The organism is Streptomyces albus subsp. albus (assembly GCF_000719865.1).
In the GTDB taxonomy this organism is placed as follows: Bacteria; Actinomycetota; Actinomycetes; order Streptomycetales; family Streptomycetaceae; genus Streptomyces; species Streptomyces albus_E.
Window position 1 is genome coordinate 57,672 of sequence record NZ_JOID01000011.1, and the last position, 115,343, is coordinate 173,014.

Sequence of the window (115,343 nt, forward strand, 5' to 3'; positions counted from 1 at the left end):
GCCCGCCGACCGGCTCTCCGGCACCCAGACCGGGATGTATCTCGGCATCATGTGGCAGGACTACCGCGACTGGCTCGCGGGTGAGCCCGACGCCTACTGGACGACCGGCAACGGCCACAACTTCGCGGCCGGCCGCGTGGCACACGCCCTCGGCCTCAACGGGCCGGCGATGGCCGTGGACACGGCCTGCTCGTCCTCGCTGGTCGCCGTCCACCTGGCGGCCCAGGCCCTGCGCCGGGGGGACTGCGACGTGGCGCTCGCCGCGGGCACCAACCTCATCCTGTCGCCCCGGTCCATGCGCCTGGTGCAGGAGACCCGGTCCCTGGCACCGGACGGTCTCTGCAAGGCGTTCGACGCCCGCGCCAACGGCTTCGTCCGCGGCGAGGGCTGCGGTGTCGTGGTGCTGAAGCGCCTGGACCACGCCGTGCGCGACGGGGACCGGGTGCACGCCGTGATCCACGGCACCGCCGTCAACCAGGACGGCCGCTCGGGCGGTTTCACCGCACCCAACGTGCTGTCCCAGGTGTCGCTCATCGAGAAGGCGCTCGCCGACTCGGGGCTGCGGCCCTCGGACATCGGCTACGTCGAAACGCACGGCACCGGGACCGCGCTCGGCGACCCCATCGAAATGGAGGCCCTGGCCACGGCCCTCGGCCGCGCCAACGGCGGCGCCCCGCTCGCCGTCGGTGCCGCGAAGAGCAACTTCGGGCACCTGGAGGCGGCCGCCGGCGTCGCCGGTCTGGTCAAGGCCCTGCTCTGCCTGCGGCACCGCAAGGCTCCGCCGGTCGTTCACTTCCGGACGCTCAATCCCAGGGTCGATCTCTCGGGCACCGGGATGACCGTGCCGGGCGAGCTCACCGACTGGGCCCCCGGCAGCGGGAAGTACGCCGGCGTCAGCTCCTTCGGCATGAGCGGCACCAACGCGCACGTCGTCCTCGGCCCGCCCGGGAGCGCCGGCCGGGACGGGAGCCACGAGGCGGACGGCACCGGCGCCGACGGGTTCGAGATCTCCGCGAAGACGCCCGAAGCGCTGCGCGCCCTCGCCGGACGGTACGCCGGCCGAGTGGAGGCGCTCGGCCCGGACTCCTACGCCGCCTTCGCCTACACCGCCGGCGCCGGACGGACCCGGCACGAGTTCCGCGCCCGCCTCGCCTGCCGCGGCCCCGAGGAGGCCGCCCGCGCCCTGCGGGCACTGGCGGCCGGTGAGCCGAGTGCCGAGGTGACGCTCGCCGAGGGAGCGGCTCCGGCCGCCGAACCGTTCCCCGGCCCGCTGCCCCGCCGCGTGATCGACCTGCCGGCCTATCCCTGGCAGCGGGTGCGCCACGCCCCCGAGGCCCTGCCCGCCGCGTCGCCGGCACCGTCCGCCGGGCAGGAGGACGAAGCCGTGCCCACGGCCGCCGGAGCCGCTTCCGGCGTACCGGCGAGCGCCCTGCCGGCGGCGCACCGGACGGTGTGGCAGCCGGCGGAGCCCTCCGGCCCGGCGGCCGGCACCTCCCTGATCTTCGCGGGTGACGACCGGGAACTCCTGGAGCGGCTCGTCCGCGAAGCGGCTGCCCGGGGCGTGCGGGGGACCCTGCTCACTCCCGCGCCCCCGGGCCCGGCCGACGGCTGGACCACGGCGGACCTGCCCGCCGGCGACCAGGCGTGGGAACGGTTCTGGGCGGCCCGCGAGGACCGCGGACAGGCAGCCCTGCTGCTGGTCATGAAGGGCGGCCGGCCGCCCGCCGGTCCGGACGCCGGGGACGACGGCACCGCGGGACCGTCCGCCGGCCCTCTGGCGGACGGCGCGGCGCTCTGCGCGGCCGTCAGCGCCGCCGCCCGGAGCGCGGGAGAGAACTCCCGTTCCTTCGTGGTCACCCGGGCCGCGGTCCGCACGGCGGCGGAGGACCGCACCCGGTACACGGGCGACGGGCTGCTGCACGGGCTCGCCCCCGTGCTGGGGCTGGAACTCGGCACGGCCTGGGGCGGGATCGTCGACCTGCCCCCCGAGCCCGGGGGCGACGACATCCGCGCCCTGCTGGACTTCGTGGCCGGCCAGTGCGCGCCGGCCACGCCCGGTACCGAGGATCTCGCCGCGGTACGCGACGGCGGGGTCCTGGTCGCCCGGCTGGCCGAGGCCGATGGCGGCGGCGCCGGACTGACGGTCCGGGGGGACGCGACGTACGTGGTCACCGGCGGGCTGGGCGCCGTCGGGAGGGAACTCACCGGAGAACTGGTGCGCCGCGGCGCCCGGCACCTGCTGCTCATCGGCCGCCGCCCGGAGGACGAACTGGGCCCCGAGGCCAAGGCTTTCCTGGAGAGCCTGGCCCGGAGCACCGACCGCACCGTCTACCGGGACGGCGGCTGCGACACGCGGCAGACGCTGGAGAGCGCCTGCGGGGCGCTGGCGGACATGCCGCCGGTGCGCGGCGTGCTCCACGCCGCCGGGACGCTGCGCCGGACCCCGCTCGGGGAGACGGGAGCCGAGGAGTTCCGGGCGGCGCTGAGCGGCAAGGCCACCGGCGCCTGGTGGCTGCACGAGGCGAGCCGGGACTGGCCGCTGGACTTCTTCGTCCTGACGTCCTCGGTCTCCGCGCTGTGGGGGACCGAGGGCTGCGCGGCCTACTCGGCCGCCAACGGTGCCCTCGACGCCCTCGCGTCGCACCGCAGGTCCCTCGGGCTCCCCGCGGTGAGCATCGCCTACGGCCCCTGGGCCCTGGCCGGCGAGGGCATGGCCGACGCCGGACTGCGCGAACGGTCCGCGCGGATGGGAGTCGGCGCCCTGGACGCCGGCCGCGGCAGGGCCGCCCTGACCGCCGAGGCACCCGGAGCGGACGGCCGGCTCGTGGCCTGTCCGCTGGATCTGCCCCGGCTGCGCGAGGTGATGACGGGGCTCCGGCCACGCGCCCTCTTCGGGAGCCACGACACCGGGGCCGCCGCGCCGGACCCCGGTGCCCGCTCCTTCCTGGACGGACTGGCGCCGGGCGAGCGTCCGGCCGCGGCACGGGCCGAGGTGACCCGCCTGCTCGCCGCCCAGCTCGGCCACGCCGAGAGCGGCGCCGTACGGGAGGACGTGGGCTTCTTCGACCTCGGTCTCGACTCCATCATGGCGGTGGACCTGACCGCCCGGCTCTCCGAGGTGTTCGGCACGGACGTCCAGGTCGCGGACGTCTTCGATCACCCCACGGTGGCCGAACTGGCCGATTTCCTGTTGTCCGGGTCCGCCGCCGCGTCGTCACCGGGCGGACGGCCCGGTCCGGGGGCGGCCCCACCGGGTGTCCCGGGCCCGGCCGCGCGGAACTCCGCGGACCCGGAGGGCCGGGGATCCGGGCCGGCCTCCGGCGGAACCGGCACCGCCGGTGAACCCGTCGCGATCGTCGGCATGGCCGGGCGCTTCCCCGGCGCCGGCTCCGTCGAGGAACTGTGGGAGCTTCTCCGTGACGGCCGCGACGGCGTCACCACGGTGCCCGCCGAACGCTGGGACACGGCCGCCATCCCCCCCGGCACGGTCACCACCGACCAGGGCGGCTTCCTGGACGGCATCGACCGGTTCGACGCCGGCTTCTTCTCCGTACCGGCGCGCGAGGCCGAGAACCTCGACCCCCAGCAGCGCCTTCTGCTCGAATCGGCTTGGCACGCGATGGAGAACGGCGGCATCGACCCGACCTCGCTGCGCGACTCCCGCACGGCGGTCTTCGTCGGCATCAGCTACGGCGACTACGCGCGGCTGCTGGCGCAGGACGGCCCGGAAGGAGTCGACGCCTACTACAGCACCGGCACCGCGCTCAACGCGGCGGCCGGCCGCATCGCCTACACCCTCGGGCTGAGGGGGCCGGCCGTCGCGGTGGACACGGCCTGCTCCTCCTCGCTCGTGGCGCTGCACCTGGCCGTCGGCTCCCTGCGGTCGGGGGAGAGCGACGCGGTGCTGGCCGGCGGGGTGAACGTCATGCTCGACCCGGCCTCCTGGGCGGCGGTCAGCCAGGCGCACATGCTGTCGCCCGACGGCCGCTGCCGCACCTTCTCGGCGGACGCGAACGGCTTCGTCCGCTCCGAGGGCTGTGGTGTCGTCGTCCTCAAGCGCCTCTCCGACGCCCGTCGCGACGGCGACCGGGTGCTCGCCGTCATCCGCGGCAGCGCCGTGAACCAGGACGGTGCCTCCTCCGGGCTGACCGCACCGAGCGGCCGGGCCCAGGAGAGCATGCTGGAGGCGGCGCTGGCCCAGGCCGGAGTCGCCGGCTCCGACATCTCCTATCTGGAGGCCCACGGCACCGGTACCGCGCTCGGCGACCCCGTCGAACTCGGCGCCGCCTGGCGGGCGCTGGGACCGGGCAGAGAACCGGGCCGGCCGCTGTACGTCGGGTCGGTGAAGAGCAACATCGGCCACTGCGAGTCCGCGGCGGGCATGGCGGCGCTCTTCAAGACGGTGCTCGCGCTCCAGCACGACGTGATCCCGGCCAACCTCCACTTCCGGGAGCCGAACCCGCATGTCGACTGGCCCGGCATGAACCTGCGCGTGGTGGACACCGCCACGGCCTGGCGGCGCGGCGACGGGCCGCGGGTGGCCGGCATCTCCGGATTCGGCTTCACCGGCACGAACGCGCACCTCGTCATCGGTGACGCCCCGGCCGCCGCCACCGCCGGAAACGGGGCCGCCGTCCCGGCCGGGCCCGTGACGGACGAAGGGGCCCGGACGAAGCCGGCCGCACGCCTCATCCCGCTGTCCGCGCCGGACCCGGACGGCCTGGAGCGTCTGACGGAGGCCTGGGCCGGGAGGCTGGAGCACGCCACCGAACAGGACCTCGACGCGCTCGCCGCCACGGCCGGTGCAGGCCGTGCCCACTTCCCGTACCGGCGCGCCCTGCTGGGCACGACCGCGGAACAGCTCTCCGCCCGGCTGGACACCCCCGCGACGGCCGCCGCCCGTCCGCCGCGCATCGCCTTCCTCTTCTCCGGCCAGGGCAGCCAGTACTTCGGTATGGGCCGCGACCTGTACGAGAACGAGCCCGTGTTCCGGGAGACGTTCGACACCTGCGACCGCATCCTGACGCCGGTGCTCGGCGCGTCTCTCGCGGATCTCCTGTACTACGGCGACGACCGGGCCGCAGTCGACGAGACCCGGGTGACCCAGCCCGCCCTCGTCACCCTGGAGACGGCTCTGGTCGCTCTGTGGGAATCGTGGGGCGTCCGGCCGGCCGTCGTCATGGGCCACAGCGTCGGGGAGATCACGGCCGCCATGACGGCCGGGGTGATGGACCTCTCCACCGGGCTGGAGCTGATCGCCCACCGCGCCCGGCTCATGCAGGGCACCGAACGCGGCGCGATGCTCGCCGTGGTGGCCACCGAGGAGGACGTCAAGGGCTGGACGGAGGGCACCGGACTGGACATCGCGGCGGTCAACGGTCCCGAATCCGTCGTCGTGTCGGGCGCGCCCGACGCGGTCGACGCCCTCGCCGCACGGCTGAAGGAGCGGGGCGTGCGCGCCCGCAGGCTCAGCGTGTCGCACGCCTTCCACTCGCGGCTGCTGGATCCCGCGCTGGCGGAGTTCGACACGGTCCTCGCCCCGCTGGAATTCGGCGAGCCCGTCCTGCCCATCGTCTCCAACGTCACGGGCGCCCTCGCCGCCCCCGGTGAGTACGACGCCGGATACTGGCGCCGGCACGCCCGCCGGCCTGTGCGTTTCCACGACGGCGCGGGCCGGCTCGGCTCCCTCGGGGTCGACATCTGCCTGGAGATCGGGCCGGACCGCACCCTCGTCAACCTCGTCAGGGGCGCGGGGCTCGACGAGACCCCCGAGCTCGCCTCGTCACTGCGCCGGGGGACCGGGGACCGCGCCGCGCTCCTCGCCGCCGCGCGGGTGATGTACCTGGGCGGCCAGGACATCGACTGGAAACGGGTGACACCGCGCCGGACCCACCCGGGAGCCGGCGCACCGCGCTATCCCTTCGCCCGGACGCGGTACTGGACCGGGGCCGGCCGGAAGGCAGCGGCCGCCGGCGCCGTCCGGCCGGGGCCCCGGGGCCCTGCCTGGGGGACCGAGCTCCGCTCGCCCGCCCTGGGCGGCCGGGTCTGGGCCACCGAGCGCAGCACCGAGTACCCGGCGCACCTCACCGACCACCGCCTCTTCGGCACGGTGTCCGTGCCCGGTGCCTCCCAGACGGCCACCGTGCTCTCCGCCCTGGGCGCCGGCGGCACTCCCGTGCTGCTGGAGGACCTCCACTTCCCGCGTGCCCTGGTGCTGCGGGAGGGGGAGCGCTACGAGCTCCAGATCGTCGAGGAGACACGCGACCGGCAGACCCGCGTCGTCGGCGTCCACAGCCTGCTCGACAGCGAGCGAGGGCGCTGGCAGGAACATCTGGCGGCCAGGGTCGTGGCCGCGGAGCCCGGTGCGGACACGGGGCGGCCCGCCGGCCCGCCACCCGACCCGGCGGCGTTCATCGGGACCGCCGGCCGGCACCTGTCCGGAGAGGCCTTCTACACGCACCTGCGGTCGCTCGGATACCACCTCGGGCCGTCGTTCCGGTGGATCGGCGACGTGTACATCCGCGGAGACGAGGCGCTCATCCGTTACGTCGAGCCCGCGGAGATGAACGAGTCCCCGGACGGCTACGAGATCCACCCGGGCCTGCTCGACTCGTGTCTCCAGAGCGCCGTGGCGTTCGCCGTCACCGGTGATCCCGTGTCGGAGGAGGACGGGCTGGCCATTCCCTTCGCCATCGCCCGGCTGTCCTTCCCCCGTCGCCCGGTCCCCGGGCGGGAACTCTGGGGCCACGTCCGCGCGGTGCGCGAGGACGGACCGGACGACGGGCTTCTCCAGGTGAAGTCGGCCGACCTGCGCCTGTTCGACAGCGGTGGCGCCACGGTGCTCGCGGTGGACGACTTCCGGTTCCGCCGCGCCCCGCGCGCCCTGCTCCAGCGTTCGCTGCGCGAGAGCGCACTCCACACGTACGCCCTCGCCTGGACGGCGCAGAAGCCGGCCACGGCCACCGGGACCGGTCCCGTGACGCGGCGGCGGATCGCCCTGCTGGGGGCCGCCACCGAGGTGGGACGGGCGGTGCGCGACGCCTGCGCGGCGTACGGGCACGAGGTGGAGCCCGTGACGGACGGAGAGGCCGGCACGCCGGGCGCCGACCTCGTGCTGGACGCCCGGTTCGCGGCGGGCCCGGACGGTCCCGCGGGGCCGGCGGACGCCCTTGCCGCCGTCCGGGAGCTGACCGGCACGCTGCACGCGGCGGACCGGAGCGTTCCGTACGCGGTGCTGGGCGGCACCGGCGAGGGGGCCGCGGAGGGCGGGGCCGGAGCGCCGGTCCGCGAGGCACTGTGGGGGCTGCTCACCTCCCTGGAGGCGGAGCAGAGCGACCGGCGGCTGCTCCGGATCGGGCTCGCCGCAGGGTGGGACCCCGCCGTGCTGGCCGGTGCCCTGACCCGGTCGCTCGACGAGGGGGTACCCGAACCGCGGCTCACCATCGGCCCGGACGAGGTGCGGGTCGCCCGGCTGGTCCCGTACGACGGGGAGGCCGGCCACGATCCCTCCGCGGGCGCCGTACCGTCCGCGGCGGGCGGCGCGGCGCTGATCACCGGCGGCCTCGGCGCACTCGGCCTCAGCACGGCCGGATTCCTCGCCCGGAGCGGGTTCACCGACGTCACCCTCATGGCCCGCTCGGCGCCGGACGCCACCGCCCGGGCCGTCATCGACGACCTGACGGCCCGCGGCGTACGGACGACCGTCGTGAACGGTGACGTCACCGATCCCGGGGCGTGCCGGGAGGCGGTCGCACGGGCAGGGGAGCACGTGCCGCTCCGGGTGGTGCTGCACCTGGCCGGCGTCAACGACGACCAGGCGTTCGACCGTCTGGGTGCCGACTCCTTCGACACCGTGTTCGCCGCCAAGGCGCGGGGCGCGGCGAACCTCGTGGAGGCCCTCGCGGACCACGAGCTGGACGCGCTCGTGTTCTTCTCGTCCGCGTCCGCCGTCCTCGGTTCCGCCGGCCAGACCAACTACGCCGCCGCCAACGGATACCTGGACGGCCTGGCCATGACCCTGCGGGCGGCGGGCACCCCGGCCACCAGCGTCAACTGGGGCCCGTGGGCCCCGGAGTCCAGGGGCGGCATGGCGGCCTCGGCCGCCGTCGAACGCGCCATGGAGCGACGCGGCCTGCGTTCCCTCGCCGACCAGGAGGCGGAGGAGGTGCTGCGCGCGGTCCTGTCGGGCACCCCCACGGGCCGGCTGGTCGCCGTGGCCATGGACCGTGACGGGTACGCACAGCAGCTCGCGGGCCATCCCCGCGCCGCTCTCGTCCGCGCCCTCGCCACCCGTCCGGCACGCGGCACCGGGGCGGGACCCACTCGCGGGTGGCTGGCGGAACAGCTCACCGGGCTCGGCCGGGACGAACTCGGGGAACAACTCCGCCGGGCGGTGCGGACGGTGGCCGGCGAGGTCCTGGGCGATCCGGCCGCGATCGCCGACGATCTGGGGTTCACCGAGACGGGGCTTGACTCGATCATGGTGATCGACCTGCGGACGAGACTGTCCCACGACCTCGGCGCGGACCTGCCCGCCACGGTCGCGCTCGACCACCCCACCGTCGAACAGCTGGCGGCCCATATCGCCGGCCTTGTCTTCCCGGCGGGGGCGGACGACTCCCCGGCGGAGGCGGACGGCCCCTCCGGAGCGCCCGCCGGACCGGCACACCGGGAGACACCGGCCGGCGCCGCGGCCCCGGGACGGGCCGGCACCGGTACGCCCCTGGAGGACCTGTCGTTCGAGGAACTCGTCCAAGCCGTGCAGGCAGATGTGGTGACAGAGAAATGAGGGCGGAAGCCATGGAACCCGCGCAGATCCGGCAGCTCATGGAGGACCAGCTCAAGCACTCCCGGCGCCTCCGGGCCCGTATCGAGGAGCTCGAGAACGAGCGGCACGCACCGCTGGCCGTGGCGGGAATGAGCCTGCGGCTGCCCGGCGGGCTCGACACCCCGGACGCCTACTGGGACTTCCTGTGCGGAGAGGGCACGGCCGACTCGGAGATCCCCGAGGACCGGCCCGGTCTGCGCGCGGTCTACGACCCGGTCCCGGGCCGGCCCGGCCGCTCCTACGTCGGCCGGGCCGGCTTCCTCTCCGACATCGCCCATTTCGACGCCGACTTCTTCGGCATCTCCCAGCGCGAGGCCAAGCTGCTCGACCCGCAGCAGCGGATGCTGCTGGAGACCGCATGGGAGGCCATGGAGCGGGCGGGCATCGCCGTCCGCCGCTCCGACCGGCTCGACGTCGGCGTGTATCTGGGCATGATGGCCTCGGAGTACGGGGAGCGCCTGGAGGACCGCTCCGACATGACCCGTATCGACCCCTACTACACGACTGGCGGAGGGCTCTGCTTCGGAGCCGGCCGGATCAGCCATGTGATGGGCTTCCGCGGGCCGGTGCTGAGCGTGGACACCGCCTGCTCCTCGTCGCTCAGCGCGCTGCACCTCGCCGTCCGGGCCCTGCGCGCCGGCGAGTGCCGCTACGCCCTGGTCTGCGGTTCCAACCTGCTGCTCTCCGCCAGTCTGATGGTCTCGCTCTCCCAGACCCGTGCGGTGTCCCCCGACGGCCGGTCGAAGTCCTTCCTCGCCACGGCCGACGGATACGGACGGGGCGAGGGCGTCGGCGCCCTGGTCCTGATGCGTCTGGACGACGCCGAGGCGGAGCGGCGCCCCGTGCTCGCCACCATCCGCGGTTCGGCGGTCAACCACGACGGGGCGGCCTCGGGGCTCACCGCCCCCAACGGTCCCGCGCAGCAGGAGGTGTTCCGCGCCGCGCTGGCCGATGCCCGCGTCGCACCGGGAGAGCTCGGGTACGTCGAGGCCCACGGCACCGGCACCGCCCTCGGCGACCCGATCGAGGTCGGCGCCCTCGACGCGGTGGCCGGCGCCGAGGTGCGCGAGCGCGGCGTGCCCCTGCCCATCGGCAGCGTCAAGGCCCGCCTCGGCCATCTGGAAGCGGCATCCGGCATCGCCGCGGTCATGAAGACGGTGCTCATGCTCCAGCACGGGAAGATACCGGCGGCACTGCCGGACGACGGTGCGGAACTGAACCCCCACATCCCCTGGGACCGGCTGGCGCTCACCGTGCCGCGCCGCGCACAGCCCTGGCCGCTGCCCCGCAGGGTGGCAGGGGTCAACTCGTTCGGCATGAGCGGTACCAACGCCCATGTCGTCCTGGAGGCGTACGAGCCGGCCGGCGGCCCCGGCCCCGCCGTCACCGGCCGTCCCGAACTGCTGACCCTGTCGGCCAAGGACCCGGTGGCCCTCGCGGAACTCGTCGGAGCCGTGAGCGGACACCTCAAGCAGACGGACGAGGCCCGGCTCCCGTCCCTGTGCCACACCCTGCGCACCGGGCGCGCCGCCTTCGCCCACCGGATCGCCGTCACCGGGACCACGGCCGCCGACCTCACCGAGGGACTCCAGGCGGCGCTGCACGGCGGGGTCGCCGCCGCACCGCGGGAGTCCGCGGTGCGCTCGGCCGTCGTGCGGTTCTCCGCCGGCGAAGCGCGGCTGGCCGAAGGGCTGGCCGAGCTGGCGGAGGCCTTCCCGGCCGCCGCCGGGCCGGCCGGCCCCCCGGAGGGACCGGGCGGGGCACTGGCCCGCTTCGTCGGCCGGTTCGGGATCCGCGTGCGTCCGGTGCGCGACGCGGATGCGGGCGAGCCCGCGACGCTGGAGTGGGAGACACCCGGCGGTACGGCCGCCGTGCCCCTGGTCGGGCCCGGCCGGGGCACCGCCCCGCAGACGTTTCTCGCCGCCCTCGCCGAGCTGTTCACGGCCGGCGCGGACCTTCGCTTCGAGGAACTGGCCGCGCCCGGAACCCGGTTGCTGGGCGACCTGCCGACCTACCCGTTCCAGCGCAAACGCTTCTGGATCGAGGAGCCGCACACCGGCGCGGGCGGTGAGGAGGAGGACCGCGCGAAGCGGGTGCTCCGGGCACCGGCGCCCGAGGACCGGGAAGCCGTGCTCGCCTACCTGATGGCCGAGCTCACCGAGGCCCTGCATGCCTCGGAGCGGCCGGACGAGGACGCCTCCTTCCTGGACGCCGGAGGTGACTCCTTCCTGTCGGTGCTCTTCATCACGAAGGTCGAGGAGAGCTACCGGCTGGGTCTGACCGCGGAGGAACTGCCGCTCGACCTGCCGCTCCGCGAACTCTTCGGCAGGCTGGCCGAGGACATCGCGGAGCAGGCCCGGACCGCCGGCGCGCAGGTGGGGGAGCGAGGCCGGTGAGCCACTTCGTACGCCCCCGTGAGCTCGAGAATCCCGCCGTGCGGCTGGTGGTCTTCCACCATGCGGGCGGATCGGCCGCCTCCTACTTTCCGCTGACCCGGCACGTGCCCGCCGACTGGGACGTGCTGCTCCTCGATCTGCCGGGCCGGGGCAAGCGTCACGCGCAGCCCGCCCTGGAGACCATGGACGAGATCGTGGCGGCCGTGGCCGAGGATGTCCGGCCGTGGGCCGACGGGACGCCACTGGCCCTGTTCGGCCACAGCCTGGGGGCCGTCGTCGCCCACGAGACCGCGCGGGCGCTGGAGGCCCGGGGGCCGGGACCCGGCTGGGTCGGGGTCTCCGGGCGCGGGGCGCCGGGACACGAGGTGCTGATGCGGCTCCCGGACCACGGCAGTGCCGACGCGGATCTCATCGCCCGGCTGAGGAGCATGGGCGGCATGCCGGAACGGCTCGATGCCGTACCGGAGTTCCGCGACCGCTTCCTCCGGCTCGTCCGCTGCGACCTCAGGGCCGTCGCCGAGTACCGTCCCCGCGCGCACCGGCCGCCGCTCGCGGCGTCGCTGACCGCGTTCGGCGCGGCGCAGGACTCCTGGGCCCCGGTCGCGTCGATGGCCGCCTGGGCCCGGCAGACCCGCGGGCGGTTCAGCGAACGGGTCTACGCCGGAGGGCACTTCCACTTCCTCGGGAGCTCTTTCGAGGCGTTCGCGGCGGATCTGGTCGAGGAGATCACCACCGCGCTGCCGGCCGTGCCCGCCGTCCGGTCCTCTGCCGTACACACGTCCGCCTGACAGACCGACAGCCGACAGCCCGACAGACTCAAGTGGAGGCCACCCCGTGATCCCCGAAGCCGATCAGCCCGACATCCGTCCCCTCATGGCGGGATTCCCCACCGGTGTCGCGGTGATCACGACGCTGGCGCCCGGCGGGCAGCCGTGGGGAATGACCTGCACCTCGCTGTGCAGCGTCGCGCTCGACCCGCCGACCCTGCTCGTCTGTCTGCGCCGGGGCAGCCCCACCCTGGAGGCCGTGCAGGACAGCGGGGGCTTCGCGGTGAACCTCCTCCACAGCCAGGCCCGTCCGACGGCGGAGCTCTTCGCGTCCGGGGCGAGGGACCGGTTCGAGAAGGTGGCCTGGCGGACGATGGGGCCGGTCGGCGGCCCGCACCTGCACGAGGCGGCGCACACGGTCGCGGACTGCGCGGTCGAGGACGTGCAGCCGGTGGGGGACCACGCCGTCGTCATGGGGCGGGCCGTCGCCATCACGCAACTGCAGTTGCAGCTGCCGCTGCTGTACGGGATGCGCCGCTACGGTTCCTGGACGGACGCGGCCGAGGACAGCCACCTGGACTACGACTTCATGTCCTGAAGGGTGGTGCCGGGCGGCCGGAACGGCCGGCCCCCGGCACCGCTACATGCTGTCCCGGATGATCTGCCGGCCGCCCCAGGAGCACAGGCCGGCCACGGCGAAGAGGGCCGTCACCAGGGCCCAGCCGGCCGTGAAGCCGCCGGTCGCGTCGACCAGCAGGCCGAAGGCGAGCGGTCCCGCCACGAACCCCGCGAAGAATCCCATGGAGACCATGGCCGACGCGTGGCCCGTGGTGCCGAAGCCGCTTCCCTTGGTCACCGCCACCATGGAGACGGCGTTCGCCGCGGCGGCCGAGCATCCGAGGCCCACCGCCCCGAGCCACACCAGCCAGGCCCCGGCGGTGGCGGCGGGGATCAGGGCCGCGGACACGACCGCGGCGACGGTCAGGATGAGCAGCGACCGGGGCACGTCCAGCCGGTCGCTGAGGCGGGACCACAGCAGCCGGCTGGCGATGCCGGAGACCCCGATGGCCGCGATGAGCGCCCCGGAGCTCCGTTCCCCCATGGACAGCCGCTGGTGCGCGTAGAGCGGCAGATAGGTGTTGAGGGCGGCGAGGCAGCATCCGATGCAGAGCGACACGGCCGTCAGCCACCGGGTGGGCCGGTTGGGCGCCGCGGGAAAGGCCAGGCGAAACGCCGTCGGCCGTACGGTGTCGCGGGGCAGCATCGCGGCGGCGGCCGCGGCCACCAGTGCGACCGGGACCACGACCGCGAGCGCGGCGCGCCAGGACAGCGCCCCGGCCAGTGTGGGCAGGGCCAGCCCGGCGGTGAAGGCGGCCAGCGGCACCCCCGACTGCTTGACGCCGACGGCGAACGCTCGCCGCCCGGGCGGTACATGAGCGGCGATCAGTTTGTTCGTCGACGGGTTGGCGAGCGACTGCGCGGCACCGCCCAGCACCAGCGCGCCGAGCAGGAACCCGTACGTCCTGGTGGCGGCCAGCAGGGCGAAACCGGCGGCGACGAGCACCAGGAGGAGGGTGAGCGCCCGGCGGCCTCCCAGCAGTTCCGTCACCTGCCCCGCGTAGAGCGACAGGACGGTCGCCGAGCCGAAGGTCACCGCCGTCAGCAATCCGAGCTGGGAGCCCGATATTCGCAGGTCCTCGGTGAGGAAGGGCCCGAGCGCGCCGATCGCGTAGAGCACGAACATGGAGAGCCCCATGCCGCCCGTGAGGAGGGCGACGAGCGTCCGGGGAGTGCGTGCGGTGGGGAATGGCGCGGCTTTCTCGCTTGGTTCGGCCGACACGCTTGCACCCCCTTGGGTGTCAATGTGAATATATGGACACTCTAGACGATGACTATAGCAAGGGGGTGTGATGCCGGCCCCGAAAACGCCGGATGCCAGGCGGATACGCGCGCAGTTGACGCGCCGGCGCATTCTCGACGCCGCGATGGAGCTCTTCTCGGAACACGGATATGAGGCGACGACCATCGCCTCCATAGCCCGCGAGGCCGGCGTCGCCGTGCAGACCGTCTACTTCGCGTTCGGGAACAAGCAGCGGCTCCTCAGGGACCTCATCACGCTCCACCTGCCCTGCGGCGGCGCCCGGTCAGCCACGGAGACGGCCCGCGCGATGGCCGGGGCGCTCACCGCGGACGGCCCGCGGCAACAGCTCAGGCATCTGGTGCGCTGCACCCGCACGATCAACGAGCACGCCGCACCGCTCCTGGAGGTCCTGCGCAACGCCGACGTCACCCAGGACGACGGCGAGGACATGTGGCAGTCCAACAAGGACCAAAGGCGGCTCTTCCAGAGCGAGTTCATCCAGGCTCTGACAGCGGAACGGCTGCTCCCGGACGGGCTCGTGCCCGAGCGGGCCGTCGACATCTGCTACGCGCTGCTCGGTCCGGAGCTCTACCACCTCCTCGCTTCCGAGCGCAAGTGGACGCAGGAACAGTGGGAGGACTGGGTCTACGAGGGTCTCTGCCGGCACCTGCTCCGGACCGGCACCTGAGCCGGACGGGCGGCTGACCGGCCCTTCCGCTTCCGCCGCCCGCGGCGGCGGCCTCCCCGCGCCGCCCCGTCACCCCGCGGAGAACGGCCCGGCGGCGGGCCGGTCCGGCCGCCGCCCTCCAGAGCTTGTGCAGATCCTCTTCAGCCGGTGCGTTGCACACTGCTGGGCGCAGGGGGTCCTGCGCGGACGACCGGGGGAGTGGCGACGGTGAGCAGTGGCAGTGAGTGCGGCGGACGGCCCCGGTTCCTCGTCGTCACGGTCGGGGGACGGGCCGCCTTCCACGGAACGGTCGCCGGGGCGCTCGCGGACCTGACCGGTCCGCCGGACGCCACCGGAGCGGTGAGGGAACTGGTCACCGGCGGATCTCCGCCCCCTCTCCGGGCACCCGGAGAGGACACCTACCACCGGGCACTGGCGCGCTCGCTCAGATTCCTCGACCGGGCACTGCCCGCGGCCGAGATCCGGCTGGTCACCGCCGCCACCTTCACCGCCGCCGCACGCGAACTGCGGCGGCTGACGGACGGCGGGCGGCGCGACGGCGAGGACGTGCTGGCCCTGGTCCTGGTGGACGCGGCGTCCGCCGGAATACCGGCGGGATCCGGGGACGGCGGCGTGCTCGGCGCGGGGCTCGGTGAGCTGCGCGAGGCACTGGCCCCGGACGTGCGCCGCGCGTTCACCCCGTACACCGTCTTCGTGTACGACGAGGACCCCCTGGGCACCGTGGTGATCGCGCATCCCTACACGCGCCGTCAACTGCCCAGCCGGCCATGGGTGCTGGCGGCCGACGTCATCTGCGCGTTCACCGACTTCGTCCAGACCGGCAGCGCCGGGGCCGCGGTGCGGGACGCGGCCCCGGGCAGGGCCACCCTGCTCGGCGGCGAACTGGCCGGCTTCCTGGACGAGCGGGCCGGCCCCCGCTGGGGACTGCACTACTACACCGGTTCGGTGGTGGCGGGCCTGATCGGCGATCTGGAGGCCCACGCGGCGCGCGGCGGCAACCCGGTCCTGCGCGGCCCCAGCGAACACAGCCTGGCCTGCGGTGCGCTGGCCCGATGGCAGCTGGACGGGGCGCCCTTCCTGATCGTGGTCACCAGCGGGATGGTCGACGAGTTCCGCGGCACCCTGGCCAATCTCCGGGACGCACGCGCCCAGGGGTTCATCGTCTGCGCCGACTCGGCCGGCGGGGCGTGGTTTCCCTTCCAGGGCACCGTGCACGGCGCGGAGGACAGCCGGGAGGTGCTGCGGGCCAAGGGCATCCCGTTCGTCCATCTCGACGACCCCGGCCGGCTGCCGCAACAGCTGCGCGAGGCGTTCACGGCGTACGAGGCCGACCTCGGCCCGGTCGTGCTGCTCGTCACGCCGGAGGTCCTGCGCACCCCGGCGGCACCGGCCCGCGTGCCGCCCGGCGCGCCCCCGGCCCGCCCCGGCCGCGCGGGGCCGCCCCGCCCGCGGCTCACCGTCCGTGAGGACGCGATGGAGCCCGTCATGGACCTCGTCAACAACGGCCCGGCCAGGATCCTGCTCCAGTGCGGCAGGCTCGGCGCCGAGGAGAGCGGCCTCGTCCACGACATCGCCGCCCGGGCGGGCATCGCTCTCGCCGACTCGCTCACCCACCCGGGCACGGTCGCGCGCTACCGGGACGGACAGGTCGTACGGGAGTACCTCGGCACACTCGGGATGTACGGCTACTCGGACCGCGTTCACGCCTTCCTCCACCACGCGGGCCGGCTCCGCCCGCGGGACGAGCAGTGCCTCTTCTTCCTCAACAGCCGGATCACGGAGGCCTCGACGCCCTTCTCACCCCGGGCGCTCGCCCGCGGCCTGCGCATCGTGCAGGTCACCGGGGAGGAGAGGCACCTCGCGCCCTTCGCCGACCACGGGCTGGCATGCGACGGGCCGGAGTTCCTGCGCGAGGTGCGCCGGCGGCTCGACGTGGACCGGGCGCTGCGGTCGCGGCGGGAGCACGCCATCGCGGAGAGCGGGGACAGCGCGTCCGACGTCGTGCACACCCTGCCGCTGCTGCCCATGAGCCCCAACTACTTCTTCGGCCGCCTCGGCGCGGTCCTCGACACCCTCGTCACCACCCGCGGATACACCTACACCGGCATTTTCGACGTCGGCCGCGGCGGGCTCTCCGCCATCCGCAACCTGCCGCGCACCGGGCCGGGGTTCTCCGGCTGGTACGGGCGGGCCCTGATGGGGGACGCCCTCCAGTCGGTGCCCGCGGTGGCTCTCACCCGGGACGGCAACGTCCTCGCGTTCGTGGGCGACGGAGCCGCCGCGCTGGTGCCCGACATCCTGCCGACGCTGGTGCAGGAGGTGACCGTCAACGGACACCGGATCACGGGAAACCTGAGCGTCTTCCGGCTCATCGACGGCGGGCACTCGGTGATCCGCACCTACCGGGAGGGCCTGCGGGCGGGCGAGGCGAGCCGTCAGACGCAGGTCCTGCACCTCCTGGACGGCGAGTGGGAGCGCGCCTACGGGGAGCTGACCGTCAGCCACCGCCACCTCGTCGACGTGGACGCCGGCGAACTGGCGGACCGGCTGTGCAGGCCCTCCACCGTCGACCTCTATTCCGTGCCGATGGCCCACAACAACGAGGGGGACGGGCTGAGCCGGCTGTCCTCCGCCGGCTGGCAGCGGGACCGGCTCCCCGAGCCGCCCTTCGGCACGGTCCGGTGGCCCGGTGCGCGGGTCCCGCGCGTCCGGACACGGACGGCCGCCCCGGCGCGTCCGCCCGTTCCCGCTGAAGGAGAGCACCGGTGAAGTTCGGCTTCCTGGCCCATGCCGTCAGTCCGGCGCACCGCAATCAGTTACGGGGCCTCGACCTCCTCGGCCGGCTCCTGGACGACCACCGGGGGACCGCGCGCGCCCCCGCCTCCCGCCGCCACGTCCCGCTGCCGGTGCTCGGCTCCGTCACGTCCCTCACCGGCAGCCGGTGCGAGGGCGAGGTCCGCAGCCTCCCCCACACCGCGGAGCAGATCCTGCGACGTCCCACGGCCGCGCGGGAGCTGGTGGCCGCCGAGGTGACGGCACTGCGGGAGGCCGGCGCGGAGATCGTCGGACTCGGCGGTGCCACCTCGATCGTCGGCGACCGCGGGCTCTGGACCGCGGCCCGGGTCGGCGTTCCCGTCACCAGCGGCAACTCCCTGACCGTCTATGCCGCTCACGAGGCCCTCCTCAGCTGCGCCCGGCTCCTCGGGCTGCCGGCCGAGGACACCCCCGTCGTGGTCGTCGGCTACCCGGGCTCGATAGCGCTCGCCGTCTCCCGTCTGCTGCTCGCCGGGGGGTTCCGGCTGGAGCTCGTCACCCGCCGCAGCCGCCGGACCCGGGCTGCCCTGCTCGGTTACCTGGATCCGGCCGACCACGCGCGGGTGACCCTGTGCGAGGACATCACGGAGTGCTACGGAAGTCCCCGTCTCCATGTGGCCGCGTCCTCGTCCGGAGGGGTGATCGACACCGGCCGGCTGCATCCCGGCTCGGTGGTCGTGGACGTCGCCCTGCCGAGGGACGCGCCGGCGGCGCCGGCCCGCCGGGACGTACTGGTCGTCGATGGCGGGCTGGTCAGCGCGGTCGAGGGTGTCGAGGCCGGCGACGGCAGCATGCCGGCACCGGCCCAGCAGCTCAACGGCTGCCTCGCGGAGACCGTCGTGCTCGCCCTGGAGGGCCGGGCGGAGAGCTGGTCCCTGGGCCGCGAGATCGACGTGGACGGAATCCGGCGGATCGGCGCGCTCGCGGCGCGCCACGGCTTCCTTCCCACCCCGCTCGCAGCCTTCGGACGCGTCCTGGCGGAGGACGACATCGCGCGGCTGGGCGTCCACCACCGGCCACCGTCCCGCGTCACCGCGCCGCGGGAGGTCACCGCGGCGACCCGGCGGCGCTTCCGCGACCACGTCAACCCGCCGATGGCGAGGCTGTTCGCCGCGCACGGACTGGACCGGGTGTTCACCCGGGCCGAGGGGTGCGTGCTCACCACGGCCGACGGCGTCGAGTACCTGGACTTCGTCGCCGGCTACGGTGCCCTCGGCCTCGGCCACAACCACCCGGACGTGGTCGCCCGCCTGCGCGGCTTCCTGGACCTGAACGCACCGGCCTTCGCCCAGTACATCTCCATGCCGGTCCAGACCGCCGAACTGGCCGAGCGGCTCAGCGCGGTCTCGCCGGGCGGGCTGGAACGCGTCTTCTTCAGCAACTCCGGCACGGAGGCGGTCGAGGCCGCCCTGAAGGTCGCCCGCGCGGCCACCGGCCGGACACGGCTGGTGCACGCGGGCAACAGCTACCACGGCAAGACCCTCGGCGCCCTGTCCGTCACCGGGCGGGAGGCGCACCGCGCCCCGTTCGGCCCCCTCGTGGGCGACGTCGTGGGCGTGCCGTACGGGGACGCGGGCGCTCTCGCCGCGGCCATCGAGGGCGCGGCGGCCTTCATCGTCGAACCGGTGCAGGGCGAGGGCGGGGTCGTCCTGCCGCCCCCGGGCTATCTGCTGGAGGCACAGCGCCTGTGCGCCCGGGCCGGCGCCGTCTTCGTCCTCGACGAGATCCAGACGGGACTCGGCCGGACCGGTGCCATGTTCGCCGCCGACCACGACGGCCTGCGGCCGGACGTGGTCTGCCTGGCCAAGTCCCTCTCCGGCGGGCTGGTCCCCGTCGCCGCCACTCTGGTCCGGGCAGGGCTGTGGGACGCCGCCTACGGCAGCAGCGACCGGGCCATGCTCCACTCGTCCACCTTCGGCGGCGGCAATTTCGCCGCGGTGGCGGCCCTCGCCACGCTGGACGTCCTCGAGGCGGAGAAGCTGCCGGAGCGGGCCCGCGACACCGGTGCGTATCTGCGTACCTCGCTGCGCGCGGTGTGCGAGCCGTACGGATTCGTCCGCGAGGTGCGCGGCATCGGCCTGATGAACGCCATCGAGTTCGACGGTGACTTCTCCGGCGCGGCCGGCGCCATGGCCGGGGAACTCCTCACCCGGCTGCCCGGCGACCTGCACACCCTGGTCGACTGGCTGCCCGACGACGTCCGTACCGCGATCAGCCGGGCGGGCACGGCGCTGGAGTCCTCGCTGGGCGACCTGCTGTGCCTGCGCTTCGCCGGACAGCTCGCCCGTGACCACCGGATTCTCACGTTCGTCACGGCCAACCGGAACAGGGTGCTGCGCATTCAGCCGCCCCTTTCGCTGACCACCGGACAGGCCGACCGGTTCGTGGCGGCGGTTGGCGCGGTCTGCCACGATCTCGCCCTGCACGCGGACGCCATCGGCGTCCGGGCGGCGGGGAACCCGACCCTCAACGAAGGATGACCACGGTGACCACAGGAATTTCCCGCACCGGCACGATCTCCGAGCGAGTGACGGCCCTGCTGCAGGAGAAGCTCGGCCTTCTCCCCGAAGAGATCACCCCGGAGGCCCGTTTCAAGGAGGACCTCGGACTCGACTCCCTCGACATGGTGGAACTGCTCACCATCGTGGAGGTCGAGACCGGCGCACCCGTGGAGGACGACACCGCCCTCTCGATGGCCACGATCGGCGATGTCATCGGCCACCTCTCCGAACGCGGGACCGGGGAGGGGGAGTGACCGGGCGGGAGGTGGTCGTCACCGGACTCGGGCCGGTCACACCGATCGGCGTCGGCCGGCAGGAGTTCTGGCGGGCCCAGCTCGCCGGCGTCAGCGGCGTCCGGACCGTCACCCGTTTCGACCCGGCGGGATTCCCGGTACGCATCGCCGGCGAGGTGGACCTCCCCGCCGCGCTCGCCCCCGGGAGCCGCGAGGAACGGTCCACGGACCGGTGCACCCACCTCGCGCTCGCCGCGGCGCGCCTCGCCGTCGAGGACGCCTCCCTGGACCTTGCCGCCGAGGACCGGGACCGCGTCGGTGTGGTGCTGGGGACGGGCGCGGGCGGAGCGGGCGGCTGGGAGACGAACGCCCGCCTGCTGGAGACCAGCGGACCGAACAGGATCGCGGCCCGTTCTGTTGTCATGTCCATGGCCAACAGCTCCGCCTCCCACATCGCCCTCTCGTGCGGCATCACCGGCCCCAGCACCTCCGTGGTGTCGGCGTGCGCGTCCGGGGGCGAGGCCCTGATCGGGGCCCACCAGATGATCGCCTCCGGAGAGGCCGATGTCGTCCTGGCCGGTGGGGCCGAGGCGCCGGTCACCCCCTTGCTGCTGGCCGGTTTCGCCAGGACCGGGGCGCTGTCCGCGCGCAATGACGAACCGGGGCGCGCCAGTCGCCCCTTCGACGCCGACCGGGCCGGCTTCGTGCTCGCCGAGGGAGCGGCGGTGCTGATCCTGGAGTCCGCGGAGCACGCGCGTGCCCGGGGCGCCGAGGTGCTCGCCAGACTGAGCGGCTACGGCCGTTCCTCCGACGCCCACCATGTGACCAGCCCGCATCCGGAGGGAGCGGGGGCCGCCCGGGCGATGCGTGCGGCGCTGCGTTCCGCCGGCTGGTCGGCCGCGGACATCGGGTACGTCAACGCGCACGGCACGGGGACGCGGTACAACGACGCCGCGGAGGCGAAGGCGCTCCACGCCGTTCTCGGGGAGGCCGCCGCACGGACGCCGGTCTCCGCGACGAAATCGATGACCGGCCACAGCCTGGGAGCGGCCGGTGCGGTGGAGGCGGTGGTGTGCGTGCAGGCGCTGCTGCACGGATGCGTGCCACCGACCGTCAACCTCGACGCGGTGGATCCCGGCTTCGGTCTCGACGTGGTGGGTGCGGAACCGCGGGAGGTGCGGCTCGGCACGGCTCTGTCCAATTCGTTCGCCTTCGGTGGCCACAACGTCGTTCTCGCCTTCGGAGCCGGCGGGGTCTGATGACGGACAGGGCCCTCCCGCCGGCGCGCCGCCTGCCCCTCCGGTTGCCCGTCCGGCCCGTCGGACGTGCGGTTCCCCCGGCGGGACCCGGCCTCTGTGCGCGCGGCGCGCGGCCGAGCAACCTGGGAGAAGACGTGCCTCGGATCCCTCTGCAACACTCGCCGGACCGGGGGTGGAAGCCAAGCCCTCGCCGGCCATGGCCAGGAAGGCCCATCTCCTTGTGAGTGGCTTCCCTCCCCGAGCCCGCGGCCAGTACCCACCGGCCCATGGCTGAGGCGGTGATTCCTGGGGTGGACCGGACCACCGCACTCTTCGGAAGGACACGACATGCACGTCACAGCACGTCCGGTCTGGGACCGGCTCGAGGTCTGGGACCAGGTGAAGGTCTGGGACGAGGTGAAGGTCTGGGACGAGGTGAAGGTCTGGGACGAGGTGAAGGTCTGGGACGAGTTCAAGGTCTGGGACGAGTCCCGGGTCTGGGATGAGCTCAAGGTCTGGGACGAGTCCCGGGTCTGGGACGAGCTCAAGGTCTGGGACCTGGCCGCTGCCTGAAGCCCCGTGACCGAGGGCTGATCTCGCCCCGAGCGACCGACTGCCCCGGATCCGGCGCAGGGCCCCGTACTCCGGGCCCTGCGCCGGAGACGAGGGAGGCCGGGAGACAACCGTGAGGAATACCCCGTGACGCAGATGGACGATCCGCCGGCCCCCGCTGCCGTGCGGTCCCTCCCCGGCACCTTCCGCGTGCGGACCGGAGTGGCGGACGACTGGGACGAGCATCTCGGATCCGGTGCCCCGGCCACGCTGAGCCGGCGCTGGATCACGCTCGCCGAAGGGCGCATCCCCGGCGGCGCGCGCACCCTGGAACTCTCCCGCGGCGAGGGGCCGTCGGTCGCGCTCGTCGGCGGTCCCGTCGACGAGCCCACCGGCCATGTGCGCTTCGATCCGTTGCGTGTGCTCTCCGGCGGGTCCACCGGCGAGGGCGTGGTCGAGCACGGCCCGCACCCCTGGAAAGGGCTCTCGGCCGACCGGGTCTTCCCCTGCTGCCTGCTGATGTTCCCCAACTACGAGACGGCCCCGGTCGGTCCGGACGCCCGCGATCCCGCCGCGGCGCGTGCCTACGTCGACGGGCTCATCGGCTGGTGCCGGGAGAACGGCATGCGCAGCATAGCGGCGCTCTTCCTGCGGCCGGACTACCCCGAGTTCCTCGACGCCCTGCGCACGCGCGGCTTCGACACGGTGCCGATGGTCGATCGCTGCGACATGGACGTCACCTGGCCGGACTTCGACGGATACGTGGCCGGCCTGCCCCGCAAGCGGCGCTTCGCGGTGCGCCGCGAACTGCGGGACATCGCGCTCCGGGGAGTCGAGATCAGCGAGCGCGGCGTCCGGGACGAGGAGCCCGAACTGGTCCGGCTCCGCGAGCAGATCGTGACCAAGTACGGCGGGACCCCGGACGCGGAACGGGAGGCCGGTTCGCTGCGTCACCTGCGCGAGCACTTCGGTCCCGAGAACGTCACGGTGGTGGAGGCGAGGGCGGACGGCGCCCTTCTCTCCTTCAGCCTCCTCGTCCGCGACGGAACGCAGTGGACGATCCTGATGAGCGGCACCGACTACGACCGGCCGGACTCCTCGTTCACGTATTTCGCCACCATGTTCTACCGGCCCGCCGAGCTGGCACCCCGGCTGGGCATCACGTCGATGGCCTACGGCCTCGGCACCCTCCGGGCGAAGAAACTCCGAGGATGCACCGTCAACACGCTGTCAGCGGCAGCGCTGTTGCTCGATTGAGGAGGAGACGTCCGTGTCGCCACAACCCGCACCGCACCACGACGGCAAGATCCTGCTCGTCGCCGACAAGGGACTCCAGGACGGCGGCACGATGACACCGTCCCAGGTCGACCGCAGAGTCGAGGACTTCTACACCGCCATCGGCGGTGAACCGTTCTTCCGGGCCCTGACCGCGCGGTTCTACGAACTCGTCGCCGACGACGAGGTGCTGAGACCGCTGTTCGCGGTGACCGACTGGGCGATGCACGGCGAACGCCTCGCCGATCACTTCGTCCGGATGTACGGGGACAACGATCTGACGGCGGCCTGGGAGCCGCGCCTGCACCAGGCCCACTGCCACTTCCTCATCGCACGGCCGCACCGGCTGCGCTGGCTGGAGCTGATGGCACGGGCCGGAACCGAACTGGACGCCCCACAACCCGCGTTCGGCGAGTTCATGACGATCATGAAAGTCGCGAGCGGCGAGATGATGGCGGCGTCACGGGGCGCTGCCCTCGCGCGTGGCGAGCGGTTCCACTGGGACGGATCGCCTCGGTGAACGGGCGGCCGCTGCGCCGGGTCGCGGTCGTCGGGGCAGGCGCGGCGGGAGCGTTCTTCACTCTGGAACTCGCGCGCCTCAGACCGGACGTCACCATCGACCTCTACGACCGGGACGGCCGGGGGCCGGGCGCCGGAATCGTGATGTCCACCGACTACACGGACCATGTGCGACAGCTGTTCCCGAGCGCCTTCGACCTGCCGGAGACGGCCAGGGGCCGGTGGGACCGCACCCTCACGCTCTGCGGCGGGGAGCGCATCTGGTCGGGCGCCTACGGGATGGTCGGGCTGCGCCGCCGCACCTTTCACAGCCATGTGCGCCGGCTCGCGGAGAACACCCCCGGGGTACGTGGCCTGCGCCGGACGGTCACCGCGGTACCGGAGGGACCGGAGGCGCCCGACGTGGTCGTGCTCGCGGACGGCGCGGGAAGCCGGCTGCGCCGCTCCCGGCAGGAGGCGTTCGGCACCACTGTCACCGCCGGGCGGACCCGGTTCCTGTGGGCCGCCGCGCCCGCGGCGCTCGAGCCGTCGTTCGTCCTCAAGGATCTCCGCCCGGGGCTGCTGATCGTGCACTCCTATCCGCACGCCGCCGACGAGAGCACATTCATCGTCGAGGCGGATCCCGCGGTACTCGCCGCGCACGGGCTGGACGGCCGGCCGCTCCCCGAGATCGAGAAGGAACTCGCCGCGATCTTCACGGACGAGTTGCGCGGCGTGCCGCTGCACGCGCAGACCACGGGCTGGCAGCCGTTCCGTACGGTCGTCAACGAGCGCTGGCACGACGGACGGTGCGTGCTCGTCGGGGACGCGGCGCACACCGTGCACTTCTCGACCGGATCCGGAACCGCGCTCGCGATCGACGACGCGCTGTGCCTCGCCGGTGCGCTCGCCGGCGGGACAACGGTCCCCGAGGCGCTCGACGCCTATGCCGCAACCCGGCAACCGGTGATCGGAGCGGCCCAGGAGGAGGCCGGGGAGAGCGCGGAGTGGTTCGAGACGCTCTGCCGCGGCGGCCGGACGGACGGGCACCGCACGGTGTTCGCTCTGCGCAGCCGAAGGCCCATGAACACCTATGACCGGCTGCGCGACCGCGACCCGCGGTTCGTGGCCCGGACCGTGTCGCGGCTCGCGGGCCACCCGACCGGGGCCGAGCCCCGTGACGTACCGCTCACGATCGGCGGGCTGACGCTGGAGTCCCGTGTCGCGGAGACGGAGGGGCCCGGGGGGAGGCCGGCCGGGCTGGTCCTGCGCACGGCGGGCGGCGGCGTCCGCTGCCCGGTCACGGACAGTGCCGCGGATCCGCGCGCGTTGAGGGCGGCGGGGGCCCGCGCGGTCGGACTGCTGGTCCCCGCGGTGTCCGGCCCGCAGGAGCCGGCGGCCGGGGCCGCGGCCACCCTGGCCGACGATGCCGCTGCCCGGGGCTTCGACTTCCTCGCCGTGCCCTCCCAGCCGGGTGCGGGCCGCATCGCCCGCACCCGGCGTGCCGAGGAGCTGACGTCGGCCGGCGTCCTCCCGGTGGTGCTGCTCCCGGCGGACCTCCCGGCGGCGGACCTCTCGGCGGCGGACCTCTCGGTGGACGAGATCAACACGCTGATCGCCGCCGGCCGCGCCGACATGGTCGCCCGCCCGCCCGCCCATCCGCCGGGAACCCGCGCCCGGCACGAACCGGCGTGAGGGAAGCGATGAACGCGTACGGCACAAGGGAAGCGGGCGGCCGGGGGGACAGCGCCTCAGAAGTAATGGCGCATCAATTCGCGGGACCACTCCGGCTCTCGGATCTCCCCGCGCGGCGCGAACTCGGGAAGATACGGCTTGACATCGAGCACCGGGCTGCCGTCGAGGGCATCGAGGCCGCGGACCGAGAGGGTGAGACCGTCGACCGCCACCAATTCACAGATGGTGACACCGATGTGATTGGGCCGGTTGGGTGCGCGCTGGGCGAGGACGCCGACTCGGGGCCACGAAGGGTTTCCCCGGGGGTGCTGCGTACTCCGGCACACCCGATCGGCCAGGTGAAAGGTGAACACGACCTCGATATGAGAGTAATCCCGCAGCCCGAGCGTCGCATCGGCGCTCAATTGGCCGGGGTCGAGGTCGATGTGGCATTCGACGTTTCCCCAGTTGTCCTGAACGGCCTCCCGGCGCGATCCGCGAACGGTGCCGATGGGGACGAACGAATGCTGCATGGCCATTCCTCACGACGCGACCGGCGGAGAATTCTTGATCCTGCCCGCGTCCCGGCAGGACGTCAATCCTCTCTCGGAACGGGAGCGCGCGGATGACCGATTCCCAGCGGCAGGCCAAGCGGGGCGGCGGACCGGTCTGGTCCAGGTTGCTGCCGGAGCCCGGTCCGGGGCGGCTCCTGGTGCTGTGTACGGCTGTGGCGAGTCTCGGCAACGGCCTGTATGTGACGGGCGGTGCCGTCTACTTCGTCCGGGTGGTGGGCCTGTCCCCGGGGCAGGTCGGCATCGGCCTGTCGGTGGCCGGCGTGATCGCCCTCGTGCTCGGCGTCCCGGTCGGTTCCCTCGCCGACCGCTTCGGACCGCGCGGCACGACCGCCGTGCTCGCGCTGTGCAAGGCCGCCATGCTGATCTCCGCGGTGTTCGTCCGTACCTTTCCCATGTACGTGGTCATGGCGGCGCTGCTCGGCGCCGCCGAGCAGACCGGCCACGTGGCACGCGGCGCACTGGTGTCGGGGGTCATGGGCCGGGAGGGCCGGGTGAAGCTGTCGGCCTATATGCGATCCGTGTTCAACGGAGGCTTCGCGCTGGCCTCGCTGGCGGCCGGATTCGTGATCGCCGTCGACTCGCCCGATGTCTACCTCGCTCTGTTCTGGGGCAACGCGGCCGCGATGGTGGTGGTGTCCGGCCTGTACATGCGGTTGCCGCGAGTGCCCCGGCAGCCGGGACGGCCGCGCCGGAAGGGCGGGCCCTCGGCGGTGCGGGACGTGCCGTACATCCTGGTCGCCCAGGTGTCGGGGCTCGCCAGGATCGGACCGACGGTGCTCGCGCTCGGCATGCCGCTGTGGCTGGTGACCCATACCGACGCGCCGCGGGCGATGGCGGCGTGGCTGATGCTCATCAACACGCTGATGGTGGTGTTCCTCCAGGTGTACGTCGCCCGTGACGCCGACACGGTGCCCGGCGCGAGCCGCCTGCAGCGGTGGACGTTCCTGGTGCTCGCGGCCGCGTGCGCGGTCGCGGCTCTCTCCGGCGGCATCCCGGGGTGGGCCGCCGCCGTGGTGCTCGCCGTGGCCACCGTGCTCTTCACCCTCGGCGAGATATGGGGGGAGGCCGCCCGCTGGGGCCTGCGGTACGAGCTGGCGCCCGAGAACGCCCAGGGCCAGTACGGCGGGGTGTTCGCCACCGGCGACGCCCTGGCGGTGATCGCGGGCCCCGCCCTGGTGACGACGGTGCCGGACCGTTTCGGTCCGGTCGGCTGGCTCCTCCTCGCCGCTCTCTTCGCCCTCTCGCTGATGCTCAGCGGGCCGGCGGTGCGCTGGGCGGTGCGCACCCGCGTCCCCGGTTCCGAAGAGAGCAATCTGCAAGGCGCCCCCCGCGTCGTCACACCGCAACAATGAGCTCCCGTGGCCGTTCGAACGCGGCTCGGACCAGAGGAGTTGGCGATGTCCAGTAACCTGCCCGCATTCAAGGAACTGATCGCCCAGGCACGGCATTCGGCGATCCATCTCGAGATGCGCGACATGTATACCCCGCAGGGCGCGGTTTTCGTGGACTGGCAGAACGGCAAACCGATCGAGTACGACCGGCACCTCGACTGGGTCGAGCTCGTGCAGGAGACCGTGGGCCGCGGTGTCGACTGGCGACGGCTGCGGATCGTCTCGGAGCCGGTCACGGACTTCATCCGCTACGAATGGGAGACGACGACCATCGTCAACGTCCCGGCCGGTGAGAAGGTGCGCTGGCTGCCCCGCCGCAAGGTCTCCGACCTGCTGCTCCCGGGCAACGACTTCTGGGTGTTCGACGGCCGGCTGGTCCGCTTCACGCACTTCGCGGGTGACGGCTCGTGGGGGCCGCACGAACTGACCGAGGACCCGGCCCTGGCGAAGATGTGCACCGACGCGTTCGACGCCGCCTGGGAGCGCGGTACCGACCACGCGGACTACGAGCCCGTCTGGGCCCCCGCGCACGAGAACGGCTGAACCGCCCGTGGCCGAACCGTACGCTCCGATGCCCGACGACTGGCAGCGCGCACTGGCCGTCGTCGCCCACCCCGACGACCTGGAGTACGGCCCGGCATGTGCCGTGGCAGCCTGGACCGCCGCGGGCCGCGAGGTGTCCTACGTGATGGTGACCAGCGGTGAGGCCGGCATGGACACCACGGAACCCCGGGAAGCGGCACGCCTCCGGGAAGAGGAGGAGCTCCGGGCCGCCGCCCTCGTGGGCGTGAAGGAAGTCGAGTTCCTCCGCCACCGGGACGGTTCCGTCCAGTACGGACTGCCGTTGCGCCGCGACATCGCCGCCGCCATCCGCCGTCACCGTCCGGACATCCTGGTCACACTCAACTTCCACGAGCGGTGGCGGAGCGGCGACTGGAACGCGCCGGACCACCGCCATGTGGGCCGGGCCCTGCTGGACGCTGCGGGAGACGCCGGCAACCGCTGGGTGTTCCCCGAGCTCGCCGACGAAGGGCTGGAACCCTGGAAGGGTGTCCGGTACGCCGCTGTCGGCGGCTCCCCGCTCGCCGGTCACGCCGTCGATGTGACGGGCTTCCTGGACCAGGGTGTGGCCGCGCTCGAGGCCCATCGGTCGTACCTCGGTTATCTGGGTCCGGACCATCCCATGGCCGACGCCCGTGCGTTCCTGGAGAGGAAGGTACGGATGTTCGGCGAACGTTTCGGGGGCACCCCGGCGATAGCGTTCGAGCTGATCGGGGTCTGATTCCGTCCCCGCTCCCGTCCCCGAGCCCGTCCTCCGCCGTATCCGGCAGCGGCGCCCGCGGCTGTTTCCCGGTCACGCGGCCGGGCCCGGGAAACACCGCCCCGTCTCCCGGACCACGGCGGCCCGGTTCCCCGGCCCTCTTGATGGCACCCCCTACTATGGGCTGTCTCTAGAGTTGAACACTGGACACCGGCTCCAGTGGTCCCGGCCTGCGGAGAGCTCATGCGACGGATCGCCAACACCCAGCAAGCAGAGGCGTGGAACGGCCCCGAGGGGGTGCACTGGGCCGACAACGCCGACAGCTTCGACATGCTGAACAGCGGGTTCAACGATGCGCTGTTCGAAGCAGCCGCCATCGGCGCCCACGACCGGGTGCTCGACGTCGGGTGCGGCACCGGGCAGACCACGCGCCTCGCCGCCCGCCGGGCCGCCTCGGGGCAGGCCGTGGGGCTCGACATCTCCGCGCCCATGGTGGAGCGGGCACGGGCCGTCACCGCGGCGGAAGGCATCGCCAACGCGGTCTTCGAGCAGGGCGACGCGCAGGTCCACCCCTTTCCCTCCGGCCATTACGACGTGGCGGTCAGCCGGGGCGGGGTCATGTTCTTCACCGACCACACCGTCGCGTTCACGAACATCGGCCGCGCGCTGCGGCCCGGTGGCCGGCTCGCCTTCATCTGCCCGCAGATGCCCTCCCCCGACGGGGATTCGGCCCGGGTCTTCGCGCCGGTGAACGCGCTGCTCGCCCAGCCCTCCCCGGCTCAGCGGGGCATGATGTCGCTCTCCGACCCCGCCCGCGTCCGCGAAGTGCTGACAGCCGCGGGATTCGCCGGCGTGACGGTGACCTCCGTCGAAGGGCCCGTCAACTGGGGCCGCAACGCCGACGAGGCCGTGGACTTCTACTTCACGATGGGACCGGTCCGCCACAATCTCGAAAAGAAGCCGGAGGAGACCGTGAGGGAGGCCCGCGACCGGGTGAGGGCTGCGCTCCGGCCGTACGAAACCCCGGACGGGGTGCGGCTGCGCGGCGCTGTCTGGCTGGCCGCGGCCACCCGTCCCTGATCTCCTGCCGGCCACACCGTGTGCGGGAGACCGGCGCACTCCCGCCATCGTGCGCCGTCGTGGGGCGGAGGGCGCCCCTCGAAACCTGTCCCGCGTCCGGTACGACGCCGTCCGACCGGCCGTGCTCCCGGCCCCGGACGTCCCCCCGGACCCGTCCCGCTTCAGTTCCCTTGGGCCCCGGGCGCCGGACGCCCCGGTGGGCACACCGTGACCGCCGTCAGCACCAGTCCGTGACGAGCTGTCCAGCGGCCCGTGAAACCGTCCGGACGGCTGCCGTCGAGCTCGGGGCCCGGTACGAGCAGCCGGGCCTCGAAGGTGCCCGAGCGGGCCGTGGTGTACCCGAAGGAGACGGACGCCTCGGCGAAGTCCAGCTCCCGCCCGGTCAGCGGGTACCACGCCTTGAACACCGCCTCCTTGGCACTGAAGAGCAGCCGGTCCGCCCGGACCGCAGCAGCTTCGCCGTCCGCTTCCTGCCGCGCCAGGCGGTCCCGCTCCTCCGGAAGCGACACCAGGGCCAGCACCTCCCCGGGCAGCGGGTCGTCGGGTTCGGCGTCGATCCCGAGCGAGACGAACTCCGTGGACCGGGCGACGGCCGCGCCCCGGTAGCCGGCGCAGTGGGTCATACTCCCCACGAAACCGGCGGGCCAGCGCGGCTCGCCGCGCGAGCCCCGCAGCAGAGGGGCGGGAGGGACCCCGAACGAGGCCAGCGCCGCGCGTGCGCAGCGCCGGACCGTGCGGAACTCGGCCCTGCGCTTGTGAACGGCACGAGCCACCAGCGCCTCCTCCTCGGGGAACCAGCCGGCTGCCCCGCTGTCGTCGAAGGCCTCGGCGAACCGCACCCCGGCAGGCAGTATCTCCCCGATCACTCCGTCTCCCACGGGTCCGTGCGGGCCGCCCGAACCGCGGCTGCCCGAGCCCGCGTTCCCCTCGGCCGTCCCATGTGACCACGCCCTCCGTCCGTCCGCGTTCCCGTCGCGTGCGTGTGCGAGGCCACCGTAGTGCGGACGCCGGCGGGCCGCTCACCCCTTTCCCGCCGTGGGCCGGCCCTCGCGGGGCACTCGCGGGAGCCGGGGGCCCGGTCCGGGGATCCGCCCGGCCCGGCCGGGCGGGAGGGCCCCACAGTGTCTTAAGAAGTTGTCCAGGCCGGCACCGCGACACTGGGCGGGGCGCCTGGGGGCGGGAATCGCCGTTTCGCCGGGTTCCGGGCCCCGTCCGTCGAAGCGAGCATGTCATTCCTGGGGGCCCTGAGTGAGCGCAGCACACACGATCAGTGCGAGCACACCGGATACGGCCGGGCGCGGCGGTGGCCGCACGGCCCTGGCCGGGGCCAAGGAGGTCACCGCACTCCAGGGCACCCTGAACGGGCTGTTCGGCCTGGTGGCGGCCCGGCGTCCCCGTGAGGTCGTCGTCGCCGACGCCGACCGCGCGCTCACCTACGAGTCGGCGGAAAGCAGCTCGGACCGCCTCGCCTCGGCACTGCTGCGCTGCGGGGTGCAGCTCGGTGATCCCCTGCTCGTCCACTGCTCGGATCGCGCCCAGGGGCTGGTGGCCCAGCTCGCCGTGCTCAAGCTGGGCGGTGTGTGCGTCCCGGTGCCCCACGGTGCCGACGACGCCTCCCTCGCGCGGATCGCCGACCTGAGCGGTGCGACGCTCGTGCTGGGCAGCGCTGCCACCAGGGAGCGCTGGTCGCTTCCCGTGGTGGTGCTGGACGACGAGCGGACGTGGGCGAAGATCAAGCCCTTCCGGACGGATGGCTCTCTGCCACGGTCCGGTCCGGCCGATGTCGCCTACCTGTTGCCCGAGTTCGGATCCGACGGCGGCGTGACGGGCCATCTCGTCGACCACACAGCCTGGCTGTTCGCGGTCAATGCCCGGCTGCGCCGGGCCGGCCGGCCCGCACGGGGTGTGACGGTGGGGCAGGGGGTCGGTGGCGCCCGGGACCTGGCCGCGATGTGGTGGGCGATCGCCGCGGGCGGCAGGCTGCAGGGGCCGCGTCCCCCGGGCACGGGCGAGGCCGCGCCCCGGCTCCACGGTTCGGGCACCGCCGCGGTGTACGGAGCGGACGAGTACGAAGCGGTGCTCGCGGCTGCCCGGCCCGGGGCGGGGAAGCGGTCGGGCACGGTCCTGGTCACCGGTGGCCCGCTGCCGGCCGGGCTCGTGGAGCGCCATGCCGAACTGCTGCCCTTCACACGGCTGCTGGCCGAGTTCTCCCCCCGCGACGGTGCCATGCCCTGGACGGCGGCCGACTGTACGGCGGACGCGCGGAAGGCGGCGGGCCGCACCGTCATGGGCGCCGCGGTGCCCCGGGTCCGGGTGACGGTCCGGGACGCGGACGGGGGGATTCTGCCCCCGGGCGGCACCGGTCAGATCTGGGCCGCAGGCACGGCGATGCCCTTCGACAGGCTGTGTGACGGCTGCCACGAGCTGGCCGCCAGCCACCGGGGCTCATTGACGAACTCCGGTTACACGGGGCGGTGGACCGCGAGCGGCTCCCTCGAGGTCCTGGGCCGCACCGGGCCGCACGCTCACGCGGGGAGAAGCCGTGCGGGGCACCGGGAGGACACCGGGCTCGACCGGGTGGCGGGTGTCCCGCTCCGGCAGCTGTCGTGGCACTGACCTCGGCCACGGCGCCGCTGCCGGCCCGGCCGTCGCGCAGCCGGAGGACCGGCGGGCCGTCGCGCAGCCGGAGGAGCGGCGGGAGGACCGGCCGGAGCCGGCCCTGGTCCGCCGTTCCGGAGAAGCCGGGGGGACGGGGCGCTCAGATGTCGCGGAAGATCTCGATCTGCGCGCCGACCGAGTTCAGGCGCTCCGCCAGTTCCTCGTAACCGCGGTTGATGACATAGACGTTGCGCAGCACCGAGGTGCCCTCGGCGGCCATCATCGCCAGCAGGATCACCACCGCCGGACGCAGGGCCGGCGGGCACATCATCTCCGCGGCACGCCAGCGCGTCGGGCCCTCGACCAGCACCCGGTGCGGGTCGAGGAGCTTGACGTCGGCGCCGAGCCGGTTGAGGTCGGTGAGGTAGATCGCGCGGTTGTCGTAGACCCAGTCGTGGATCAGCGTCGAGCCCTGCGCGGTGGCGGCGATGGCCGCGAAGAACGGGACGTTGTCGATGTTGAGGCCCGGGAACGGCATCGGGTGGATCTTGTCGATCGGGGCCTTCAGCTTCGACGGGCGCACGGTGAGGTCGATGAGCCGGGTGCGGCCGTTGTCGGCCCGGTACTCGGGGCTGCGCTCGTGGTCCAGGCCCATCTCCTCCAGGACCGCCAGCTCGATCTCCAGGAACTCCACCGGCACGCGCCGGATGGTCAGTTCGGACTCGGTGACGAGGGCCGCGGCGAGCAGGCTCATCGCCTCCACCGGGTCCTCGGAGGGCGAGTAGTCCACGTCCCGGTCGATGTGCGGGACCCCGTGCACGGTGAGAGTGGTGGTGCCGACGCCCTCGACCGTCACGCCGAGCTGCTCCAGGAAGAAGCAGAGGTCCTGGACCATGTAGTTGGAGCTGGCGTTGCGGATGACGGTGACGCCGTCGTGCCGGGCCGCCGCCAGCAGGGCGTTCTCCGTGACGGTGTCCCCGCGCTCCGTCAGCACGATCGGGCGGTCCGGGCGGATGCCGCGGTCGACCTCGGCGTGGTAGACGCCGTCGGTCGCCGTGATCTCCAGGCCGAAGCGGCGCAGCGCCGTCATGTGCGGCTGCACCGTGCGGGTGCCGAGGTCGCAGCCGCCGGCGTACGGGATGCGGAAGCGGTCCTCGCGGTGCAGCAGCGGGCCGAGGAACATGATGACGCTGCGGGTGCGCCGTGCCGCCTCCATGTCCATGGAGTCCAGTTCGAGCCGCTCCGGCGGGACGATCTCCAGGTCCGCGCCGTCGTTGATCCAGCGGGCGCGGACGCCGATGCTGCCCAGCACCTCCAGGATCCGGTACACCTCCTCGATCCGCGCGACCCGGCGCAGGGTGGTGCGGCCCGAGTTGAGCAGGGTGGCGCAAAGGAGGGCGACGCAGGCGTTCTTGCTCGTCCTGACGTCGATGCCGCCCGAGAGCCGGCGGCCGCCGACCACGCGCAGATGCATCGGCCCGGCGTAGCCGAGCGAGACGATCTCGCTGTCCAGGGCCTCGCCGATGCGGGCGATCATCTCAAGGCTGATGTTCTGGTTGCCGCGTTCAATGCGGTTGACGGCGCTCTGGCTGGTACCCAGGGCCTCCGCGAGATGCGACTGTGTCCAGCCGCGGTGCTGACGGGCGTCCCTGATGAGGCGTCCGATGCGTACGAGGTAGTCGTCTCCCATGTGGCTCAGGTTATCTCAGATATGAGATTGCCGCGCTTCGAGGGAGTCCAAGGGTGCTGGGCCGCACGGGGTCGGAGTGCCCGTTTTCCCGGCGTTCTCACCCGGGCGGGCGCACGGCCGGCGGGCCGCGGACCGTCCGTCCCGGAAAGGGCGGAATGCCCGGTGTGGCGCGGGCGCGGTCCTCCCGGCGTCCGGCTTCCCGGAGGGTTGACGGCGTGCGCAGAGGTAAGGCGAGGGGCATGAGAGAACCCGATCCGATACGTGACGTCCGGGGCCCGTCCGGGGCCCCGGCGCCGGCCCCGCGCGCGCCGGCGACCGCGGTCGGCACCGGGCGGTACGGCGGCGGTGCCCGCGCGCTGGAACCGCAGCGCGGCGGCGAGGGCAGCCTCGCCCATGTCGTCGAGACCCTGCTGGACAAGGGGCTCGTCCTCAACGCGGACATCATGGTGTCGGTCGCCGGTGTCGAACTGCTGGGCATCCGGCTGCGCGCCGCCCTGGCCTCCTTCGAGACCGCCGCCCGCTACGGGCTGGAGTTCCCCTCCGGCACGGACGTGCAGACCGCCGCCTGGCGCGAGGTCAAGGAGGACAAGGAGACCTGCCCCGAGTGCCACAAGAAGGTTCCCACCCGGGAACTCCTCGACGAGTGGTGCCCGTGGTGCGGCTGGCGCAGTGCCAAGGCGCTGTCCCGGGCCTCCGCCGCGGACGCCGGCGCGGTGAACGGTGGTGCCTCCGCCGGGACGGAGGCCGGGGAGCCCGCCGCCGTGGAAGGCGGCCGGACACCGGGAGGCCGGCAGAGCCGGCGGCAGGGCGAGCGGCGGGACCAGCCGCAGGGTGAACGGCAGGACGAGCGGCAGCCGGACGATGCCTGACCGCGCTCCCGCACCGCCCGCCGCCCCGGCCCCGTCGCTCCAGCCGACCCGCGATCCCCGGGTCACCCTGGACGACCTGCTGGAGGTCGTCCTCAACAAGGGCGCCGTCCTCCACCTGGACCTGATCATCGCCGTCGCCGACATCCCGCTGATCGGCGTCAACGTCCGCGCCGCGATCGCCGGCATGGAGACGATGCTGGAGTACGGGATGCTGCGGCAGTGGGACGAGGCCACCCGCGCCTGGGCGGAGCGCTCCGGCGGCCGGGGCCTCGGACTGCGGGACGGCGAGCGGCTGATCACCAAGATGTTCGGCGGCCACCGGCTGACCGGCGAGGTCTACTCGGCCTGGCGGCCCGGCAACGTCCATCTGACCGACCGGCGCCTCGTCGTGCTCCGCCGGGAGCCCCGCGAGATCCTCTGGGAGGCCGAGCTGGCCGAGCTGGAGTCGGCGGCCCTGGAGACCGAGCGAGCCGTCGGCGGCGAGGACCGCACCCGGCTCCGCGTCCGGCTGCGCGACGGCGGGGAGGCGCTGCTCTCGGCGGCCGAGCCGGAGCGGCTGCACCGGGAGCTGCTGCGGCAGGCGCCCGGTGCGCGGCCCCTGGCGGCGGCGGACGGGAACGGCCGCGGGACGGCCGGCCCGGACGCGGCTGAGGACGGGCACGAGGGCCACCTGTGGTACCACGAGCCCCGCCGCGGGGGCGCGCTGTGGCGCGGCGGCCGCGGCCGTCTCGACGCGGACGGGCTCTCCTGGAAGTCGCCCGTCGACGCCCGCCCCGCGCTGGTGCTGCGCCCCGGCGAGCTGCTCGGTGTCCGGCTGGAGGAGCGGGACAACCCGACCGGCAGCCCGTACACGCTGGTGCTGGACACCCCCGGCGGCGAGGTGGCCCTGGCCGCCGACGCCCTCCCCGGCTGGACCGGCCCGCTCCACCGCATGACGGCGGGCGGCGCGGGTCGGGAGGCGGACGAGGCGGGGCAGGCGGGTCGGGACGCGGGTCGGGAGAACGGGCAGTCCCCAGAGCGAAGGAGGGATGACGGTGGCCCTCACCGTTGACGAGAAAAGCCTCAAGCACGGGGTGCTGACCCTGGTCGTCACCCTGGTCGAGGTGATCCAGGAGGCCCTGGAGCGGCAGGCCCTGCGGCGTATGGAGGGCGGCGACCTCACCCCCGAGGAGACCGAGCGGCTCGGTGAGGCGCTCCTCGAACTGGACGAGGCCATGCGGGAGATCAAGGACGAGCACGGGATCACCGTCTCCGTCGCCGACCTCCACCGCGGGCTCGACGAGGTCGTGGACGACGTGGTGGACAAGCTCGTCAACCCGGCGCGCTGGGCCGAGGAGGCCGGACCGGGGGCCGGGAACGGTGCCGGTCCCGGAACGGGGGGAGCGCGATGACCGACACCCTCGGCACCCCTGCACCCGGCACCCCCGCACCCGGCACCCCCGCACCCGGCTCCGGCATCCCCGGCCCCGGCGCCCCGGGCACCGGAGCCACCGCGATGGGCGCCTCCGGCACCGGCCCCGGCCCCTATGCTGTCCCCGGCACCGGCTCGGGCGCGCCCGGCACCCCCGGCCCCGAAGCCCCCGCTCCCTCTGGCACCACCGCCCCTGGCACTGATACCGGTACTCCCCGTCCCGGTACCTCCGGCCCCGGCCCCGGCACCCCCGGCACCGGCGCCGCCGACCCCAGAACGGACCACGGCCCGTCCGCGCCGGCGGAGCCGCCCCAGGCCCTGTACGTGTACGCGCTGCTGCCCGACCCGGGTACGGACACCCTGCCCGGCACCGGCACCGGCACCGGCACCGGCACCGGCACGGGCACCGCCACCGGCCTCGACGGCCGGCCCCTCCGGCTGGTGGGCGACGCGCCCGGCGGCCCGGTGGCACTGGTGCACGCCACCGCCCCGGCGCCGTACCAGGGTCCGGACGAGGACGTGCGCCGCTGGATCGTCGAGCACGACCGGGCCGTCGACGCGGCCTGGCAGCTCACCGGGGCCGTCCTGCCGATGACGTTCAACGTGCTGGTACGGCCGGAGGACGGGCAGAGCGCGGAGCAGCGGCTGCGCGGCTGGCTGGCCGAACGGCGGGACGAACTCACCGCCCGCCTCCGGGAGTTGGCGGGCCACGCCGAACTGCGGGTGGAGATCACCCTGGACCGGGAGGCCGCCGCCGTGAGCAACGAGCGGGCCCGGTCCCTGATGGCGGACATGGCGGAGAGCTCGCCCGGGGTGCGCAGGCTGCTCGCCAAGCGGCTGGAGATGGCCCGCCGCGAGGCGTCCGAGCAACTGGCCGACGCGCTGTACGCGGACACCCGGCGCCGGCTGGCGGCCGTCTCGGAGGACCTCCAGGACCGGCGCCGCGCGGTCCGCGACCCAGGTGAGACGGATGTGCTGTCCGTGTCGCTGCTGGTGCGCGAGGACGGGATCGAGACGGTGGGCCGGGTGCTCGCGGAGATCCAGGACGAGCAGCCGGCGGTCCGCATCCGCTTCCTGGGGCCCTGGCCGCCGTACTCCTTCGCGGACCTGGCGCAGGGCCCGGGCGGGCAGGAGCCGGACGGGGCCCCGCCCGGCGGAGCGGTCCCGGGCCTCCGCCCGGCCTGACGGCCGTCCGTCCCGTCAGGCCCGCTCGGCCGGCCGCCGCTCGGCAGCCGGCCCGTCCGCCCCGCCCGGGAGGGGGCCGGCCGGTACGTCCTGCCCGGCAGGGGTTCGGTCCGGCGCCGAGGGGTACCCGAAGGCGCCGGTGCGCCGCGGCGGACGGGCGCCCGGACCGTGCCCGGAGGGCGGTCGGACCGGCGGCCGGCGCCGAGCCCGGACGGCGGCCGGACGAGCCCGGAGAGAGCCCGGACGGCGGCCGGGGATGTCCGGCGCCGGGTCCGTGTACTAGTGTTATCTTGACATCGAGATATCTGCCGAGCGGGCACACCGCAGCCGCCAGGGGACATGGGCTCACACGCGAGTAAGCCCTACCTCAGCGGAGGGACTGTGAGTCGGGGCGGCAGCATGGCGGTAACAGACGCACATTCATGAAGGAGACTGTCGTGTCGGCGAACAGCTTCGACGCCCGCAGCACGCTGCGCGTGGGTGACGAGTCGTACGAGATCTTCCGGCTGGACAAGGTCGAGGGCTCCGCGCGCCTCCCCTACAGCCTGAAGGTGCTGCTGGAGAACCTGCTCCGCACGGAGGACGGCGCGAACATCACCGCCGATCACATCCGCGCGATCGGCGGCTGGGACGCGGCCGCCCAGCCCAGCCAGGAGATCCAGTTCACGCCGGCCCGCGTGATCATGCAGGACTTCACCGGTGTGCCCTGCGTCGTGGACCTGGCCACCATGCGCGAGGCCGTGAAGGAGCTCGGCGGCGACCCCGCCAAGATCAACCCGCTGGCCCCGGCCGAGCTGGTCATCGACCACTCCGTGATCGCCGACAAGTTCGGCACCCCGGAGGCCTTCACGCAGAACGTGGAGCTGGAGTACGGCCGCAACCGCGAGCGCTACCAGTTCCTGCGCTGGGGCCAGACGGCGTTCGACGAGTTCAAGGTCGTACCCCCCGGCACCGGCATCGTCCACCAGGTGAACATCGAGCACCTGGCCCGCACCGTCATGGTGCGGAACGGCCAGGCGTACCCCGACACCCTCGTCGGCACCGACTCGCACACCACCATGGTCAACGGCCTCGGCGTGCTCGGCTGGGGCGTCGGCGGCATCGAGGCCGAGGCCGCGATGCTCGGCCAGCCGGTGTCGATGCTCATCCCGCGGGTCGTCGGCTTCAAGCTGACCGGTGAGATGCCGGCCGGCACCACCGCCACCGACCTGGTGCTCACCATCACCGAGATGCTGCGCAAGCACGGCGTCGTCGGCAAGTTCGTCGAGTTCTACGGCGAGGGCGTCTCCGCGGTGCCGCTGGCCAACCGCGCCACGATCGGCAACATGTCGCCGGAGTTCGGCTCCACCGCGGCGATGTTCCCGATCGACGGCGAGACCATCAACTACCTCAAGCTCACGGGCCGTTCCGAGCAGCAGCTCGCGCTGGTCGAGGCGTACGCCAAGGAGCAGGGCCTCTGGCTCGACCCGGCCGCCGAGCCGGACTTCTCCGAGAAGCTGGAGCTCGACCTCGCCACGGTCGTCCCCTCCATCGCCGGCCCGAAGCGCCCGCAGGACCGCATCATCCTGGCCGACGCCAAGAACCAGTTCGCCCAGGACGTGCGCAACTACGTGGCCGTCAACGGCGACTTGGACGAGGCCGGCAAGGAGTCCTTCCCGGCCTCCGACGCCCCGGCGGTCTCCAGCTCGACCCCGAGCAAGAAGGTCAAGGTCACGGCCCCCGACGGCACGGAGTACGAGCTGGACCACGGCGCCGTCACCGTCGCCGCGATCACCTCCTGCACCAACACCTCCAACCCGTACGTCATGGTCGGCGCGGCGCTCGTCGCCAAGAAGGCCGTGGAGAAGGGCCTCACCCGCAAGCCGTGGGTCAAGACCACCCTGGCCCCCGGGTCCAAGGTCGTCATGGACTACTACGACCGGGCCGGCCTCACCCCGTACCTCGACAAGATGGGCTTCAACCTCGTCGGCTACGGCTGCACCACCTGCATCGGCAACTCCGGCCCGCTGCCGGAGGAGGTCTCCCAGGCGGTCAACGAGCACGACCTCGCCGTCGTCTCGGTGCTCTCCGGCAACCGCAACTTCGAGGGCCGGATCAACCCCGACGTCAAGATGAACTACCTGGCGTCCCCGCCGCTGGTCGTCGCGTACGCCATCGCCGGCTCCATGAAGGTGGACATCACCACCGAGGCCCTCGGCACCGACCAGGACGGCCACCCGGTCTTCCTCAAGGACATCTGGCCCTCCGAGCAGGAGGTCGAGGAGGTCGTGGCCTCCGCGATCGGCCAGGAGATGTTCGGCAGCAGCTACGCCGACGTCTTCGCGGGCGACGCCCAGTGGCAGGCGCTCCCGATCCCGACCGGCAACACGTTCGAGTGGGACAGCGAGTCCACCTACGTCCGCAAGCCCCCGTACTTCGAGGGCATGGGCATGGAGCCGGCCCCGGTCGAGGACATCTCCGGCGCCCGCGTGCTCGCCAAGCTGGGCGACTCGGTCACCACCGACCACATCTCCCCGGCCGGCGCCATCAAGGCCGACACCCCGGCCGGCCAGTACCTCACCGAGCACGGCATCCAGCGCCGCGACTTCAACAGCTACGGCTCCCGCCGCGGCAACCACGAGGTCATGATCCGCGGCACCTTCGCCAACATCCGCCTGCGCAACCAGATCGCGCCGGGCACCGAGGGCGGCTACACCCGCGACTTCACCCAGGATGGCGGGCCGGTCTCCTTCATCTACGACGCCTCGCGCAACTACATCGAGCAGGGCATCCCGCTGGTCGTGCTGGCCGGCAAGGAGTACGGCTCCGGCTCGTCCCGCGACTGGGCGGCGAAGGGCACCGCGCTGCTCGGCGTCAAGGCCGTCATCGCCGAGTCCTACGAGCGCATCCACCGCTCGAACCTCATCGGCATGGGCGTGCTGCCGCTCCAGTTCCCGGAGGGCGCCACGGCGGAGTCCCTCGGCCTGACCGGCGAGGAGGCCTTCTCCGTCTCCGGCGTCACCGAGCTCAACGAGGGCACCACCCCGCGCACCGTCAAGGTCACCACCGACACCGGTGTGGAGTTCGACGCGGTCGTCCGCATCGACACCCCCGGTGAGGCGGACTACTACCGCAACGGCGGCATCCTGCAGTACGTGCTGCGCTCGCTGATCCGCAAGTAGGCACGGTCGCTCGACCCATGGGCCGGTCCCCGGACCGGCGCCGGGCGACGGTGATACGGCGACGGGCCGCGCTCCCCGCGACACGGGGGCGCGGCCCGTCCGCGTTTCCGGGGGCCACCGGGGGGCCTCGTCAACTGCCTTGTTCCGTGGTGGAGTTCACTGTGGTGCGGACAGCGGGGAACTGGTTGAATCCCGATCGTCAAGATCAACTCGGACCGGCCACCCCCCAGCCACCCCCGTGTCCCCGGAAGGCAGCATGACCCCCACCGCCCAGCCACAGGCCCCCGACATCCTCTCCCCGGAGTTCGCCGCCGACCCTTACGCCGCGTACCGGGCCATGCGGGAGCACTTCCCGCTCATCCACCACGAGGCCACGCAGAGCTACATCGTCTCCCGCTACGAGGACGTCCAGCGCGCCTTCAAGGAGCCCGTGTTCACCACGGACAACTACGACTGGCAGCTCGAACCGGTGCACGGCCGCACCATCCTGCAGATGAGCGGCCGCGAGCACGCCGTCCACCGCGCCCTGGTGGCCCCGGCCTTCCGCGGCAACACCCTCCAGGAGCGGTTCCTGCCGGTCATCGAACGCAACGCCCGCGAGCTCATCGACGGCTTCCGCGACCGGGGGAGCACCGACCTCGTCGCCGAGTTCGCCACCCTCTTCCCGGTCTACGTCATCGCCGACATGCTCGGCCTCGACAAGGCCGACCACCCGAGGTTCCACGGCTGGTACACCTCGATCATCGCCTTCCTCTCCAACCTCTCCGGGGACGAGGAGGTGACCGCGGCCGGGCTGCGCACCCGCGACGAGTTCGCCGCGTACATGCTCCCGATCATCCGGGAGCGCCGGGAGAACCTCGGCGACGACCTGCTCTCCACCCTCTGCGCCGCCGAGATCGACGGCACGAGGATGACCGACGAGGACATCAAGGCGTTCTGCAGCCTGCTGCTCACCGCGGGCGGCGAGACCACCGACAAGGCGATCGCGAGCGTCTTCGCCAATCTGCTGGCCCACCCCGAGCAGATGGCCGCCGTCCGCGCCGACCGCTCCCTGATCGGCCGGGCCTTCGCCGAGACCCTGCGGTACACCCCGCCCGTCCACATGATCATGCGTCAGCCGGCCGAGGACGTGGAGTTCAGCGGCGGTACGGTGCCCGCCGGCGCCACCGTCACCTGCCTCATCGGCGCCGCCAACCGCGACACGGAGCGCTACGCCGAACCGGACACCTTCAACCTCTTCCGCGAGGACCTGACGGCGCAGAACGCCTTCACCGCCGCCGCCGACCACCTCGCCTTCGCCCTCGGCCGGCACTTCTGCGTCGGCGCGCTGCTCGCCAAGGCCGAGGTGGAGACCGGTCTGGACATGCTGCTGGACGCGATGCCCGACGCCCGTCTGCCGGAGGGCTTCACCCCCGCCGAGCAGGGCGTCTTCACCCGCGGCCCGCTCTCCCTCCCGCTGGAGTTCACCCCCGCCGGCTGACCCGGCCCGTTCCGGGCCGTCCCACCCGTCCGGCCCGTCCCACCCGCCGCCGCGGCGGCCCCGCGAGCGGGTGGGTACGGGCGGCGCGGGACGTATCGCGAACCGGTGCGGGGGCACGGCCGGCGCGCGCACCGGCCGGAACGGAGCCCGCCGACAGGGACCAGCCGAGACGGAGCGCGCCGCAGCGGAACAAGCCGCGCCCACCGGCGGTCCGGGCCCCGGCGCCTGGGGGCGCCGTCCCCCGCTGCGCCCAATCGACTGAAAATCGCACTGCTGGCGCCGTCGTGACCCGCCGCGCGGGCCGGTCCCGGTTTGGATGGTCCCCGGCGGACCGCCGCCCCGGCTCAACTCCCGCCGGGAGCAGGCGGACCCGCCCCTCCGCGCGGAAGCGGCGCGGAGGTGTGCCGCCCAGGTCTCAACTCGGGAAAGACTCCTGCCGAATGCTGTATTCGATCTTGCTCACCCGGTGCGGAGTGGACTATACCTGTCGGCGTTCCAGGACCCACGGCACCCGCGGAATCGGGGGACGGCACACGGCGGGGGGTGGCTTCGCCGCGCACCACCGGGGTACTCCGACCGATCCCGGCGCACACCCAGCACGACTCAGCTGCACATGACCGCGGTGGTGGTGCCCTTCGCCGAGGCGCGCGGAGCACCCGGAGACCGGCACACACCGCCCGAGTCCGGGAGAGGGCGAGGACCCCGTATGCGATCCACCTCCGACCACAGCCGCCACAGCCGCCGCGACGTCATCAAGCGGGCGGCGGCCCTCGGCCTGATCGCCGTACCGGCGATGAGCACCCTCGCGGCCTGCGCCTCCAGCGCCACCAGCGGGGAGAAGGTCGAGAAGGGCGAGAAGAGCGCCGCCAACCCCCTCGGGGTCAACAGCAGCGCGCCCCTCGACGTCGTCATCTTCGACGGCGGCTTCGGCGACCAGTACGCCAAGGACGCCGAGGCGGTCTACCGGAAGAAGTTCCCGGACGCCGAGGTCAAGCACGCCGCCACGCAGAAGATCCAGTCGGTGCTGCAGCCCCGCTTCAACGGCGGCACCCCGCCCGACCTCATCGACAACTCCGGCGCCGAGCAGATGGACCTGGGCGTCCTCGTGGGCAAGAAGCAGCTCACCGACCTCACCCCGCTGCTGGACGCCCCCTCCTTCGACGACCCGGACAAGAAGGTCCGCGACACCCTCCGCCCCGGCGTCGCCGAGATGGGGCAGTTCGACGGCGACCCCGTCCACGTCCTCTACTACGCCTACAACGTGCACGGCGTGTGGTATTCGCAGACGGCCCTCGACAAGCTCGACGCCGAATACCCCCAGACCTGGGACGACATGCTCGCCCTCTGCGCCAAGGCGAAGAAGAAGGGCATCGCCGGCTGGACCTACGCCGGCAAGAACCCGTACTACGTGACCTTCAGCCTGTTCCCCTTCATGGCGAGGATCGGCGGCCGGGAAGTCCTCGACGCGATCGACAACCTGGAACCCGACGCCTGGCGCAAGCCCGCCGTCAAGTCGGCCCTGGAGGCGTACTACGAGCTCCAGCAGAAGGGCTACATCCTCCGCGGCACCCCCGGCCTGACCCACATCGAGTCGCAGACCGCCTGGACGGAGGGGAAGGCGCTGTTCATCCCCAACGGCTCCTGGGTCGAGAACGAGGCCAAGGCCACCACCCCGAAGGACTTCGAACTCCGCGTCGCCGCCCCCTCCGGGCTGGACGGCTCCGACAGGATGCCCGCCGGCACGATCTGGGCGGCCGGCGGCGAGCCGTTCATCGTCCCCGCCCAGGCCAAGAACCCCGACGGCGGTATGGAACTGCTCCGGACCATGCTCGGGGAGCAGTCCTCGAAGAACTTCACCCGCCAGGTCTCCTCGCTGACCTCCTACGACAGCGGCACCGACGGGCTGACCCTGCCGCCCGGTCTCACCTCGGCCGTGGACGCGCTGGACAAGGCCGGGGACAACATCGTCAACCCGCGGATCAAGGACTGGTACGTCGCCCTGTGGAAGGAGAAGGTCGGCGGCGGCCTCGGCGAGATGATGGCCGGCCGGATCACCCCGGCCGAGGCGGTCAAGAAGATCCAGGCCTACACCGACGAGGCGGCGAACGACGACTCCGTCAAGCACTACCGGCACCAGTGAGGACACGTCACCAGCGTCCGGCGCGGCCGGGGATCGGGGTCGGTCACCATGCACCACGGTAAGTACCGGTTCATCGCCGGGTTCCTGGCCGCGCCGCTCGCGCTCTACGCCCTCTTCGTCATCTGGCCCTTCCTCCAGGCGGTCTACTACTCCTTCACCGACTGGACGGGCCTCAGCCCCGAGTTCGCGGTCACGGGGCTGCGCAACTACGAACGGCTGCTGGACGACGAGATCTTCTGGAAGTCGCTCCAGCACAGCGTGGCGCTCGTGCTGCTGGTGCCGCTGGTGACGATCGCCCTCGCGCTCTTCTTCGCCTTCATGCTCAACGTCGGCGGGCGGCGCCGCCGGGGCGCCGCCGCCGTCACGGGCGTGCGCGGCTCCGCCTTCTACAAGATCGTCTACTTCTTCCCGCAGGTCCTCTCCATCGCCATCGTCGCCCTGCTCTTCCAGTTCGCGTACAACCCGAACAACGGCGCGATCAACGCCGGGCTGCGGGCGGTCGGCCTCGGCTCCGTCCAGCCGGACTGGCTCGGCGATCCCGACTTCGCCCTGTGGTCGGTGATGGCGGTGCTGGTCTGGTGCACGGTCGGCTTCTTCGTGGTGCTCTTCTCGGCCGGCATGTCCTCCATCCCCCTCGACTTCTACGAGGCGGCGCTGCTGGACGGCGCCGGCCGTGTCACCACCTTCTTCCGGATCACCCTGCCGCTGCTCTGGGACACGGTGCAGTCCGGCTGGATCTACATGGGCATCCTGGCGCTCGGCGCGGAGGCGTTCGCGGTCGTCCAGATCATGACCGTGGGTGCCAACGGCGGCGGCCCCGACTACTCCACGACGGTGCTGCCGCTGTACGTGTACGTGAAGGCGTTCCGCGACGGACAGGCGGCCTACGCGACGACGATCGGCGTCGCCCTGCTCGTCGTCACCCTGGCCTTCGCGGCCGTCGTGATGCGGCTGGGCCGCCGCGAGCGGCTGGAGTTCTGATACCGATGGAGACCACCGACACCCCGCCCCCGCCGGCCCCCGACGCCGTCCCCCGGCACGGCGTCCCCGAGGAGCCGCCGGTACGGAAAGTCGGCCCCGGCGGCCGCCGGGGCTCCCGCGGCGGCGGCGAGGGGAGGACGCTCAACGCCTTCTCCCACGGCATGCTCGTGCTGTGGGCGTTCATGGTCGTCATGCCCCTGCTGTGGGCGGTGATGACCTCCTTCAAGACCGACCGGGAGATCTTCACGGCACCGTGGAGCCTGCCCGCCGCGCCGCAGTTCGAGAACTGGGCCCGCGCCTGGGGCCAGGCCCACATGAGCGACTACTTCCTCAACACCATCCTGGTGGTGGGGGGTTCACTGACGGGCACCATGCTGCTGGGCTCCATGGCCGCCTATGTGCTGGCCCGGTTCGACTTCCCCGGTAACCGGTTCCTCTACTTCCTCTTCATCGGCGGGATGAGCTTCCCCGTCATCCTCGCCCTGGTGCCGCTGTTCTACGTGCTCAACAACCTCGCCCTGCTCAACACGCTGCACGGGCTGATCCTGACGTACATCGCCTACTCGCTGCCGTTCACCGTCTTCTTCCTCACGGCCTTCTTCCGGACCCTGCCGACGACGGTGGCGGAGGCCGCGCTCATCGACGGGGCCTCGCACGCCCGGACGTTCTTCCAGGTGATGCTGCCGATGGCCCGGCCCGGGCTCATCAGCGTCGGGATCTTCAACTTCCTCGGCCAGTGGAACCAGTACATGCTCCCGACCGTGCTCAACACCGACCCGGAGCGGAAGGTCCTCTCCCAGGGGCTGGTGCAGCTCGCGGTCAGCCAGGGCTACAAGGGCGACTGGTCGGGGCTCTTCGCCGGGCTGGTGATGGCGATGCTGCCGGTGCTCGCGGCGTACATCGTCTTCCAGCGGCAGGTGGTCGCGGGCCTGACGGCCGGCGCGCTGAAGTAACCGGGGGCGGCACACTCCCGGGGTGCACCACGGTCCGGTCCGGGGTCGGCCGGGATGTGCCCGCTGCGGGACACCCCGCCGCGAGGCGGCCGCCGTTCCGATGTGCGCGGGTTGTTGGGTATACGGCGATACGCGAGGTTCACGTTCGGGCGGTGCATGGCCGCTACCGCCGTACCCCGCGGCACCGCGACCCCGCGGGCCGGGGGGCGCACCGGCGCCCGGGCAGGTCGCGCACGCTACGGCCGGGGGCGCATCGGTTCGCTCACGGATCCAGCTCTTGACGAGATCTCCTCCACGGGCTCAGCTTAGAGTTCACAAGTTGGAGGAACGGCCGGATCGCCCTTGTGGGGACCGGGCCGGGCGGCGGTCGAGCCGCCGTTCCAGGCGGGAGTGGATGATCGTGGAGACTCCGGGATCGCAGTCGTCGCTGCACCGGGCCAATCTGGAGCGGGTCGTGCGCGCGGTGCGCCTGGCCGGTTCCCTCACCCAGGCGGAGATCGCCCGTACCACGGGCCTGTCCGCGGCGACGGTCTCCAATATCGTCCGGGAGCTCCGGGACAGCGGGATCGTGCAGGTCACGCCCACCTCGGCAGGCGGCCGGCGGGCGCGCAGCGTCTCGCTGAGCGGGGACGCCGGGATCGTGGTGGGGGTGGACTTCGGGCACACCCACCTGCGGGTGGCGGTCGGCAACCTCGCCCACCAGGTGCTGGCCGAGGAGGCCGAGCCGCTGGACGTGGACGCCTCCGCGACGCAGGGCTTCGACCGGGCCGAGGCCCTGGTCAAGCGGCTCATCGACGCCACCGGCCTCGGCGTGGGCAAGGTCATCGGGGTGGGGCTCGGCGTGCCCGGCCCGATCGACGTGGACAGCGGCGCCCTGGGGTCCACCGCGATCCTGCCGGGCTGGGCCGGCATCAATCCCAAGGAGGAGCTGGCCGCCCGGCTCGGCGTGCCGGTCTCCGTCGACAACGACGCCAACCTCGGCGCGCTCGGCGAACTGGTCTGGGGCGCCGGGCGCGGGGTGAAGGACCTGGCGTACATCAAGGTCGCCGGCGGTGTGGGCGCGGGCCTGGTGATCAACGGTCACATCTACCGCGGCCCGGGCGGCACGGCCGGGGAGATAGGGCACATCACCATCGACGAGTCCGGGCCCGTCTGCCGCTGCGGCAACCGGGGCTGCCTGGAGACCTTCACCGCGGCCCGGCACGTCCTGGACCTGCTGCGCACCAGTCACGGCCCGGATCTGACCATCGAGCGGATGGTGCAGCTGGCCCGCGAGGGCGATCCGGGCTGCCGCCGGGTGGTCGCCGACGTCGGGCGGCACATCGGCACCGGAGTGGCCAACCTCTGCAATCTCCTCAACCCCAGCCGGGTCGTGCTGGGCGGGGATCTGGCGGAGGCCGGGGAGCTCGTGCTGCTGCCGATCCGGGAGTCCGTGGCCCGTTACGCGATCCCCAGCGCGGCCCGGCGGCTGTCCGTGGTCCCGGGGGCGCTGGGCGGCCGGGCCGAGGTGCTGGGGGCCCTCGCGCTCGTACTCAATGAAATGGGTGATTCGACACTTCTGGACGGATCGGTCGCCGCGGCCACCCCTGCCTTCACTAGATAACGGTTGGCACCGTTGTCATCTCGTTAAATCTTTACTTCTTGACGGTTACGTCCCGGCCGAGTTGACTTCCCCACACCTCGGCCGCAGGGACGCGGCCTCGTCAGGGAGGTTCCAGTACATGAACAGCACGATGCGCCGTGTCGTCATCGGCACCGCAGCGATCTCGATGGCCCTGTCCGTGGCGGCCTGCGGCAAGGCCGGCAGCGACGCGGGGGAGAGTGACAACAAGACCATCGGCATCCTCCTGCCGGAGAACAAGACGACCCGGTACGAGACCTTCGACCGGCCGCTGATGACGAAGAAGATCAAGGCGCTCTGCTCGGACTGCGAGGTCTCCTACAACAACGCCAACCAGGAGACCGAGCTCCAGAAGAAGCAGTTCGACGCCCTGATCACCAAGGGCGTCAAGGTGATCATCCTGGACGCGGTGGACGCCACGGCCACCAAGTCCTGGGTCGACGCCGCCACCAAGAAGGGCGTCAAGGTCGTCGCCTACGACCGTCTCGCCGAGGGCGACGTCTCCGCCTACATCAGCTACGACAACGAGGCGGTCGGCAAGCTCCAGGGCGAGGGCGTGCTCCAGGCCCTGGGCGACAAGGCCAAGGACAGCGAGCTGGTGATGATCAACGGCTCGCCGACCGACCCCAACGCCGCGCTGTTCAAGAAGGGCGCCCACAGCGTCCTGGACGGCAAGGTCAAGAAGATCGTCTACGAGCAGGACATCCCGGACTGGTCGCCGGACGAGGCCAACAAGAAGATGGCCGCCGCGATCACCTCGCTCGGCAAGGACGGCTTCGACGCGGTCTACTCCGCCAACGACGGCATGGCGGGCGGCATCATCACCGCTCTGAAGTCGCGCGGCATCAAGGACGTCCCGGTGGGCGGCCAGGACTCCGAGCGCGCGGGCCTCCAGCGGATCGTGGCCGGCACCCAGACGTTCACGATCTACAAGGCCATCAAGCCCGAGGCCGAGCGCACCGCCGAGATAGCCGTCGCCCTGCTCAACGGCGACAGCATCGACGAGTTCGCCCCGGACAAGGTCGACAGCAAGAGCAAGAAGGGCATCCCGAGCCAGCTCTTCGACGCCAAGATCGTGACCAAGGACAACATCAAGGACACGCTCATCGCGGACAAGGTCTACACCGTCGACGAGATCTGCACCCCGGAGTACAAGGCGGCCTGCGAGGACGCCGGACTCCTCTGACCCGGGCAGGCGCCTGAGCGCCACCGGCCCGCCGGACTTGCCCGGCACCCGCCCCCCACTTCACCCCGCTGCCGGGGGCGGGTGCCGGGCAACGGCGGCACCAACCGACGCTGCTCGCACCACCTTCGCGCCCACAAGGCGCGGCACCCCCCTCCGCCTGTGAAGGCGGCTAAGGAGATGATTCACGTGTCCGCTACGCCCGTGCTGGCGTTGCGCGGGGTCTCCAAGCGGTTCGGCGCCGTACAGGCGCTCACCGACGTCGAACTGGAGATCCATCCGGGCGAGGTCGTCGCCCTGGTCGGCGACAACGGAGCCGGCAAGTCCACCCTGGTCAAGACCATCGCCGGGGTGCACCCCATCGATGAGGGCGTCATCGAGTGGAAGGGCCGCAAGGTCCGCATCGACAAGCCCCACGACTCCCAGGACCTGGGGATCGCCACCGTCTACCAGGACCTGGCGCTCTGCGACAACCTCGACGTCGTCGCCAACCTCTTCCTCGGCAGCGAGCTGCGCCGGGGCGGGGTCATCAACGAGGTCGCCATGGAGAAGCGGGCCCAGGAGCTGCTGGACACCCTCTCCATCCGCATCCCCAGCGTGCGCATCCCCGTGGCCTCCCTCTCCGGCGGCCAGCGCCAGGTCGTGGCCATCGCCCGCGCCCTGGTCGGCGACCCCGAGGTCGTCATCCTGGACGAGCCCACCGCGGCCCTCGGCGTCGAGCAGACCGCGCAGGTGCTCGACCTCGTGGAGCGGCTGCGGGAGCGCGGCCTCGGCGTCATCCTCATCAGCCACAACATGGCCGATGTGAAGGCCGTCGCCGACACGGTGGCGGTGCTGCGGCTCGGCCGCAACAACGGGGTCTTCCCGGTCCGGACGACCTCCCACGAACAGATCATCGCCGCCATCACGGGCGCCACGGACAACGCCGTGACCCGTCGCCAGGCGCGCACCACGGAGGCAGGACGATGAGCCACACCGTGCAGAAAGGTTCCGCCCGGACGGCGCCCTCCTCGACCGGCGCCGTCGACCCCCGGCTGCTCGTCCGCGAGCAGGGCCTGAAGGGCTACCTCACCGAGTTCAAGCGCAAGATACGCGGCGGCGAGCTCGGCTCCATACCGGTCGTCCTCGGCCTGGTGGCCATCGGCATCATCTTCCAGTCGCTGGACGAGAGCTTCCTCTCCGCGGGCAGCCTCAGCAACATCAGCGTCTACATCGCCGGCCAGGGCATCATGGCCGTCGGCATCGTCTTCGTCCTGCTGCTGGGGGAGATCGACCTCTCCGTCGGCTCCGTCGCCGGCGTCGGCGCCGCCATCTGGGCGGTGCTCAGCGTCACGGGCGACATGGGCGACCTGCAGGCCGTCCTGATCGCCGTCGCCGCGGGTGCCCTCATCGGCGGCATCCACGGCTTCTTCTTCGCCAAGGTCGGTGTCCCCGCCTTCGTCGTCACCCTGGCCGGTTTCCTCGGCTGGAGCGGTCTGCAGATCTGGCTGATGGGCTCCGAGGGCAGCATCAACACGCCCTCCGGCAGCATCGTCGAGAACCTGACCAACTACTACTTCGAGGACATCGCGGCCGCCTACGGCCTGGCCGGCGCGGCCGTCGCCGTGTACTTCCTCTCGATGCTGCTCGACAGCCGCCGCCGGCGCGCCGCGGGGCTGCTGCACCGCCCCTTCGGCGAGGTGCTGTTCCGGGCCGCCCTGCTCGCGGCCGTGGCGTTCACCGCCGCGTACCAGCTCAACCAGTCCCGCGGCCTGCCGCTGGCGCTGGTGCTCTTCCTCGCCGTGCTCGTGCTCGCGGATTTCGTCGTCCGGCGCACCACCTACGGCCGGCAGATCTTCGCGGTCGGCGGCAACGCCGAGGCGGCGCGCCGCGCCGGTATCAACGTGGAGAAGATCCGGATCACGGTCTTCATGATCGCCGGTCTGCTGGCGGCCTTCGGCGGTCTCTTCATCGCCAGCCAGTCCGGCGGCGCCACCAAGAGCCTCGGCGCCGGCAACGTGCTGATGAGCGTGATCGCGGCCGCCGTCATCGGCGGCACCAGCCTCTTCGGCGGACGCGGCAAGATCTGGTCCGCGCTGCTGGGCATGCTGGTCATCCAGTCCATCCAGCAGGGGCTCAACCTGCTCGGCATGGCGAGTGAGATCCAGTACATGATCACCGGTGCGGTGCTGCTCGCCGCTGTCGTGATCGACTCGGTCTCGCGCCGCACCCAGAAGTCGGCGGGCCGCACCTGACCGGCTGCCCGTGCGGACACGCCCGGTACCGGCCGTGAGGCCGGTGCCGGGCCTCCGCGCGTCCGGGGCCGGACGGGCCGGCGGGCCGCCCCCGGGGCCCGCGGAAGGGGGCTCCCGCGCACGGCCGGGTCCGCACGTCCGGAAAGGGAACATTAGACTCAGCGGACCGGCAACGTGCTCGAAGCAAGACGGCCAAGAGGAGACACAGTGGCAATGGTGCCGCGCGAAGAGCGGGAGCTGCTGTCCCGCATCACCGGACCGCGCGATCTGGACCGGCTCGACCAGGAACAGCTCGCCCGGCTGGCCGGGGAGATCCGGACCTTCCTCGTCGAGGCCGTCTCCAGGACGGGCGGTCACCTCGGACCGAACCTGGGCGTCGTCGAGCTGACCATCGCGCTGCACCGCGCCTTCGAGTCCCCGCGCGACAAGGTGCTCTTCGACACCGGACACCAGAGCTATGTGCACAAACTTCTGACGGGGCGTCAGGACTTTACGAAGCTCCGCGCCAAGGGCGGCCTGTCCGGCTACCCCTCCCGGGCGGAGTCCGAGCACGACGTCATCGAGAACAGCCACGCCTCGACCGTGCTGGGCTGGGCCGACGGCCTGGCCAAGGCCAACCAGGTGCTGGGCCGCGAGGACCACGTGGTCGCGGTCATCGGCGACGGCGCCCTGACCGGCGGTATGGCCTGGGAGGCCCTGAACAACATCGCCGCCGCCAAGGACCGCCCCCTGGTCATCGTCGTCAACGACAACGAGCGCTCCTACGCCCCCACCATCGGCGGCCTCGCCGACCACCTCGCCACCCTCCGCGTCACCGACGGCTACGAGCGCTTCCTCGCCCGCGGCAAGGACCTCCTGGAGCGCACCCCGGTCGTCGGCCGCCCGCTGTACGAGACGCTGCACGGCGCCAAGAAGGGCCTCAAGGACTTCATCGCCCCGCAGGGCATGTTCGAGGACCTCGGCCTCAAGTACGTCGGCCCCATCGACGGCCACGACATCGAGGCCCTGGAGTCGGCCCTGGTGCGGGCCAAGAAGTTCGGCGGCCCCGTCATCGTCCACTGCCTCACCGAGAAGGGCCGCGGCTACTCGCCCGCCCTGGAGGACGAGGCCGACCGCTTCCACGCCGTCCCCGTCATCCACCCCGACACGGGCCTGCCCGTCTCCGCCGCCGGCGCCGACTGGACCTCCGTCTTCGGCGAGGAGATGGTGAAGCTCGGCCGGGAGCGCAAGGACATCGTCGCGATCACCGCGGCCATGCTCCAGCCGGTCGGCCTGGAGAAGTTCGCCCGGGCCTTCCCCGACCGGGTGTACGACGTGGGCATCGCCGAGCAGCACGGCGCCGTCTCGGCGGCCGGCCTGGCCACCGGCGGGCTGCACCCCGTCTTCGCCGTCTACGCCACCTTCCTCAACCGGGCCTTCGACCAGGTGCTGATGGACGTGGCCCTGCACAAGTGCGGCGTCACCTTCGTCCTCGACCGGGCCGGCGTCACCGGCACCGACGGCGCCTCGCACAACGGCATGTGGGACATGTCGATCCTCCAGGTCGTGCCCGGCCTGCGGATCGCCGCCCCGCGCGACGCCGACCAGCTCCGCGCCCAGCTCCGCGAGGCCGTCGCCGTCGAGGACGCCCCCACCGTCGTGCGCTACTCCAAGGGCGCGGTCGGCCCGGCGGTCGCGGCCGTCCGCCGCATCGGCGGCATGGACGTGCTCCGCGAGCCCGCCGAGGGCACGCAGACGCGGGACGGCTCGCAGGCGGACGTCCTGCTGGTCTCCGTCGGCGCGCTCGCCCCGATGTGCCTGGAGATCGCCGGTCTCCTGGACAAGCAGGGCATCTCCGCGACCGTCGTCGACCCCCGCTGGGTCAAGCCCGTGGACGAGCAGCTCCCCGCGCTCGCCGACCGGCACCGGGTCGTCGTCACCGTCGAGGACAACGGCCGCGCCGGCGGCGTGGGCTCGGCGATCGCCCAGGCGCTCCGCGACGCGAACGTGGATGTGCCGCTGCGCGACTTCGGCATCCCGCAGCGCTTCCTCGACCACGCCTCCCGCAAGGAGGTCATGGCCGAGATCGGCCTGACGGCGCCCGACATCGCCCGCCAGGTCACCGGTCTGGTGGCGAAGCTCGACGGCCGCTACGAGACCGAGCCGGCCGAGGTCGCCGGCGACTGACCGGCCCCGTCCCGCCCTCGCCCCCGTACGGTCCCCGGGCCGGCCGGCGCAGCTGTCCGAGTGCGCCGGCCGGCCCGCGCCCGTCTCCGGCACCCGCGTCCGCTCCCCGCCGCGCACCCCCGCGCTCGTCCGATGGGATGAATTCCCTTGCGCCCGGCGGTGTAGTGCCCTGCCCGGACGGGGGCACGTGTTCCATGTCGCCGACGAGCGAGCGCGTGGAGGTAGACGGTGAGCCAGGGAAACACGGGGAACCGCGGGCCGGGCGGCGTCCTCCGGACCAAGACGGTGGAACAGTCCATCCGCGACACGGAGGAGCCGGACCACCGGCTCAGCAAGTCGCTCTCCGCCTTCGACCTCATGGTCTTCGGCGTGGGCGTCGTCATCGGCACCGGCATCTTCGTGCTCACCGGCGCGGTGGCCAAGGAGACCGCGGGCCCGGCGGTGGCCGTCTCCTTCGCCGTCTCCGGCCTCGTCTGCGCCCTGGCGGCCATCTGCTACGCGGAGTTCGCCTCCACCGTGCCGGTGGCCGGTTCCGCGTACACCTTCGCCTACGCCTCGCTGGGCGAGCTGCCCGCCTGGATCATCGGCTGGGACCTGATGCTCGAACTCGCCCTGGGCTGCGCGGTGGTGGCCGTCGGCTGGTCCGGCTACATCCGCTCCCTGCTGGACAACGGCGGCTGGCAGCTCCCGGAGGCCCTCGCCGGCACCAGTGAGCAGGGCGGGTTCGCCTTCGACCTGCTGGCCTTCCTGCTGGTGCTGGCGCTGACGGCCGTCCTCGTCGCCGGGATGAAGCTGTCCGCCCGCGTCACCTCCGTCATCGTGGCGGTCAAGGTCGCCGTGGTGCTCATCGTGATCGTCGCCGGAGCGTTCTTCATCCGGGCGGACAACTACGACCCCTTCGTGCCGCCCGCGCGGGACACCGGCTCCGGCGGCGGCGCCGACATCGGGGCGCCGCTGGTGCAGACGCTCTTCGGCTACACCCCGTCCACCTTCGGCCTGATGGGGATCTTCACCGGCGCGGCCATCGTCTTCTTCGCGTACATCGGCTTCGACATCGTCGCCACCGCCGCCGAGGAGACCCGCCATCCGCAGCGCGACCTGCCCCGGGGCATCCTCGGCACGCTCGCCGTCACCACCGTCCTCTACATCGCCGTCTCCATCGTGGTGACCGGCATGCAGAAGTACACCGAGCTGTCCGTGGACGCCCCCCTCGCCGACGCCTTCAAGGCGACCGGGCACCCCTTCTGGGCGGGGCTGATCAGCTTCGGCGCGGCCGTCGGCCTCACCACGGTCTGCATGATCATGCTGCTGGGCCAGACCCGGGTCTTCTTCGCGATGAGCCGGGACGGGCTGCTGCCGAAGACGTTCTCCCAGGTCCACCCGCGCTTCCGCACGCCCTACCGCTCGACGATCCTGCTCGGTGTGACCGCGGCCGTCATCGCCGGTTTCACCAGCATCTCGGAGCTCGCCGAACTGGTGAACATCGGCACCCTCTTCGCCTTCGTCGTCACCGCCCTCGGCGTGATCATCCTCCGCCGCACCCGCCCCGACCTGCCGCGCTCCTTCCGCACCCCGCTGGTGCCGCTGCTGCCGATCGTCTCGGTGCTCGCCTCGGGCTGGCTGATGCTCAACCTCTCCGGGGAGACCTGGCTGCGGTTCGTCGTCTGGATGGCCGCGGGCGTCCTGCTGTACTTCCTCTACGGCCGCCGCCGCAGCCGCCTGCACGGCGGCGCGGGCCGGCCCGGCGGCTGAGGCCGGGCAGGGGGCCGGGGACGCGGGCGTGAAGGCCCGGCCACGGCTCCGGTACGGGCGGCGAACCCCGTAATACGGGGCTCCCCGCCCGCGGCCGGGCGCGGGCCCTTACGTTGGGGACCATGCCCGCCGAGCCCTCCCGCTCCGTACCCGCCGACGCCCCGCCCCGGCGGGACGTCCCGCTGCCCGCGCCCCGGCGGCGGGACGGGCCGGGTGCCCCGCTCCCGTCCACCGGTTCGCGGCGGTACTGGACCCGGCTGCTGCCGCTGCTCGCCGTCCTCGTCCTGCTCGCGCGGCTGCCGTCCTTCCTCCGCCCGCTGTGGAACCCGGACGAGGGTTATCTCGCCGTCCAGGCGCGGATGCTCGCCGCGGGCGGATCGCTCTACGAGACGGTCGTCGATCGCAAGCCGCCGCTGGTGCCGTGGCTCTACCAGGGAGCGTTCGCCCTCTTCGGCGACGACTCGCTGTGGCCGCTGCGCGTCCTTGCCGTCCTCGCCCAGCTGCTCACGGCGGTGCTGCTCGCCTCCGTCGCGCGCCGCCGCTGGGGCGACGCCGCCGGGCGCACCGCCGGCGTGCTGTACGCCCTGGTCTCCATCGGCCTCAACCCCGAGGACACCCAGGCGGCGTCCTTCGGGGTCTTCATGCTCCCCGCGACCGCCGCCGCCGTCTGGTCCGCCGACCGCGCCCGGTGGGGGACGGCGGGGCTGATGGTGGCGGTGGCGGCCCTCACCAAGCAGACCGGTGCGGCCGTGCTGCTGCCGGTCCTGTGGCTGCTCTGGCGGCACGGAGTCCCCGGGACGCGGTGGCGGGCGCTGCTGCGGGTGGCGGTCGCCGGCGCGGCGCCGGTCGCCGCGGCGGCGCTGCTCACCGACCCCCGGGGATTCCTCTTCTGGACGGTGACGGGCTCCGCCGGCTACGCCTCCCCGGACGGCTCCGTGCTGCACGTCCTGGGCCGCGCGGCGGGCAACGCGGGCCTGCTCGCCGCGGCCTGCGCCGGGCTGCTGGTCCCGCTGGCGGCCGTGCTGCGCCGCCGCGCGGCCCGTACCGGCGCCCTCACCGGCGACCTGTGGGTGTGGACCGCTTCCTCGGCGCTCGCCGTCGCCACCGGGTTCCACTTCTTCGGCCACTACTACCTCCAGCTCATCCCGCCCCTGGTGCTGCTCGGCACGGCGGCCCTGCGGCGGCTGCCCCGGCCGTGGACGCGCGGCGCCGTCCTCGTCTCGGCCGCGTCCTGCCTGGCGTTCGCGGGCTGGGGGGTGCTCGCGCCCAGCGGGGAGCTCGACCACGCCCGGCGGCTGGCCGAGCGGGTGGAGCGGCGCACGGACCCGCCCGACCGGGTGCTGTTCTGGGGGATGCACCCCGAGCAGTACTGGTTCGCCGGCCGGCCGCCCGCCACCCGCTATCTGACGGCCGGGCTGCTCACCAACTACAGCGGCGGCCGGGAGGACGGCCGCCAGGTCGGCCCGCGTTATGCCGTGCCGGGCAGCTGGCCGGTCTTCCGGCGCGAACTGGCCGCCGCACCTCCGGAGTTGATCGTGGACGACTCCCGGGGCAAGCCGTACGGCCCCGCCCGCGTCCCGGAACTCCGCGAGCTGCTGACCGAGCGCTACGAGCCCGTGGAGCGCGTGGACGGCGCGGTGCTGTACGCGCTGCGCGGGGACGCCGCGGGCCGGGGGGACGGCTGAGCGCGCGAGCCTCGGCCGTGGCCGGCGCGGGCGGCGGGGCGGGAGCGCCGGCCGGCGCCGTGCGGTGCCGCTCGCGGGCCGCGGCCCGGTGCGTCAGGTGGCGGCCCGGGCGCCTTCGCCCGTGTCCTCGCCGCGCTGGTGGCCGCGGCGGGCGTCCCGGTCGAAGATGCCGAGGATCTCGCACGGCCCGCCCTCGGCGCCGATGGCGTGCGGGAGCATCGTGGGGAACTCGGCGGCCTGGTCGGTCTCGACGCGGAAGCGCCGGTTGCCCAGCAGCAGGACCGCGGTGCCGGAGAGGACGACCAGCCATTCGCGGCCGGGGTGCGCGCGCATGCGGGAGGGGGTGTCCGGCGGCGGATCCGTCATGCGCTGGCGCACGACCGTCATCCCGGGGTCCGCCTTGACGGACCAGCGCTTCAGGCCGCGGGCGCTGTCGGTCACCGGGTTGGTCACGACGTCGTCGGTGGCGGTCGCGACGAGCTGGTCCAGGGAGGTGTCCAGGGCCCGGGCGAGGGTGACGAGCTGGTCCAGGGCGAGACGGCGCTGCCCGTTCTCGATGCGGGACAGGGTGGACTGGCTGAGCCGGGCGCGCGTGGCCAGATCCTCCAGGGACCAGCCCTGCGCTACCCGGAGGGCGCGGATCCTCTTGCGTACCAGGCTGTCCAGTTCGCCATCTTCTTGCGCCATGAGCAGCATCTTATGCCCACGACGCAAAGAGTGCCTACCGTCGTCCGTGGAAGGCCCGCTCGCCGAGCGGGCCCGCGCGAAGGAGAGGGGCGACGCCGTGCCCGTGACCACTGCACCCGTGACCACCGCACCTGGGACCACCGCACCCGTGACCACTGCCGCGGACGAGACCGGCAAGCTGCCGGACGGCACCGTCGACGCCGTGGTGATCGGCGGCGGCGCCGCGGGCCTGAACGGGGCGCTGATGCTCGCCCGCTCCCGCCGCTCGGTCGTCGTGATCGACGGCGGCACCCCGCGCAACGCGCCGGCCGAGGGCGTGCACGGCCTGCTCGGCCTGGACGGCACGCCGCCCGCCGAGCTGCTGCGGAGAGGCCGCGCGGAGGTCCGCCGCTACGGCGGCCTGGTCGTGGCCGGAGACGTGACCGCCGCGCGCCCCGCCGCCCCGTCCGCCGGGGGCGACCCGCGCTTCGCCGTCACCCTGGCCGGCGGCGGCACCCTGCGGGCGCGCCGGCTGCTGGTCGCCACCGGGCTGCGGGACGAGCTGCCCGGCATCCCCGGTCTCGACCGGCACTGGGGGCACGGCGTGGTGCACTGCCCGTACTGCCACGGCTGGGAGGTGCGCGACGAGCCCATCGGGATCCTCGCGGCCGGCCCGGCCTCCGTCCACCACGCGCTGCTGTTCCGGCAACTGACCGCGGACCTGGTCTACTTCACCCGCGGTACCGAGCTGGACGAAGGCACCCGCGAGCGCTTCGCCGCCCGGGGCGTCCGCGTCGTCGACACCCCGGTGACCGAGGCCGTGACCGGCGAGGACGGTGGCATCGCGGGCGTACGCCTGAGCGACGGACAGCTCCTGCCCCGGCGGGTCCTCGCGGTCGCCACCACCCTGCGGGCGCGCACCGAGGGCCTGGACGGCCTGGGGCTGCCGGTCCGGGAGCTGCCCGGCGGCATGGGCCGGCACATCGCCGCCGGCACCGCCGGTGCGACGGAGGTGCCGGGGGTGTGGGCGGCCGGCAACGCCACCGACCCGATGGCGCAGGTCGGCGCCTCCGCCGCGGCCGGCGCCCTGGCCGGGGCGCACATGAACGCCGATCTGGCCGCCGCCGACACCGAGGCGGCCCTCGCCGCGACACGGCGCGGCAGCACCTGCGTCTGAGGCCCGCCCGGCCTGCGGTCCCGCCGCCCGCCGGACTCTTCCGGCCGTCCGCCCCCGGCGTCCCGTGTCCCCGCCGACCGCTACGGCCCCGCGTCGCCGCCCCGCCCGGCCCCGCCTCCCGCGACCGGGCGGACCGTACGCGGGCCCGCGCAGACCGCGCCCAGGGCGGTGACCCGGCGGCGCAGTTCCCGGTCCGCCGTCACCACCAGGCAGGGCCGTCCGGAGGCGACCGGGGCCTCCTCGGCCACCAGGTCCACGATCCGGTCGTCCCCGCTGCCGGGGGCCGACTCGACCCGCACCCCCGGCACCGACGGCAGCCCCCGGGCCGCGCCCTCCACGACGAGCACCACCTCCAGCGGCGGCTCGGCCGTCCAGGGCGGCAGGCCCGCCGCCTCCGGCAGACCGTCCTCCCCGTACCCAGCCAGCGCGTCGCGCAGCCGTTCGGCGGCGGCCCGGCGGTCGCGCCACCAGCCGTCCGGTACGGATCCGACGACGTTGGCGGCGTCCACGACGACCAGTGCGGGAGTCATGCCCCCAGTGTCGCGCGTGCCCGTCCGCGCGGGCGGCCCGGCTCCCGGCGGCCGGTTCGCGGCCCCGCGCTCTACTGCCAGGTCGCGGTGCCGGGGTCGATCCCGTGGGCGCGGGCATTGGCGTCGATGATGCGACGGAACCACGGGGCGAGGCCGGGGCGGACGCCGTCGTAGTGGGCGGCGAACCCCGGATCGGACTCATACATGCGTCCGAGACAGACCTGCATCTGCCGGGTGAGGGGGAAGTACGAGGCGAAGACCGCGCGGTGCCGCTCGACGAGCCGGTTCGCCTCCGGGCTGCCGGGTGTGACGCCGGCGTCCATCGCCTCCCCGAGGGCGCGGTCGAGGGCGGCGTTGGCGTCGGCCACGGCCTGCCATTCCTCCGGCCCGCGAGCGGCCGAGCGTTCGGCGTACTGCTGCCACTGCGCCGTGTCCCCGTAGCGCTGCCCGGCCCGGGCGGGCCAGTCCGGGTCCCACTGCGGGCCGAAGATCGCGGCCTGCTGCCCGGCGGTCAGCAGCAGGCCGCGCTCGTGGGCCTCGATCAACCGGTCCAGTCCGGCGCCGAGCCGCTGGAGGCGGTCGATCCGTTCGGCGACCTGGGAGCGCTGCGCGCGCAGCGCACCGGGCACGTCCGCGGCCGCGTCGTCCAGGACGGCCCGGATCCGGTCCAGGCCGAGGCCGAGCTCCCGGTAGACGACGACGCGCTGCAGACGTTCCAGGTCGCCGGCGGTGTAGAGCCGGTAGCCGGCGGCCGTGCGCAGCGACGGCCGCGCCAGGCCGATCTCGTCCCAGTGGTGCAGCGCGCGGACTGTGACGCCCAGACGCGCCGAGGCCTGGCCGACGGTCAGGCCATCGGTGTCAGTGGCGTCACGCGCGTGGGGCATGCTCCCCATGACCGCCTCGGCCGGCGCCCGGTGGGGTGATTCCGATGGCTTCAAGGTTCCGCGCCTCCTGACTGTCCGGATCGTAGGGCTTCGCGGCGGTGAGGACGATCCGGGCGTTCTCCGGGGTGATCACCTCCACATCGCGGGTGTTCCAGGGGGTGTCCCGCGGCCCGTCCACCGAGTCCGGGCGGAGCGCCCGGCAGGACTCGACGAGGGCGTCGATCTGGCCGAGCACGCACGCGAAACTCACGCTCATCGCCGGTGCCCGCTCCGGGACGCCCGGCGCCTTGACGAGAAGGACGTCCTGGAACGCCCACCGGCGCAGATGCACCAGCCTGCCGGGGATGCCGAACAGTTCGAAGAACCCGAGCCCGCGCGTCCAGAAGTCCACCGACGCCTCCAGATCCGTCGTGGGGATCGTCGCGAACGCGGGCATTCCGTAGATGCCGCGGAACGGCTCCGGCGGAACCGCGTCCGGGCCGGGAGCGGGCACGGGACTCGTCTCGAACGCGTTGTAGTAGTCGCTCATGCACCCCACCTTCCGGCCTCACGCGACGTGAGGGTCAAGCCGAGGGCCGGTTGGTGCCCCGCCGCGCCGGCCGGGGCACCGGAGCGGGCCGGCCGTTTCACGCCGTGTGCGAGGCCCGCCGGTTCGTTCCGTACCGCCGGGGGCCTGGTTGTCCAGGTTCTCCACAGGCTCCGCGGCGGGCCCGGCCGGGCTCGTAGACTGCCCGGATGACCGCCCTCGACGACACCACCGGCACCGGCGACACCACCCGTCCCGACAGCGGCGACGACGGCAGCGAGGCGCTGCGCGTCCTGCGCAAGGTCTTCGGCTACGACTCCTTCCGGGGGCCGCAGCAGGAGATCATCGACCATGTGGTCGCGGGCGGCGACGCCCTCGTGCTGATGCCGACCGGCGGTGGGAAGTCGCTCTGCTACCAGATCCCCGCGCTGGTGCGGCCGGGCACCGGGGTCGTCGTCTCGCCGCTGATCGCCCTGATGCAGGACCAGGTGGACGCCCTCCGGGCCCTCGGCGTGCGGGCCGGCTTCCTCAACTCCACGCAGGATCTGGACGAACGGCGCCTGGTGGAGGCCGAGTTCCTCGCGGGCGAGCTCGACCTGCTCTATCTGGCCCCGGAGCGGCTGCGCGGCGAGGCCACCATGAGCCTGCTCGACCGCGGCACCGTCTCCCTCTTCGCCATCGACGAGGCGCACTGCGTCGCCCAGTGGGGCCACGACTTCCGCCCCGACTACCTGGCGCTCTCCGCCCTGCACGAGCGCTGGCCGGACGTCCCGCGCATCGCGCTCACCGCCACGGCCACCGAGGCCACCCACGGCGAGATCGCGGACCGGCTCGCCCTCCGGAGCGCCCGGCACTTCGTGGCGAGCTTCGACCGCCCCAACATCCAGTACCGCATCGCGCCCAAGAACGACCCCAAGAAGCAGCTGCTGCACCTGCTGCGCACCGAGCACGCCGGTGACGCGGGCATCGTCTACTGCCTCTCCCGGGCCTCCGTGGAGAAGACCGCCGAGTTCCTGGTGCGCAACGGCATCGAGGCCGTGCCCTACCACGCCGGACTGGACGCCGGGGTGCGCGCGGCCAACCAGGCGCGCTTCCTGCGCGAGGACGGCGTGGTGGTCGTCGCCACCATCGCCTTCGGCATGGGCATCGACAAGCCCGATGTGCGCTTCGTCGCCCACCTCGACCTGCCCAAGTCCGTCGAGGGGTACTACCAGGAGACGGGCCGCGCCGGCCGGGACGGCCTGCCGTCCACCGCCTGGCTGGCCTACGGCCTCCAGGACGTCGTCCAGCAGCGCAAGATGATCGACACATCGGAGGGGGACGAGGCGCACCGCCGGATGCTGCGCGCCCACGTCGACGCGATGCTGTCGCTCTGCGAGACCGCCGGGTGCCGCCGCGTCTTCCTGCTGGACTACTTCGGCGAGAAGAGCGGCCCCTGCGGCAACTGCGACACCTGCCTCACCCCGCCCGAGTCCGTGGACGGCACGGTCCCGGCCCAGAAGGTCCTCTCCACCGTCGTCCGGCTGCAGCGGGAGCGGCGGCAGAAGTTCGGCGCCGGCCAGATCGTGGACATCCTGCTCGGCCGGAAGACGGCCAAGGTCATCCAGCACGACCACGACACCCTGTCGGTGTTCGGCATCGGCACCGAGCTGAGCGAGGCCGAGTGGCGGGGCGTGGTGCGCCAGTTGCTGGCGCAGGGCCTGCTCGCCGTCGAGGGCGACTACGGCACGCTCGTCCTGACCGGCAGCAGCGGGGAGGTGCTGGGCGGGCGCCGCGAGGTCCGGCTGCGGCGGGAGCCGGAGCGCCCGGCCGCCGCCAGGGCGGCGAAGAGCCCGTCCTCCGGGCGGCGGGCCGCCGCCGCGCCCGCGGATCTGCCGGAGGAGGCCGTGCCGGTCTTCGAGCGGCTGCGCGCCTGGCGGGCCGCCACGGCCAAGGAACAGGGGGTGCCCGCGTATGTGATCTTCCACGACGCGACGCTGCGCGGCATCGCGACGGCGGCTCCGGGAAGCCTGGCCGAGCTGGGCACGGTGAGCGGCGTCGGCGAGAACAAGCTGGCCAAGTACGGGCAGCAGATCCTGGACCTGCTCGCCGACGGCCCGGAAGCGGCTCCGGAGGCGGCCGCGGCCGCCGCACCGGGGGCGGGGGCAGCGGCACCTGCGGCGGTACCGGCATCGGCACCACCCGCTCCGGCTCCCGCTTCCGCCGGCTCCGCGGCGTCCACCGGGGAGACCCCGCAGTCCCCGGCCGGGGAGGACGACCCGCCCGGCTTCTGGGACGAGGAGCCCCCGGAGGAATACGACTACTGACCGGCCGGGCCGGGAGCTGCCGGGTGCGCGGGGGCGGACGCTCGGGCGGGGGCGGACGCTCGGATGGGGGCGGACGCTCGGATGGGGGCGGGCCCGGGCGGCCGGTACCGGCCGTCCGTGGGGAGCCGGGTACGGTGCTCGGTCCGGAGGAGCCGAGGCGCCCGGACCGTGAGCGCACGCTGCCGCCGCGCGGGCGCGCGGGGCGAACGGCTCAGCCCGTCGGACTCCCGGTGGCGGGGGAGCCCTTGGCGGACTCCGGTACGGCCGCGCCGGTCCGCAGGGCCTTCCACAGCTCGTCCGCCCGGGGCTGGACGGGCACCACGCGGTTGGGATCCCGTTCGTCCCGGGCCACGGGCAGGGTGATCGTCTCCATGGCGGCCGGGTCGATGCCCTTCAGGCTCCGGCCGAAGTCGGCGAGGCCGCTCAGGGAGCCGATGGCGGCGTCCGTGGTGAGGGAGGCCGTTGCCGCGTCCGCGATCTTGTAGAGCTTGGCCGGACTGGTCAGGATCTCCTGCCGCTTGATCTCGGTGAGCAACGCCATCAGGAACTGCTGCTGCAGCCCGATGCGACCGAGGTCGCTGCCGTCCCCGACGCCGTGCCGGGTGCGGACGAACCGCAGCGCCTCCTCGCCGTCCAGCCGATGGGTGCCCGCGGCGAGCCGGAGGCCGGTCGCCTTGTCGTCGATGGCGCGGTCCGTGGTGATCGTGACGCCGCCCAGGGCGTCCACGAGGTCCCGGAATCCGGCGAAGTCGATCTCCACGTAGTGGTCCATGCGGATCCCGGACATCCGCTCGACCGTTTTCACCACACAGGCCGGCCCGGCCTGGGCGTAGACCGAGTTGAACATCACGCGGCCGGCCTCGGGGAGCGTTCGCCCGGAGGACTGCTCGCACGCGGGGCGGGTCACCAGGGTGTCGCGGGGGATGCTCACCGCCGTGGCCCGGCTCCGCCCCTCGGGTATGTGGACGACGAGAGCGGTGTCGGAGCGGGCCCCGGGCGCCTTGCCCGCGTCGAGGGCGGCGTTCTCCCCGGCCCGTGAGTCGGAGCCGAGCACGAGGATGTTGCGGCCGCTCGTCGGCAGCTTCTCCGGACGGTCGTCACCGAGCGCCTTGTCGATGTCGACGTTGGCCAGATTGCCGTCGAGGTCCCGGTACAGCCACCAGGCGGTGCCGCCCAGGGCGAGCAGAAGGGCCAGCAGGATCAGCGGGATGAGGACGGCGGGCCGGAGCCGGCGCCCGCTCCGCGGCCCGCGTCCCGGTTTCTCCCCGTCACCGGGCCGGGCGGGCGGGCCGTCCGCGCCGTCCGCGTGCTGCGCGCCGGGGTCCGGGGTGGTGTGGGACATGGCCGGGGGCCTCCTCCGATACGACGCCCCGGGGACGGGGGCGGGTGGGTCGGGTGGGGGGAGGCGGCCGGCCCGGAGCGGATGGTTCTGCTGCTGGGCAGCATATGCGCAACTCCCGCCCCAGGAACCCCAGTTCTCACGGGCCGCGGTCGGCCGGGCTGGTGGACGGGCTGTGGGCCGGGCCGCCCGGACGGGCCCTCACGCGGGCCGTCGGAAGACCGCCGAGCGGCCAGCCCCATCGCTGGCCCGAGCAACTCGCCCGAGCCGCACGCCCGAGCAGCCCGTCGGGCTGAGCCACCGGCCGTCCACCGCCGCGCCCCGAAGAGCGGTCACCACGGCGAACGGGCCGGGCCGCCCGGACGGGCCCTCACGCGGGTCGCTGGAGAGGGCATCACACGGGTCGCCGGAGAGGCCGCCCGGCCCGAGTCGTGCGCCCCGAGCCGTTTCCCGAGCCATCCTTCCCGGCCGCCGGCCGCCGCCCCCTGGATGAGCGGCCACCACGGCGAACGGGCCGGGCAGAAGGGGATCCTCCTGCCCGGCCCGCCGCTCACGCACCCTGGCGCGTCACCGCGTCACCGCGTCACCGCGTCACGCCGGGACGCTCGCGACGCCCGGGGCCAGGAACCGCTTGCCGTTGACCCGCTCCGACACGCCTTCCCGGTCCAGGTACGGCGTGATGCCGCCCAGGTGGAAGGGCCAGCCGGCGCCGGTGATCAGGCAGAGGTCGATGTCCTGCGCCTCGGCGACGACACCCTCCTCCAGCATCAGGCCGATCTCCTGCGCGACGGCGTCCAGCACCCGGTCGCGGACCTGCTCCTCGGTGAGGACGGTGTCGCCCTGCTTCAGCAGCGCGGCGACCTCCGGGTCCAGCTCCGGCTTGCCGGAGTCGTACACGTAGAAGCCGCGCTTGCCGGCCTTGACGACGGCGGCCAGGTTCCCGGAGACCGTGAACCGCTCCGGGAAGGCGCGGTTCAGCGTCTCGGAGACGTGCAGGCCGATCGCCGGGCCGACCAGCTCCAGCAGCACCAGCGGGGACATCGGCAGACCGAGCGGCTCGATGGCCTTCTCCGCGGTCTCGACCGGCGTGCCCTCGTCGATGACGTTCTGGATCTCGCCCATGAAGCGGGTGAGGATGCGGTTGACGACGAACGCCGGGGCGTCCTTCACCAGCACCGCGGTCTTCTTCAGCTTCTTGGCGACGGCGAAGGCCGTGGCCAGCGAGGCGTCGTCGGTGCGCTCGCCGCGGACGATCTCCAGCAGCGGCAGCACGGCGACCGGGTTGAAGAAGTGGAAGCCGACGACCCGCTCCGGGTTCTTCAGCTTCGACGCCATCTCGCTGACGGAGAGCGAGGAGGTGTTGGTGGCGAGGATCGCGGTCTCCGGGACGACCGCCTCGACCTCGGCGAACACCTGCTGCTTGACGCCCATCTCCTCGAAGACGGCCTCGATGACGAAGTCCGCGTCGCCGAAGGCGGCGGCCTTGTCCAGGGAGCCGGTGACCAGGGCCTTGAGGCGGTTCGCCTTGTCCTGGTTGACGCGGCCCTTGAGCAGCAGCTTGTCGATCTCCTCGTGGACGTAGCCCACGCCCTTGTCGACCCGGGCCTGGTCGATGTCGGTCAGCACGACCGGCACCTCCAGACGGCGGGCGAACAGCAGCGCCAGCTGCGAGGCCATCAGGCCCGCGCCGACCACGCCGACCTTGGAGACCGGGCGGGCCAGCGACTTGTCCGGGGCGCCGGCCGGGCGCTTGGCGCGCTTCTGCACCAGGTTGAAGGCGTAGATGCCGCTGCGCAGCTCGCCGCCCATGATGAGGTCGGCGAGGGCCTCGTCCTCGGCGTCGAAGCCGGCGGCCAGGTCGCCGTCCTTCGCCCGGGCGATGATGTCCAGCGCGCGGTACGCGGCCGGGGCCGCGCCGTGCACCTTGCCGTCGGCGAAGGCCTTGCCCCGCGCGACGGCCTGGTCCCAGGCCTCGCCGCGGTCGACGTCCGGCCGGGCGACCTCCAGCTCACCGTTCAGCACGGACGCGGTCCAGATCAGCGACTGCTCCAGGAAGTCCGCGCCCTCGAAGAGCGCGTCGGCGATCCCGAGCTCGTAGACCTGCTTGCCCTTGAGCTGCTTGTTCTGGTTCATCGAGTTCTCGATGATCACCTTGACCGCGCGGTCGGCGCCGATGAGGTTCGGCAGCAGCGCGCAGCCGCCCCAGCCCGGGACCAGCCCGAGGAAGACCTCGGGGAGGGAGAAGGCCGGGATGGCGGTGGAGACGGTGCGGTACGAGCAGTGCAGCCCGATCTCGACACCGCCGCCCATCGAGGCGCCGTTGTAGTAGGCGAAGGTGGGGACGGAGAGGCCGGAGAGCCGCTTGAAGACGTCGTGGCCGCCCTTGCCGATGGCGAGCGCGTCCTCCCGGCGCTTCAGCAGCTCGACGCCCTTGAGGTCGGCGCCGACGGCGAAGATGAACGGCTTGCCGGTGACACCGACGCCCTTGATCTCGCCGGCGGCGGCCTCCTTCTCGACCTGGTCGAGGGCGGCGTTGAGGTTCGCCAGCGACTGCGGGCCGATGGTGGTCGGCTTGGTGTGGTCCAGGCCGTTGTCCAGGGTGATGAGCGCGAAGCGCCCGGCGCCCTGGGGGAGGTCGAGGTGGCGCACGTGCGCCTGCGTCACGACCTCGTCGGGGAACAGCTCGGCCGCTCCCTTGAGCAGTTCAGCGGTCGTGCTCACTTGTTGCCTCCGTCGAAGTGCGGGTTCTCCCAGATCACGGTGCCGCCCATGCCGAAGCCGACGCACATGGTGGTCAGGCCGTAGCGGACGTGCGGCTGCTGCTCGAACTGGCGGGCGAGCTGCGTCATCAGCCGGACGCCGGAGGAGGCCAGCGGGTGGCCGAAGGCGATGGCGCCGCCGTACTGGTTGACGCGCGGGTCGTCGTCCGCGATGCCGTAGTGGTCCAGGAGCGAGAGCACCTGCACCGCGAAGGCCTCGTTGATCTCGAACAGGCCGATGTCACCGATCGACAGCCCGGCCTTGGCCAGCGCCTTCTCGGTGGCGGGCACCGGGCCGATGCCCATGACCTCGGGCTCCACGCCCGCGAAGGAGTACGACACCATGCGCATCTTGACCGGCAGGCCCAGCTCGCGCGCGACGTCCTCGGCGGCGATCACGGAGGCGGTGGCGCCGTCGTTGAGACCGGCGGCGTTGCCCGCGGTCACCCGGCCGTGCGGGCGGAACGGGGTCTTGAGGCCCGCCAGCATCTCGACGGTGGTGCCCGGCCGCATCGGCTCGTCCTGCGTCGCCAGGCCCCAGCCGGTCTCGCCGGCCTCGGCGTTGGTGCGGCGCACGGAGACGGGCACCAGGTCGGCCTGGATGTTGCCGTCGGCGTAGGCCTTGGCGGCCTTCTCCTGGCTGCGGGCCGCGTACTCGTCGGCGCGCTGCTTGGTGATGTGCGGCAGCCGGTCGTGCAGGTTCTCGGCCGTCATGCCCATGAACATGGCGGACTGGTCGACGATCTTCTCGGAGACGAAGCGCGGGTTGGGGTCGACGCCCTCACCCATCGGGTGGCGGCCCATGTGCTCGACACCGCCCGCGATCGCGATGTCGTACCCGCCGAAGGCGATGCCGCCCGCGGTCGTGGTGACGGCGGTCATCGCGCCGGCGCACATCCGGTCGATCGAGTAGCCGGGCACCGACTGGGGCAGCCCGGACAGCAGGGCGGCGGTGCGGCCGAGGGTCAGGCCCTGGTCGCCGATCTGCGTGGTGGCGGCGAGGGCGACCTCGTCGACGCGCTCCGGCGGCAGGTCCGGGTTGCGGCGCAGCAGCTCCCGGATGCACTTGACGACGAGATCGTCGGCCCGGGTCTCGTGGTAGATGCCCTTCGGGCCCGCCTTGCCGAACGGGGTGCGGACGCCGTCGACGAAGACGACATCCCTAGCGGTACGAGGCACGTTGGCTCTCCTCCTGATGCGTAACGGGCACTGCGGGGCTGCCTGCGACGGCGGCTCACACCGCCGTGCGGAGACGGCGGACTCCCGCCATGCTACTTGCGGGTAACCAAGCTGCCCACCCCTGTCCGCCGGAGCGGCGGAGATCACACGCCGGGCCCGGCCCTCGCGCGCCGTCCGACGGCCTGCCGCCTGGCGGCCGGGCCCCGGGCGGGACACGCCGCGGAGCCCGCGTGGCCTGCTACTCCGGCGGTGCGGCCGACAGCGCGCCCGCCAGCAGCGGCGCGGTCAGCTCGATCTGCCAGGGCCGCGCACCGTGCCCGGCGAGCGCCCCGGCGACCGCCTCCGGGGTCGGCTCGGCCGGCGGCTCCCAGCAGATCCGGCGCACCGTGTCCGGGGTGATCAGGTTCTCCTGCGGGAGGTTCAGGCTCTCCGCGAGCGCGGTCACCGCCGCCCGCGCCGCCGACAGTCGCGCCGCGGCGGCCGGGTCCTTGTCGGCCCAGGAGCGCGGCGGCGGCGGTCCGGTCACGGCCTGGCCGGGCTGCGGCAGCTCGGACTCGGGCAGTGCGCGGGCCCGGTCGACGGCGGCCTGCCACTGCTCCAGCTGCTTGCGCCCCATCCGGTGCCCGAAGCCCGGGAGGACGGCGAGCGCCTGCGCGTTCTGCGGCAGGGCGAGGGCGGCCTCGACGATGGCGGCGTCACTCAGCACCTTGCCGGGCGACACGTCACGGCGCTGCGCGATCCGGTCCCGGGCCGTCCAGAGCTCCCGGACGACGGCCATCTGACGGCGCCGGCGCACCTTGTGCATGCCGGAGGTGCGGCGCCAGGGGTCCTTGCGCGGCGGGGGCGGGGGCGCGGCGGCGATGGCGTCGAACTCCTGGCGGGCCCAGCCGAGCTTGCCCTGCCGGTCCAGCTCCTCCTCCAGCGCGTCCCGCAGGTCCACCAGCAGTTCGACGTCGAGCGCGGCGTACCGCAGCCAGGGCTCGGGCAGCGGGCGGGTCGACCAGTCGACGGCCGAGTGGCCCTTCTCCAGGGCGAAGCCGAGCACCTTCTCCACCATGGCCCCGAGGCCCACGCGCGCGAACCCGGCGAGGCGCCCGGCCAGCTCGGTGTCGAACAGCCGGGCCGGCCGCATGCCTATCTCCCGCAGGCAGGGGAGGTCCTGGCTCGCGGCGTGCAGCACCCATTCGGTACCGGCGAGGGCGTCGCCGAGCAGGGAGAGATCGGGGCAGCCGACGGGGTCGATCAGGGCGCTCCCGGCCCCCTCGCGGCGCAGCTGGACGAGATAGGCGCGCTGTCCGTAGCGGTAGCCCGAGGCGCGCTCGGCGTCGACGGCGACGGGGCCGGTGCCCGCGGCGAAGGCGGCCGCCACCCGCTCCAGCTCTCCGGGGTCGGCGGTCACCGGGGGGATGCCCTCGCGGGGGTCCAGTAGCGGAACCGGCGCGTCGTGGACGGGAACATCCGGGGGAGCGCCCCCGGGAATGCGCAGTGTGCGGTCTTCTGCGGTCTCTTGGGCGTCGGTCACCGGACCAGGGTATCCATGAGTGGCGGACGCCCGCCGACGGAACGTTCCGTCGGCGGGCGCGGGCGGGGCCGGGAGGCGGGGGCGAAGGGGGGTCAGTGGATGATGCCGGTGCGCAGGGCGACGGCCACCATGCCGGCGCGGTCGCCGGTGCCCAGCTTGCGCGCGATCCGGGCGAGGTGGCTCTTGACGGTCAGGGCGGACAGCCCCATGGAGACGCCGATCGCCTTGTTGGACTGGCCCTCGGCGACGAGCCGGAGCACCTCGACCTCGCGGCCGGACAGCTCCCGGTAACCGCCCGGGTGACCGGGGGCGCCGGGCGGGCGGCGGTGCATGCGCGCCGCCGCGGCGCCGACGGGCACGGCGCCGGGGCGGCCCGGGATGCCGAGGTTGGTGCGGGTGCCGGTGACGACGTAACCCTTGACGCCCCCGGCGAGGGCGTTGCGGACGGCGCCGATGTCGTCGGCGGCGGAGAGGGCGAGGCCGTTGGGCCAGCCCGCGGCGCGGGTCTCGGAGAGCAGGGTGAGACCGGAGCCGTCGGGGAGGTGGACGTCGGCCACGCAGATGTCGCGGGGGTTGGCGACCCGCGGGCGGGCCTCCGCGATCGAGGAGGCCTCGATGACGTCCCGGACTCCGAGCGCCCAGAGATGGCGGGTGACGGTGGAGCGGACACGGGGGTCGGCGACGACGACCATGGCCGTCGGCTTGTTCGGACGGTAGGCGACCAGGCTTGCGGGCTGCTCGAGAAGAACGGACACCAGGCCTCCTGCTGGGGGAGTGCGGGGGAAGGGCTCGGTATGGGGGGGTGAGCCGGGGGCTTCGTCCCGTGGGGGACACCTGGTCCTTCGGCAGCATTCGGGGGAGTCTTTAGCGAATGATCACGATTTAGTGAGTAACAATTCGGGCAATTCGGACGATTGCTCGATCATGGAACGGCCGGAGAACGGCTGCCCCGCGCGGCCCGTAAGGCCTTTCCGGGCCGGGTGAGTGCCCGTCCCGGCGGGGTGCGCCGGTCTGCCCGTGCGTGCGGGCCAGCGCCGCCGCAGAAGCGGGCGCCCCCGCTCGGCTCCGCCGGCACCGGCGGCCCGCCGGGCCCGGAGGCGCACCGGGGTACGGCGCCGAAGAGGCTGCCGTTTCCGGCCGCCCGGGGTCTCGCCGCCGTCAGCGTTCCTCCGGCGCCTGCCCCGGCGGCGCGGCGCGGCCGGCGGGGTCGGAACCGGAGGATCTCCGGGCCGGGACACGACGGACGGGACGCGGGTCAGCGGGCGCGGGGGCCGCGGCGCTGCGGCAGGGTCACCACGGCCGCGTCCACGCCGCCCGTGGGCGGCAGGCCGCCGATCTGGCAGAGCAGTTCGCACCAGGCGGTGAGGTGGGCGGCCGTGTCCGGTACGCCGTCGCGGCCCTCGCGCGGTGTCCAGGAGGCGCGGATCTCGATCTGGGTGGCCGGGGGGCGGTCGCCGAGGCCGCCGAAGTAGTGCGAGCCCGCCAGGGTCACCGTCCCGCTCAGCTCGGCGTGGGAGACACCTCGGGCCTCGAACGCGCCGGTCAGCCAGGACCAGCACACCTCCGGGAGCAGCGGGTCACCGGCCATCTCCGGCTCCAGCTCGGCCCGGACCAGGGTCACCAGGCGGAAGGTGCCCTGCCAGGCCTCGTGCCCGGCCGGGTCGTGCAGCAGGATGAGGCGGCCGTCGGCGAGGTCCTCGTCGTCCTGGACGACCGCCGCCTCCAGCGCGTACGCGTGCGGGGCGAGCCGGGCCGGAGCGCGGGTCGCTGCGATCTCCAGTTCGGGGCGCAGGCGCGCGCCGCGCAGCCCTTCGACCGCGTTCCGGAACGCGGCCGGCGCCTCGTCCCCGCCCCCGTCGTCCGGACCGTCCGCAAGATGTCCCTGAGCCGCAGCCATGCCGGGAAGACTAGGCGGAACGGGCCCCGCAGCCACGGAGGACACCCGGGTGGGGGCAAAGGCGGGCGGGCGGATCCGGGCGGGTGCCCGCGTGCGAAGATTCGGGGGTGAGTGCCAACGACGTTCCGCAAGCTCCTCGCTCCGTCCGAGCCGGGGAGATCCCCTCCCGGACTCTCCGTGCCGCCGCAGCCGGGGAGGCCCGATGACGAGCCCGCAGCACAGCGGCAAGACCGCCGACTCGGCCTTCCTGAGGGCCTGCCGGCGCGAGCCGGTCCCGCACACCCCGGTGTGGTTCATGCGCCAGGCGGGGCGGTCGCTGCCGGAGTACCTCAAGGTCCGCGAGGGCATCGCGATGCTCGACTCCTGCATGCGCCCGGACCTGGTCACCGAGATCACCCTCCAGCCGGTCCGCCGGCACAAGGTCGACGCGGCCATCTACTTCAGCGACATCGTCGTGCCGCTCAAGGCCATCGGCATCGACCTCGACATCAAGCCCGGGGTAGGCCCCGTCGTCGAGCAGCCGATCCGGACCCGCGCCGACCTCGCGCGGCTGCGCCCGTTGGAGCCGGACGACGTCCGTTACGTGACCGAGGCCGTCGGCATGCTCACCGGCGAACTCGGTGGCACCCCCCTGATCGGCTTCGCCGGTGCCCCGTTCACGCTGGCGAGCTACCTGGTGGAGGGCGGCCCGTCCCGCAATCACGAGCACACCAAGGCGCTCATGTACGGCGACCCGGAGCTCTGGGCGGATCTGCTGGACCGGCTGGCGGACATCACCGCCGCCTTCCTCGACGTGCAGATCGAGGCGGGTGCCTCCGCCGTACAGCTTTTCGACTCCTGGGTGGGCGCGCTCGCCCCCGCCGACTACCGGCGCTCGGTGATGCCCGCCTCGGCCAAGGTGTTCGACGTCGTCGCCCGCCACGGTGTGCCGCGGATCCACTTCGGGGTGGGCACGGGCGAACTGCTCGGTCTGATGGGCGAGGCCGGTGCCGACGTGGTGGGCGTGGACTGGCGGGTCCCGATGGACGAGGCGGCGCGCCGCGTCGGTCCCGGCAAGGCCCTGCAGGGCAACCTCGACCCGGCGGTGCTGTTCGCCCCGCGGGAGGTCGTGGAGACCAAGGCCGGCGAGGTGCTGGACGCGGCGCGGGACCTGCCCGGGCACGTATTCAACCTCGGGCACGGGGTGCTCCCCTCGACCGACCCGGACGCACTGACCCGGCTCGTGGAGTACGTCCACAGCCGCAGCGCCCGCTGAGCGGATACGGCCCGCGGGCGCCGGCGCGATGGACGGCGCGGGTGACGGCGTACGGATGACGGTGGACGGATGACGGTGGTGCCGGCCGGTGCGGCCCTGCGGGATCCCCGGCCGCGCCGTCGGGCGGCGGTGCGTGATGCGCTGCGCGGCTCCGCACAGCCCTGCGGGAGGGATGTAGACCCTCCGGCAGGGTGCCCGGGATCGCGGAGCCGGGGGACCGCCCGGAGCGCGACGGCCCGGGTGCCGCCTCCACCACGGCGTCGTGCCGCGTCGCGCGGTCGCCCCGCCGGAGCCGGGCGCGCGGTCCGGCGCCCGGCCGCGCTCAGGGCGGGCCCGGGCCCAGCAGGGTGACGGCTCCGTACACCCCCGAGGCCACGGCCGCGACGGCGCAGATCAGCGCGGCCCGCGCCGGCCGCTGCCGGGCCACCACCACGGCCACCGGCAGCAGCAGCGGGAACGCCGGCATGATCAGCCGGGGCCGGGAGCCGAAGTAGCCGGAGCCGGCCAGCGAGACCGCGACGACGGCGAACGAGTACACCAGCAGCGGCAGCGGCTGACGCTGCCGGACACACAGCCACAGCAGCCGGCACACGAGCGCGAGGGCCGCGCACAGAGCGAGCCCCGCGAGAGTGTTCGACCCCAGCGTCCTCAGGACGAAGACCGCGAGGGCCCGGCCGCCGTCGAAGCCGTTGCCCCACGCGGCCTGCACCGCGAAGTAGCCGAACAGGTCGTCCTCGCGGGCCGCCACGAACAGCAGGTAGGAGAGCCAGCCCAGCGGGGCCAGGAGCACGCCGAGCAGCATCGGCCGGTGCGCGCGCAGCAGGACGGCCGGCGGGGCGCCGGCCCGCCAGTCGCGGACGAGGACCAGGAGCGCCGGGACGGCCACGGCCGCGATGAGCGCCGCCGCCGTCGGGCGGGTCAGCCCCGCCGGCACGGCCAGGGCCCCCGCCGCCTGCCAGCGGCCGGTCAGCACGGCGTACAGGGACCAGGCGGCGAAGGCCGTGAACAGCGTCTCGGTGTAGGCCATCGACTGCACGAAACCGGTCGGGTACGCGCCCCACAGCGCCGCGAGCACGATCCCGGTGGCGGGGCCGCGGAGCAGGGCGCCGACCGCGTAGATGCCCCAGGCGGCGGCGAGTGAGGCGAGCCAGCTGACCAGCAGGCCGGCCACGGGCGCCTCGAACGGGGTCAGTGGCGCCAGGACCCGCTCCAGGGCGGGCAGCAGGGGGAAGAAGGCGAGACTGGAGTGGACGCCGTCCGGGGTCGCGATCTCGAAGCCGTAGCCGTGCTCGGCGACCCTGGTGTACCAGACGGCGTCCCAGCGTCTGCTGAGCAGGCCGAGGACGTCCCGGCCGGTGGCCGCCGCCGGTACGGCGAGCAGCAGCAGACCCGTGAGCCGCACCGCCGCGTAGGCCAGGATCGCGGGTGCGGCGTCCCGCAGCGCGGCCTCGGCGCGCTCGCGGAGGAGGAGTGCTCCGGGGCGGGCGACCGGTGCCGGTGGTGCGTGAGTGCGTTCGGGCATGGGGGCGATTATCACCGAGCCGCGACCCCGGCACGCCGGGGGCCCTCGGCCCGGAACTCCCGGGAGGGGCCGGGGAGATCACCGGGGGGCCGGGGGCGGCCGAGGGGCCCGGCCACGCCGGCGGTGCGGTGGCTGCGGCGGGTGGGTCACGGCGGTGGGGGCAGGAGCGGCGGCGGGTGCCGGAGCGCCGCCCGGTGCGGTCACCCTGCCCGGTGCGGCCGTGCCGCTCGGTGTTGGCAGGCCGGCGGACGCGGTCGTGCCGGCACGACCGCGGGTGCCGTCAGTGGGCCCGGACGTCGGCGGCCACCGCCGCCGTCGCCTTGCGGGCGGCGACCAGCACCGGGTCCCAGACCGGGGAGAACGGGGGCGCGTACCCCAGGTCGAGTGCCGTCATCTGCTCCACCGTCATGCCCGCGGTCAGCGCGACCGCCGCCACGTCGACCCGCTTGCCGGCCCCCTCGCGCCCGACGATCTGCACGCCGAGCAGCCGTCCCGTGCGCCGCTCGGCCAGCATCTTGACCGTCATCGGGCGGGCGCCGGGGTAGTAGCCCGACCGGCTCGTCGACTCGATGGTCACCGTGACGAAGTCCAGCCCGACCTGCCGGGCCTGCGCCTCCAGCAGCCCGGTCCGGGCGATCTCCAGATCGCAGACCTTGCTGACCGCCGTGCCGACCACGCCGGGGAACGTCGCGTAGCCGCCGCCGATGTTGGTGCCGATCACCTGCCCGTGCTTGTTGGCGTGGGTGCCGAGGGCGATGTGCCGGGTCCGTCCGGACACCAGATCGAGGACTTCCACGCAGTCGCCGCCCGCCCAGATGTTCTCCTCGCCGCGCACCCGCATCGCGAGATCCGTCAGGAGTCCGCCGGACGCGCCGAGCGGGAGCCCCGCCTCCCGGGCCGGCCCCGTCTCGGGCCGCACGCCGAGGCCCAGGACGACGAGATCGGCCGGATACTCGCCCTCGCGGGTGCGGACGCCGGCGGCCCGGCCGCCGTCCCCGGTGAGCACCTCCGTCACCTCCGCGCCGGTCACGGTGTCGATGCCCAGCTCGCACATCGCCTCGTGGACGATCCGTCCCATGTCCGGGTCGAGCGTCGACATGGGCTGCTCGGCCTGCTCCAGCACGGTGACCCGGCAGCCCCGGCGCACCAGGGCCTCGGCCATCTCCACGCCGATGTAGCCGGCGCCGACGACCACGGCGCGCAGCCCTTCGGGGTCCTTGCCGAGCGCCTCGTGCAGCGCCCGGCCGTCGTCGAGGTTCTGCACGCCGTGCACACCGGGCGCGTCGATGCCGGGGATGTCCGGCCGCAGGGGGCGGGCGCCGGTGGCGACGACCAGCTCGTCGTACCCCTCCCAGCGCTCGCCGTCCGTCCCCGGGCGCTCCAGGTCGCGCACCAGCACCCGCTGCGCCGCGGTGTCGATCGCGGTGACCTCGGTGCGCAGCCGGACGTCGATGCCGCGGGCCCGGTGCCCGTCGGCGGTCCGGGCCACCAGGGCGTCCGGCCCGTCGACCACGCCGCCGACCCAGTACGGGATGCCGCAGGCGGAGTACGACGTGAAGTGGCCGCGCTCGAACGCGACGATCTCCAGCTCCTCCGGGCCCTTCAGCCTGCGTGCCTGCGACGCGGCGGACATGCCGGCCGCGTCCCCGCCGATGATGAGCATCCGCCGCGCCGCCATGCGGTGTCCTTTCGCCCGGGCTTCCGCGTTCCGTCCCCCACGGTAGGGCGACTGCCCGGCGGGCGCCGGATGGATGCGGGCCGCGCGGGTCCTCGCGCCGTCCCCCCGCTCCCGGTGCTCGGCGCGGGGGCGCGGACCGGGCGTGCGGTCACCCGGTCCGCGCCGGGGCGGCAGGTGCTCCCTCCGGGCGCTTGTGCGCGCTCGCGGTGGCTGCCGGCGTACGGGCCTGCTGCCGGCCACCGGCGATGTGACGGCATCCGGCGGCGCGACGGCACCCGGCCACGTGACGGGGCCGGGTGGCGCTGCGGCACCCACCACCGTGCCCCACCCGCCCCGGCGACCGCACCGCCACGGCGTGACCGCGCCCCTCGGCCGACCCGGCCCCACGCGGTGGTCTCCCCGGCCCTTTCCGGGAGTGCCGGGCCGGGGGCGTCCGGGAAGGGCCCGGGGGGCGGCACGCGGGCCCGCCGTGGCCGCCGCCCCCGGGCCCGGGTTCTACTCCTCCCGGGCCGGGTCCGACGGTTCCGGCCGGGGAGCCGGGACCGTGCCCCCGGCCGGCGGCGCGGCCGCGGCGGGCTCCGCCGTGCCGCGCCTCCGCCCCGCGCGGTCCGGGAGCAGCCGCCCGGCCAGCCGGACCAGCACCAGGATCACGGCCAGGGCCACGGCAAACGGGAGGACGGCGCCCACCACCACGGCCAGCCACCGCAGAGCCGTGATCATGGCGTTCCAGCCGCCCGCCAGGGCGTCGGTGAAGGAGGTTTCGTCGTCGTCGGGCTTCTTCTCCGCCCGCGCCGTCTCGGTGAGACTCAGCGTGACGGTGGCCATCGCCGTGCGCTCCTTCAGCGACGCCTGCTGCGCGAGCAGCGCCTCCAACGCGCTCTGGCGCGTGCTCAGTTCGCCTTCCAGTGTGACGATGTCGCTGAGCTTGTCCGCGCGGTCCATCAGCTCGCGCACCCGTGCGACGCTCGCGCGCTGCGACTTGACGCGGCTCTCGACGTCGACGACCTGGTCGGTCACGTCCTGCGCCTCGACCTTGCGTTCGATGAGCTTGCCCGTGCCGGCCAGTTCCTCCAGCAGGTCCCCGTACTCCTCCTGGGGGACCCGGAGCACCAGGCGCGACCGTTCGCGGCCGTCGGAGTCGCGGTCCGTCGTCTCGTCGCCGACATAACCGCCCGCGTTCTCCACCGCCGTACGGGCCGTGTCGAGCGCGGACGGCACGTCCTTCACCCGGACGGTGAGCGTCGCCGTACGGATGACGTGCGCGGGGAAGGACTTCGGCACCCGGGCCGCGTCTCCCGGCGAGGCCGGGCCGGTCCCCTCCCGCGTGCCGCCCGGCTGTGCGGCGCGGCCGTCCGTCCCGGCGTCGCCGACGGCGGGGCCGTCCGCCGCGCTGCCGCCGCCGCCCCGGTCCTCCTGTGACGCGGGTGCCTCCGCGGCCGACTTGCCGTCGGCGCCGCCGCTGCTGCCGCATCCCGCGGCGCCGAGCAGGGCGGTGAGCAGAACGGCCGCCGCGGCCGTGCGGGCCGGCCCGCGGTAGTGGTTCCGGCCGCGCCGGCGGCCTCCGGCGCGGCTCTCCGGTATGTGGTGCGTCGGACTTGTCATCGCTCGTCCCCCCGGGAAGTTCGGTGATGTCGCCCGTTTGACGGGGGAGGAGGGCGCCGGGTTGCCGTTGTGCGGTCCCGATGCGGTCACGGAGAGGTACCGGGGAGATACCGGGGGGGCCGGCGGGGGACCGGGCCGAGGCCGGCGGAGGAGCCGGCGGAGGGACCGGCGGAGGGACCGGACGGGAACGCGGCGGACGCGGCGGAGACCCGGGACGGGCCGGGGACCCGGAGGGGCCATTGGACCCTGGCGCCCGCCGGGCCGGGCTCTGAGAGAGTGGACGGCATGAGTGAGACGCACGCATCCGCAGGCCATGTCGTCGTCGTCGGAGGCGGTGTCTCCGGACTGGCGGCCGCGCACCGGCTGCTCGCGGGCGGCGCCCGGGTCACGGTCCTCGAAGCCTCCCCGCGGGTCGGCGGAAAGCTGCTCGCCGGTGAACTCGCGGGCGTACCCGTCGACTTCGGCGCGGAATCGATGCTCGCCCGGCGCCCGGAAGCCGTGGACCTGGCCCGCTCCGTGGGCCTGTCCGGCCGGCTCCAGCCGCCCACCACCGCCTCGGCCACGCTCTGGACGCGGGGCGCGCTGCGCCCGATGCCCAAGGGGCACGTCATGGGCGTACCGGGCGACGTCGAGGCGCTGGCGGCCTCCGGGGTGATCTCGGAGGAGGGGCTGGCCCGGATAGCGCGCGAGCCGGAGCTGCCGCCCGACGGCATCGGTGAGGGCGAGGACGTGGCCGTCGGCGGATACCTCGCGGACCGGCTCGGCCGCGAGGTCGTGGACCGGCTCGTCGAGCCGCTGCTCGGCGGGGTCTACGCCGGTGACTCCTACCGCATCTCGCTGCGCGCCGCGGTACCGCAGCTGTACCGGCTGGCGCGCGAGGGGCGGTCGCTGACCGAGGGGGTGCGCGAGATGCAGCGGCGTGCCGCCGGGCAGCCGGACCCGGGACCGGTCTTCATGGGCCTCGACGGAGGCGTCGGCACGCTGCCCCCGGCCGTGGCCGAGGCCTGCCGGGCGGCGGGCGCGGAGGTCGCGACCGGGGCGTCCGTGACGGAACTGCGGCGCACGGGCGAGGGCTGGCGGCTGGCCGTCGAGGGGCCGGGCGCGGAGCCGGCGGCGGCCGCCGCGGCGGGCCGGCCCGGGGCGGCGGCCGCCGCCGGCTCCGGCGTGTCCGGGCCGGGGCGGCGGGTGATCGAGGCCGACGCCGTGGTGCTGGCCGTGCCCGCCCCCGTCGCCGCGCGGCTGCTCACCGCCGAGGCCCCGGCCGCGGCCGCCGAGCTGGCGGCGGTCGAGTACGCGTCCATGGCCCTGGTCAGCATGGTGTTCCGCCGCGCCGAGCTGACGCCGGTCCCCGAGGGCAGCGGCTTCCTGGTGCCGCCCGTGGACGGGCACACCATCAAGGCGGCCACCTTCGCCAGCCGCAAGTGGGGCTGGATCGACGCCGCCGCCCCGGACCTCTTCGTGATCCGCACCTCCGTCGGCCGGTTCGGAGAGGAGGCCGAACTGAAGCGCGACGACGCCGGCCTCGTCGAGGTGTCGCTCCGGGACCTGGGCGAGGCCGTCGGGCTCCGCGCCCGCCCCGTCGCCACCCGCGTCACCCGCTGGACGGACGGACTGCCGCAGTACCCGGTGGGCCACCCGGACCGGGTCGCCCGCGTCCGCGAGCGGCTGGCGGGCCTGCCCACCCTGCGGCTCTGCGGGGCGGCGTACGACGGCGTGGGCATCCCGGCCTGCATCGCGAGCGCGGCCGGCGCGGCCGGCGCCGTACTGGACACCCTGACGCGGCGCGCCGCGGAGGGCGGAGGAGAATAAGGGTTATGACTGCTCCTGAGAAGACCCCGAACGCCGGCAAGAAGGCCAAGGACCTCAACGAGGTCATCCGCTACACCCTCTGGTCGGTCTTCCGGCTGCGGGACGTGCTCCCGGAGGACCGCGGCGGCTACGCGGAAGAGGTGGACGAGCTCTTCGCTCAGCTCGCCGCCAAGGACGTCGTCGTACGCGGCACCTACGACGTGTCCGGCCTGCGCGCCGACGCCGATCTCATGATCTGGTGGCACTCGGAGACGGCCGACGCCCTCCAGGAGGCGTACAACCTCTTCCGCCGGACGAGGCTCGGCCGCGCGCTGGAGCCCGTGTGGTCGAACATGGCGCTGCACCGCCCCGCCGAGTTCAACAAGTCGCACATCCCGGCGTTCCTGGCCGACGAGGAGCCGCGCCAGTACGTCAGCGTGTACCCCTTCGTGCGCAGCTACGACTGGTACCTGCTGCCGGACGAGGACCGCCGCCGGATGCTCGCCGACCACGGCAAGATGGCGCGCGGCTTCCCGGACGTCCGGGCCAACACGGTGCCCTCGTTCTCGCTGGGCGACTACGAGTGGATCCTCGCCTTCGAGGCCGACGAGCTCTACCGCATCGTCGACCTCATGCGGCACCTGCGCGGCTCCGAGGCGCGGATGCACGTCCGGGAGGAGATCCCCTTCTACACCGGGCGCCGCAAGCCGGTCTCCGAACTGGTCGCCGGCCTGGCCTGAGCCGGCCGGTCGGGGCCGGGCCCAACCTGAGCGTTCCGCGCCGGGCCCTGCGCATGCTGTGCCCGGCCCGAGGGGCGGGGACTGGCCGACGCGCCGGCCGTCCGCCGCACGCCGCACCCGTCGGGTCACGGTGCGGTGCGGAGCGGCACCGCCCGGCGGGCGGGCCCGGGCCGGGTGGGCCGGGTCGGGTGGTGGTGCGTCTTCCCGGTCCCGCCGGGCGCTGCGCAGGCCCGTCAGCCCTGCCGTCCTCTTTCGCCGGGCTGCGGCGTCTGGGGTTCCGGGCGGCCCGGCGCCCTGCGGAGGCCGGCGCGGAGCAGGCCGGCGATCCGGTGTCGGAGCGGCGGTGACGGGCGGGAACGCTCACGCCACCATCGGTCGAGCCGCCGTCGCACCGCCGGTTCCAGGCGGGGGCCGGCCGGGCCGAGGACGTGCTCCGCGAAGCTCAGCGCGTCCTGCCGGTAGCCGCCGGTGATCGGCCGGTTCCGGGCGTAGCCCGCGAACTCCGCGCGGAACCGCGGGCCCAGGATCCGCGGCAGCTCGGGCGCCACCTTGGCGATCACACCGGCCCGCTTCCGGACCAGCGCCCGGCTCTGCACGCCCAGCCGTGTCCGGTCGAAACCGTCGGGCGCGGGGGTTCCGGCGACGAGGGACGACAGCAGCGCCGTCTGCGCCACGGCCAGCCGCAGCCGCGCGGCGTCCGTCGCGGTCGGGGCGCTGCGGCCGCCCGGGGAGGGGGCCGTGGTCCCCGTTCCGGCGGGGACGGCCGCACTGGTGGTCGCGCCCGCACCGGTGGTGGGCGCACCGGTGGTTGCGCTGGTGGTGCCTGTCCCGGCGGAGGTGGCCGAACCGGCGGTGGTCCCTGTCCTGGCGGTGGTGCCCGAAGTGGTGGCGGTGCCTGTCCCAGTGGTGCCGGCCGCACTGGCGGTGGTACCTGAACCGGTGGCGTCGTCCGTCCCGGTGGAGGTCCCCGAACGGGTGGCTGGGCGCCGGTCGTTCGTCGCGGACGGCGGGGCCGTGTCCGCCCGCCGGGCGTCCCCCGTGGCGGCCGCCGCGCCCGCCGCCACGGAGGCGGCGAGGCCCGCCGCTTCCGCGGCAGCGGTGACAGTCTCGGCGGGGACCACCGGAGTCGCCCGGTCCGCGTCAGCGTCCGCGGCCGTGTGCGCGCCTCCGTTCACTCCCGTGTTCGCGCCCGCGTCCACGTTCGTGCCGCTGTCCGGCGGGGAGGCCGCGTTCCGCACGGCCGGCGCTCGGACCCCGGTGCGGCCGGTGCGGCCGGTGCGGGCCGTGCGGGCGGCGCGGGCGGCCGTCAGCACGGCGCGGATGGCGTCCAGTTCGCCCGCCAGTTCTGCCGGGGCGGGGAAGTCCTCGTCCCGTTCCAGGAGGACGCCCGGCGGCTCCGTCCGGGCGCACAGCTCCGCCAGGACGTCGAGCACCGGGCCGGTGACCGGGTGGGCGTGGCTGTCGTGCCAGACGCCGTCCCGTTCGACGCCTCCCGCGACGTGGACGTAGGCCAGGGCCTGCCACGGCAGGGTGTCGAGGACCGCGGACGGATCCTCGCCCCGGTTGACGGCGTTCGTGTGCAGATTGGCGACGTCGATCAGCAGACCCACGCCGGTGCGCTCCACCAGCTCGGTGAGGAACTGTCCTTCCGTCAGTTCTTCGCCGGGCCACGAGATCAGCGCGGCGATGTTCTCCAGGGCCAGCGGCACCGGCAGCGCGTCCTGCGCGATCCGTACGTTCTCGCAGAGCACGTCGAGTGCGTCGCGGGTGCGCGGCACCGGCAGCAGATGACCGGCCTCCAGCCGGGGCGAGGCGGTGAGCGGCCCGCCCGCGCGGACGAAGGCGATGTGCTCGGTGACGAGCGGGGCGCCCAGGGCCCCGGCGCGCTCGGCGAGAGCGGCGAGCCGGCCCGGATCCGGCCGTTCGGGACCGCCGAGGCCGAGCGAGACACCGTGCGGAACGACCGCCGTACCGCGCTCGCGGAGCCGGAGCAGGGAGTCGGGGAGGTGTCCGGGGCAGATGTTCTCCGCCACCACCTCGACCCAGTCCAGGCCCGGCAACTCCTCGATGTGGCGGGCGATCTCGGGCCGCCAGCCGATTCCCGTCCCCAGTCCCAGTCGCGCCATGATCCGGTGATCCCCCCTCGTCCGCGTACCGGCCCCCTCCGGGAGAGACATGGCCCGCGCCGGAGCCGTCGAACCGCGGGAGGGCCCGTTCCAGAGGTTGATTTGAGCTATCGCGGTGGAGCCGTGCCGATCAGCGGCCGGGACGGAGGCCGGCAGCCCCGGAAACCGTAAGCCCCGGGGCCGGCCGGTGCGGGACGGACCACCGGGGCGGAGAGCCGGGGCGGGACGGAAAGCGGGCAATGGGAAGAGCGGGCGGTGGGGAGCGGGGGAAGTGGGGCGGAGGAATGGTCTGGTGGGTGGTTGGGGACCATCCCTCCGCCCCGGCACCGCGGTCGGCCGCCCTTGCCGACCGCGTGCCCGTCTCGGCTCCCGGCTCGTCTCGGCCCGTTACGGGGCGGAGCCGGCCGGGGCGCCGGCGCCGGGTGCCGGCTGGTCACCCGTGGGCTGCGGGGTGGGCTCGACCGCGTCGTTCGGCGGGCCGGTGGTCTCCGGCGCGGCGGACGGCAGGGACGTGGCGCCCGGAGGTGTGACGACCGGCACCGGGGAGCCGATCACGGAGGACGTCGACGGGGGCGGCGGCGGGGGAGCCGGCTTCTGCGTGGCGGCCGCGGCCTCCTCGGCGGCGATGGTGTCGAAGTCCACCATCCCGGTGTTCTCCAGCATGGTGATGTGGTCGAGCACGGTGATGTTGGCCGCGTCCGCGAGATCGCGGATCAGCTCGTTGCGGGTGGTGTGCCGCACCTGGCCGATGAGTCCGAACACCTTGCCGTGGGCCGTCCGCAGGATGTTGGCGAACTTCCGCTGGTAGTCCTCGCCCTGGGCCTCGGTCATCTCCCGAAGCCAGCCCTTCTGCTGGTCGGTCGGCTCGTTCGGCAGCTCCACGCCGAGCTTGGCGGCGATGTCCCGGGCCCGCCGGTCCAGGTCCGCGTGGCCGACGACGAGGTGGTCGCCGGCGTCGCGGATGGCCTGGTTGGGGGCCCGCTCCATGGCCTGCCGGCCGGCGGGCAGCTCCCACAGGCCGGCCAGCCTGACCTTCACCAGGAAGTCCCGGTCGATGGCCGTCATCGGCCCCCACTTGGTGGACACGGTCTGTGCCTGGAGGCTTGCGAGGCCGGTGCCGGACCGGTCCTCGTAACTCCAGATCGGGTAGATCAGCGCACCGATGGTCGCGGCGATCGCCACGAGAATGGCGGCGGTTCCGTTGATGCGTCGCAAAGTATCTCCTGCCATGGCGGCGCACTCGCAGGGAGCGAGGAGCGGGGCCGGCCCGTCCCGCCGCCGCGATGCGCGGCGGGCCGTGCCGGACCAGCGTGGACTGAGCGGTTGGTCAAGCCGGTTGGGTCTGCCGCCGGCCGGGCGGGGCCCGCGCCGGTGGCGTCAGGCATCGATACGTACGGGGCGCGGGAGGTGTTCAACGCGGCGCGCGATCCCCTCGGGGTCCTCACCACCGGGCGCGAGCGGACACCACCCAACGCGGGCGCGCCCGGGCACGCTTTCCGGGCCGGGCCCGCCCCGGGGTGCGGGCCGGTTCCGCGCGGCTTCCGGACGTGCTCCGGCCCGGTACGGTCCGGGCCGTCTCGGTTCCCGGCAGGGTCCGGGGGCACGCTCGGCCGGACGCGCCGTTCCGGCCCGCACGCGCGAGCCGAGCGCAAGCCGGACCCGCAAGCCGGACCTGCAAGCCGGACCCGCGGGACGTACGCGCAAGCCGGACCCGCGGGACGCACGCGCGAGCCGAGCGCGCCGCCGGGCACGGGACGTGCTCCGGGGCGCGGCTCGCTCAGCGGTCCCTCAGCGCGCCTTCAGCGCCGGGTGTTCCGCGACGACCGTGCAGGAGCCGGGCGCGATCTCCGTGAAGCCCGCGTCCCGGACCAACGGCAGCCCGCTCCGGGTGAGTCGCGCCCAGCGCGCCCGGTCCGCGGTCCGTACGGCGAGCGGGAAGCCGGCCGCGCGCCACGCCGACCGCTCGGCGGGCGGCAGGCGCAGCCACGCCAGCTGGGCGCCGTGCCCCGCCTGTGCCATCGCCTTGCCCGCCGACATCTCCAGCTCCGGGCTGAGCCACAGCACGGGGCGGCCGGACGCCGGTGCGGGCGGCGGTACGGGGTCGGCCAGCTCCGTACCGGACACCTGGAGCTTCACCAGTTCCTTCGGCCAGCCGTCGACCGGGACCGGCGGGTACACCCGCACCTCGGCCGAGCCGCCGGTGACGGTGATGCCCGGCAGGGCCGCCGCGCGCCGCCACTCCGCGCCGCGCGCCCTGCGCACCACCTTGCGGATCCGGGCGTCCTGCCAGGAGCGGACGGCCCGGTACCAGGCGCCGTCCGGGTCCGCCGCCCGCTCGTCCGACAGCAGCACGAGCACCGCCCGTGCCGCGGTCTCCAGCGCGTCCGTGCGCGACGGCGGGGCGGCCTTCTCGATCCGGACCACCAGGGGCAGGACGAACTGTGGTGCGGCGTCCCGTTCCGGGGCACTGTGCCGGAACGCGGCGGTGTCCGCGTGGCTGCCGCGGTCCGCTCCGGGGCCGGCGCCGGCACCGGAGTTGGTGCCGGTGTCGGTGCCAGTGCCGGTGCCAGTGCCGGTGCTGGTGCCGGATTCGGTGTCGGTGTCGGTGTCGGCGGAGGTCATCCGGTCAGTCTGCCAGCCGGAGTGGCCCGTATCCGCGGGACCTCCTTGGCGGAATGTTGCATTCCGGGACAGCATTGCCCCATGCGCAGCGATCTCTTCGCCTCCGAGAACATGGTTCAGCCACCCACCGCGCCGGGGATGGTGCTGCAGAACTCCAAGGCGGTCAAATATGTGGTGAACGGCGAGTGTTACGCCCGCCAGGGCTCGATGATCGCCTTCCGCGGCAATCTCCGGTTCGAGAAACAGGGCCAGGGCGTGGGGAACTTCCTCAAGCGCGCCGTCACGGGCGAGGGGCTGGCCCTGATGGCCGTCCGCGGCCAGGGCGAGGCGTGGTTCGCCCACGAGGCGGCCAACTGTTTCATCATCGACTTCGTCCCCGGCGACAGCCTCACCGTCAACGGCCGCAACGTCCTCTGCTTCGACGCCGGGCTCGGCTACGAGATCAAGGTTGTCAAGGGCGCGGGGATGGCCGGGGGCGGGCTGTTCAACAGCGTCTTCAGCGGCCAGGGCCGGCTCGCGGTGATCTGCGAGGGCGATCCCATCGTCATCCCCGTCTCGCCGCAGGTCCCCGTCTTCGTCGACACCGACGCGGTCGTCGGCTGGAGCGCGCATCTCGCGACCTCCCTGCACCGTTCGCAGAGCGTCGGTTCGATGATCCGCGGCGGCTCGGGGGAGGCGGTGCAGCTCCGGCTGGAGGGGGACGGGTTCGTCATCGTCCGGCCGAGCGAGGCGAAACCGGTACCGGCCTCGAACTGACGCGGGCCGGCGTGCGGAGCGGCAGAGGGCGGAGCGGCAAAGGGGCCGTGGTGGGGAAGCCTGCGGGGCCCCGGACACGGCGCCGGCGGCGCTTCCCGCGCTCCGCCGTCCGGCTGCGCCTCCGCCGTCCGGCTGCGCCTCCGCCGTCCGGCTGCGCCTCCGCCGTCCGGCTAAGCCTCCGCGAGCGGCTTCGCGTCCCGGGCGAGTGCGGTGAGCCGGGATATCGCCCGGAAGTACTTCTTGCGGTAGCCACCCTTGAGCATGTCCTCGCCGAACAGCTGGTCGAAGGGCACACCCGAGGCGAGCACGGGTATCTCGCGGTCGTACAGCCGGTCCGCCAGCACGACCAGGCGCAGGGCCGTGGACTGGTCCGGAACCGGCCGCACATCGGTCAGACAGACGGCGCGGAGCTCGTCCGTCAGCGCTCCGTAGCGGCTGGGGTGGATCCGGGAGAGGTGCTCCAGCAGGTCGGGGAAGGCGTCGAGCGAGGCGCCCGGGGTGCGGTGCGCGGCCCGCTCGACCTCCTCGCCGGCGAAGGGCGGCGGCGCCTCCGGCAGACCGCGGTGACGGTAGTCCTCACCGTCGATCCGCAGCGGCCGGAAGTGCGCGGAGAGGCCCTGGATCTCACGGAGGAAGTCCTGGGCGGCGAACCGGCCCTCGCCGAGCTTGCCCGGCAGGGTGTTCGAGGTGGCGGCGAGCCCGACGCCGGCGTCCACCAGCTTGCCGAGCAGCGTGGACACGAGCACGGTGTCGCCCGGGTCGTCCAGCTCGAACTCGTCGATGCACAGCAGCCGGTGGTCGCCGAGCGTCCGCACGGTCTGCTGGAAGCCGAGCGCGCCGACCAGATTGGTCAGCTCCACGAAGGTGCCGAACGCCTTCCGCTCCGGCGGGGCCGGCGTGGCATGCCACAGCGAGGCGAGCAGATGGGTCTTGCCGACGCCGTAGCCGCCGTCGAGGTACACCCCGCGCGGGCCCGCCGGGGCGGCCGGCTTCCGGGCGAACCAGCGGCGCTTCCCGCCGCCCGCGGCCCCCTCGCCGCCGAGCCCGGCGGCGAAGCCGCTCAGCACCTGGACGGCCTCCGCCTGGCTGGGCTGCGCCGGGTCCGGGATGTACGTCTCGAAGCGGGCGTCCCGGAAACGGGGCGGCGGCACCATCTCCGCGACCAGGCGCTCGGCGGGCACCTGCGGATCACGGGCGCAGAGCGACAGCGGAGCCTCCGTGACGTCGGTCATCGGGCTCGGGGCGGCGGAGGAAGAGTGCACAGCACCCCAGCCTAACCGGACATGCGTCCGGCCGCGGACCGTGATCCCGCGCACACCGGCCGCCGGGGCAGCCGTCCGCCGCGCGGTACCGGCGCGGCCCGGTGCGGGGCTCCCGGCGGGCGGCAACCGCGCTTCGCGCGCCCCGGAATGCCCCGTGGGGGAGCGTGACAGACTGCTGACCATGCGACGTCTGTTCCCCCTGACCGCCGAGTCCGCCACCCCGGACCTGCTCGTCGAGCGCGAGTGGGGCCTGGGCGAACTGGCTGACACCTACGCCTATCCGGAGGACGGCGCGCTGCCCTGGCTGCGGGGCAACATGGTCGCCTCCCTGGACGGCGCCGCGTACCACGACGGACGGTCCCAGCCGCTTTCCTCCCCGGCCGACATGCGCGTCTTCGGGGTGCTGCGCGGCCTGGCGGACGTCGTGATCGCCGGAGCGGAGACCGTGCGCAAGGAGGGCTACCGCCCGGCCCGCGCGCGCGAGGCGTTCGCCGACCGCCGGGCCGCCCTCGGCCAGGCGCCCGCCACGGTGATCGCCGTGGTGAGCGCGAGCCTGGACCTGGACTACACGCTGCCGCTCTTCACGGAGCCGCTCGTTCCCACGCTGGTCCTCACCGGCGCGGCTGCCGTCGCCGAGCGCCCCGAACGGGTCCGGCGCGCCCGTGCGGCGGGCGCGGAGGTGCTCACGGCGGGGCACGGCGAGGGCGTCGAGCCCGCGGTGGCCGTGCGGGTCCTCGCGGAACGGGGGCTGACCCGCCAGCTGACGGAGGGCGGCCCGCGGCTGCTCGGCCAGTTCGCCGGGGCCGGCGCGCTCGACGAACTGTGCTTCACCCTCGCCCCGGTGGTCACCGCCGGGGCAGCGCCGCGCATCATGCAGGGACCGGCGATCACCGTGCCGGAACGATTCGCTCTCGCCTCGGTCCTGGAGGAGGACGGCTTCCTCTTCACCCGCTACCGCAGGGAGCCGGGTGATCGCCCGGACGGGCCGGGCGGCCCGGACGGCTGAGCCGGCCCGGGCACCGGGAGCCGGTCAACTCCCGGAAGATATCGTTCCGCCTGACCCCGTTGGACGACAGGCTTGTCTGGACAGGCCCCGTGCGCGCGAGTGCGGGGCAGGATGGTTTCCGTAGGGCCCGCGGGCCCGAGAGGAAGAAGGGCGCTCGCCGTGTTCACCTCCGTACTCATGATCGAGAAGCCGCTGGTGCCCGCCGACGTGGAGCTCGTCACCACGCTCCACGGGGACGAACCCGTCGCGTTCGTCGTGCTCATGCAGCCCCACGGCGACCAGGACCGGCTCCTCAGAGCCCTCGACGACGTGGCCCTCGGCGAACTGGGGGAGGCCATCCGCGAGGCGGACGAGCCCGAGGGCGAGGAGGCGGCCGGCCCGGCGGAGCGCGCCCTCGCCCACTCCCTGGAGTCCCTCCGCGCGGCCGGCGCCGAGGCGGTCGGGCAGATCGTCGAGGAACACCCGCTCGACCTGCTGAAGAGCGTCGTCGAACAGACGCACGCCGACGAGGTGATCGTGCTGACGGCGCCGCACCTCGTCGAGGAGTTCTTCCACCGCGACTGGACCTCCCGCGCCCGGCACAAGGTCGGCGTCCCGGTGCTCAAGCTCTACGCCCACACCGAATAGGCTGGGGCCGCTCAGACCCCCGGGCCGGCCGGCCCGCAGCGACCCAGGAGATACCCGCATGGCACCCGCCGTCCCGTCCGCCATGGACCGCCCGCACTTCATCGGCATCGGCGGTGCGGGCATGTCGGGAATCGCCAAGATCCTCGCCCAGCGCGGGGCGCGCGTGGCGGGCAGCGACGCCCGCCACTCGGCGACCGCCGAGGCGCTGCGCGGGCTGGGCGCCACCGTGTACATCGGCCACGCGGCGGAGCATCTGGCCGCCGACGCCAGCTGCGTGGTCGTCTCCAGCGCCATCCGCGCCGACAACCCGGAGCTGGCGGCGGCCACCGAACGCGGCATCCCCGTGATCCACCGCTCCGACGCCCTCGCCGCGCTGATGGAGGGGCTGCGGCCGATCGCCGTCGCCGGCACCCACGGCAAGACCACCACCACCTCCATGCTCGCGGTGGCCCTGACCACCCTCGGCCGGGACCCCTCCTACGCGATCGGCGGCGATCTGGACGCCCCCGGCTCCAACGCCCTGCACGGCAGCGGCGAGATCTTCGTGGCCGAGGCGGACGAGAGCGACCGCAGCTTCCACAAGTACGCGCCCGAGGTGGCGGTGGTCCTCAACGTGGAGCTGGACCACCACGCCAACTACGCCTCCATGGAAGAGATCTACGAGTCCTTCCAGATCTTCGCCGGCCGTATCCGCCCCGGCGGCACCCTCGTCGTCTCCGCCGACCAGGCCGGGGCGCGGGAGCTCACCGCGCGGATCACCGCCGAGGGGGCGCCGGGCCGGGATCTGCGGATCGTCACCTACGGCGAGGCGGAGGACGCCGACGTCCGCATCGTCACCATCAAGCCGCGCGGACTGACCAGCGAGGTCACCGTGCTGTTCGACGGCCGCGTGATCACCTTCACCGTCTCCGTCCCGGGCCGCCACTACGCGGGCAACGCCGTGGCCGCCCTGGTCGCCGGCAGCGCGCTCGGCCTGCCGGTGCACAACCTCGCCTCGGCCCTCGGCTCGTACACCGGCGTCAAGCGCCGCCTCCAGCTCCGGGGCACCGCGAACGGCGTGCAGGTCATCGACTCCTACGCCCACCACCCCACCGAGATCGCCGCCGACCTGGAGGCCATCCGCGGCGGCGCCGGCGACGGCCGGGTCCTCGTCGTCTTCCAGCCCCATCTCTTCAGCCGCACCCAGGAGCTGGGCATCGAGATGGGCGAGGCCCTGACCCTCGCCGACTCCTCCGTGGTCCTGGACATCTACCCGGCCCGCGAGGACCCGGTCCCCGGCGTCACCAGCGCCCTGATCATCGACGCGGCCACCGCCAAGGGCGCCGACGTACGGGCCGAGCACTCCATGAACGCCGTGCCGGAGCTGATCGCGGGAATGGCCCGGCCCGGCGACCTGGTTCTCACCATGGGCGCGGGCGACGTCACCGAGCTGGGCCCGGAGATCCTGGCCCGCCTGGGGAGCTGAACCGCGGCCGGGCCGGCCGGGGCGCCGCCCCGCACGCACCTGCGCGGGGACGCGCGAGGACACGAGGAGAGGACCGCAGATGCCGTACGAGATCGAGAAGACGGACGAGCAGTGGCGCGCGGAGCTGTCCCCGGCCGAGTACGCCGTGCTCCGCGGGGCGGGCACCGAACCCGCGTACACCGGTGAGTACACCGACACCAAGACCGCCGGCGTCTACTCCTGCCGGGCCTGCGGCGCCGAACTCTTCCGGTCCGACACCAAGTTCGCGTCGCACTGCGGCTGGCCGTCCTTCTACGACCCCAAGGAGTCGGACGCCGTCGAACTGATCGAGGACCGCTCGCACGGCATGGTCCGCACCGAGGTGCGCTGCGCCCGCTGCGGCTCCCACCTGGGCCACGTCTTCGAGGGCGAGGGCTACCCGACGCCGACGGACCAGCGGTACTGCATCAACTCGATCTCCCTGCGGCTGCTTCCGGACGAGGGCTGACGCGAGTTCAGCCGCGCTGCTGAGCACGGCCGGCCGCGTCGCCGCCCTCCCCGGAGACAGCGCCGGCGCGCCGGTAGCGCGCGGGTGTGGTGCCCACATGGCGGGTGAAGTGCCGGTTCAGGTGGGACTGATCGTGGAAGCCCGCGGCGGTGGCGACGTCGGCGGGCCGGTGCCCGTCGAGGAGGAGACGGCGTGCCCGCTCGATGCGCCTGCCGGTGAGATAGGTGTGCGGCGGCAGGCCGTAGGTCTGCTTGAAGCAGCGGATCAGATGGGTGGGGTGGGCGTGCAGGGTGGCAGCGGCGTCCTGGAGGGAGAGGCCGGCCGTGATCCGGGCGTCCAGGAGTTCCCGCAGCCCGGTGGCGAGCCGGTTCGCCTCACGCTCCGGCGGGCGGGGCCGGCGGGCCGCGAGGTGGAAGTGGAGCCGTTCCCGGATGAACGCCAGGCGGGACTCGGCCTCGAACTCGTCCCCGGCGCGGGCGAGTGCGGCGTGCAACTGCTCGATCCGGTGGCGTAACAGCGCGTCGCCGATGACCGGAGCGTCCACCGCACGGCCCGTCAGACGCCGCGGCAGCACGGAGGTGTCGAGGTACAGGTTGCGCTTGCGGAAGCCGGACGGGGTGACCGTCCGGCCGTCATGGGGGACGCCGGGCGGCAGCAGGAGAACGGCTGCGCGGCCGGCCGCCCCGTGGCGGCGGCGGTCGAGCGCGAAGTCCACCGAGCCGTCGTCGAGGATCATCAGATCCCAGGTGTCGTGGGTGTGGGCGGGATAGGCGTGGTCGGTGAAGTGCGCGTGGAAGACCTCGGCGATCCCGGGGACCGGCGGCCTCCAGGCTCTGACGGAGGTGCGGGTGCGGTCGGACCCCGTGCCAGGCATGCCAGCAACGTACAAGACCGGCGGAGCCCGGAGACGGCAGTCTCGTGACCCCGGCCGGAGGGCCGGAGCGGCCACTCCCGGTGGCCGGCCGCGAGAAGGGGTGCCCTATGTCCGTGTCAGCAGTTCCTGTCAACCTCGCCGACAAACTCTCGCGGTTCAGCGAGTTGTGGACGCAGAAGAAGGTGGCCGCGCTCAACGACTACGAGGTCAAGCTGGCCAAGCTCAAGGGGGAGTTCGTCTGGCACACCCACGAGGACACCGATGAGCTGTTCCTCGTCATCGGCGGACGGCTGACCATCCGGCTCAGGGAAGGCGGCAGGGACGGCGCTGTGGTGCTGCGGCCCGGCGAACTGTTCGTGGTGCCCCGCGGGGTCGAGCACTGCCCCCTGGCGGACGAGGAGACCGCGATCCTGTTGTTCGAACCGGCGGGAACGCTCAACACCGGTGGCGCGGGAGGGCCGATGACCAAGGCGGCCGAAATCCTCGGCTGAGGAGCGGCGCCGGCCGCCGTCCCCGCGCTGTCCACGGGATCGCCGAGCCCGGCACCGCGGGCCGGGGGCGTCCCGCCGGATCACGCCGATGCCGGGGCCCTGCTGGCAGATCGACCGCGACAGCCTGGTCGAGGTCCTCACCGACAGCCGGCTGAACCTTATGTTGGAGTGGCCCGCTCCCGGCCCCTCGTCTTCGCTCTCCTTGCCTCCGGCTCCCCGTGCTGCACGGCTCCCTACCCTGCCACGCCCGGGTTCGACCGTCTTCGTCCTCCTGAACCGGGGAGCGGAACCGGGGAGCGGACCCTCAACGTGTTCCTCGGGGCTCGGTCTCGGACAGCGCCTTCATCCCGTTCATGGCGACGTTGGTGTGCCGGCACGCAGGAGTGAGGCTCCGAGCGGGGTGAGTGTATGGAGCACGGATGTGGTGTGCCGGTGGCTGACGATGAGGCCGGCATCGCGCAAGGTGGTGGCGTGCTGGCTGGCCGATGACGCCGAGACCCCCACCGTCCGGGCGAGTTCCCCGGTGGTGGCTCCAGCGGCAACGGCGCGCAGGACCGCCGCCCGGGTACGCCCGAGAAGGGCCGCCAGGGGCACGCTGGAGCCGAGGTCTTCCGGAAGCGCCGAGCAGTGGGGCTCGTGATTGAGCGGGTAGAGCAGGACAGGGGCCAGCGTTGTGTCGCCGAAGGTCACAGGGTTTCCCCAGCAGAAGTAGGACGGGACCAGAAGGAGTCCGCGGCCGCTGAGGTACAGGTCGCGGTCCTCGGGATAGTCCGTGTGCAGGACCGGGCGCCGCCATCGAAGACCGGGCCCCAGGCTCCGCAGGATCCCCTCGGTTCCGTGATCGACCACGGCGCGAGCGCGCGCGGCCCGCTCTGCTTCGACGCGGGCTTCGATGCGGTCGCCGTACGGAGCGATGACGGTGTTGTAGTAGGCGCGCAGGGCTCGTACCAGTTGCTTGCGCATGTCCGGCTCGGCCAGGCGGGCCGCCCAAGCGGGGGCGCCGCTGGTGCGGTCGAGGATGCTCATCTCGTGCAGGACCCGGCGTCGCGGCGTACGAAGGATGGCCTCAAGACCGGTGTCGAGCCCTTCGGCGCCCTCGGGAGGGGTGAGGAAATCGGGAAAATAGACGGCGCGAGGGACCAACGGTAACAAAAAGGTGCGCACGGTGTGGCTGAACCCTGTGGCATGCAGGCGGGTCCGGGCCGTGCGATGCCACTCCGCATGGGCCCAACGACCCTGGCGGGACTGGAAACGGTGGAGGCTCATGCAGATTTCCCACAGTGGATCCGGTGCGGCCGCAATACGCGTCCGGCTCAGGTCGGCATCGTTGAAGTGGATCCGGAGCATTCTGTTCCCCCTTGTGACCTGGGCTTTTCCGGCAGAGCCAAGGACTCTGGCCGGCCATGCTCGCGCACGGGATGCTCGGGTTCAACGCGGCGCGAGGATCGCGGTCCTCGGCGGCGCCCCGGACGACATGAGGAGGTCTTGAGTAGATGAAGCGTCAAACCTTGCGCAGTGTTGCTGGATTCGTGATGGGCATGGGGCTTCTGGGCGGTGTGGGCGTGGTCGCCACGTCAACGCCCGCTGCTGCGGCTACGCCGAACTGCAACACCACCCACCAGTGGGCTGCGGGCAACTACAACAACCAGAGGACCCATCTCAAGCTGCCCTCGTACACCGGTGGCCTGACGACCTGCTACATGGGTCCCGGCTTCTCCGGGAGCGAGGTCTACGCACTCCAGCACGCCCTGGTGAAGTGCTACAAGCGGGACATCGCCATCGACGGCCAGTATGGCAGCCAGACCAAGTCAGCCCTTGCGTACGCTCAGCGTCAGGAGGGGATCGATGACGACGGACTGTACGGGTGGGTGACACGGAAGAGCATCAAGTGGCCGCGGTACTACTCCAGCTTCCACACGTGGACCAAGACATGCAGGCGCATCTGAACCCTGAGGTGCAGGCCCCGCACACCAGATGCGGGGCGCGTCCTCCGAGCACGCGGGGGGAATGATCCCTATCCGCTCGACCGGGTCTTCCCGTGTTTGAGGATCAGGCGAGGCCTGGCCGACGCGGATGCAGGCCGGGCCAGATGATCACGGGTGTCGAATCCGGATGACCACAACGGGGCCCGTGCCCGCGTCCTTGGACGGGCCGCTCGGGATCCGGACCGATCCCCGCACGGCCCCCCAAGCGGTCGCGCGGCGTCAGGGCACGGCCAGGACCGCCGCCGACTCCGGGGGCAGCCGCACCACCCCGTCGGCGCCCGGGGCCCCGCAGTCGCCCCATGCCGCCAGCACCCGGGCGTGCGGGGCGTCGGCGGGCACGCGGGCCTCACGACCCGGCGACAGGTTCACCACGGTGCGCAGCGCGCCCCGGGCGGCGCACAGCCAGCGTTCCGCGCCGTCGTAGGTGACCCGCGTGCCGTCCAGGCAGGGGCCGGCGGCCGGCTCCGGCAGCGCGCGGCGGAGCGCGATCAGCTCGCGGTGCCAGGCCAGCAGCCGGGTGTGCGGATCGCGGCCCGGCTCGTCCCAGTCCAGGCAGCTGCGCCCGCGGGTGGCCGGGTCCTGCGGGTCGGGGATGTCGTCCTCCGCCCAGCCGTGCGAGGCGAACTCCCGCCGCCGGCCGCGCCGTACGGCTTCCGCCAGCTCCGGGTCCGGGTGGTCGGTGAAGTACTGCCAGGGCGTGCGCGCGCCCCACTCCTCGCCCATGAAAAGCATCGGCGTGTACGGGGAGGTGAGTACGAGCGCGGCGGCGCAGGCCAGCAGCCCGGGGGAGAGGCCGGCGGCGAGCCGGTCGCCGAGGGCGCGGTTGCCGATCTGGTCGTGGGTCTGGGCGTAGGCCAGCAGCCGGTGCGCCGGGGTGGTGCGCGGGTCGAGCGGGGCGCCGTGCGAGCGCTCCCGGAAGCTGGACCAGCCGCCGTCGTGGAAGAAGCCGCCGGTGAGGGTCTTGGCCAGGGCGTGCAGCGGGTCCTCGGCGAAGTCGGCGTAGTAGCCCTGCCGTTCGCCAGTGAGCGCGGTGTGCAGGGCGTGGTGGAAGTCGTCGTTCCACTGGGCGTGCACCCCGTGGCCGCCCGCCGCGCGGGGCGCCGTGGTGCGCGGGTCGTTGACGTCCGACTCGGCGATCAGGAAGAGCGGCCGGCCGGTCCGGACGGCCAGCGCGTCCACCGCGGCGGAGAGCTCGGCGAGGAAGTGCCGGGCCCGGTCGTCGCGCAGGGCGTGCACGGCGTCGAGCCGCAGGCCGTCGGCGCGGTAGTCGCGCAGCCAGGACAGGGCGCTGCCGGTGAAGTACGCGCGGACCTCGTCGGAGCCGGGGGCATCCAGATTGACGGCCGCGCCCCACGGGGTGTGGTGGCGCTCCGTGAAGTACGGGCCGAATTCCGGGAGATGGTTGCCGGAGGGGCCGAGGTGGTTGTGGACGACGTCCAGGACGACGCCGAGCCCGTGCCCGTGCGCCGCGTCGATGAACCGCTTGAGACCGTCGGGCCCGCCGTACGGTTCGTGCACCGCCCAGGGCGCCACCCCGTCGTAGCCCCAGCCGTGGGTGCCGGGGAACGGGCAGACGGGCATCAGTTCGACGTGGGTGACGCCCAGATCGGCCAGATGGCCCAGCCGCCGGGCGGCCGCGCCGAAGGTGCCCTCGGGGGTGAACGTGCCGATGTGCAGCTCGTACAGCACGGCTCCGGGCAGCGGCCGGCCGTGCCAGGGATGCCGCCAGTCGAACAGGCCGTGGTCCACGACGGCGCCCGGGCCGCCGGGGCCGTCCGGCAGCCGGGGGGCGCGCGGGTCGGGGCGGACGGGGCCGCCGTCCACGGAGAAGCCGTAGCGGGTGCCGTCCGCGGCCGGTGCCTCGGCCCGCCACCAGCCGGGGCGTGCCGGGTCGCGCTCCATGGCGGTCACGGCGTCACCGGCACGATCGGCGCCACCGCTGCTACCGGCGTCACCTCTGCCGCCGCTGCCGCCGGTGCCACTGCCGTCCGTCAGGTGCAGCGCGACGGCACCGGCCCGCGGTGCCCACACCTCGAAGTCCACGGATGCTCCTCCCGCCGGTGTCCGGGTACGGGGCCGCGCGCCGGCGCCCCCGCCGGCCGGGAACGGCCGGGCCTCCATGCTGCGCGATCCGGGGCGGGGACGCAGCAGGGCACGGGCCGTCCGTCCGGACAGGACGCCATGGGAGAGCTCCTGGCCGCGCCCGCTCGCCTGTGCGGTACGGGCAGCCGTGGCCGTTCCGGCGCTCCCTGCCGGGCTGCTGCCCGGCCGAGCACCGGCCGGCCGGGGAACCGCCCCGGCCACGCGGGACCGGGGCGGCAGCCGGGGAGGACGGCCGGGAAGCCATGAGGTCCTGGGATCAGGAGCCGCAGGGCCTGCCCCGCGTCAGCCGTCCGCGGGCGCGGGCACGAGGCAGATCCGCTCCTGCGTGATCGGATAGCCCGCCTTGGCGAAGGCCGCGGCCATGGGGAAGTTGCCCTGGTCGGTCGCGGCGGCGATACGGTCCGCGCCCTCGGCGGCCAGCTTGTGCGTGCACTCGGCCAGCAGTTCGTACGCGTAGCCGTTCCCGCGGTGCTCCGGCAGCACCCCGATGAAGCCGACGCAGGGGCCGCTCGGGTTGTGGGCGGGGATGTGCACCCCGGCCAGGGTGCCGTCCGGGGCGTGGGCCAGCTGCCACCACTCGCGCGGCGAGGGGCACCAGCGGAAGAAGTCGAGATCCTCCTGAGCCGCCGCCTCGGCACCGTGCCGGGCCGCGGTGTCGCGGGTGTGGGCGTCGAGGCTGCCCTCCGCGATCCGGCGCAGCACGTCCAGGAACACGGCGTCGTCCGGCTCGCCGCGGAAGCGCAGCCGTCCCGGCCGCTCGGGCAGGCCGCAGTCCGGCGTCCACGCGTAGCGGAAGCGTTCGACGAGGAGCCGCAGCCCGGCGGCGCGCGCCGCGCCGAGACGCCGTTCGGCGGCCGCACGTGCCCGCGGGCTGGTGCGCCAGCCGGTGGGGAGCATCAGTTCGTACTCGGTCCGCAGGGGAGAGCCGCGCAGGAGTTCGGCGGCCGCCTCGTCCTCGCCCTCGGCGAAGTCGAACCAGTCGAGCAGGACCGGCTTCGTATCGCCGGGGCCTCCCCACCAGGCGGCGCGCGCCACGACGCGGCCGTCGCGCAACGCGACCCGGGTCCAGTCGGGGCGGTACTCGCCGCCCTCGCGGACAGTGCGGTAGACGTGCCCCAGCAGCTCGCGGCCGACGAGACCGGTGTCGGGGTGGGAGAGGGAGGTGAACAGATGTGCGTCGCTCTCGGTGAGCGCGCGGAAGACCAGCTCGGTCATGGGGTCCTTCCGGGAAACGGGGTGCACGCTCCCGGATGGCGCGGTCGGCTCAGCCGTGGGACGCCCGGCGGACGGGGCGGGAGCGTGGCATGGCGGTGATGTGCACGGCTCTCGCCTCCTTTCCGGCTGGTCGTCGGGCGTCAACGGCGAACCTAGCGGCAGTGGTTGGGGATGTCGAACGCTTTTCGCCAGGACGCACGAACCGCCCTGGCCGCGCCGGCCGCTGCGCCGGCCGAACGGTTCCCCGGGCCGGCCGTGCCCGCGCCCGAGGCCGGCTCCGGCGTGCGGTGTCCCGCTCCGGACCCTGGGCCCGCCGACCGGTGCACGGACCTCCGCCCCGGACGGTCAGCCGGTGAGGTGCCCGGGTGGCCGTGGTCCCGGCCGAGGGGGAAGCGGACGGGAAGCGGGCCGCGCCGGGGGCCTCCGGGCCCGCTTCCCGTCCGTCATGCGCGGGTCCCGGGCACCCGTCCGTCCTCGTGATCGCGCTCCGTGGGCCGTCCTGCCGGCGAAGCGCCGCCGTCCGGAGTTCCGTCGGGGCCGGCCGGCAAACCGCCGGCCACCGGACCCCCGCCCCCGGCCGCCGCCTCACCCGGCAGTCGCGGCAGCAGCCGCAGCAGCGGGCGCGGCATCCACCAGGCGGCCTTGCCCAGCACCGCCATCACGGACGGGACGAGGACGAGCCGGACGAGGGTGGCGTCGATCGCGATGGCGACGGCCAGGCCGAAGCCGAAGAGGTTGACGACCCGCTGGTCGTTGAGCTGGAAGCTGCCGAAGACGACGACCATGACCGAGGCCGCGGCCGTGATGACCCGGGCGGTGGCGGCGATGCCGTCCCGGACGGAGCCGCCGGTGTCGCCGGTGCGCAGGTACTCCTCGCGGACCCGGCTGAGCAGGAACACCTCGTAGTCCATCGAGAGCCCGAAGAGCACCGCGAAGAGCATGATCGGGGCGAAGGACTCCACCGGCCCCGGCTCGGCCCCGAGCAGCCCGGCACCCCAGCCCCACTGGAAGACGGCGACCACGACGCCGTAGGCGGCGCCCACGGACAGCAGGTTCATCACCGCGGCCTTCAACGGAAGGACGAGGGAACGGAATTCGACCATGAGCAGCAGGAAGCTGAGCCCCACCACGAAGGTCATGAACCAGCCCATCTCCCGGCCGAGCCGGTCGGCGAGGTCGATGGCGGTGGCGGTGGAGCCGCCGACGTGCGCCTCGGCGGCCTGCGTGTCCTCGGCGCCCTCCGTGTCCTCCACGGCGCCGGGCAGTACGTCGTCCCGCAGCCGGTGCACCAGCTCCTCGGTGGACTCCTCGTCCGGCGAGCCCTCGGGGACGACGGTGTAGAGGGCGGTCGTCCCGCTCTCGTCGAGCCGCGGCGGGCGCACCTCGGCCACCCCGTCCGTGCCCGCCAGTTCGGTGCGCAGATCCGCGGCGCTCCGCCGCACCTCCGCCCGGGAACCGTTCGCGCCGAAGTCCGCTGTGACGACGAGGGGGCCCGTCCAGCCGGGGCCGAAGTCCTCCGTGACCAGTTCGTAGGCGCGGCGCTGGGTGGTGTCCTCCGGGGCCGACCCGTCGTCGGCCGTGCCGAGGCGCAGGGAGAACAGGGGCAGGGCCAGGGCGACGAGGGTGACCGTCGAGGCCAGCAGGTACGGCCAGGGGTGCCGCTGGATGTGGGCGGTCCAGCGGTGCCAGCCGCTCGCCCGGCCGCCGCCGTGGTCGAAGCGGAGCCGCCGGACGCGGAACCGGTCCAGCCGGTCCCCGAAGACCGCCAGCAGCGCCGGCAGCAGGGTGACCGCCGCCAGCAGGGTGGCGGCCACCGTGAGGGCGCTGGCCAGGCCGAGGGCCGACACGAAGGGAATGCCGATCAGATAGAGGCTGAGGATGGCCACGATCACCGTGGCCCCCGCCACCAGCACGGACCGCCCGGCCGTGGACAGCGCCAGCGGGATCGACTCGGCCGGGGGGTGCCCGGCGCGCAGGTGCTCGCGGTGGCGGGTCACGACCAGCAGCGCGTAGTCGATGCCCACGCCGAGGCCGATCATGGCGGCGACCACGGGCCCGGAGGTGCCGATGGTGGTGAGACCGGCGGCCAGATGCACGGCCGACAGCCCCAGGGCGAGCGCGAACAGCGCCGTCACCAGCGGCACCACCATGGCGAAGACCGAGCCGAAGGCCACCAGGAGCACCAGTACCGCGGCGGCCAGGCCGATCGCCTCGCTGCCGGACGGGCCGCTCTCGGCCTGGAGCACGGCACCGCCGAACTCGACCTCCGCGCCCGCGTCCCGCACCGGGGCGAACGCCTCCTGCGCGGCGTCCACCGACTCCGCGGGCACGTCCTTGGCGCGCTCCTCGAACCGCACGGTGGCCATCGCGGTCCGTCCGTCCTCCGAGACCATGGCCGGGCCCGGGCCGTACGGGGACTGTGCCGCGGCCACGCCGTCCGCGTCGCGCACCTCCGTGAGGGCGTCCGCGACGGCGGCCTTCACCTCCGGCGAGGTCACGTCCCCGCCGCCGTCCCGGCCGTTCCCGCCGGTGTGGATCACCACCTGCATGCCGTCCCCGGACATGTCCGGGTAGCGCTCGCGGAGGGTGTCGTACGCGGCCTGGGAGTCGGAGTCGCTCAGCGTGAGGTCATTGCTGAACTCGCCGCCCGCGCCGCGCGCGGCGAGGCCGGCGCCGGCCACCGCCAGCAGCCAGAGGGCGATCACCAGCCATCGGTGCCGCACCGAGAAACGAGCCAGGGCAGAGAGCACGTCAGCCTCCATGGGTCAGGGCGTGCGGGGGGCCGGACCACTCCGCGACATGTGCCTTGACGCTAGAGTAAACACGTGTCTACACAGGTGGCAAACATGTGCCTGGGTGCGAGAGGGAAGACGAGGAAGGGGGAGAGGACGCGGAGCCGGGCGCGGCGGGCGCGGCACGGGCTCGCGGGACCGGCGTTGCGGAGGGAGCGTGCCGCCGAGGAAGATCGGGGGCGAGCACGGCCGGCGGGCCACCGACGGCACCCGCCCCGGCCGCGCGACCGGCGAAACAGGAGGAACGATGACCGTACGGCCACCCGGATTCGGCAGCCCCCGGGCCGAACGGCGGGAGAAGGCCCGCGATGTCGTGGTGGAGACGGCGCTGCGGCTGTTCTCCGAGCGCGGGTACATCGGGGTCAGGGTCGAGGACATCGCCACCGAGGCGGGGATCTCCCGGGCCACGTTCTACAAGTACTTCTCCGAGCGGGAGGAGATCCTCGCCGAACTGTTCGCCCGGCTCCTCGGCCGCGAGCCCGTCCCCGCCCCGCCGGGCGGTACCGACCGCACCCTGGAGCGTGTGGAGGACCTGCTCGTCGCGACGGCCGAGCGCATGCTGCGGGACGAAGTGCTCGCCCGCTTCGTCTACACCCTGCCCATCCGCCACGCCGCGCTGCTCGGCGAGGGCGCGCGGCCGCCGGTGCTGGACACGGTGGAGGGCATGCTCGCCGAGGCGGCCGGCGCGGGCGTGCTCCGCGCCGACGTGCCCGCCCCCCTCCTCGCCGCCCATGTGGGACGGGCCTACGAGGCCGCCATGCGGGACTGGGCGGAGCGGCGCTGCGAGGACGCCCCCGGCCAGGTGCGGCTGCTCCTCGGCCTGGCCTTCCACGGCATCGCCGCCCCGGACGGGAGTTGACCCGGTCCGGAGTCGACCCGGTCCGGAACCGAACCGATGCGGGAGTTGAAGCGGACGGGAGCCGGCCCGGAGCGGCCCGGGACGGGATCTGACCCGGCACGGAGCCGGCCCGAGACGGGAGTTGACCCCGACGGAAGCGGCCCGGCCCGGAGCTGACCGGACGGGAGCTGACCGGACGGGGGCTGACCGGACGGGAGTCGGCCGAAAAGGAGTCGGCCGAAAAGGAGTCGGCCGAACGGGAGTCGGCCGGACGGGAGTTGCTCCGGCCCGAAGCCGGCCCGTGCGGGAGCCGGCCCGTCACCGAGCCGTCCCGGCCCTGAGCTGCCCCGGACCGGGACCCTGCCCGCGGCGGCCCGGCCGCCGGGCCGCCCCGGCCGGTACGGTCCTGGTACACAGCGCACTGGACATGCCGGGGCCCGTGATCGGACAATCGGACCCGTGACCTCCTCCCACGAGCTCCAGCCCTGGCCGGGCCCCGTCCCGCGAGGCCCCGCCCGGGTGTCGGACGCCGACCGGGACCGGGCGATCAGCCGTCTCCGGGAGGGCGCCGCGGAGGGACGGCTGTCCCAGGACACCTTCCTGCGGCGCATGGAGCTCGCCCTCGCGGCGCGCGGCCACGACGAACTGCGCGCCCTCACCGCGGATCTGCCCCACGAAAGCCGCTGGTCCCGTGCCGTGTTCGGCTCGGTGGCGGCCGTCTCCTCCTTCACCCTGCGGCTGCGCCGGGCCTGGCAGACCGAGCGGCTGCCCCGGCTGCTGCTCCCCGAGCCGGGCCCGCAGCCCCTGCGCATAGGCCGGGAACCGGCCAACGGCCTGCGGCTCGGCGACGAGACCGTCTCCCGCTTCCACGCCGAGCTGGTCTCACGCGGCGGGATCTGGATCCTGCGTGACCTCGGCTCGGCCAACGGCACCTGCGTCAACGGCCGCCGGGTCACGGACACGGCCGTCGTGCACCCCGGCGACCAGGTCAGCTTCGGCCGCCTCAGCTTCCGCCTCGCCTCCCGCTGACGGGTCAGCGGCATCCGGCCCGGCGGCGCCCCCTGACCGGGCCGCGCCCGGTCAGCCCCCCCGGGGGAAGCCCCGGCCGCACCGGCACGCCGCCCCGGCTGCTCACACGCGGATCAGCAGCGCCACCGGCCACCGGTCCAGCAACTCCGCGAGAGCCACCGTCCCCTCGGCCTCCGCCCCGGTCAGCCGGTCCCGCCAGCGGCCCGGGGGCAGTGGCAGCCCCGTCGTCCGCCAGCCGCCCGAACGCTCCAGCAGCCGGGACAGCCGCGTCACGACCGTGACCGCCCGCCCGGAGCGGCCGAAGGCCACGCAGTGCTCCGCCGCCGGGCCCTCCGCGGCCAGCGGGTCATACGAGCCGGCGCGGCCGAACCAGTCCGGGTGCTCCCGGCGCAGCCGGAGGGCGGCGGCGGTGAGCCGCAGCTTCTCCTCCGGCAGACTCTGCGGCGGCCGCCCCTCGTCGAGGCCCGCCAGCGTCTCCGGGCGCGGACGGTACGGCGGCCGGTTGTCCGGGTCGACCAGCGCCCTGAACTCCCATTCGGTGCCCTGGTAGACGTCGGGGACGCCCGGCATCGTCAGATGGACGAGGGCGCCGCCGAGGATGTTCGCGCGGGCGTGCGCGCCCAGCGCGCGGGCGAAGGCCGCGGCCGCCGGGTGCGGCGGCCCGCAGGGGCCCGCCTCCGTGAACGCCCGTACGGCGTCCTCGTACGCCGGGTCCGGCTCGGTCCAGGTGGTCCGCAGCCCCGCCTCCCGGGCGGACTTCAGCACGGCCGGGACCAGCCGCTTTGCCGGCAGCGGCCCGGACAGCCCGTAGCCGAGGCCGAAGGCGGTCTGCCAGGCGGTCCACGCCAGCTGGGCGTCCGGCACGCCCGCGCCGCTCGCGCGCGCCGTCTCCTTGGTCAGCCGCTCCACCAGTTCCGCCCACTCCAGGGGCGCCTCCGACAGCAGCGCGATGCGCGCCCGGACGTCCGCGCTGCGCTTGGTGTCGTGCGTGGACAGCGCGGTGCCCGTCTCCGGCCAGTCGCGCTGCAGCCGCGCGCAGAAGGCGTGGAACTCCTCCGGGGACACGCCCGGCCGGTCCGGCTCGCCGCCCACCTCCGCCGCCGACAGCAGGGGCGTGTAGCGGTAGAAGGCGGTGTCCTCGGCCGACTTGGCGCGCAGCGCGGAGGAGGTCTGGGCGAACCGCGCGCAGAACTCCCGGTGGTCCGCGGAGTCCCCGGCGGTGCCGAGCGCCAGCTCGCGCACCAGGTCCACCGCCTCGGCCTCCTCCGGTACGGCGAAGGCGGCCCGCGCCCCCTCGGCGGCCTGCCGGAGCATCGCCGCGTCCCGCTCCGGCACGGCCTTCCCCGGGGCCGTGTACGGCCGGTAGACGGGGACGCGCAGCAGCAGTTCCCGGATCGCGGTGCGCAGCGCCCAGGGGGCGTGGTCGGGCGGGGCGGGCGCCGTCTCGCAGATCCGTGCGGCCGCGCGGGTCAGCGCCGCCACCTCGGCGGCCAGCTCGTGCTCCACCACCTCGCGCGCGGCCCGCGCGGCCGTGGCCGTCCACTCGCCGCCCAGATCGGCGGGGGCGCCGGTGAACTCCCGGTGCAGCGCGTCGAGTTCGCGGGCGCCTGCGGGGTCCGTGAACAGGCCGTCGGCCCGGCGCAGCGCGTCGTACCCGGTGGTGCCCGCGACGGGCCAGCTCCCCGGCAGCTCCTCCTCGCCGGTCAGGATCTTCTCCACCACCGTCCAGCAGCCGCCGGAGGCGTCCCGGAGCCGCCGCAGATAGCCCTCCGGGTCGGCCAGCCCGTCCGGGTGGTCGACGCGCAGGCCCTGGACGACCCCGTCGCGCAGCAGCCGCAGCACGGTCGCGTGGGTGGCGCCGAACACGGCCGGGTCCTGCACCCGCACCCCGATCAGCCCCGAAATGGTGAAGAACCGCCGGTAGTTGAGCTCCGTGCGGGCCAGCCGCCACCAGGCCGGCCGGTACCACTGGGCGGCCACCAGCTCGGGCAGCGGCAGCCGCTCCGTCCCCGGCCGCACGGGGAACACGTGATCGAAATAGCGCAGCACATACCCGGCGCCCTCCCCGCTCGCCGCCCCGGCGCCCGCCGTGCCCTCCGCCCCGCTTCCCGCCCCGCTCTCCGCCCCGTCCTCCCGTTCGAGCCGGAAGTGCCGCAGTTCCCGGTCCAGCCGGCCGCCGAGGACCGGCAGGAGTATCCGCCCGCGACGCGCGCCGGGGGCGCCCGGGGCCCCGGCCTCCCAGTCGATGTCGAACCAGCGGGCGTAGGGCGAGCCGGGCCCGTCGCGCAGCACGCTCCACAGCGCCCGGTTCAGCCGCTCCGGCACGGGGACGGCCATGTGGTTCGGCACGATGTCCAGGACGATGCCCATCCCGTGGGTGCGCGCGGTGGCCGCCAGCCGCCGCAGCCCCGCCTCGCCGCCCAGCTCGGCCCGCACGGCGGAGTGGTCCACCACGTCGTAGCCGTGGCCGGAGCCCGGTACGGCCTCCAGCACGGGCGAGAGATGCAGATGGGAGACGCCGAGCGCGGCGAGATGGGGCACGGCGGCCTCGGCCGCGGCGAAGGGGAAGTCCGGCTGGATCTGCAGCCGGTAGGTCGCGGTCGGCACGGCGCCGGCCGCGGCGGACGGTGGGGCGCCCGGCGCGGTCTTCTCGCCGGCGTGCGCGGTGGCGGACGGTTCCGGGGGCGGCGCGAGCGGCTCGGAAGTCATGGCAAGGATGTACCCGGACGGACGCCTGCCGTGCCTGCTGAACGGCGCATCCGGGCCACCCCGGACCACCCCGGCCCGTTGCGCCGTCCGGGTGAGCAGGCGTGGACCGGCCGGGTCCGGCGACGGCTCAGGCCGGCCGCTGGAGCACCGTCAGGCTGCGGTCGATGAGGGTGAGCCGGTCCCCGGCCTTGACCTTCCGCCCCGTCCCCGGCTCGACACCGCCCGGGAGCGCCGTGTCGACGATGACCTGCCACTGCAGCCCGTGGTTGACGGGGACGGTGAAGTCGAGCGTCGTGTCCCCGGCGTTGAACAGCAGCAGGAAGGAGTCGTCCCGGATCCGCTCGCCGCGCGGGCCCGGCTCGGAGATCGCGCTGCCGTTGAGGAAGACGGTGAGGGACTTCGCGTGCGCCGCCTGCCAGTCCCGCTGGGTCATCTCCTCGCCGTCCGGGGTGAACCAGGCGATGTCGGAGAGCTCGTCGTGCGTGCCCTCGACCGGCCGGCCGTGGAAGAAGCGGCGCCGCCGGAACACCGGGTGGTCGCGCCGGAGCCACACCATCGAACGGGTGAACTCCAGCAGCTCCCGGTCGGTGCCCTCCTCGGCGGTGCGCCGCCGCCGGCCGCCGCGCTCCCCGCCCCCGCCGCGCCCGCCGCGTCCGCCGCCGCGCCTTCCGGCCGCCCGGCCGCCGGCGGCCTCCTCCGCGTCCGCGCTTCCGCCCCCCTCGCCGTCGCCGCGGGCCGGCCAGTGCACCCAGGCCAGCGCGTTGTCCTGGCAGTAGGCGTTGTTGTTGCCGGCCTGCGTGCGCCCGAACTCGTCACCGTGGCTGAGCATCGGCACGCCCTGGGAGAGCATCAGGGTGGCGATGAAGTTCCGCTGCTGCCGGGAGCGCAGGGCCAGCACGCCCGGGTCGTCGGTCGGCCCCTCCGCCCCGCAGTTCCAGGACCGGTTGTGCGACTCGCCGTCCCGGTTGCCCTCGCCGTTGGCCTCGTTGTGCTTGCGGTCGTAACTGACCAGGTCGCGCAGGGTGAAGCCGTCGTGGCAGGTGACGAAGTTGACCGAGGCGAGCGGCCGCCGGCCGTCGTCCTGGTAGAGATCGGAGGAGCCGGTGAGCCGGGAGGCGAACTCCGCCAGCGTGCGCGGCTCGCCGCGCCACAGATCGCGCACGGTGTCCCGGTACATGCCGTTCCACTCGGTCCACAGCGGCGGGAAGTTGCCGACCTGGTAGCCGCCCTCGCCGACGTCCCAGGGCTCGGCGATCAGCTTCACCTGGCTGACCACCGGGTCCTGCTGGACCAGGTCGAAGAACGACGACAGCCGGTCCACCTCGTGGAACTGACGGGCCAGGGTCGCGGCGAGATCGAAGCGGAAGCCGTCCACCCGCATCTCGGTCACCCAGTAGCGCAGCGAGTCCATGATCAGCTGGAGCACGTGCGGGCTGCGCATCAGCAGGGAGTTGCCGGTGCCCGTGGTGTCCATGTAGTAGGTCGGGTCCTCCGTCAGCCGGTAGTACGAGGCGTTGTCCAGGCCGCGGAAGGAGAGCGTCGGGCCCAGGTGGTTCCCCTCGGCCGTGTGGTTGTAGACGACGTCGAGGATCACCTCGATGCCGGCCTGGTGGAGCGCCCGCACCGCCGACTTGAACTCCAGCACCTGCTGGCCCCGGTCGCCCCAGGAGGCGTAGGCGTTGTGCGGGGCGAAGAAACCGATGGTGTTGTAGCCCCAGTAGTTGGCCAGCCCGACATCGACCAGCCGGTGGTCGTGGACGAACTGATGTACGGGCATCAGTTCGAGCGCCGTCACCCCCAGCTCGGTCAGATGCTCGATGATCGCGGGGTGCGCCAGTCCGGCGTAGGTGCCGCGGAGCTCCTCCGGCAGCGCCGGGTGCAGCATCGTCAGGCCCTTGACGTGGGCCTCGTAGAGCACGGTGCGGTGGTAGTCCGTGCGGGGCGGCCGGTCGTCGCCCCAGTCGAAGTAGGGGTTGATGACGACCGACGCCATCGTGTGCGGCGCCGAGTCGAGGTCGTTCCGCTCGTGCGGCTTGCCGAAGTGGTAGCCGTAGACGGCCTCGTTCCAGTCGATGCTGCCGCTCATCGCCTTGGCGTAGGGGTCGAGCAGCAGTTTGGCCGAGTTGCAGCGGTGGCCGCGCCCGGGATCGTACGGGCCGTGGACCCGGAAGCCGTACCGCTGGCCCGGCATGATGCCCGGCAGGTAGGCGTGCCGCACGAAGGCGTCGGACTCGCGGAGCTCCACCGCCGTCTCCGAACCGTCGTCGTGCAGCAGGCACAACTCGATTCTCCGTGCGGCCTCCGAGAAGACCGCGAAGTTGGTGCCGGCGCCGTCGTACGTAGCGCCGAGAGGGTACGGCTGTCCGGGCCAGACCTGCATGATGTCGACTCTTCCACTCCGGATCCGGGCTCCGCGGGACGGGATGACCCCGGCAGGAGAGGAATCCTCGCCCAACCAGCGGTGCGCCGGGGCGCTTTCGTCGGAACTCTCGCGAAAAGGGGGCATCCTCCCAACGGTTTCTCCTCGTCCTCCGGCCGGGGCGTTCCGCTCCCTATGCTGTTTTACAGGGGAAAACCAGGACAGCCGGGCAAGCGGGGTCCATGACGCGCCGTTGTCCTCCGGCGTGGCGGACCGTCATCGATCCCTCACGCTTCCCACCGGGGTTCCGGGTGCACCGGCTCCCGCGCACACAGTAGGCTCCGGTGATCGAAGACCCGGGGGCGGAAGGCGGTGCGCAGGTGAGCTCGGGCGGGTTGGAGCTGCCACCTGGTGACAGTGGTCAGGACGGCGGCGCCGCGGACGTCCCTCCCGGCGCGGTGTCCCTGGCCCGGCCGATGGAGATCGGGGCGGAGCTGGACTGGGGCCCCGACGCCTGGAACGAGGTGCGGACACGCGCCCGCCGGGCCGGACGGGCCTACATATGGCTGAATCTGGTCGAGCAGCGGCTGCGCGCGGTCGTCGCCGCGGTCCTCCGGCCGATCTACGAACCGGTGCACGGCGACGAGTGGGTGGTGGCCGCCGCCGGCCCCGCGGGGCACGAATGGGTGCAGCGCGCCGTCGCCGTCCGCGAGGTCAGCCGGCGGAAGGGCTATCTGCTCGACCCGGCCGACGACAACGTCCTCAGCTTTCTGACCCTGCCGCAGCTGCGCGAGCTGATGGTGCAGCACTGGCCGTGTTTCGAGCCGTATCTGGACGACCGCCGCGATCTCGAACTGGCCCTGGACGAGCTGGAGGTGGCGCGCAACGTCGTCTCCCGCAACCGGGCCCTGTCCGAGGCCGTCCTGGCGCAGGCCGAGCGGGCCTCCGCCCGGCTGCTGCGGATCCTGGGCACCGGGGCCGGCGCCCCGTCCTCCGACCGGCTGCCCGTCGACGCCGTGGAGGACCTGGTCGGCGACCGCTACGCGGACGTCGTCGGCGTCCACCCGGACCGGGTCCGGCTGCAGCGGCAGCTGCCCGCCGAGGACCTCTTCGGCGGCGCCCGCCGGCTCGACGGGATCGGCATCGGGCTCAACCTGCTCGTGCAGAACTACTCCGGGCGGCGGCTCGTGCGCCTCGCCGAGGCCGGCTGCCGCACCCGCCTGCTCTTCCTCAACCCGGCCAGCAGCGCCGTGCGCCGCCGCGAGCGCGAACTCGGCCTGAAGAAGAACGAATTGAGCCGCTCCGTCGAGATGAACATCCTGCACATGCGGCGGGTGCGGGCGAGGCTGCGGGACACCGGCGCCTTCCAGATCAACGTGTTCGACGAGACCCCGCGCTTCACGGCCTACCTCGTCAACGGCGACGGCTCCGACGGCCTGGCGGTGGTGCAGCCCTATCTGCGCCGCGCGCGGGGCATGGAGGCGCCCGTGTTCGTGCTGCGCGGTGGGCGGCGGCAGACGCTGCGGGAGGACGGCGGGAAGGAGCGGGAGGCCGGACTGTTCGACACCTACCGCGAGGAGTTCGAGAGCGCCTGGGCCGACTCCCGGCCGGTGTCCTGAGCTCCGCGCCGGCCGCGCCGGCGGCCGCGTCCCCGGCCGGCCCGCGGCCATCGGCACCGCTCCCGCGCACGGCCGTGTTGTCAGTGGCCGGTGGGAGAGTGGAGCACATCGGGGGACGCACAACAGAAGGAGAGCCGTCATGGGGTGGCACCGGGAAGCGCTGATCGGGTTCGACCTGGAGACGACGGGCACCGACATCGAGACGGACCGCATCGTGACGGCGGCGCTCGCGGAGCTGACGCCGGACGGCCGGCCCGGTCCGGTGCGGACCTGGCTGCTCGACCCGGGCATCCCGGTGCCCGAGGAGGCCGCCGCGATCCACGGCATCACCACCGAACGCGCCGTGCGGCACGGCCTGCCCGCCGCCGAGGGCGTGGCGGAGATCGTCGCGGCCGTCGCCGAAGTCCTGCGCTCGGGACGGCCCCTGGCCGTCATGAACGCCCGCTACGACCTCTCCCTGCTGGACCGGGAGTGCCGGCGGCACGGCATCCCCCCGCTCGCGGCCCGGCTCGGCCGCGAGCCGGGCCCGGTGATCGACCCGCTGGTCCTCGACAAGCACGTGGACCGCTACCGCAAGGGCAAGCGCACCCTGCAGGCGCTCTGCGCGCACTACGCGGTGCCGCTGACGGGGGCTCACGACGCCGGGGCGGACGCCTTCGCGGCCGCCGGTGTCGCCGCGTGCATCGGCCGGCGTCACGCCTCGGTCGGCTCCCTGGAACCGGCGGCGCTCCACGATCTCCAGATACGGGCCGCGGCGGACCAGGCGGCCTCCTTCCAGCGCTATCTGCGCCGGACTTCCGATCCGCGGGCGTACGTCGAGGGGGCCTGGCCGCTGATACCCGCTCAGCGGGAGCGCGTGGGCGGGCGCGTACCGGGCGGCGGCGCGAAGCCGGGCGGCGCGGGGGCCTGACGCCCCCGATTCGTCCGGTGGCTGCCGTCCGTCCGGCTTCCGCGGACCACCCGGTGCGGTCAGAAGGGGTGCCAGCGGACCTCCTGGTCGCCCTCGCGCAGTGAGGCGACCCGGCGGCGGAACTCCGCCAGCGCCGCCGGGCTGCCCGGTGCGCTCTGGGCGACCCAGGCGCAGCTGGCCGTCTCCCGGGCGCCGCGCAGCAGGGCGCAGCCGTCCCACTCCCGCACATCCCAGCCGTAGCCGCGGGTGAAGGCCGTGTACTCCTCGGCCGGGAGGCCGTAGCGGTCCCGGGAGAGGGCCATCACCACCAGGTCGTGCTCGCGCAGATCGTGGGAGAAGGTCTCCAGGTCGACGAGCACGGGGCCGTCCGGGCCGATGTGCACATTGCGGGGGAGCGCGTCGCCGTGGATCGGGCCGGGCGCCAGCCGGGGCACCAGCCCGGCCGCGGCCTCCGCGAACCGGTCGCGGCGCTCCCGCAGATAGGCGGCGTCGGCCGGGTCGATCGCGTCGCCCGCGAGCCGCAGCCAGCGCTCGACGCCGCCCAGCAGATCACGGCGCGGCAGGGGAAAGGGGGGATCGGGCAGGGCGTGCACCATCTTCAGCAGCTCCGCGAGGTCGGCGGCCCGGGCGGGCCGGACGGCCTCCGGCAGCCGGTACCAGTACGTCACCGGGTGGCCGTCCACGAGCCGCGCCTCCGGCTCGGCGGGCCGCACGGACGGCAGGTTCTGCTTGGCGAGCCAGTGGGCGATACCCAGTTCGCGGCGCGCCCGGTCGAGCAGTTCGGGGCTGCGGCCGATCTTGACGACCGGTCCCTCGTCGCCCAGCGCCAGGACGGCGTTCTCGCCGAAGGCGATCAGCGGCGCGTCGGCCGCCGCGCCGGGATGCCCGGCGGCGGCCAGCACCTCCCGTGCCCGGTGCTCGCTGAACACCGCTGCCGCGGCTCCCGGTCCCGCTGCTGCCTCCGGCACTGTGGCCTCCGCTGATGGTGTCGTGGTGCGATCGTGCGGCTGTGCGGTGGCATTCTCCCAGTTCCGGAGGGAGCCCCGGCGCCGCCGGGGGCGGGGTGCGGGCCGGAGCGTTCCGCCCGGCGCGGTGCCGGGGCCGCCCGGCACCGCGTTCCGCGTCGGGTGGCACGGTGATCCCGGCCGATCCCGGCCGATCCCGGCCGACACCCCCGGCCTGTCGGGGGCTCGCCCCCGATCCGAAGCAGGCCGCCGGCTTCAGGAAGGGCCTGGCCGCGCAGGTGCCGCTGGGCCGGCTCGTGCGCCCGAAGGCCGGGCCTGCCGCTCTGGCGCGCGCCTTCCGCCGTCCGGGCGCGTAAATCATTAAACGATACGTGCCGTCTCGCGTACGGTGGCTCCCGGCCGGTCCCCGGCGTCCGCGGCCGAGCGGGCCCGGGCCGTCGCCCACCGTCCCCCGCGCCATCCCGTGTCCCCCGCGGGCCGGCCCCGTACGCCATCGCCCGAGGAGTTCGCGTCCATGCGCCATGAACCAGCCCATATCGCCATGTTCGGCATCGCCGCCCACGGCCACGTCAACCCCAGCCTGGAGGTCATCCGCGAACTGGCCGCCCGCGGCCACCGGGTCACCTACGCCATCCCGCCCGCCTTCGCGGACCTCGTCGCCGGTGCGGGGGCCGAGCCCCGCACCTACACCTCCACCCTCCCTCTGGACGAGGACCCGGACGCCTGGGGCACGGAACTCCTGGACAACGTGGAGCCGTTCCTCCACGACGCGATCCAGGCGCTGCCGCAGCAGCTCGCCGTCTACGACGGCGACGAACCGGACCTGGTGCTGCACGACATCGGGGCCTACCCGGCACCCGTCCTCGCCCACCGCTGGGGCGTGCCCGCCGTCCAGCTCTCCCCGTGCATGGTCGCCTGGGAGGGGTACGAGGAGGTGGCCGAGCAGATGTGGGCACCGGTGCGGGAGACGCCGCGCGGCCGGGCCTACTTCGCGCGGTACCGCGCCTGGCTCGACGAGCACGGCATGACGCACACCGATCCCGACCGGCTGATCGGCCGGCCCCGGCGCTGCATCGCCCTGATCCCGCGCGCGATGCAGCCCGAGGCGGACCGCGTGGACCCCGCCGTGTACACCTTCACCGGGCCCTGTCTGGGGGACCGGTCCCACCAGGGCACCTGGCGGCGACCGGCGGACGCGGAGAAGGTGCTGCTGATCTCGCTCGGTTCGGCCTTCACCAAGGAGCCCGCCTTCTACCGCCGGTGCGTCGAGGCGTTCGGCGGCCTGGACGGCTGGCACGTCGTCCTGCAGATCGGCAAGTTCACCGACGAGGCCGAGCTGGGCGAGGTGCCGGCCAACATCGAAGTGCACCGCTGGATTCCGCAGCTCGCCGTCCTCCGGCAGGCCGACGTCTTCGTCACCCACGCCGGGATGGGCAGCTCCCAGGAAGGGCTGGCCTGCGGGGTTCCCCTGCTCGCCGTACCGCAGGCGGCCGACCAGTTCATGAACGCCGATCTGATCGAGCGGATCGGCGTGGGCCGGCATCTGCCCAAGGAGGAAGCCACCGCCGGACGGCTGCGGGAGCAGGTGCTCGCCCTCGCGGACGACCGCGCGGTCCGGGAACGCTGCGCGGCCGTACAGCGGGAAGTGGCCGCCGAGGGCGGCACGGCCCGGGCCGCCGACCTCATCGAGGCGGAGCTCCCCGGCGCCGCCCGCTCCTGACCGCCGTCGACCCGCTCCGTGCGGATACACCGCCGTGCGAAGCCTGACGCAGCCATTGACAAGGACACCCAAGACGACCCTTACCGGTGGGTAAAGGTTGTACGGCGCTCATCTTGTTCTTTGGGTGGCGGGATTCTTAACGTCAGGTGAACACCCACCCGGACAAGAGAGTTCACCATGCGCAGAGACATTCCTCCGCTCGCGGAGGTACGCCGCACCACCGAGAAGAAACGCGACGCCTGGTGGACGGTGCTGCTCGTGGACCCGCTGGCCACCCCGCTCGTCCGCTGGACGGCGATGTGGACCCGGATCACTCCCAACCAGATCACCTGGGCCGCGCTCTTCCTCGGGCTCGGCGCGGCGGCCTGCTTCGCCACCGGAAGCTGGGGCTGGCTGCTGGTGGGCGCCGCCCTGTACCACCTCAGCTTCATCCTGGACTGCATGGACGGGAAGCTGGCCCGGCTCACCGGCACCGGCACCGTCTTCGGCGCCTGGCTGGACTACGTCTTCGACCGGGTGCGGGTGCTGGTCTGCGCCATCGCGCTGATGGGCGGCCAGTACTCCCGCACCGGGGACGTGATCTTCCTCTGGCTGGCCCTCGCCGTCGTCTTCCTCGACATGCTCCGGTACGTCGACGCGCTGCAGATCTTCAAGATCCGGCACGGCATGCGCAAGCAGATCAAGGCCCGCGCCCGGGCGGCCCGGCGGGCGGACGACGAGCGGCGGGTCTCCTTCATGGAGGACCTGCTCCGCGAGAACCCCGAGGCGGACTTCGACCACGAGGACCGCACCGCCGCCGATGACGACGGCCCGGTGCCCGCGCACCACGGCGCCGGCGCGGAGGACGGCGCCGTGGTGGACGCGGCCGTGGTGAACTCCCTGGTGGGCGGGGACGTGGCGGAGGGGGCCGTGGCGGACGGGGCCGTGGCGGAGGGGACGGCCGGTCCCGCTTCCGGCGCCCGGCCGAAGGGGCCGGTCATCGACCTGCACCAGGAGTTCAAGAGCCGCTTCCCCTGGTACGGCCGGTTCCGGAACCTGCTGCTGCGCCATCGCATCCGCACGCACCTGGTCAGCGGCATCGAATTCCAGATGGCCGTCTTCATCATCGGTCCGGCGGTGGGCGCCGTCGCCGCGGTGACCATCGGAGCCGGGGCGCTGCTGCTCGTCTTCGAGCTGGCGATCATCTACAAGCTGCTGCTCTCCACGCGGGACTTCACCCGCACCATCAAGTCCTTCGACGAGGCGGGCGCGTCGCAGGCCACCGAGGTCACCGGGGCCGAAGGGGCCGCCGCCGTCACGCCGGCTCCGGCGGTTCCGGCGCAACGGCGGGAGACGACGACCGCGGCCTGAACCGGGCCCGCCCGGCGGTCCCCCCCGGTCACGGGGAGCGGAACGGCGGCATCACCGCACGCGGCACCCGCCGCGCACGACGGGCACGACGCGCACGATGCGCACGACGGGCACGATGCGCATGACGCGCACGACGGGCACGAGCCCGGGGCACACCGCCCCGGGCTCGTCCGCATATACGGCTCTCTTGCGCCCGGCCGCCGGCGCTCCCTCGGCCCTCCGCCGCCTCGGCCCGGCCGCCCTCCCTCGGCCGCCGGCACTCCGTCGGCCCGTCCGCCTCTTCGGCCCGCCGGTCGGCCCTCTCTCGGTCCGGCCGGCGGGCCGCGCCCGGCCTGTCCGGCCCGCCTCGTCGTCCGGCCTGGGGCGCGGCCGCGTACGGTCGGCTGCCCGACCGCGACGACGCGCCCGCCGAGCCTCCGGCGGCCCGGGCCGGCTCGTCCGGTCAGCGGACGGCGTCGGCCGCAAGGGCGGCCGGAGCTCCGTCGCCGTCCTCCGGACGCCCGTCAACTCCCCGTGCACGGCGGAGGGGTGCCGGTGCCCTTGCCCCAACTGCGCCCGTTGTGGCGGACTTTGCGATAACCAGACGATGTTAGCCACGTCACACCGCTGAGCGAACACATTGAAATGCGCGCGTCAATCGGTCAGGGTTTCGATCACGTCGAGCACGCGGACTGCCGTCGCCCCCACGGACCGGACACGCCGCGATGTCGCGTCATCTCCCACTTCCCCCACTTCCCCCACGTCCCCCCACTCAGCGCACGAGGAGACCCCCCTTCATGGCTACTCACCCGCGTTCCGGCACGCGCCGCCTCACCGTCGCCATCACCGCCGCCGCGGCGGTCGTGGGCACCACCCTCCTGGCCCTCCCGGCCGGTGCGGCCCCCGCCGAGGGCAAGATCTACGGCGCGGACGCCGAGAACGCCGTCAGCGGCAGCTACGTCGTCCTGCTCAAGGACGGCGCCGCCGCCAAGACCCTGAAGGCGACCGGCAAGAAGGACCTCGCCAAGACGTACGGCGGCAAGCTCGACCACAACTACTCGGCGCTGGAGGGCTTCTCCGCCACCGGTCTCACCCGGACCGAGGCCAAGCGCCTCGCGGCCGACCCGGCCGTCGACAAGGTCGTCCAGGACCAGAAGTTCACCATCACCGGCACCCAGAACAACCCGCCGTCCTGGGGCCTGGACCGGATCGACCAGACCGCGACCGCCGGCGACGGCGCGTACACCTACCCGGACAGCGCGGGCCAGGGCGTCACCGCGTACGTCATCGACACCGGTGTCCGCGTCACCCACCAGGACTTCGAGGGCCGCGCCAGCCTCGGCTACGACGCCATCGACGGTGACAACTCGGCCGACGACGGCAACGGTCACGGCACCCACGTGGCCGGCACCATCGCCGGCGCCTCGCACGGTGTCGCCAAGAAGGCGAAGATCGTCGCCGTCCGCGTGCTCGACGACAACGGCTCCGGCACCACCGCGGGCGTCGTCGCCGGCATCGACTGGGTCGCCAAGAACGCCTCGGGTCCCTCCGTGGCCAACATGAGCCTCGGCGGCGGCGCCGACGCGGCCCTGGACGCGGCCGTGCGCACCGCGATCTCCTCGGGCGTCACCTTCGCCGTCGCGGCGGGCAACGAGTCGAGGAACGCCTCGACCGGTTCCCCGGCCCGCGTCACGGAGGCCATCACCGTCGCCTCCAGCACCAGCGGTGACCAGCAGTCCTCCTTCTCCAACTTCGGCAGCGTGGTGGATCTCTACGCGCCGGGCTCCAGCATCACCTCGACCTGGAACACCGGCGACAGCGCCACCAACACCATCTCCGGTACGTCCATGGCCACCCCGCACGTCGCGGGCGCCGCGGCCGTCTACCTGAGCGGCCACACCACCGCCAGCCCGGCGCAGGTCGCCTCGGCCCTGACCGGCGGCG

The 115,343-nt window shown here is 73.8% G+C and carries 81 protein-coding genes and 1 pseudogene (2 of these 82 cut by a window edge); 53 read left to right on the forward strand and 29 right to left on the reverse strand.

What is annotated here, in order from left to right; translation table 11 throughout:
- The 4 genes in view from IF83_RS0113010 to IF83_RS0113025 are tightly spaced (at most 46 nt apart) and all read left to right on the forward strand, a layout consistent with a single transcriptional unit that may run on beyond the window.
- Positions 1-8,788: the 3' portion of a type I polyketide synthase gene (locus IF83_RS0113010; protein ID WP_030544298.1), read on the forward strand. The gene continues 401 nt to the left of window position 1, outside the view; only the last 8,788 of its 9,189 coding nucleotides appear in the window; the start codon falls outside the window, past its left edge; its stop codon occupies positions 8,786-8,788.
- 11 nt (positions 8,789-8,799) lie between these two features.
- Positions 8,800-11,223, forward strand: a complete 2,424-nt coding sequence (locus IF83_RS0113015; protein ID WP_030544299.1) for a beta-ketoacyl synthase N-terminal-like domain-containing protein — start codon at positions 8,800-8,802, stop codon at positions 11,221-11,223.
- A complete protein-coding gene (locus IF83_RS0113020) occupies positions 11,220-12,011 on the forward strand; it encodes a thioesterase II family protein (protein ID WP_051722724.1) in 792 nt (263 codons plus the stop codon). The genes IF83_RS0113015 and IF83_RS0113020 overlap by 4 nt, the downstream gene beginning before the upstream one ends.
- Positions 12,012-12,057: 46 nt before the next feature.
- Entirely contained in the window at positions 12,058-12,588 is a 531-nt protein-coding gene (locus IF83_RS0113025; protein WP_244177047.1) for a flavin reductase family protein, read from the forward strand.
- A 42-nt stretch (positions 12,589-12,630) separates the two neighbouring features.
- On the opposite strand, the gene IF83_RS0113030 is transcribed toward IF83_RS0113025, so the two are convergent.
- Positions 12,631-13,830, reverse strand: a complete 1,200-nt coding sequence (locus IF83_RS0113030; protein WP_158711040.1) for an MFS transporter — start codon at positions 13,828-13,830, stop codon at positions 12,631-12,633.
- Between the two features lie 70 nt (positions 13,831-13,900).
- Between IF83_RS0113030 and IF83_RS0113035 the strand changes: the two genes are divergently transcribed.
- The 9 genes from IF83_RS0113035 to IF83_RS0113075 all read left to right on the forward strand — a co-directional run bounded on the left by IF83_RS0113035 (position 13,901) and on the right by IF83_RS0113075 (position 25,345).
- Positions 13,901-14,539: a TetR/AcrR family transcriptional regulator gene (locus IF83_RS0113035; RefSeq protein WP_078843457.1), complete on the forward strand. Its 639-nt coding sequence runs from the start codon at positions 13,901-13,903 to the stop codon at positions 14,537-14,539.
- Positions 14,540-14,746: 207 nt separating this feature from the next.
- Positions 14,747-17,308: a hypothetical protein gene (locus IF83_RS0113040; RefSeq protein WP_158711041.1), complete on the forward strand. Its 2,562-nt coding sequence runs from the start codon at positions 14,747-14,749 to the stop codon at positions 17,306-17,308.
- Positions 17,305-19,833, forward strand: a complete 2,529-nt coding sequence (pigE, locus tag IF83_RS0113045) for a prodigiosin MAP biosynthesis aminotransferase PigE (RefSeq protein ID WP_051722727.1) — start codon at positions 17,305-17,307, stop codon at positions 19,831-19,833. The genes IF83_RS0113040 and pigE overlap by 4 nt, the downstream gene beginning before the upstream one ends.
- Positions 19,834-19,838: 5 nt before the next feature.
- Positions 19,839-20,108, forward strand: a complete 270-nt coding sequence (locus IF83_RS0113050) for a phosphopantetheine-binding protein (protein ID WP_158711042.1) — start codon at positions 19,839-19,841, stop codon at positions 20,106-20,108.
- Positions 20,105-21,346, forward strand: coding sequence for a beta-ketoacyl-ACP synthase II (fabF, locus tag IF83_RS0113055; protein WP_030544307.1), 1,242 nt, complete (start codon positions 20,105-20,107; stop codon positions 21,344-21,346). Before IF83_RS0113050 ends, fabF begins: the two co-directional genes overlap by 4 nt.
- A 327-nt stretch (positions 21,347-21,673) precedes the next feature.
- Positions 21,674-21,898 (forward strand): hypothetical protein, encoded by a 225-nt coding sequence (locus tag IF83_RS0113060; protein WP_030544308.1) that lies wholly within the window; start codon positions 21,674-21,676, stop codon positions 21,896-21,898.
- Between the two features lie 126 nt (positions 21,899-22,024).
- Positions 22,025-23,134, forward strand: coding sequence for a GNAT family N-acetyltransferase (locus tag IF83_RS0113065; RefSeq protein WP_030544309.1), 1,110 nt, complete (start codon positions 22,025-22,027; stop codon positions 23,132-23,134).
- A 13-nt stretch (positions 23,135-23,147) separates the two neighbouring features.
- Positions 23,148-23,672: a truncated hemoglobin gene (locus IF83_RS31185; protein WP_051722729.1), complete on the forward strand. Its 525-nt coding sequence runs from the start codon at positions 23,148-23,150 to the stop codon at positions 23,670-23,672.
- Entirely contained in the window at positions 23,669-25,345 is a 1,677-nt protein-coding gene (locus IF83_RS0113075) for an FAD-dependent monooxygenase (RefSeq protein WP_051722730.1), read from the forward strand. The genes IF83_RS31185 and IF83_RS0113075 overlap by 4 nt, the downstream gene beginning before the upstream one ends.
- Positions 25,346-25,401: 56 nt before the next feature.
- On the opposite strand, the gene IF83_RS0113080 is transcribed toward IF83_RS0113075, so the two are convergent.
- A complete protein-coding gene (locus IF83_RS0113080) occupies positions 25,402-25,857 on the reverse strand; it encodes an SAM-dependent methyltransferase (RefSeq protein WP_030544312.1) in 456 nt (151 codons plus the stop codon).
- 92 nt (positions 25,858-25,949) lie between these two features.
- Here IF83_RS0113080 and IF83_RS0113085 point away from each other — a divergent pair, with 92 nt between their 5' ends.
- The 4 genes from IF83_RS0113085 (at position 25,950) to IF83_RS0113100 (ending at position 29,631) form a co-directional block, all read left to right on the forward strand.
- The gene (locus tag IF83_RS0113085; RefSeq protein WP_051722731.1) at positions 25,950-27,251 is read left to right on the forward strand and encodes an MFS transporter; all 1,302 of its coding nucleotides are present in this window, start codon (positions 25,950-25,952) and stop codon (positions 27,249-27,251) included.
- 45 nt (positions 27,252-27,296) lie between these two features.
- Positions 27,297-27,833, forward strand: a complete 537-nt coding sequence (locus IF83_RS0113090; protein ID WP_030544314.1) for a DUF6879 family protein — start codon at positions 27,297-27,299, stop codon at positions 27,831-27,833.
- 28 nt (positions 27,834-27,861) lie between these two features.
- Positions 27,862-28,572, forward strand: coding sequence for a PIG-L deacetylase family protein (locus tag IF83_RS0113095; RefSeq protein WP_051722753.1), 711 nt, complete (start codon positions 27,862-27,864; stop codon positions 28,570-28,572).
- Between the two features lie 222 nt (positions 28,573-28,794).
- Positions 28,795-29,631 (forward strand): class I SAM-dependent methyltransferase, encoded by an 837-nt coding sequence (locus tag IF83_RS0113100; protein ID WP_030544316.1) that lies wholly within the window; start codon positions 28,795-28,797, stop codon positions 29,629-29,631.
- Positions 29,632-29,792: 161 nt separating this feature from the next.
- Here the strand turns inward: IF83_RS0113100 and IF83_RS0113105 are convergent, their stop codons facing one another.
- Complete coding sequence (locus IF83_RS0113105; RefSeq protein WP_051722732.1) at positions 29,793-30,497, reverse strand: 4'-phosphopantetheinyl transferase family protein; 705 nt, start codon at positions 30,495-30,497, stop codon at positions 29,793-29,795.
- A gap of 382 nt (positions 30,498-30,879) precedes the next feature.
- Between IF83_RS0113105 and IF83_RS0113110 the strand changes: the two genes are divergently transcribed.
- Positions 30,880-32,247 carry an AMP-binding protein gene (locus tag IF83_RS0113110; protein ID WP_030544318.1) on the forward strand — a complete coding sequence of 456 codons (1,368 nt, stop codon included), beginning with the start codon at positions 30,880-30,882 and terminating at the stop codon, positions 32,245-32,247.
- Positions 32,248-32,389: 142 nt separating this feature from the next.
- On the opposite strand, the gene IF83_RS0113115 is transcribed toward IF83_RS0113110, so the two are convergent.
- Positions 32,390-33,919, reverse strand: coding sequence for a helix-turn-helix domain-containing protein (locus tag IF83_RS0113115; RefSeq protein ID WP_030544319.1), 1,530 nt, complete (start codon positions 33,917-33,919; stop codon positions 32,390-32,392).
- A 239-nt stretch (positions 33,920-34,158) separates the two neighbouring features.
- Here IF83_RS0113115 and IF83_RS35305 point away from each other — a divergent pair, with 239 nt between their 5' ends.
- The 16 genes from IF83_RS35305 (at position 34,159) to IF83_RS0113195 (ending at position 56,740) form a co-directional block, all read left to right on the forward strand.
- Positions 34,159-34,788, forward strand: a complete 630-nt coding sequence (locus IF83_RS35305) for a gas vesicle protein (protein WP_078843439.1) — start codon at positions 34,159-34,161, stop codon at positions 34,786-34,788.
- Positions 34,781-35,839: a gas vesicle protein gene (locus tag IF83_RS32035; protein WP_107046760.1), complete on the forward strand. Its 1,059-nt coding sequence runs from the start codon at positions 34,781-34,783 to the stop codon at positions 35,837-35,839. Before IF83_RS35305 ends, IF83_RS32035 begins: the two co-directional genes overlap by 8 nt.
- Positions 35,823-36,179, forward strand: coding sequence for a gas vesicle protein K (locus IF83_RS0113130; RefSeq protein WP_051722733.1), 357 nt, complete (start codon positions 35,823-35,825; stop codon positions 36,177-36,179). The genes IF83_RS32035 and IF83_RS0113130 overlap by 17 nt, the downstream gene beginning before the upstream one ends.
- Positions 36,176-37,384 (forward strand): GvpL/GvpF family gas vesicle protein, encoded by a 1,209-nt coding sequence (locus IF83_RS31190; RefSeq protein WP_051722734.1) that lies wholly within the window; start codon positions 36,176-36,178, stop codon positions 37,382-37,384. The genes IF83_RS0113130 and IF83_RS31190 overlap by 4 nt, the downstream gene beginning before the upstream one ends.
- A 437-nt stretch (positions 37,385-37,821) precedes the next feature.
- The gene (gene acnA, locus IF83_RS0113140) at positions 37,822-40,545 is read left to right on the forward strand and encodes an aconitate hydratase AcnA (RefSeq protein ID WP_030544324.1); all 2,724 of its coding nucleotides are present in this window, start codon (positions 37,822-37,824) and stop codon (positions 40,543-40,545) included.
- A 256-nt stretch (positions 40,546-40,801) separates the two neighbouring features.
- Positions 40,802-42,025, forward strand: a complete 1,224-nt coding sequence (locus IF83_RS0113145; RefSeq protein WP_030544325.1) for a cytochrome P450 — start codon at positions 40,802-40,804, stop codon at positions 42,023-42,025.
- A gap of 706 nt (positions 42,026-42,731) precedes the next feature.
- Positions 42,732-44,165, forward strand: a complete 1,434-nt coding sequence (gene ngcE / locus IF83_RS0113150; RefSeq protein ID WP_030544326.1) for an N-acetylglucosamine/diacetylchitobiose ABC transporter substrate-binding protein — start codon at positions 42,732-42,734, stop codon at positions 44,163-44,165.
- 48 nt (positions 44,166-44,213) lie between these two features.
- Positions 44,214-45,146, forward strand: coding sequence for a carbohydrate ABC transporter permease (locus IF83_RS0113155; RefSeq protein ID WP_030544327.1), 933 nt, complete (start codon positions 44,214-44,216; stop codon positions 45,144-45,146).
- Between the two features lie 5 nt (positions 45,147-45,151).
- Positions 45,152-46,099, forward strand: coding sequence for a carbohydrate ABC transporter permease (locus IF83_RS0113160; protein ID WP_030544328.1), 948 nt, complete (start codon positions 45,152-45,154; stop codon positions 46,097-46,099).
- Between the two features lie 400 nt (positions 46,100-46,499).
- On the forward strand, positions 46,500-47,702 hold the full coding sequence (locus IF83_RS0113165) for an ROK family transcriptional regulator (RefSeq protein ID WP_030544329.1): 1,203 nt from the start codon (positions 46,500-46,502) through the stop codon (positions 47,700-47,702).
- 118 nt (positions 47,703-47,820) lie between these two features.
- The gene (locus IF83_RS0113170) at positions 47,821-48,906 is read left to right on the forward strand and encodes a sugar ABC transporter substrate-binding protein (protein ID WP_030544330.1); all 1,086 of its coding nucleotides are present in this window, start codon (positions 47,821-47,823) and stop codon (positions 48,904-48,906) included.
- 177 nt (positions 48,907-49,083) lie between these two features.
- On the forward strand, positions 49,084-49,872 hold the full coding sequence (locus tag IF83_RS0113175; RefSeq protein WP_078843440.1) for an ATP-binding cassette domain-containing protein: 789 nt from the start codon (positions 49,084-49,086) through the stop codon (positions 49,870-49,872).
- Complete coding sequence (locus IF83_RS0113180) at positions 49,869-51,137, forward strand: sugar ABC transporter permease (protein WP_030544332.1); 1,269 nt, start codon at positions 49,869-49,871, stop codon at positions 51,135-51,137. The genes IF83_RS0113175 and IF83_RS0113180 overlap by 4 nt, the downstream gene beginning before the upstream one ends.
- A 213-nt stretch (positions 51,138-51,350) precedes the next feature.
- Positions 51,351-53,303 carry a 1-deoxy-D-xylulose-5-phosphate synthase gene (dxs, locus tag IF83_RS0113185; RefSeq protein WP_030544333.1) on the forward strand — a complete coding sequence of 651 codons (1,953 nt, stop codon included), beginning with the start codon at positions 51,351-51,353 and terminating at the stop codon, positions 53,301-53,303.
- A 228-nt stretch (positions 53,304-53,531) separates the two neighbouring features.
- Positions 53,532-55,055: an amino acid permease gene (locus IF83_RS0113190; RefSeq protein ID WP_037679861.1), complete on the forward strand. Its 1,524-nt coding sequence runs from the start codon at positions 53,532-53,534 to the stop codon at positions 55,053-55,055.
- A gap of 122 nt (positions 55,056-55,177) precedes the next feature.
- Complete coding sequence (locus IF83_RS0113195) at positions 55,178-56,740, forward strand: glycosyltransferase family 39 protein (RefSeq protein WP_030544335.1); 1,563 nt, start codon at positions 55,178-55,180, stop codon at positions 56,738-56,740.
- A 93-nt stretch (positions 56,741-56,833) separates the two neighbouring features.
- Here IF83_RS0113195 and IF83_RS0113200 read toward each other — a convergent pair whose 3' ends face one another.
- A complete protein-coding gene (locus IF83_RS0113200) occupies positions 56,834-57,427 on the reverse strand; it encodes a helix-turn-helix domain-containing protein (RefSeq protein WP_030544336.1) in 594 nt (197 codons plus the stop codon).
- Positions 57,428-57,575: 148 nt separating this feature from the next.
- Between IF83_RS0113200 and IF83_RS0113205 the strand changes: the two genes are divergently transcribed.
- Positions 57,576-58,583, forward strand: a complete 1,008-nt coding sequence (locus IF83_RS0113205) for an NAD(P)/FAD-dependent oxidoreductase (protein ID WP_030544337.1) — start codon at positions 57,576-57,578, stop codon at positions 58,581-58,583.
- Between the two features lie 80 nt (positions 58,584-58,663).
- On the opposite strand, the gene IF83_RS0113210 is transcribed toward IF83_RS0113205, so the two are convergent.
- From IF83_RS0113210 to IF83_RS0113220, 3 genes are all read right to left on the reverse strand, one after another.
- On the reverse strand, positions 58,664-59,113 hold the full coding sequence (locus tag IF83_RS0113210) for a PIN domain-containing protein (RefSeq protein ID WP_051722735.1): 450 nt from the start codon (positions 59,111-59,113) through the stop codon (positions 58,664-58,666).
- 71 nt (positions 59,114-59,184) lie between these two features.
- Positions 59,185-59,997: a MerR family transcriptional regulator gene (locus IF83_RS0113215; RefSeq protein WP_030544339.1), complete on the reverse strand. Its 813-nt coding sequence runs from the start codon at positions 59,995-59,997 to the stop codon at positions 59,185-59,187.
- Positions 59,981-60,526, reverse strand: a complete 546-nt coding sequence (locus IF83_RS0113220) for a VOC family protein (protein WP_030544340.1) — start codon at positions 60,524-60,526, stop codon at positions 59,981-59,983. Before IF83_RS0113220 ends, IF83_RS0113215 begins: the two co-directional genes overlap by 17 nt.
- Positions 60,527-60,732: 206 nt before the next feature.
- Between IF83_RS0113220 and recQ the strand changes: the two genes are divergently transcribed.
- Positions 60,733-62,829: a DNA helicase RecQ gene (gene recQ / locus IF83_RS0113225; protein WP_051722736.1), complete on the forward strand. Its 2,097-nt coding sequence runs from the start codon at positions 60,733-60,735 to the stop codon at positions 62,827-62,829.
- Between the two features lie 211 nt (positions 62,830-63,040).
- Here recQ and IF83_RS0113230 read toward each other — a convergent pair whose 3' ends face one another.
- The 6 genes from IF83_RS0113230 to IF83_RS0113255 all read right to left on the reverse strand — a co-directional run bounded on the left by IF83_RS0113230 (position 63,041) and on the right by IF83_RS0113255 (position 71,525).
- Positions 63,041-64,171, reverse strand: a complete 1,131-nt coding sequence (locus IF83_RS0113230) for an LCP family protein (RefSeq protein WP_030544342.1) — start codon at positions 64,169-64,171, stop codon at positions 63,041-63,043.
- 588 nt (positions 64,172-64,759) lie between these two features.
- Positions 64,760-66,889, reverse strand: coding sequence for a 3-hydroxyacyl-CoA dehydrogenase NAD-binding domain-containing protein (locus IF83_RS0113235; RefSeq protein WP_030544343.1), 2,130 nt, complete (start codon positions 66,887-66,889; stop codon positions 64,760-64,762).
- Positions 66,886-68,106: a thiolase family protein gene (locus tag IF83_RS0113240; RefSeq protein WP_030544344.1), complete on the reverse strand. Its 1,221-nt coding sequence runs from the start codon at positions 68,104-68,106 to the stop codon at positions 66,886-66,888. Before IF83_RS0113240 ends, IF83_RS0113235 begins: the two co-directional genes overlap by 4 nt.
- A 238-nt stretch (positions 68,107-68,344) precedes the next feature.
- Positions 68,345-69,628, reverse strand: coding sequence for a ribonuclease D (locus IF83_RS0113245; protein ID WP_030544345.1), 1,284 nt, complete (start codon positions 69,626-69,628; stop codon positions 68,345-68,347).
- A 92-nt stretch (positions 69,629-69,720) separates the two neighbouring features.
- On the reverse strand, positions 69,721-70,383 hold the full coding sequence (locus IF83_RS0113250) for a response regulator transcription factor (protein ID WP_030544346.1): 663 nt from the start codon (positions 70,381-70,383) through the stop codon (positions 69,721-69,723).
- Between the two features lie 500 nt (positions 70,384-70,883).
- A complete protein-coding gene (locus IF83_RS0113255; RefSeq protein ID WP_030544347.1) occupies positions 70,884-71,525 on the reverse strand; it encodes a DUF3000 domain-containing protein in 642 nt (213 codons plus the stop codon).
- 202 nt (positions 71,526-71,727) lie between these two features.
- On the opposite strand from IF83_RS0113255, the gene hemE reads away from it, so the two are divergent.
- Positions 71,728-72,780 (forward strand): uroporphyrinogen decarboxylase, encoded by a 1,053-nt coding sequence (hemE, locus tag IF83_RS0113260; protein WP_030544348.1) that lies wholly within the window; start codon positions 71,728-71,730, stop codon positions 72,778-72,780.
- Positions 72,781-73,102: 322 nt separating this feature from the next.
- On the opposite strand, the gene IF83_RS0113265 is transcribed toward hemE, so the two are convergent.
- The 3 genes from IF83_RS0113265 to IF83_RS0113275 form a co-directional block, all read right to left on the reverse strand.
- Positions 73,103-74,302: a membrane protein gene (locus IF83_RS0113265; protein ID WP_030544349.1), complete on the reverse strand. Its 1,200-nt coding sequence runs from the start codon at positions 74,300-74,302 to the stop codon at positions 73,103-73,105.
- 280 nt (positions 74,303-74,582) lie between these two features.
- Positions 74,583-75,980 (reverse strand): FAD-dependent oxidoreductase, encoded by a 1,398-nt coding sequence (locus IF83_RS0113270; RefSeq protein WP_030544350.1) that lies wholly within the window; start codon positions 75,978-75,980, stop codon positions 74,583-74,585.
- Positions 75,981-76,475: 495 nt separating this feature from the next.
- Positions 76,476-77,582, reverse strand: a complete 1,107-nt coding sequence (locus IF83_RS0113275) for a DUF4349 domain-containing protein (protein ID WP_078843443.1) — start codon at positions 77,580-77,582, stop codon at positions 76,476-76,478.
- A gap of 285 nt (positions 77,583-77,867) precedes the next feature.
- Here IF83_RS0113275 and hemG point away from each other — a divergent pair, with 285 nt between their 5' ends.
- Both hemG and hemQ read left to right on the forward strand, forming a co-directional pair.
- Positions 77,868-79,391 (forward strand): protoporphyrinogen oxidase, encoded by a 1,524-nt coding sequence (gene hemG / locus IF83_RS0113280; protein WP_030544352.1) that lies wholly within the window; start codon positions 77,868-77,870, stop codon positions 79,389-79,391.
- A gap of 5 nt (positions 79,392-79,396) precedes the next feature.
- Positions 79,397-80,110, forward strand: a complete 714-nt coding sequence (gene hemQ / locus IF83_RS0113285; protein ID WP_030544353.1) for a hydrogen peroxide-dependent heme synthase — start codon at positions 79,397-79,399, stop codon at positions 80,108-80,110.
- A gap of 1,277 nt (positions 80,111-81,387) precedes the next feature.
- On the opposite strand, the pseudogene IF83_RS35450 reads toward hemQ, so the two are convergent.
- The 3 genes and pseudogenes from IF83_RS35450 to IF83_RS0113300 all read right to left on the reverse strand — a co-directional run.
- Positions 81,388-82,236, reverse strand: a pseudogene (locus tag IF83_RS35450) (MbnB/TglH/ChrH family RiPP precursor modification enzyme); the annotation flags it as partial.
- A gap of 387 nt (positions 82,237-82,623) precedes the next feature.
- The gene (locus IF83_RS0113295) at positions 82,624-83,451 is read right to left on the reverse strand and encodes a DUF4142 domain-containing protein (protein WP_030544355.1); all 828 of its coding nucleotides are present in this window, start codon (positions 83,449-83,451) and stop codon (positions 82,624-82,626) included.
- A gap of 573 nt (positions 83,452-84,024) precedes the next feature.
- A complete protein-coding gene (locus IF83_RS0113300; RefSeq protein ID WP_078843444.1) occupies positions 84,025-84,858 on the reverse strand; it encodes a peptidyl-tRNA hydrolase in 834 nt (277 codons plus the stop codon).
- A gap of 81 nt (positions 84,859-84,939) precedes the next feature.
- Between IF83_RS0113300 and IF83_RS0113305 the strand changes: the two genes are divergently transcribed.
- On the forward strand, positions 84,940-85,614 hold the full coding sequence (locus IF83_RS0113305) for an AIM24 family protein (protein WP_030544357.1): 675 nt from the start codon (positions 84,940-84,942) through the stop codon (positions 85,612-85,614).
- Between the two features lie 170 nt (positions 85,615-85,784).
- Here the strand turns inward: IF83_RS0113305 and zapE are convergent, their stop codons facing one another.
- Entirely contained in the window at positions 85,785-86,846 is a 1,062-nt protein-coding gene (zapE, locus tag IF83_RS0113310) for a cell division protein ZapE (RefSeq protein ID WP_030544358.1), read from the reverse strand.
- A 211-nt stretch (positions 86,847-87,057) separates the two neighbouring features.
- On the opposite strand from zapE, the gene IF83_RS0113315 reads away from it, so the two are divergent.
- The 4 genes from IF83_RS0113315 to msrB all read left to right on the forward strand — a co-directional run bounded on the left by IF83_RS0113315 (position 87,058) and on the right by msrB (position 90,461).
- Positions 87,058-87,882 (forward strand): pyrimidine reductase family protein, encoded by an 825-nt coding sequence (locus tag IF83_RS0113315; RefSeq protein WP_030544359.1) that lies wholly within the window; start codon positions 87,058-87,060, stop codon positions 87,880-87,882.
- Between the two features lie 159 nt (positions 87,883-88,041).
- Positions 88,042-88,509 (forward strand): hypothetical protein, encoded by a 468-nt coding sequence (locus tag IF83_RS0113320; protein WP_030544360.1) that lies wholly within the window; start codon positions 88,042-88,044, stop codon positions 88,507-88,509.
- Between the two features lie 58 nt (positions 88,510-88,567).
- Positions 88,568-89,974 (forward strand): UDP-N-acetylmuramate--L-alanine ligase, encoded by a 1,407-nt coding sequence (gene murC, locus IF83_RS0113325; protein ID WP_030544361.1) that lies wholly within the window; start codon positions 88,568-88,570, stop codon positions 89,972-89,974.
- 79 nt (positions 89,975-90,053) lie between these two features.
- On the forward strand, positions 90,054-90,461 hold the full coding sequence (msrB, locus tag IF83_RS0113330; protein ID WP_030544362.1) for a peptide-methionine (R)-S-oxide reductase MsrB: 408 nt from the start codon (positions 90,054-90,056) through the stop codon (positions 90,459-90,461).
- A gap of 7 nt (positions 90,462-90,468) precedes the next feature.
- On the opposite strand, the gene IF83_RS0113335 is transcribed toward msrB, so the two are convergent.
- Positions 90,469-91,335 carry a helix-turn-helix transcriptional regulator gene (locus IF83_RS0113335; RefSeq protein ID WP_051722738.1) on the reverse strand — a complete coding sequence of 289 codons (867 nt, stop codon included), beginning with the start codon at positions 91,333-91,335 and terminating at the stop codon, positions 90,469-90,471.
- Positions 91,336-91,442: 107 nt separating this feature from the next.
- Between IF83_RS0113335 and IF83_RS0113340 the strand changes: the two genes are divergently transcribed.
- Positions 91,443-91,826 carry a cupin domain-containing protein gene (locus tag IF83_RS0113340; RefSeq protein WP_030544364.1) on the forward strand — a complete coding sequence of 128 codons (384 nt, stop codon included), beginning with the start codon at positions 91,443-91,445 and terminating at the stop codon, positions 91,824-91,826.
- 351 nt (positions 91,827-92,177) lie between these two features.
- Here IF83_RS0113340 and IF83_RS0113345 read toward each other — a convergent pair whose 3' ends face one another.
- On the reverse strand, positions 92,178-93,173 hold the full coding sequence (locus IF83_RS0113345; protein WP_030544365.1) for an ArsR/SmtB family transcription factor: 996 nt from the start codon (positions 93,171-93,173) through the stop codon (positions 92,178-92,180).
- A 146-nt stretch (positions 93,174-93,319) separates the two neighbouring features.
- On the opposite strand from IF83_RS0113345, the gene IF83_RS31200 reads away from it, so the two are divergent.
- Positions 93,320-93,772, forward strand: coding sequence for a peptidoglycan-binding domain-containing protein (locus tag IF83_RS31200; protein WP_078843446.1), 453 nt, complete (start codon positions 93,320-93,322; stop codon positions 93,770-93,772).
- A gap of 258 nt (positions 93,773-94,030) precedes the next feature.
- On the opposite strand, the gene treZ is transcribed toward IF83_RS31200, so the two are convergent.
- The 3 genes from treZ to IF83_RS0113365 form a co-directional block, all read right to left on the reverse strand.
- On the reverse strand, positions 94,031-95,854 hold the full coding sequence (treZ, locus tag IF83_RS0113355) for a malto-oligosyltrehalose trehalohydrolase (RefSeq protein WP_037679868.1): 1,824 nt from the start codon (positions 95,852-95,854) through the stop codon (positions 94,031-94,033).
- Positions 95,855-96,196: 342 nt separating this feature from the next.
- Positions 96,197-97,129, reverse strand: coding sequence for a GNAT family N-acetyltransferase (locus IF83_RS0113360; protein ID WP_030544368.1), 933 nt, complete (start codon positions 97,127-97,129; stop codon positions 96,197-96,199).
- 443 nt (positions 97,130-97,572) lie between these two features.
- Positions 97,573-99,879 carry an MMPL family transporter gene (locus tag IF83_RS0113365; RefSeq protein ID WP_158711043.1) on the reverse strand — a complete coding sequence of 769 codons (2,307 nt, stop codon included), beginning with the start codon at positions 99,877-99,879 and terminating at the stop codon, positions 97,573-97,575.
- Positions 99,880-100,168: 289 nt separating this feature from the next.
- Between IF83_RS0113365 and IF83_RS31205 the strand changes: the two genes are divergently transcribed.
- Positions 100,169-100,780 (forward strand): TetR/AcrR family transcriptional regulator, encoded by a 612-nt coding sequence (locus IF83_RS31205; RefSeq protein ID WP_051722741.1) that lies wholly within the window; start codon positions 100,169-100,171, stop codon positions 100,778-100,780.
- 438 nt (positions 100,781-101,218) lie between these two features.
- Positions 101,219-101,788 (forward strand): DUF1707 and FHA domain-containing protein, encoded by a 570-nt coding sequence (locus tag IF83_RS0113375; protein WP_051722742.1) that lies wholly within the window; start codon positions 101,219-101,221, stop codon positions 101,786-101,788.
- Positions 101,789-101,890: 102 nt separating this feature from the next.
- Here the strand turns inward: IF83_RS0113375 and treY are convergent, their stop codons facing one another.
- On the reverse strand, positions 101,891-104,497 hold the full coding sequence (gene treY, locus IF83_RS0113380; RefSeq protein ID WP_078843449.1) for a malto-oligosyltrehalose synthase: 2,607 nt from the start codon (positions 104,495-104,497) through the stop codon (positions 101,891-101,893).
- A 127-nt stretch (positions 104,498-104,624) separates the two neighbouring features.
- Positions 104,625-106,877 (reverse strand): glycogen debranching protein GlgX, encoded by a 2,253-nt coding sequence (gene glgX / locus IF83_RS0113385; RefSeq protein WP_030544373.1) that lies wholly within the window; start codon positions 106,875-106,877, stop codon positions 104,625-104,627.
- 359 nt (positions 106,878-107,236) lie between these two features.
- Here glgX and IF83_RS0113390 point away from each other — a divergent pair, with 359 nt between their 5' ends.
- Together IF83_RS0113390 and IF83_RS0113395 are read left to right on the forward strand one after the other, a co-directional pair.
- Positions 107,237-108,475: an SAV2148 family HEPN domain-containing protein gene (locus IF83_RS0113390; RefSeq protein ID WP_030544374.1), complete on the forward strand. Its 1,239-nt coding sequence runs from the start codon at positions 107,237-107,239 to the stop codon at positions 108,473-108,475.
- Positions 108,476-108,614: 139 nt separating this feature from the next.
- A complete protein-coding gene (locus IF83_RS0113395; protein ID WP_051722743.1) occupies positions 108,615-109,385 on the forward strand; it encodes a 3'-5' exonuclease in 771 nt (256 codons plus the stop codon).
- A gap of 59 nt (positions 109,386-109,444) precedes the next feature.
- On the opposite strand, the gene IF83_RS0113400 is transcribed toward IF83_RS0113395, so the two are convergent.
- Positions 109,445-110,353, reverse strand: a complete 909-nt coding sequence (locus IF83_RS0113400; protein ID WP_244177049.1) for a phosphotransferase enzyme family protein — start codon at positions 110,351-110,353, stop codon at positions 109,445-109,447.
- A gap of 511 nt (positions 110,354-110,864) precedes the next feature.
- Here IF83_RS0113400 and IF83_RS0113410 point away from each other — a divergent pair.
- The 3 genes from IF83_RS0113410 to IF83_RS0113425 form a co-directional block, all read left to right on the forward strand.
- The gene (locus IF83_RS0113410; protein WP_030544377.1) at positions 110,865-112,070 is read left to right on the forward strand and encodes a macrolide family glycosyltransferase; all 1,206 of its coding nucleotides are present in this window, start codon (positions 110,865-110,867) and stop codon (positions 112,068-112,070) included.
- Positions 112,071-112,247: 177 nt separating this feature from the next.
- Positions 112,248-113,420 carry a CDP-alcohol phosphatidyltransferase family protein gene (locus IF83_RS0113415; protein WP_051722744.1) on the forward strand — a complete coding sequence of 391 codons (1,173 nt, stop codon included), beginning with the start codon at positions 112,248-112,250 and terminating at the stop codon, positions 113,418-113,420.
- 776 nt (positions 113,421-114,196) lie between these two features.
- Positions 114,197-115,343, forward strand: partial view of a S8 family peptidase gene (locus tag IF83_RS0113425; RefSeq protein WP_030544379.1) — the 5' portion only. 68 nt of this gene lie beyond the right edge of the window; 1,147 of the gene's 1,215 nt are visible here — the first part of the coding sequence; its start codon is at positions 114,197-114,199; its stop codon lies off the right edge, out of view.

Coding starts and splice junctions, on each gene's coding strand:
- IF83_RS0113015 (WP_030544299.1), top strand. CDS start 8,800: ATGGAACCCGCGCAGATCCGGCAGCTCATGGAGGACCAGCTCAAGCAC.
- IF83_RS0113035 (WP_078843457.1), top strand. CDS start 13,901: ATGCCGGCCCCGAAAACGCCGGATGCCAGGCGGATACGCGCGCAGTTG.
- IF83_RS0113060 (WP_030544308.1), top strand. CDS start 21,674: ATGCACGTCACAGCACGTCCGGTCTGGGACCGGCTCGAGGTCTGGGAC.
- IF83_RS0113080 (WP_030544312.1), bottom strand. CDS start 25,857: ATGCAGCATTCGTTCGTCCCCATCGGCACCGTTCGCGGATCGCGCCGG.
- IF83_RS0113085 (WP_051722731.1), top strand. CDS start 25,950: ATGACCGATTCCCAGCGGCAGGCCAAGCGGGGCGGCGGACCGGTCTGG.
- IF83_RS0113090 (WP_030544314.1), top strand. CDS start 27,297: ATGTCCAGTAACCTGCCCGCATTCAAGGAACTGATCGCCCAGGCACGG.
- IF83_RS0113095 (WP_051722753.1), top strand. CDS start 27,862: ATGCCCGACGACTGGCAGCGCGCACTGGCCGTCGTCGCCCACCCCGAC.
- IF83_RS0113100 (WP_030544316.1), top strand. CDS start 28,795: ATGCGACGGATCGCCAACACCCAGCAAGCAGAGGCGTGGAACGGCCCC.
- IF83_RS0113115 (WP_030544319.1), bottom strand. CDS start 33,919: ATGGGAGACGACTACCTCGTACGCATCGGACGCCTCATCAGGGACGCC.
- IF83_RS35305 (WP_078843439.1), top strand. CDS start 34,159: ATGAGAGAACCCGATCCGATACGTGACGTCCGGGGCCCGTCCGGGGCC.
- IF83_RS32035 (WP_107046760.1), top strand. CDS start 34,781: ATGCCTGACCGCGCTCCCGCACCGCCCGCCGCCCCGGCCCCGTCGCTC.
- IF83_RS31190 (WP_051722734.1), top strand. CDS start 36,176: ATGACCGACACCCTCGGCACCCCTGCACCCGGCACCCCCGCACCCGGC.
- IF83_RS0113145 (WP_030544325.1), top strand. CDS start 40,802: ATGACCCCCACCGCCCAGCCACAGGCCCCCGACATCCTCTCCCCGGAG.
- ngcE (WP_030544326.1), top strand. CDS start 42,732: ATGCGATCCACCTCCGACCACAGCCGCCACAGCCGCCGCGACGTCATC.
- IF83_RS0113155 (WP_030544327.1), top strand. CDS start 44,214: ATGCACCACGGTAAGTACCGGTTCATCGCCGGGTTCCTGGCCGCGCCG.
- IF83_RS0113160 (WP_030544328.1), top strand. CDS start 45,152: ATGGAGACCACCGACACCCCGCCCCCGCCGGCCCCCGACGCCGTCCCC.
- IF83_RS0113170 (WP_030544330.1), top strand. CDS start 47,821: ATGAACAGCACGATGCGCCGTGTCGTCATCGGCACCGCAGCGATCTCG.
- IF83_RS0113175 (WP_078843440.1), top strand. CDS start 49,084: ATGATTCACGTGTCCGCTACGCCCGTGCTGGCGTTGCGCGGGGTCTCC.
- IF83_RS0113180 (WP_030544332.1), top strand. CDS start 49,869: ATGAGCCACACCGTGCAGAAAGGTTCCGCCCGGACGGCGCCCTCCTCG.
- dxs (WP_030544333.1), top strand. CDS start 51,351: ATGGTGCCGCGCGAAGAGCGGGAGCTGCTGTCCCGCATCACCGGACCG.
- IF83_RS0113195 (WP_030544335.1), top strand. CDS start 55,178: ATGCCCGCCGAGCCCTCCCGCTCCGTACCCGCCGACGCCCCGCCCCGG.
- IF83_RS0113200 (WP_030544336.1), bottom strand. CDS start 57,427: ATGGCGCAAGAAGATGGCGAACTGGACAGCCTGGTACGCAAGAGGATC.
- IF83_RS0113210 (WP_051722735.1), bottom strand. CDS start 59,113: ATGACTCCCGCACTGGTCGTCGTGGACGCCGCCAACGTCGTCGGATCC.
- IF83_RS0113215 (WP_030544339.1), bottom strand. CDS start 59,997: ATGCCCCACGCGCGTGACGCCACTGACACCGATGGCCTGACCGTCGGC.
- IF83_RS0113220 (WP_030544340.1), bottom strand. CDS start 60,526: ATGAGCGACTACTACAACGCGTTCGAGACGAGTCCCGTGCCCGCTCCC.
- recQ (WP_051722736.1), top strand. CDS start 60,733: ATGACCGCCCTCGACGACACCACCGGCACCGGCGACACCACCCGTCCC.
- IF83_RS0113230 (WP_030544342.1), bottom strand. CDS start 64,171: ATGTCCCACACCACCCCGGACCCCGGCGCGCAGCACGCGGACGGCGCG.
- IF83_RS0113255 (WP_030544347.1), bottom strand. CDS start 71,525: ATGGCTGCGGCTCAGGGACATCTTGCGGACGGTCCGGACGACGGGGGC.
- hemE (WP_030544348.1), top strand. CDS start 71,728: ATGACGAGCCCGCAGCACAGCGGCAAGACCGCCGACTCGGCCTTCCTG.
- IF83_RS0113265 (WP_030544349.1), bottom strand. CDS start 74,302: ATGCCCGAACGCACTCACGCACCACCGGCACCGGTCGCCCGCCCCGGA.
- IF83_RS0113270 (WP_030544350.1), bottom strand. CDS start 75,980: ATGGCGGCGCGGCGGATGCTCATCATCGGCGGGGACGCGGCCGGCATG.
- IF83_RS0113275 (WP_078843443.1), bottom strand. CDS start 77,582: ATGACAAGTCCGACGCACCACATACCGGAGAGCCGCGCCGGAGGCCGC.
- hemG (WP_030544352.1), top strand. CDS start 77,868: ATGAGTGAGACGCACGCATCCGCAGGCCATGTCGTCGTCGTCGGAGGC.
- hemQ (WP_030544353.1), top strand. CDS start 79,397: ATGACTGCTCCTGAGAAGACCCCGAACGCCGGCAAGAAGGCCAAGGAC.
- IF83_RS0113300 (WP_078843444.1), bottom strand. CDS start 84,858: ATGACCTCCGCCGACACCGACACCGACACCGAATCCGGCACCAGCACC.
- IF83_RS0113305 (WP_030544357.1), top strand. CDS start 84,940: ATGCGCAGCGATCTCTTCGCCTCCGAGAACATGGTTCAGCCACCCACC.
- zapE (WP_030544358.1), bottom strand. CDS start 86,846: ATGACCGACGTCACGGAGGCTCCGCTGTCGCTCTGCGCCCGTGATCCG.
- IF83_RS0113315 (WP_030544359.1), top strand. CDS start 87,058: ATGCGACGTCTGTTCCCCCTGACCGCCGAGTCCGCCACCCCGGACCTG.
- murC (WP_030544361.1), top strand. CDS start 88,568: ATGGCACCCGCCGTCCCGTCCGCCATGGACCGCCCGCACTTCATCGGC.
- msrB (WP_030544362.1), top strand. CDS start 90,054: ATGCCGTACGAGATCGAGAAGACGGACGAGCAGTGGCGCGCGGAGCTG.
- IF83_RS0113335 (WP_051722738.1), bottom strand. CDS start 91,335: ATGCCTGGCACGGGGTCCGACCGCACCCGCACCTCCGTCAGAGCCTGG.
- IF83_RS0113340 (WP_030544364.1), top strand. CDS start 91,443: ATGTCCGTGTCAGCAGTTCCTGTCAACCTCGCCGACAAACTCTCGCGG.
- IF83_RS0113345 (WP_030544365.1), bottom strand. CDS start 93,173: ATGCTCCGGATCCACTTCAACGATGCCGACCTGAGCCGGACGCGTATT.
- IF83_RS31200 (WP_078843446.1), top strand. CDS start 93,320: ATGAAGCGTCAAACCTTGCGCAGTGTTGCTGGATTCGTGATGGGCATG.
- IF83_RS0113360 (WP_030544368.1), bottom strand. CDS start 97,129: ATGACCGAGCTGGTCTTCCGCGCGCTCACCGAGAGCGACGCACATCTG.
- IF83_RS31205 (WP_051722741.1), top strand. CDS start 100,169: ATGACCGTACGGCCACCCGGATTCGGCAGCCCCCGGGCCGAACGGCGG.
- treY (WP_078843449.1), bottom strand. CDS start 104,497: ATGACTTCCGAGCCGCTCGCGCCGCCCCCGGAACCGTCCGCCACCGCG.
- glgX (WP_030544373.1), bottom strand. CDS start 106,877: ATGCAGGTCTGGCCCGGACAGCCGTACCCTCTCGGCGCTACGTACGAC.
- IF83_RS0113395 (WP_051722743.1), top strand. CDS start 108,615: ATGGGGTGGCACCGGGAAGCGCTGATCGGGTTCGACCTGGAGACGACG.
- IF83_RS0113410 (WP_030544377.1), top strand. CDS start 110,865: ATGCGCCATGAACCAGCCCATATCGCCATGTTCGGCATCGCCGCCCAC.
- IF83_RS0113415 (WP_051722744.1), top strand. CDS start 112,248: ATGCGCAGAGACATTCCTCCGCTCGCGGAGGTACGCCGCACCACCGAG.